The 114,223-nt window shown below is 70.0% G+C and carries 104 protein-coding genes and 1 riboswitch (1 of these 105 cut by a window edge); of the genes, 24 read left to right on the top strand and 80 right to left on the bottom strand.

Features of this window, described 5'->3' with window-relative positions:
* From KCH87_RS35720 to KCH87_RS35710, 3 genes are all read right to left on the bottom strand, one after another.
* Positions 1–70: the 5' end (the start) of a TetR/AcrR family transcriptional regulator gene (locus KCH87_RS35720; RefSeq protein WP_210591989.1), read on the bottom strand. 590 nt of this gene lie to the left of the window's left edge; 70 of the gene's 660 nt are visible here — the first part of the coding sequence; it begins with the start codon at positions 68–70; its stop codon lies beyond the left edge, outside the window.
* Between the two features lie 65 nt (positions 71–135).
* The gene (locus tag KCH87_RS35715; RefSeq protein WP_210591987.1) at positions 136–276 is read right to left on the bottom strand and encodes an SCO1431 family membrane protein; all 141 of its coding nucleotides are present in this window, start codon (positions 274–276) and stop codon (positions 136–138) included.
* Positions 277–342: 66 nt separating this feature from the next.
* Positions 343–1,707 (bottom strand): peptidase C39 family protein, encoded by a 1,365-nt coding sequence (locus KCH87_RS35710; RefSeq protein WP_210591985.1) that lies wholly within the window; start codon positions 1,705–1,707, stop codon positions 343–345.
* Between the two features lie 170 nt (positions 1,708–1,877).
* Between KCH87_RS35710 and KCH87_RS35705 the strand changes: the two genes are divergently transcribed.
* On the top strand, positions 1,878–2,531 hold the full coding sequence (locus KCH87_RS35705; RefSeq protein WP_210591984.1) for a uridine kinase: 654 nt from the start codon (positions 1,878–1,880) through the stop codon (positions 2,529–2,531).
* Positions 2,532–2,967: 436 nt separating this feature from the next.
* The gene (locus tag KCH87_RS35700) at positions 2,968–4,830 is read left to right on the top strand and encodes an AAA family ATPase (RefSeq protein WP_210591981.1); all 1,863 of its coding nucleotides are present in this window, start codon (positions 2,968–2,970) and stop codon (positions 4,828–4,830) included.
* A gap of 24 nt (positions 4,831–4,854) precedes the next feature.
* Here the strand turns inward: KCH87_RS35700 and KCH87_RS35695 are convergent, their stop codons facing one another.
* From KCH87_RS35695 to KCH87_RS35655, 9 genes are all read right to left on the bottom strand, one after another.
* Positions 4,855–5,940: a hemolysin family protein gene (locus tag KCH87_RS35695; RefSeq protein WP_210591979.1), complete on the bottom strand. Its 1,086-nt coding sequence runs from the start codon at positions 5,938–5,940 to the stop codon at positions 4,855–4,857.
* Positions 5,937–7,265 (bottom strand): hemolysin family protein, encoded by a 1,329-nt coding sequence (locus tag KCH87_RS35690; protein WP_210591977.1) that lies wholly within the window; start codon positions 7,263–7,265, stop codon positions 5,937–5,939. The genes KCH87_RS35695 and KCH87_RS35690 overlap by 4 nt, the downstream gene beginning before the upstream one ends.
* Positions 7,266–7,469: 204 nt before the next feature.
* A complete protein-coding gene (locus tag KCH87_RS35685; protein WP_210591975.1) occupies positions 7,470–7,925 on the bottom strand; it encodes a PH domain-containing protein in 456 nt (151 codons plus the stop codon).
* Between the two features lie 15 nt (positions 7,926–7,940).
* Positions 7,941–8,798, bottom strand: a complete 858-nt coding sequence (hisG, locus tag KCH87_RS35680) for an ATP phosphoribosyltransferase (RefSeq protein WP_210591973.1) — start codon at positions 8,796–8,798, stop codon at positions 7,941–7,943.
* Positions 8,799–8,849: 51 nt separating this feature from the next.
* Positions 8,850–9,122, bottom strand: a complete 273-nt coding sequence (locus KCH87_RS35675; protein ID WP_210591971.1) for a phosphoribosyl-ATP diphosphatase — start codon at positions 9,120–9,122, stop codon at positions 8,850–8,852.
* Between the two features lie 34 nt (positions 9,123–9,156).
* Positions 9,157–9,642: a 6,7-dimethyl-8-ribityllumazine synthase gene (gene ribH / locus KCH87_RS35670; RefSeq protein WP_210591969.1), complete on the bottom strand. Its 486-nt coding sequence runs from the start codon at positions 9,640–9,642 to the stop codon at positions 9,157–9,159.
* Positions 9,643–9,668: 26 nt separating this feature from the next.
* Positions 9,669–10,958, bottom strand: a complete 1,290-nt coding sequence (locus KCH87_RS35665) for a bifunctional 3,4-dihydroxy-2-butanone-4-phosphate synthase/GTP cyclohydrolase II (protein WP_210591967.1) — start codon at positions 10,956–10,958, stop codon at positions 9,669–9,671.
* Positions 10,955–11,605: a nicotinamide mononucleotide transporter family protein gene (locus KCH87_RS35660; RefSeq protein WP_210591965.1), complete on the bottom strand. Its 651-nt coding sequence runs from the start codon at positions 11,603–11,605 to the stop codon at positions 10,955–10,957. Before KCH87_RS35660 ends, KCH87_RS35665 begins: the two co-directional genes overlap by 4 nt.
* Entirely contained in the window at positions 11,602–12,207 is a 606-nt protein-coding gene (locus KCH87_RS35655; RefSeq protein WP_210591963.1) for a riboflavin synthase, read from the bottom strand. Before KCH87_RS35655 ends, KCH87_RS35660 begins: the two co-directional genes overlap by 4 nt.
* Before the next feature lie 146 nt (positions 12,208–12,353).
* Positions 12,354–12,484, bottom strand: a riboswitch (FMN riboswitch).
* Positions 12,485–12,783: 299 nt separating this feature from the next.
* Between KCH87_RS35655 and KCH87_RS35650 the strand changes: the two genes are divergently transcribed.
* Both KCH87_RS35650 and KCH87_RS35645 read left to right on the top strand, forming a co-directional pair.
* Positions 12,784–13,671, top strand: a complete 888-nt coding sequence (locus KCH87_RS35650; RefSeq protein ID WP_210591961.1) for an RNA polymerase sigma-70 factor — start codon at positions 12,784–12,786, stop codon at positions 13,669–13,671.
* Between the two features lie 219 nt (positions 13,672–13,890).
* A complete protein-coding gene (locus tag KCH87_RS35645) occupies positions 13,891–14,646 on the top strand; it encodes an SDR family oxidoreductase (protein ID WP_210591959.1) in 756 nt (251 codons plus the stop codon).
* Between the two features lie 182 nt (positions 14,647–14,828).
* Here KCH87_RS35645 and KCH87_RS35640 read toward each other — a convergent pair whose 3' ends face one another.
* Positions 14,829–16,070 (bottom strand): ROK family transcriptional regulator, encoded by a 1,242-nt coding sequence (locus KCH87_RS35640; protein WP_210591958.1) that lies wholly within the window; start codon positions 16,068–16,070, stop codon positions 14,829–14,831.
* Between the two features lie 109 nt (positions 16,071–16,179).
* Between KCH87_RS35640 and KCH87_RS35635 the strand changes: the two genes are divergently transcribed.
* On the top strand, positions 16,180–17,385 hold the full coding sequence (locus KCH87_RS35635; protein ID WP_210591957.1) for an MFS transporter: 1,206 nt from the start codon (positions 16,180–16,182) through the stop codon (positions 17,383–17,385).
* Between the two features lie 60 nt (positions 17,386–17,445).
* On the opposite strand, the gene KCH87_RS35630 is transcribed toward KCH87_RS35635, so the two are convergent.
* Entirely contained in the window at positions 17,446–18,087 is a 642-nt protein-coding gene (locus KCH87_RS35630; RefSeq protein WP_210591956.1) for a superoxide dismutase, read from the bottom strand.
* A 97-nt stretch (positions 18,088–18,184) separates the two neighbouring features.
* On the opposite strand from KCH87_RS35630, the gene KCH87_RS35625 reads away from it, so the two are divergent.
* A complete protein-coding gene (locus KCH87_RS35625) occupies positions 18,185–18,820 on the top strand; it encodes a precorrin-8X methylmutase (RefSeq protein WP_210591955.1) in 636 nt (211 codons plus the stop codon).
* 50 nt (positions 18,821–18,870) lie between these two features.
* Here KCH87_RS35625 and KCH87_RS35620 read toward each other — a convergent pair whose 3' ends face one another.
* Positions 18,871–20,025, bottom strand: coding sequence for a HoxN/HupN/NixA family nickel/cobalt transporter (locus KCH87_RS35620; RefSeq protein ID WP_210591953.1), 1,155 nt, complete (start codon positions 20,023–20,025; stop codon positions 18,871–18,873).
* 166 nt (positions 20,026–20,191) lie between these two features.
* Entirely contained in the window at positions 20,192–21,325 is a 1,134-nt protein-coding gene (locus KCH87_RS35615) for a glycoside hydrolase family 6 protein (RefSeq protein WP_210592066.1), read from the bottom strand.
* 183 nt (positions 21,326–21,508) lie between these two features.
* Between KCH87_RS35615 and KCH87_RS35610 the strand changes: the two genes are divergently transcribed.
* Positions 21,509–22,195 carry a DUF5995 family protein gene (locus KCH87_RS35610; RefSeq protein WP_210591952.1) on the top strand — a complete coding sequence of 229 codons (687 nt, stop codon included), beginning with the start codon at positions 21,509–21,511 and terminating at the stop codon, positions 22,193–22,195.
* 6 nt (positions 22,196–22,201) lie between these two features.
* Here the strand turns inward: KCH87_RS35610 and KCH87_RS35605 are convergent, their stop codons facing one another.
* Both KCH87_RS35605 and KCH87_RS35600 read right to left on the bottom strand, forming a co-directional pair.
* Positions 22,202–23,899 (bottom strand): NAD(P)/FAD-dependent oxidoreductase, encoded by a 1,698-nt coding sequence (locus KCH87_RS35605; protein WP_210591950.1) that lies wholly within the window; start codon positions 23,897–23,899, stop codon positions 22,202–22,204.
* Positions 23,900–23,941: 42 nt separating this feature from the next.
* Positions 23,942–24,730 (bottom strand): carbon-nitrogen hydrolase family protein, encoded by a 789-nt coding sequence (locus tag KCH87_RS35600; RefSeq protein ID WP_210591947.1) that lies wholly within the window; start codon positions 24,728–24,730, stop codon positions 23,942–23,944.
* A gap of 300 nt (positions 24,731–25,030) precedes the next feature.
* Here KCH87_RS35600 and KCH87_RS35595 point away from each other — a divergent pair, with 300 nt between their 5' ends.
* Positions 25,031–25,567 (top strand): Repetin, encoded by a 537-nt coding sequence (locus tag KCH87_RS35595; protein WP_210591945.1) that lies wholly within the window; start codon positions 25,031–25,033, stop codon positions 25,565–25,567.
* Here the strand turns inward: KCH87_RS35595 and KCH87_RS35590 are convergent.
* The 6 genes from KCH87_RS35590 to KCH87_RS35565 all read right to left on the bottom strand — a co-directional run bounded on the left by KCH87_RS35590 (position 25,536) and on the right by KCH87_RS35565 (position 32,256).
* Positions 25,536–26,738 (bottom strand): MFS transporter, encoded by a 1,203-nt coding sequence (locus tag KCH87_RS35590; RefSeq protein WP_210591941.1) that lies wholly within the window; start codon positions 26,736–26,738, stop codon positions 25,536–25,538. The two genes, KCH87_RS35595 and KCH87_RS35590, sit on opposite strands and share 32 nt — an antisense overlap.
* Before the next feature lie 105 nt (positions 26,739–26,843).
* Positions 26,844–28,298 carry an HAD-IA family hydrolase gene (locus tag KCH87_RS35585; RefSeq protein ID WP_210591939.1) on the bottom strand — a complete coding sequence of 485 codons (1,455 nt, stop codon included), beginning with the start codon at positions 28,296–28,298 and terminating at the stop codon, positions 26,844–26,846.
* A gap of 48 nt (positions 28,299–28,346) precedes the next feature.
* The gene (locus KCH87_RS35580; protein ID WP_210591936.1) at positions 28,347–29,414 is read right to left on the bottom strand and encodes an ABC transporter ATP-binding protein; all 1,068 of its coding nucleotides are present in this window, start codon (positions 29,412–29,414) and stop codon (positions 28,347–28,349) included.
* A 3-nt stretch (positions 29,415–29,417) separates the two neighbouring features.
* Positions 29,418–30,230, bottom strand: coding sequence for an ABC transporter permease (locus KCH87_RS35575; RefSeq protein WP_210591934.1), 813 nt, complete (start codon positions 30,228–30,230; stop codon positions 29,418–29,420).
* Positions 30,218–31,114, bottom strand: coding sequence for an ABC transporter permease subunit (locus KCH87_RS35570; protein WP_210591932.1), 897 nt, complete (start codon positions 31,112–31,114; stop codon positions 30,218–30,220). The genes KCH87_RS35575 and KCH87_RS35570 overlap by 13 nt, the downstream gene beginning before the upstream one ends.
* Positions 31,111–32,256, bottom strand: a complete 1,146-nt coding sequence (locus KCH87_RS35565; protein ID WP_210591930.1) for an ABC transporter substrate-binding protein — start codon at positions 32,254–32,256, stop codon at positions 31,111–31,113. The genes KCH87_RS35570 and KCH87_RS35565 overlap by 4 nt, the downstream gene beginning before the upstream one ends.
* 215 nt (positions 32,257–32,471) lie before the next feature.
* Between KCH87_RS35565 and KCH87_RS35560 the strand changes: the two genes are divergently transcribed.
* A complete protein-coding gene (locus KCH87_RS35560) occupies positions 32,472–33,212 on the top strand; it encodes a GntR family transcriptional regulator (protein ID WP_210591928.1) in 741 nt (246 codons plus the stop codon).
* A gap of 96 nt (positions 33,213–33,308) precedes the next feature.
* The gene (locus KCH87_RS35555; protein ID WP_210591926.1) at positions 33,309–33,758 is read left to right on the top strand and encodes a hypothetical protein; all 450 of its coding nucleotides are present in this window, start codon (positions 33,309–33,311) and stop codon (positions 33,756–33,758) included.
* 1 nt (position 33,759) lies between these two features.
* On the opposite strand, the gene KCH87_RS35550 is transcribed toward KCH87_RS35555, so the two are convergent.
* The 5 genes from KCH87_RS35550 to KCH87_RS35530 form a co-directional block, all read right to left on the bottom strand.
* A complete protein-coding gene (locus tag KCH87_RS35550; RefSeq protein ID WP_210591924.1) occupies positions 33,760–34,212 on the bottom strand; it encodes an Lrp/AsnC family transcriptional regulator in 453 nt (150 codons plus the stop codon).
* A 10-nt stretch (positions 34,213–34,222) separates the two neighbouring features.
* The gene (locus KCH87_RS35545) at positions 34,223–35,701 is read right to left on the bottom strand and encodes an amino acid permease (RefSeq protein ID WP_210591921.1); all 1,479 of its coding nucleotides are present in this window, start codon (positions 35,699–35,701) and stop codon (positions 34,223–34,225) included.
* A 250-nt stretch (positions 35,702–35,951) separates the two neighbouring features.
* Positions 35,952–37,418 (bottom strand): GuaB1 family IMP dehydrogenase-related protein, encoded by a 1,467-nt coding sequence (locus tag KCH87_RS35540; protein WP_210591918.1) that lies wholly within the window; start codon positions 37,416–37,418, stop codon positions 35,952–35,954.
* 227 nt (positions 37,419–37,645) lie between these two features.
* Positions 37,646–39,112, bottom strand: coding sequence for a glycoside hydrolase family 76 protein (locus KCH87_RS35535; protein ID WP_210591916.1), 1,467 nt, complete (start codon positions 39,110–39,112; stop codon positions 37,646–37,648).
* A gap of 32 nt (positions 39,113–39,144) precedes the next feature.
* Complete coding sequence (locus KCH87_RS35530; protein ID WP_210591914.1) at positions 39,145–40,767, bottom strand: alpha-galactosidase; 1,623 nt, start codon at positions 40,765–40,767, stop codon at positions 39,145–39,147.
* Between the two features lie 225 nt (positions 40,768–40,992).
* On the opposite strand from KCH87_RS35530, the gene KCH87_RS35525 reads away from it, so the two are divergent.
* Positions 40,993–42,189, top strand: coding sequence for a glycoside hydrolase family 76 protein (locus KCH87_RS35525; RefSeq protein ID WP_210591912.1), 1,197 nt, complete (start codon positions 40,993–40,995; stop codon positions 42,187–42,189).
* Here the strand turns inward: KCH87_RS35525 and KCH87_RS35520 are convergent.
* From KCH87_RS35520 to KCH87_RS35505, 4 genes are all read right to left on the bottom strand, one after another.
* Positions 42,183–43,202 (bottom strand): LacI family DNA-binding transcriptional regulator, encoded by a 1,020-nt coding sequence (locus tag KCH87_RS35520; RefSeq protein ID WP_210591910.1) that lies wholly within the window; start codon positions 43,200–43,202, stop codon positions 42,183–42,185. The two genes, KCH87_RS35525 and KCH87_RS35520, sit on opposite strands and share 7 nt — an antisense overlap.
* Positions 43,203–43,407: 205 nt before the next feature.
* Positions 43,408–44,706 (bottom strand): ABC transporter substrate-binding protein, encoded by a 1,299-nt coding sequence (locus KCH87_RS35515; protein ID WP_247197297.1) that lies wholly within the window; start codon positions 44,704–44,706, stop codon positions 43,408–43,410.
* A gap of 43 nt (positions 44,707–44,749) precedes the next feature.
* Positions 44,750–45,676, bottom strand: coding sequence for a carbohydrate ABC transporter permease (locus tag KCH87_RS50530; protein WP_210591908.1), 927 nt, complete (start codon positions 45,674–45,676; stop codon positions 44,750–44,752).
* Positions 45,660–46,634: a sugar ABC transporter permease gene (locus KCH87_RS35505; RefSeq protein WP_308298995.1), complete on the bottom strand. Its 975-nt coding sequence runs from the start codon at positions 46,632–46,634 to the stop codon at positions 45,660–45,662. Before KCH87_RS35505 ends, KCH87_RS50530 begins: the two co-directional genes overlap by 17 nt.
* 190 nt (positions 46,635–46,824) lie before the next feature.
* Between KCH87_RS35505 and KCH87_RS35500 the strand changes: the two genes are divergently transcribed.
* Both KCH87_RS35500 and KCH87_RS35495 read left to right on the top strand, forming a co-directional pair.
* Positions 46,825–48,180: a glycoside hydrolase family 125 protein gene (locus KCH87_RS35500; protein ID WP_210591906.1), complete on the top strand. Its 1,356-nt coding sequence runs from the start codon at positions 46,825–46,827 to the stop codon at positions 48,178–48,180.
* A gap of 67 nt (positions 48,181–48,247) precedes the next feature.
* Entirely contained in the window at positions 48,248–49,804 is a 1,557-nt protein-coding gene (locus tag KCH87_RS35495) for a hypothetical protein (protein ID WP_210591903.1), read from the top strand.
* 41 nt (positions 49,805–49,845) lie between these two features.
* Here KCH87_RS35495 and KCH87_RS35490 read toward each other — a convergent pair whose 3' ends face one another.
* On the bottom strand, positions 49,846–51,444 hold the full coding sequence (locus KCH87_RS35490) for a glycosyl hydrolase family 28 protein (protein ID WP_308298994.1): 1,599 nt from the start codon (positions 51,442–51,444) through the stop codon (positions 49,846–49,848).
* Between the two features lie 211 nt (positions 51,445–51,655).
* A complete protein-coding gene (locus KCH87_RS35485; protein ID WP_210591899.1) occupies positions 51,656–51,970 on the bottom strand; it encodes a barstar family protein in 315 nt (104 codons plus the stop codon).
* Between the two features lie 159 nt (positions 51,971–52,129).
* Between KCH87_RS35485 and KCH87_RS35480 the strand changes: the two genes are divergently transcribed.
* A complete protein-coding gene (locus KCH87_RS35480; RefSeq protein WP_210591897.1) occupies positions 52,130–52,729 on the top strand; it encodes a hypothetical protein in 600 nt (199 codons plus the stop codon).
* 235 nt (positions 52,730–52,964) lie between these two features.
* Here KCH87_RS35480 and KCH87_RS35475 read toward each other — a convergent pair whose 3' ends face one another.
* Both KCH87_RS35475 and rpe read right to left on the bottom strand, forming a co-directional pair.
* On the bottom strand, positions 52,965–54,008 hold the full coding sequence (locus tag KCH87_RS35475; RefSeq protein WP_210591895.1) for a sugar-binding transcriptional regulator: 1,044 nt from the start codon (positions 54,006–54,008) through the stop codon (positions 52,965–52,967).
* Between the two features lie 78 nt (positions 54,009–54,086).
* Positions 54,087–54,773: a ribulose-phosphate 3-epimerase gene (rpe, locus tag KCH87_RS35470; RefSeq protein ID WP_210591893.1), complete on the bottom strand. Its 687-nt coding sequence runs from the start codon at positions 54,771–54,773 to the stop codon at positions 54,087–54,089.
* Positions 54,774–54,907: 134 nt separating this feature from the next.
* Between rpe and KCH87_RS35465 the strand changes: the two genes are divergently transcribed.
* The gene (locus KCH87_RS35465) at positions 54,908–57,085 is read left to right on the top strand and encodes an MMPL family transporter (protein WP_247197296.1); all 2,178 of its coding nucleotides are present in this window, start codon (positions 54,908–54,910) and stop codon (positions 57,083–57,085) included.
* Here the strand turns inward: KCH87_RS35465 and KCH87_RS35460 are convergent.
* Entirely contained in the window at positions 57,066–58,475 is a 1,410-nt protein-coding gene (locus KCH87_RS35460; protein WP_210591889.1) for an RsmB/NOP family class I SAM-dependent RNA methyltransferase, read from the bottom strand. The two genes, KCH87_RS35465 and KCH87_RS35460, sit on opposite strands and share 20 nt — an antisense overlap.
* A 65-nt stretch (positions 58,476–58,540) precedes the next feature.
* On the bottom strand, positions 58,541–59,473 hold the full coding sequence (gene fmt / locus KCH87_RS35455) for a methionyl-tRNA formyltransferase (protein WP_210591887.1): 933 nt from the start codon (positions 59,471–59,473) through the stop codon (positions 58,541–58,543).
* A gap of 328 nt (positions 59,474–59,801) precedes the next feature.
* Between fmt and KCH87_RS35450 the strand changes: the two genes are divergently transcribed.
* Positions 59,802–60,344: a hypothetical protein gene (locus KCH87_RS35450; protein ID WP_210591885.1), complete on the top strand. Its 543-nt coding sequence runs from the start codon at positions 59,802–59,804 to the stop codon at positions 60,342–60,344.
* Positions 60,345–60,441: 97 nt separating this feature from the next.
* On the opposite strand, the gene KCH87_RS35445 is transcribed toward KCH87_RS35450, so the two are convergent.
* From KCH87_RS35445 to pyrR, 14 genes are all read right to left on the bottom strand, one after another.
* Positions 60,442–62,592, bottom strand: coding sequence for a primosomal protein N' (locus KCH87_RS35445; protein ID WP_210591882.1), 2,151 nt, complete (start codon positions 62,590–62,592; stop codon positions 60,442–60,444).
* A 138-nt stretch (positions 62,593–62,730) separates the two neighbouring features.
* Positions 62,731–63,939 carry a methionine adenosyltransferase gene (gene metK, locus KCH87_RS35440; protein WP_210591880.1) on the bottom strand — a complete coding sequence of 403 codons (1,209 nt, stop codon included), beginning with the start codon at positions 63,937–63,939 and terminating at the stop codon, positions 62,731–62,733.
* A gap of 241 nt (positions 63,940–64,180) precedes the next feature.
* Positions 64,181–65,383: a bifunctional phosphopantothenoylcysteine decarboxylase/phosphopantothenate--cysteine ligase CoaBC gene (gene coaBC / locus KCH87_RS35435; protein WP_210592063.1), complete on the bottom strand. Its 1,203-nt coding sequence runs from the start codon at positions 65,381–65,383 to the stop codon at positions 64,181–64,183.
* A gap of 106 nt (positions 65,384–65,489) precedes the next feature.
* A complete protein-coding gene (rpoZ, locus tag KCH87_RS35430; protein WP_003982715.1) occupies positions 65,490–65,762 on the bottom strand; it encodes a DNA-directed RNA polymerase subunit omega in 273 nt (90 codons plus the stop codon).
* Between the two features lie 38 nt (positions 65,763–65,800).
* Positions 65,801–66,358 carry a guanylate kinase gene (gene gmk / locus KCH87_RS35425; protein ID WP_210591878.1) on the bottom strand — a complete coding sequence of 186 codons (558 nt, stop codon included), beginning with the start codon at positions 66,356–66,358 and terminating at the stop codon, positions 65,801–65,803.
* Positions 66,359–66,416: 58 nt separating this feature from the next.
* The gene (locus KCH87_RS35420) at positions 66,417–66,740 is read right to left on the bottom strand and encodes an integration host factor (protein ID WP_003977346.1); all 324 of its coding nucleotides are present in this window, start codon (positions 66,738–66,740) and stop codon (positions 66,417–66,419) included.
* A gap of 277 nt (positions 66,741–67,017) precedes the next feature.
* A complete protein-coding gene (gene pyrF / locus KCH87_RS35415; RefSeq protein WP_210591876.1) occupies positions 67,018–67,860 on the bottom strand; it encodes an orotidine-5'-phosphate decarboxylase in 843 nt (280 codons plus the stop codon).
* Positions 67,857–68,963 carry a quinone-dependent dihydroorotate dehydrogenase gene (locus KCH87_RS35410; RefSeq protein ID WP_210591874.1) on the bottom strand — a complete coding sequence of 369 codons (1,107 nt, stop codon included), beginning with the start codon at positions 68,961–68,963 and terminating at the stop codon, positions 67,857–67,859. Before KCH87_RS35410 ends, pyrF begins: the two co-directional genes overlap by 4 nt.
* A gap of 51 nt (positions 68,964–69,014) precedes the next feature.
* Entirely contained in the window at positions 69,015–72,323 is a 3,309-nt protein-coding gene (gene carB / locus KCH87_RS35405; RefSeq protein WP_210591872.1) for a carbamoyl-phosphate synthase large subunit, read from the bottom strand.
* The gene (gene carA / locus KCH87_RS35400) at positions 72,316–73,488 is read right to left on the bottom strand and encodes a glutamine-hydrolyzing carbamoyl-phosphate synthase small subunit (RefSeq protein ID WP_210591870.1); all 1,173 of its coding nucleotides are present in this window, start codon (positions 73,486–73,488) and stop codon (positions 72,316–72,318) included. Before carA ends, carB begins: the two co-directional genes overlap by 8 nt.
* Positions 73,485–74,069, bottom strand: coding sequence for a hypothetical protein (locus KCH87_RS35395; protein WP_210591868.1), 585 nt, complete (start codon positions 74,067–74,069; stop codon positions 73,485–73,487). The genes carA and KCH87_RS35395 overlap by 4 nt, the downstream gene beginning before the upstream one ends.
* On the bottom strand, positions 74,066–75,352 hold the full coding sequence (locus KCH87_RS35390; protein WP_210591865.1) for a dihydroorotase: 1,287 nt from the start codon (positions 75,350–75,352) through the stop codon (positions 74,066–74,068). The genes KCH87_RS35395 and KCH87_RS35390 overlap by 4 nt, the downstream gene beginning before the upstream one ends.
* A 5-nt stretch (positions 75,353–75,357) precedes the next feature.
* Positions 75,358–76,335 (bottom strand): aspartate carbamoyltransferase catalytic subunit, encoded by a 978-nt coding sequence (locus tag KCH87_RS35385; protein WP_210591862.1) that lies wholly within the window; start codon positions 76,333–76,335, stop codon positions 75,358–75,360.
* An 86-nt stretch (positions 76,336–76,421) separates the two neighbouring features.
* Complete coding sequence (pyrR, locus tag KCH87_RS35380; RefSeq protein WP_210591859.1) at positions 76,422–77,003, bottom strand: bifunctional pyr operon transcriptional regulator/uracil phosphoribosyltransferase PyrR; 582 nt, start codon at positions 77,001–77,003, stop codon at positions 76,422–76,424.
* A 253-nt stretch (positions 77,004–77,256) separates the two neighbouring features.
* Between pyrR and bldD the strand changes: the two genes are divergently transcribed.
* On the top strand, positions 77,257–77,760 hold the full coding sequence (bldD, locus tag KCH87_RS35375) for a transcriptional regulator BldD (protein WP_210591856.1): 504 nt from the start codon (positions 77,257–77,259) through the stop codon (positions 77,758–77,760).
* Positions 77,761–77,920: 160 nt separating this feature from the next.
* On the opposite strand, the gene nusB is transcribed toward bldD, so the two are convergent.
* From nusB to KCH87_RS35305, 14 genes are all read right to left on the bottom strand, one after another.
* The gene (gene nusB / locus KCH87_RS35370; RefSeq protein WP_210591853.1) at positions 77,921–78,355 is read right to left on the bottom strand and encodes a transcription antitermination factor NusB; all 435 of its coding nucleotides are present in this window, start codon (positions 78,353–78,355) and stop codon (positions 77,921–77,923) included.
* A 1-nt stretch (position 78,356) separates the two neighbouring features.
* Entirely contained in the window at positions 78,357–78,923 is a 567-nt protein-coding gene (gene efp, locus KCH87_RS35365) for an elongation factor P (protein ID WP_210591851.1), read from the bottom strand.
* Between the two features lie 59 nt (positions 78,924–78,982).
* A complete protein-coding gene (locus tag KCH87_RS35360) occupies positions 78,983–80,089 on the bottom strand; it encodes an aminopeptidase P family protein (protein WP_210591848.1) in 1,107 nt (368 codons plus the stop codon).
* Between the two features lie 140 nt (positions 80,090–80,229).
* Positions 80,230–81,117 carry a Pro-rich N-terminal domain-containing protein gene (locus KCH87_RS35355; protein ID WP_210591845.1) on the bottom strand — a complete coding sequence of 296 codons (888 nt, stop codon included), beginning with the start codon at positions 81,115–81,117 and terminating at the stop codon, positions 80,230–80,232.
* 165 nt (positions 81,118–81,282) lie between these two features.
* Positions 81,283–82,374 (bottom strand): 3-dehydroquinate synthase, encoded by a 1,092-nt coding sequence (gene aroB / locus KCH87_RS35350; RefSeq protein WP_210591843.1) that lies wholly within the window; start codon positions 82,372–82,374, stop codon positions 81,283–81,285.
* Complete coding sequence (locus KCH87_RS35345; RefSeq protein ID WP_210591840.1) at positions 82,371–82,889, bottom strand: shikimate kinase; 519 nt, start codon at positions 82,887–82,889, stop codon at positions 82,371–82,373. Before KCH87_RS35345 ends, aroB begins: the two co-directional genes overlap by 4 nt.
* A complete protein-coding gene (gene aroC / locus KCH87_RS35340; RefSeq protein WP_210591837.1) occupies positions 82,886–84,070 on the bottom strand; it encodes a chorismate synthase in 1,185 nt (394 codons plus the stop codon). Before aroC ends, KCH87_RS35345 begins: the two co-directional genes overlap by 4 nt.
* Positions 84,071–84,253: 183 nt before the next feature.
* On the bottom strand, positions 84,254–84,517 hold the full coding sequence (locus KCH87_RS35335; protein ID WP_247197294.1) for a hypothetical protein: 264 nt from the start codon (positions 84,515–84,517) through the stop codon (positions 84,254–84,256).
* A 59-nt stretch (positions 84,518–84,576) separates the two neighbouring features.
* A complete protein-coding gene (locus tag KCH87_RS35330; protein ID WP_210591831.1) occupies positions 84,577–85,416 on the bottom strand; it encodes a shikimate dehydrogenase in 840 nt (279 codons plus the stop codon).
* 129 nt (positions 85,417–85,545) lie between these two features.
* Complete coding sequence (gene mltG / locus KCH87_RS35325) at positions 85,546–87,189, bottom strand: endolytic transglycosylase MltG (protein ID WP_210591828.1); 1,644 nt, start codon at positions 87,187–87,189, stop codon at positions 85,546–85,548.
* A 122-nt stretch (positions 87,190–87,311) separates the two neighbouring features.
* The gene (gene ruvX, locus KCH87_RS35320) at positions 87,312–87,776 is read right to left on the bottom strand and encodes a Holliday junction resolvase RuvX (protein ID WP_210591825.1); all 465 of its coding nucleotides are present in this window, start codon (positions 87,774–87,776) and stop codon (positions 87,312–87,314) included.
* The gene (gene alaS, locus KCH87_RS35315; protein WP_210591822.1) at positions 87,776–90,448 is read right to left on the bottom strand and encodes an alanine--tRNA ligase; all 2,673 of its coding nucleotides are present in this window, start codon (positions 90,446–90,448) and stop codon (positions 87,776–87,778) included. Before alaS ends, ruvX begins: the two co-directional genes overlap by 1 nt.
* Positions 90,448–90,798, bottom strand: coding sequence for a hypothetical protein (locus tag KCH87_RS35310; RefSeq protein WP_210591820.1), 351 nt, complete (start codon positions 90,796–90,798; stop codon positions 90,448–90,450). The genes alaS and KCH87_RS35310 overlap by 1 nt, the downstream gene beginning before the upstream one ends.
* Positions 90,799–90,806: 8 nt before the next feature.
* Positions 90,807–91,262, bottom strand: coding sequence for a DUF948 domain-containing protein (locus KCH87_RS35305; RefSeq protein ID WP_210591816.1), 456 nt, complete (start codon positions 91,260–91,262; stop codon positions 90,807–90,809).
* Positions 91,263–91,414: 152 nt separating this feature from the next.
* Here KCH87_RS35305 and KCH87_RS35300 point away from each other — a divergent pair, with 152 nt between their 5' ends.
* Positions 91,415–93,559, top strand: coding sequence for an AAA family ATPase (locus tag KCH87_RS35300; protein ID WP_210591813.1), 2,145 nt, complete (start codon positions 91,415–91,417; stop codon positions 93,557–93,559).
* 33 nt (positions 93,560–93,592) lie between these two features.
* Here KCH87_RS35300 and rpsD read toward each other — a convergent pair whose 3' ends face one another.
* The 3 genes from rpsD to KCH87_RS35285 form a co-directional block, all read right to left on the bottom strand.
* Entirely contained in the window at positions 93,593–94,207 is a 615-nt protein-coding gene (gene rpsD, locus KCH87_RS35295; protein WP_019066381.1) for a 30S ribosomal protein S4, read from the bottom strand.
* Positions 94,208–94,504: 297 nt separating this feature from the next.
* Positions 94,505–95,860: a replication-associated recombination protein A gene (locus tag KCH87_RS35290; RefSeq protein ID WP_210591811.1), complete on the bottom strand. Its 1,356-nt coding sequence runs from the start codon at positions 95,858–95,860 to the stop codon at positions 94,505–94,507.
* 42 nt (positions 95,861–95,902) lie between these two features.
* Entirely contained in the window at positions 95,903–96,559 is a 657-nt protein-coding gene (locus KCH87_RS35285) for a vitamin K epoxide reductase family protein (RefSeq protein ID WP_210591809.1), read from the bottom strand.
* 148 nt (positions 96,560–96,707) lie between these two features.
* On the opposite strand from KCH87_RS35285, the gene KCH87_RS35280 reads away from it, so the two are divergent.
* Genes KCH87_RS35280 through KCH87_RS35265 form a run of 4 tightly spaced genes read left to right on the top strand, consistent with a single transcriptional unit; the run spans position 96,708 to position 100,238 of the window.
* Entirely contained in the window at positions 96,708–97,574 is an 867-nt protein-coding gene (locus KCH87_RS35280) for an ABC transporter ATP-binding protein (protein ID WP_210591807.1), read from the top strand.
* Positions 97,571–98,416, top strand: coding sequence for an ABC transporter permease (locus tag KCH87_RS35275; protein WP_210591805.1), 846 nt, complete (start codon positions 97,571–97,573; stop codon positions 98,414–98,416). The genes KCH87_RS35280 and KCH87_RS35275 overlap by 4 nt, the downstream gene beginning before the upstream one ends.
* Positions 98,413–99,615 (top strand): sensor histidine kinase, encoded by a 1,203-nt coding sequence (locus tag KCH87_RS35270; RefSeq protein WP_210591803.1) that lies wholly within the window; start codon positions 98,413–98,415, stop codon positions 99,613–99,615. Before KCH87_RS35275 ends, KCH87_RS35270 begins: the two co-directional genes overlap by 4 nt.
* Positions 99,612–100,238 carry a response regulator transcription factor gene (locus KCH87_RS35265; protein ID WP_210591801.1) on the top strand — a complete coding sequence of 209 codons (627 nt, stop codon included), beginning with the start codon at positions 99,612–99,614 and terminating at the stop codon, positions 100,236–100,238. The genes KCH87_RS35270 and KCH87_RS35265 overlap by 4 nt, the downstream gene beginning before the upstream one ends.
* A gap of 45 nt (positions 100,239–100,283) precedes the next feature.
* Here the strand turns inward: KCH87_RS35265 and hisS are convergent, their stop codons facing one another.
* Positions 100,284–101,546 (bottom strand): histidine--tRNA ligase, encoded by a 1,263-nt coding sequence (gene hisS, locus KCH87_RS35260; protein WP_210591798.1) that lies wholly within the window; start codon positions 101,544–101,546, stop codon positions 100,284–100,286.
* A gap of 12 nt (positions 101,547–101,558) precedes the next feature.
* The gene (locus KCH87_RS35255; RefSeq protein WP_210591795.1) at positions 101,559–102,272 is read right to left on the bottom strand and encodes an MBL fold metallo-hydrolase; all 714 of its coding nucleotides are present in this window, start codon (positions 102,270–102,272) and stop codon (positions 101,559–101,561) included.
* A 179-nt stretch (positions 102,273–102,451) separates the two neighbouring features.
* Between KCH87_RS35255 and KCH87_RS35250 the strand changes: the two genes are divergently transcribed.
* Both KCH87_RS35250 and KCH87_RS35245 read left to right on the top strand, forming a co-directional pair.
* Positions 102,452–103,297: a peptidylprolyl isomerase gene (locus KCH87_RS35250; RefSeq protein WP_210591793.1), complete on the top strand. Its 846-nt coding sequence runs from the start codon at positions 102,452–102,454 to the stop codon at positions 103,295–103,297.
* Positions 103,298–103,433: 136 nt separating this feature from the next.
* Positions 103,434–104,663: a DUF349 domain-containing protein gene (locus KCH87_RS35245; RefSeq protein WP_210591792.1), complete on the top strand. Its 1,230-nt coding sequence runs from the start codon at positions 103,434–103,436 to the stop codon at positions 104,661–104,663.
* Positions 104,664–104,736: 73 nt separating this feature from the next.
* On the opposite strand, the gene KCH87_RS35240 is transcribed toward KCH87_RS35245, so the two are convergent.
* The 8 genes from KCH87_RS35240 to ruvC all read right to left on the bottom strand — a co-directional run bounded on the left by KCH87_RS35240 (position 104,737) and on the right by ruvC (position 114,072).
* Positions 104,737–107,274, bottom strand: a complete 2,538-nt coding sequence (locus KCH87_RS35240; RefSeq protein ID WP_210591790.1) for a bifunctional (p)ppGpp synthetase/guanosine-3',5'-bis(diphosphate) 3'-pyrophosphohydrolase — start codon at positions 107,272–107,274, stop codon at positions 104,737–104,739.
* A gap of 308 nt (positions 107,275–107,582) precedes the next feature.
* Positions 107,583–108,122 (bottom strand): adenine phosphoribosyltransferase, encoded by a 540-nt coding sequence (locus KCH87_RS35235; protein ID WP_210591788.1) that lies wholly within the window; start codon positions 108,120–108,122, stop codon positions 107,583–107,585.
* Positions 108,119–109,237, bottom strand: coding sequence for a protein translocase subunit SecF (secF, locus tag KCH87_RS35230; protein ID WP_210591786.1), 1,119 nt, complete (start codon positions 109,235–109,237; stop codon positions 108,119–108,121). Before secF ends, KCH87_RS35235 begins: the two co-directional genes overlap by 4 nt.
* A 1-nt stretch (position 109,238) precedes the next feature.
* On the bottom strand, positions 109,239–111,008 hold the full coding sequence (gene secD, locus KCH87_RS35225; protein WP_210591784.1) for a protein translocase subunit SecD: 1,770 nt from the start codon (positions 111,006–111,008) through the stop codon (positions 109,239–109,241).
* Between the two features lie 132 nt (positions 111,009–111,140).
* The gene (gene yajC, locus KCH87_RS35220) at positions 111,141–111,680 is read right to left on the bottom strand and encodes a preprotein translocase subunit YajC (protein WP_210591782.1); all 540 of its coding nucleotides are present in this window, start codon (positions 111,678–111,680) and stop codon (positions 111,141–111,143) included.
* 163 nt (positions 111,681–111,843) lie between these two features.
* Positions 111,844–112,914 (bottom strand): Holliday junction branch migration DNA helicase RuvB, encoded by a 1,071-nt coding sequence (gene ruvB, locus KCH87_RS35215; protein WP_210591778.1) that lies wholly within the window; start codon positions 112,912–112,914, stop codon positions 111,844–111,846.
* A 25-nt stretch (positions 112,915–112,939) separates the two neighbouring features.
* Complete coding sequence (gene ruvA, locus KCH87_RS35210; RefSeq protein WP_210591775.1) at positions 112,940–113,545, bottom strand: Holliday junction branch migration protein RuvA; 606 nt, start codon at positions 113,543–113,545, stop codon at positions 112,940–112,942.
* Positions 113,542–114,072, bottom strand: a complete 531-nt coding sequence (gene ruvC / locus KCH87_RS35205) for a crossover junction endodeoxyribonuclease RuvC (RefSeq protein WP_210591773.1) — start codon at positions 114,070–114,072, stop codon at positions 113,542–113,544. The genes ruvA and ruvC overlap by 4 nt, the downstream gene beginning before the upstream one ends.
* Positions 114,073–114,223 lie beyond the last annotated feature (151 nt).

Raw genomic sequence — 114,223 nt, 5'->3', positions numbered from 1 at the left:
GACGCGCCAGCGAGCGCTCGGTGCCGCGCACCCGGGGACGGGCTGCGTCGCGCTGGTGACTGATATTCAATTCGACCCTGGTCTCCAACGGGCGGCGGGACAACCGCAGTATGCCAGGTCGAACAGGGGATCAGCTCACATCAGTCCGAGTTGGGCCACGAGCATCGCGACGACCACGACGAGGGTCCAGCCCATGGCGTGCTCGAGGAACTTCGGGCCGTCGTCCTTGGGGCCGCCCGTGCGGGCGCGCGTGGTGGTGGCTGCGTTCGCGGTCATGCTGTCCACCTTGCCACCATCAGAGGCTTTTGCGGCGGAGACCTTGGTCACAGCCGAACGAACGCCTCAGCGCACGCCGACTTCCGCGAGCGCCGACAGCTGCCCCGGGCTCGGATGCGCCGGGAAGTACAGATAGCAGACGCCGCCCGTACCGGAGACGACCTCGCCGTCCGCGTCGTACCGCTTGGTGCGGAGCCAGATGTTCTCCCACTCCCGGCGCTTGTAGACGTGGCGCACCGCCCCGTTGCTCGGCGAGGCCGGGTCATTGGCGATCACGTCGCCGTCCGCCGTGAACCCGATGACCGTCATGAGGTGCCCGGCGGTCCCGTACCCCGCCCCCGTCAGCTCGCCCTCCAGGAAGGACTGGGACGTCATGGCCGGGATGCCGGCCGCGATCAGCGTCTCCAGGTCGGTGACCGAGCCAAGCCGGGTGACCACGCCCTGGAGGTCCGGGAAGGTGGCCGCGTAGGCCGCGTTGAACGGCCAGTTTCCGCAGCCCTCGTACTGGTGGTCGTAGGTGAAGCGGGCCGCGTGGCAGACCTGCGGATCGGTGTACGAGGGGTCGACCCAGGCCAGCTGCTCGGGCGTGAGCCGGCCGCCCCAGTACTCGATGATCATCTGCGAGGAGGTGGGGCTGCACCAGGCCTCGCCGCCGTTGTCGTACTCGGGGTACTGGCCCTTGTGGATCTCCTGCGAGTAGCGCGGGACGATCAGCTCCCGGGCGAGGTCCGGCGTGGCGGCCGGAACGGTGAAGCGGTCGGGGACGTCGGAGCCCATCGCGCCCAGCCGCCACACCGTGGGGGTGCTCATGGTGCCCGGCCTGCGGTAGAGGGTCAGGCGCAGCCGGTACGACGCCAGCCGCAGGCCCGTCGACGGGTCGTCGATCGTGAAGGTGTCCGTCCAGATGGTGCTCTTGCCGTCGCTCTGGTCGTCGACCGAGGTCCGCTTGATGTCCTGGTCGCCTGCCGCCCAGCGGCCCATCACGTACCAGGGGGTGTCCGTGGCGTCCGAGTACGTCCCCTGAAGCTCGACCTGGAGCCAGGTGCCGTCCGGTGTGTGCGCGTTCCAGGACGCGATCGCCTCGGTCGAGGGGACGGCGAGCCGGTGGACGGGGGACGTCCAGGTCGCGTACTCCCAGGTGGCCGTCGCGCCGGTGTGCGGGTCGGTGTAGTCGACGGTCCCCGCGGGGGCGTCGATCACGACGCCGGGGCGGGCGCCCGCGACGGCCCGGGTGCCCTGCGCGGTGCCGCCGCCCCAGTCGGCATAACTGGTCCAGGCGCGGTTGTCGACGGTGGAGGCCAGGGCCTGCACGGGGTCCTCGGCGTCCGCCGGAGCGTCGGCCGCGGACACGGGTCCCGAGCCGCCCGCGACTGCCGCGACGACCGCGGCGGCCAGGACGCTCCTGCGGGACGGCTGTTCGGCTCTGCTCATGGGCGGAAGACCCCCAGGTGTCCGAGTCGGGGCAGGTCCGGTGCACGGTGGTGCGCACAACTATGAACGGAGGCGACGGGCTCCTGCCAGCACATCCATCGAAGCCACACCCACGAATATTGGTGTCGACCACTGGTACGACCTGCGGCGCACCCCCGCTCATAGAATGTATGCACGCCTACCCCGCCACCCTGGGATGCACCATTCACGACCTCGCGCTCCGGCTCCGCCGCCTCTCCCCGTCCTGCGGCCCGGTCCGTCTGATCGGGATCGACGGGCACGCCGGCTCCGGAAAGTCCACGTTCGCCGACCGGTTGGCCGACGCGCTGGGCGGCGCACCCGTACTCCGTCTCGACGACATCGCCAGCCATGAGCAGCTGTTCGGCTGGACGGAACGGCTGCTGGCCCAGGTGATCGCACCGCTCGCCCGGGGCGAGACCGCGCGCTACGCCCCCTACGACTGGCGCGCCCGCCGCTTCGGACCGGACCGTCTCCTGCCGCCCGCACCCGTGATCCTCGTCGAGGGGGTCGGCGCCGGACGCCGCGCACTGCGGCCGCACCTGGCCCACCTGTTGTGGCTGGAGCTGCCCCGTGAGGAGTCCTGGACGCGCGGGCGGACCCGGGACGGGGAGGAGCAGCGGGACTTCTGGGCCGGGTGGGTCGAGGCGGAGCGGCGGCACTTCGCCGACGACCCTTCGCGCCCCTTCGCCGATCTCCTGGTACAGCAGTGCGAAAAGGGGTACGAGGTGCATTCGGGGCCCGTTGGAACGGCTGGTCCGGACCATTCGCTCACACAGGGTGACGACCCGTCGGCAATGTGCTGAACTTGTGAAGACCCGCGCCACGGAACTTCCCGGACTCCCCCAACTCGGCTTGACCGGGGGGCCGTACAGGTCTTACGTTCTCAATGTGCGGCCATTTGGAGCCGCCCGACAGACGCGAAGCCCCCGGTTGTTCCCCCGTGATCGGGGGCTTCGTTCTGTCCTCTTCACTCATTTCGGGCGCTGCGCGGCATGATTCGCTCACCCTCGGTCACCGAACCGAATGCGCCCCATCTGCTCCCACCTCGTCAAACGCCCTGTGCGGCACCCTGGGGCGGGCGACACCACCGCAGGTACGATGCCCTCGGTGCGACCTTCGGACGGCTGCTCTGCGCACCGTTGCAACTCCGGTCCGCGGTACGGCGGTTCGGCCAAGGCTGCCGACGGGCACCGGGCCCGGCGGCGAACCGAACGGGGGCACGGTTTGTGGGGGGACGTGATGGACTTCGGCACGCGGGGCCCCGAGGCCCCGGCCGACCTCGCCTGGCTGCGAGGCGTCGATGCTTACACGATGGGCGCGTATCCGCAGGCGGAGGAGGAGTTCCGGGCCGCGGTACGGATGGACCCCGGGATGGCCGACGGCTGGCTCGGGCTGCACGCGCTGCGCGTCGACACGACGACCGCGCTGCTCAGGATGTTCCGCCACCGGGACCGCTTCGGCGAACAGCGCACACGGCACCGCCGCACCCTCAACTCCTGGTACTGGCTGGGCTGGTGGGTGCAGCCCGTGCTGGAGAGCCCGCGCGACCTGCTGCTCGCGCACGCCTCCCACTGGCTGGACGGCCGCCACGTACCTGAACTCGACCGGGCCCTCGCGGGCCTGCCGCCGGTGGACACCGACCATCAGGTCCGCTTCCTGCACGCCTGCCGTGCCTATCTGGTCAAGGACTGGGAACAGCTCGTCCGGCACACCGACCCGCTGATCGACGATCCGCTGCTCGGCATCGAGGCGGGCCTGTTCGGCGGCATGGCCCGGGTCCGGCTCGAGATGTACGGCCAGGCCGAACCGCTCCTCTCGGCGGCCCTGATGCGCTGCCGCAGCGAACAACCGCAGCGCAAGGAACTGCGCTACTGGCTGGCGCGGGCGCACGAGGGAACGGGCAGGTCGGCTGCGGCTCTCCCGCTCTACCGTGCCGTGCACCGCATCGACCCCGCCTTCATGGACACCTCGGCCCGGCTCGCGGCGATCGCCGAGGGCGACGGGTACGACGACTCCACCGACCTCGCGGCGATCACGCTCTCCGGCGGCCAGGACGTCATAGAGGGGCCGGACGGCATCGACCCGCTCTTCGGCATCGAGGGCCGTGACCTCAAGCTGTCCGGGCCCGACATGCCGCCGACGGGCCCGCTGCCGTCGGCGATCGATCCGTCGGTGCGGGAGAAGTCGATCGTCCCGACGCCCCCGCTGCCGACCGGCCCGACCGACCCCGCACTACTCGAGGAAGCGCTCGCCGAGCTCGAGCGCATGGTGGGTCTGGAACCGGTGAAGCGCCAAGTCAAGGCGTTGTCGGCGCAGTTGAACATGGCTCGGCTGCGGGCCGGGCAGGGACTGCCGGTCCAGCCGCCCAAGCGGCATTTCGTGTTCTCCGGGCCCTCGGGCACGGGGAAGACGACGGTGGCCCGGATCCTGGGGCGGGTCTTCTACGCCCTCGGCCTGCTCGGCGGCGACCACCTCGTGGAGGCCCAGCGGGCGGACCTGGTCGGCGAGTATCTCGGCCAGACGGCAGTGAAGGCCAACGAACTGATCGACTCCGCGATCGGCGGCGTCCTCTTCGTCGACGAGGCCTACTCGCTCTCCAACTCGGGATACGGCAAGGGGGACGCGTACGGCGACGAGGCGCTCCAGGTGCTGCTGAAGCGGGCCGAGGACAACCGCGACCACCTCGTGGTGATCCTGGCCGGCTACCCCGAGGGCATGGACCGACTCCTCGCCGCCAACCCCGGCCTGTCCTCCCGCTTCACCACCCGCGTCGACTTCCCCTCCTACCGCCCCCTCGAACTCACCTCCATCGGCGAAGTGCTGGCCGCGGAGAACGGGGACGTGTGGGACGAGGAGGCGCTGGACGAGCTGCGGTCCATCGCGGGGCATGTCGTCGACCAGGGGTGGATCGACGAGCTGGGGAACGGACGGTTCCTGCGGACGCTGTACGAGAAGAGCTGCGCGTACCGGGATCTGCGGTTGTCCGCCTATCCCGGGACGCTGACCCGTGACGACTTGTCGACACTCCGACTGCCCGACCTCATGCAGGCGTACGGGGAGGTGCTGTCGGGGCGGGGGCCGCAGGATCCGTCGACGATGTGAGGGACCCTGCGGCTCCGCTCGCGATCAGCTCGCCAGAACCTCCTCCGGCGCCCCCGACCGGGGCTCGGACACCTTGGGCACGGCGGTCACCTCGCGATGCGCAGGGTCCCGCACCTCACCCACCAGGAGCTCCAGCACATCCTCCAGCGCCACGAGCCCCAGGACCTTCCCGGCCCCGTCGGCCACCTGCGCAAGGTGCGTCGCGGCCCGCCGCATCACCGTCAGCGCGTCATCCAGCGGCAGCTCCGACCGCAGGGTCGTCATCGGCCGCCAGATCTGCTGCGGCACCGCACGCTCGGACTCCTCCAGGTCGAGTACGTCCTTGACGTGCAGGTACCCCATGAAGGCACCGTTCTCGGCCACGATCGGAAAGCGCGAGTACCCGGTGCGGGCGGTGAGCTCGATGATCTGGCCCGGGGTGACCGAGGGAGGGACGGTCACCAGCGACTCGCGGCCGAGGAGCACATCGGTGACCGGCCGGGAGCCCAGTTCCAGCGCGTCCTCCAACCGCTCCTGCTCCTCGGGGTCGAGCAGGCCGGCCTGGCCGGAGTCCTCCACCAGCCGGTTGAGCTGCTCGCTGGTGAAGACCGCCTCGACCTCGTCCTTGGGCTCGACACGGAAGAGCCGCAGGATGCCCTGGGCACAGGCGCCGAGGGCCACGGTGATCGGCTTGCAGAGCCGGGCGAAGGCCACCAGTCCGGGGCTGAGCCACAGCGCGACCTTCTCCGGGGCGGCCATCGCGAGGTTCTTCGGGAGCATCTCGCCGATGACGAGGTGGAAGAAGACCACGGTGGCCAGGGCGATGACGTAGCCCAGCGGATGGATCATCGCGTGCGGGAGGTGGATCCATTCGAAGAACGGTTCCAGGATGCTTGCGACCGTCGGCTCGGCGACCGCGCCCAGTGTCAGCGAGCAGACGGTGATGCCGAACTGGGCCGCGGCCATCATCTGCGGCAGCCGCTCCAGGCCGTACAGCACCTGCCGTGCCCTGGCGGTACCGAGCGGTTCGATCTGGCTGCGGCGTACGGAGACAAGGGCGAACTCGGCGCCGACGAAGAAGCCGTTGGTGAGCACCAGCAGCCCGGCGAACAGAAGTTGGAGCACGCTCATCGGACGGCCTCCACGGCAACCAGTGCCGTTCTGACCAGCCGTACCCGCTCCGCGCGGTAGTGGCCGACCTGGCGCACGGCGAGCCGCCAGCCCGGCAGTTCGGCCTTGTCGCCGACGGCCGGGATCCGGCCGAGCAGATCGGCGACCAGGCCGGCGACCGTCTCGTAGGGCCCCTCGGGCACGTCGAGGCCTATGCGCTGAAGGATGTCGACGCGGCAACTGCCGTCGACGTCCCACGCGGGCCTGCCGTCCTCCGGCGGGGCGGGGGCGAATTCGGGCACGTCCTGACCGTCGTGCTCGTCGCGGACCTCGCCGACGATCTCCTCGACGATGTCCTCCAGCGTGACGACGCCCGCCGTGCCGCCGTACTCGTCGACGACGACGGCGATGGGCTGCTCGCTGCGCAGGCGCGCCAGCAGCGGCTGCACGGGCAGGGTCTCGGGGACCAGCAGGGGGGTCTGCGCGATCCGGGTGACGGGGGTGCGCAGCCGTTCGTGGACGGGGACCGCCAGGGCGTCCTTGAGGTGGATCATGCCGACGATCTCGTCGATCCGCTCCCGGTAGACCGGGAAGCGGGACAGACCGGTGGCGCGGGTGAGATTGACCACGTCCTCGGCGGTCGCCGACGACTGGAGCGCGCTGACCTTCACGCGCGGGGTCATGACGTGCTGTGCGGTCAGCTCGCCGAGCGACAGGGTCCGTACGAACAGGTCCGCCGTGTCCTGTTCCAGGGTGCCGGCGCGGGCGGAGTGCCGGGCGAGAGAGACGAGTTCGCCGGGGGTGCGGGCGGAGGCCAGCTCCTCGGCGGGCTCGATGCCCAGGGTGCGGACGAGCCGGTTGGCGACCGCGTTCAGGCCGGCGATCACCGGGCGGAACAGACGGGCGAAGGCGTGCTGCGGGCCGGCGACGAAGCGCGCGACCTGGAGCGGGCGGGAGACCGCCCAGTTCTTGGGCACGAGTTCGCCGATCACCATCTGCACGGCCGAGGCCAACAGCATGCCGACGACCACGGCGACGCCGGGCACCGCGCCGTCGGGGATGCCGATCGCCGTGAACGGGCCGTCCAGCAACTGGGCGAGCGCCGGTTCGGCGAGCATGCCGACGACGAGGGAGGTGATGGTGATGCCGAGTTGGGTGCCGGAGAGCTGGAAGGACAGCTCCTTCAGCGACTCGACGACCGTACGGGCCCGTCGGTCGCCTTCGGCCGCGGCCTTCTCGGCGTCCGGGCGCTCGACCGTCACCAGGCCGAACTCGGCCGCCACGAAGAAGCCGTTGGCGAGAATCAACAGGAATGCGGCTCCGAGGAGCAGCAGAGGGGTGGTCATGATGCCGCCGCCTCGACGCTATGTCGACCGGGGGCGGCGCAAGTACTACAGGACGATCCGTCCATCGCCGGAGAGGGTCACTCCTCGCGTAGCAGGAACCCCTGGGCACCGGGTGGCGCGCAGGGGCGGAGGCGCAGCGAAAAAAGCCTCCGCCAACAGATTAATCAAGACAGGGGCATGTGCGGCAGGGTGGACGCCCCCGAGTCAGCCGTGATGTTCCTCGGGACGCGCTGTGGAACGCGCTTCGGCGAGCGCCCGCAGGGTCCTGGCGTCGGCGATGGCGCGCTGCTTGGCGATGCCCGGCTGGATGCCGAGCGCGGGCAGGCTGGTGCCGTCGCTGAGGTTGAGGAACACCCAGGGGTCGCCCGGACGCAGGTTCACCTGAAGAATCTCGGCCCACTCCAGATGGCGGCTGCTGGCGATGTTCACCACGGTGACGCCCGACTCGTCGGCGAGCACCTTCGGCCGGGAGAGCATGAGCAGCACTCCGAAGAGCAACGCCCCCGTGAGGACGAAGCTGAGGCGCTCGCCCGGGCTGAGCTGCTCCAGCAGCATCGCGACGGTCGTGATGACCACGAAGATCGCGGCACCGGCGGTGAGCAGGACGGCCCGGGTGTGGCCCGGCCGGAACGTGACGGGGAGGGCAGGCAGGTCGGACATGTTCTCCACTGCCCCTCAGAGGCGGCAGGCGTGGATGGCGGTGGTCAGAATGGCCCGGGCACCGATGTCGTACAGGTCGTCCATGATCCGCTGGGCCTCCTTGGCCGGGACCATCGCGCGGACGGCGACCCAGCCCTCGTTGTGCAGCGGCGAGACCGTCGGGGACTCCAGACCGGGCGTGAGCGCTACGGCCTTCTCCAACTGCTCGACACGGCAGTCGTAGTCCATCATCACGTAAGTCCGGGCGACCAGGACACCCTGGAGGCGGCGCAGGAACTGCTGCACCTTTGGCTCGGCGCTGTCATCGGGCTCCGCGCCGGTACGGCGGATCACGACGGCCTCGGACGTCATGATCGGCTCGCCGAAGACCTCAAGGCCCGCGTTGCGCAGTGAGGTGCCGGTCTCGACGACGTCCGCGATGACCTCGGCGACACCGAGTTCGATGGCGGTCTCGACGGCGCCGTCGAGGTGGACCACGGAGGCGTCGATGCCGTGGTCGGCGAGGTGCTTGGCGACGATGCCCTCGTACGAGGTGGCGACCGTCATGCCGTCGAGGTCCTCGACGCCCTTCGCCGTGCCGGGCTTGGTGGCGTAGCGGAAGGTGGAGCGGGCGAAGCCGAGCGGGAGGATCTCCTCGGCCCTGGCGCCGGAGTCGATGAGCAGATCGCGGCCGGTGACGCCGATGTCGAGGCGGCCGGAGGAGACGTAGATCGCGATGTCGCGGGGGCGGAGGTAGAAGAACTCGACCTCGTTGTGCGGGTCGACGATCCGCAGTTCCTTGGACTCGCGGCGCTGCTGGTAGCCGGCCTCATGCAGCATCTCCGCCGCAGGGCCGGACAGGGAACCCTTGTTGGGGACGGCGATGCGCAGCATGAGGTCGGCTTCCTTTGTTCGTGCGTACGGTGCGGGTGTGCGGTTTACGGCTCAGAGGTGGGCGTAGACGTCGTCCAGGGAGATGCCGCGGGCGACCATCATCACCTGAACGTGGTAGAGCAGCTGCGAGATCTCCTCGGCGGCTGCCTCCTTGCCCTCGTACTCGGCGGCCATCCAGACTTCGGCGGCCTCCTCGACGACCTTCTTGCCGATGGCATGGACGCCCTTCTCGACCAGTTCCGCGGTGCGGGACGTGGCGGGGTCGCCGTTTGCGGCCTTGTGCTGGAGCTCGGTGAAGAGCTCCTCGAACGTCTTATTGGACATGGTGGCGCCCACTTTACGCGGTGTGCCGACCCGCCTAGCGCCACGGTTCGGATACTGAGCGGAGGGTGGCCGCCGTCGCCACCGCCGCTGTCACCGCCTCGTGTCCCTTGTCCTCGTTCGAGCCGGGCAGCCCGGCCCGGTCGAGGGCCTGCTCCTCGGTGTCGCAGGTCAGCACGCCGAAGCCGATGGGGACGCCGGTCTCGACGGAGACCTGGGTGAGACCCTGGGTGACGCCCTGGCACACGTACTCGAAATGGGGGGTGCCGCCGCGGATGACGACGCCGAGGGCGACGACCGCGTCGTAGCCCCGGCCCGCGAGGACCTTGGCGACGACCGGGAGTTCCCAGCTGCCGGGGACCCTGAGGAGGGTCGGCTCGTCGATGCCGAGGTCGTGCAGGGCGCGCAGGGCGCCGTCCACCAGGCCGTCCATCACCTTGTCGTGCCACTGTGCCGCGATGACGGCGACCCGCAGGTCGCCCACATTGCGTACGGACAGTTCCGGTGCACCCTTGCCGCTCACGTCTCTCGTCTCTCCTCGTGGCTCTTCTACTGGTTGCCGCAGGCGGACACGGTGGTCGTGTCCAGCCAGGGCAGGTCGTGCCCCATCCGGTCCCGCTTGGTGCGCAGGTAGCGGAGGTTGTGCTCGCCCGCCTGTACGGGCATCGGCTCACGGCCGTTGACCTTGAGGCCGTGGCGGACGAGCGCGTCGGTCTTGTCGGGGTTGTTGGTCATCAGCCGCACACTGCGGACGCCGAGGTCCTCCAGGATCTGTGCGCCGGCGCCGTAGTCCCGGGCGTCGGCCGGCAGACCGAGTTCCAGGTTGGCGTCGAGGGTGTCGCGGCCGCGCTCCTGGAGCTCGTACGCCCTCAGTTTGGACAGCAGACCGATGCCGCGGCCCTCGTGGCCGCGCAGATAGACCACCACTCCCCTGCCCTCGGCCTGGATGCGCTCCAGGGAGGCACTCAACTGGGGGCCGCAGTCGCAGCGCAGGGAGTGGAAGATGTCGCCGGTGAGGCATTCGGAGTGGACACGGACGAGGACGTCCTCGCCGTCGCCGATCTCGCCGTGCACGAGGGCGACGTGCTCGACGCCGTCGACGGTGGAGCGGTAGCCGTACGCCGTGAAGTCGCCGAAGGCGGTGGGGAGCTGGGTCTCCGCCTCACGGCGGACGGTGGGCTCCGAGGTCCGGCGGTAGGCGATCAGGTCCTCGATGGAGATGATCGTCAGGCCGTGCTTGCGGGCGAACGGGATCAGTTCGGGGAGGCGGAGCATACGGCCGTCCTCTCCCGCGATCTCGACGATGGCGCCGGCCGGGCGCAGACCCGCGAGGCGGGCGAGGTCGACGGCGGCCTCGGTGTGGCCGTTGCGGACCAGTACGCCGCCGGGCCTGGCGCGCAGCGGGAAGATGTGGCCGGGGCGGACGAAGTCGCCGTCCTCGGCGTCTCCGCTCGCGAGGAGCCGGAGCGTGGTCGCGCGGTCGGAGGCGGAGATACCGGTGCTCACGCCGTGCGCGGCGGAGGCGTCCACGGAGACGGTGAACGCGGTCTTCATGGACTCGGTGTTGTCCTCGACCATCTGCGGCAGCCTCAGCCGGTCCAGCTCACCGCCCTCCATGGGGGCGCAGATCAGGCCACGGCACTCGCTCATCATGAAGGCGACGATTTCGGGGGTCGCCATCTCGGCGGCGATGACGAGGTCGCCCTCGTTCTCCCGGTCCTCGTCGTCGACGACCACGACCGGGCGGCCGGCGGCGATGTCGGAGATGGCCTGCTCGATCGGGTCGAGCGACCAGTCCTCGATGTTGTCCGTGCTGTACAGGACGGGTGCCGCACTCATACCGGCGCTCCTTCCAGGATGGGCCGCGCGCCGTTGCGGGAGCGCAGCCACCAGTCGCGCATGCCCCACAGGACGAGTGCGCCGTAGATGACGTAGACGAAGCCGGAGAAGGCGTAGCCATTGGCGAAGTTGAGCGGCACGCCGACCAGGTCGACGAGCAGCCAGGCGAACCAGAACTCGACCATGCCGCGGGCCTGGGCGTACATCGCGACGATGGTGCCGACGAAGATGTAGGCGTCCGGCCAAGGGTCCCAGGACAGGGTCGGGTACGCCTTGAAGAGCAGGGCCACCGCGACCGTGCCGACGGCGGCCGCGGCGACCATCGCGCCGCGCTCTCGCCAGGTGGCGAACCGCGGGGCGATCTGGCCGTCGCCACCGTCTTCGGCTCGGCCCTTCATGCGGTTCCACTGCCACCAGCCGTACAGGGCGACGGCCATGACGACGGTCTGTTTGCCGGCGCTGCCGGTCAGGTGGCCGAAGAAGGCCCCGAAGAGGATGAGACCGGAGAGGAACTGCACCGGCCAGGTCCACAGGGAGCGCCGCCAGCCGAGCGCGAGGGCGATCAGGCCGAGGACGTTGCCGATCATGTCCGACCAGAGGATGTGCTGGTCGAACAGGACGAAGGCCTCGGAGTTCAGCCCGTTCACTGTGCTGCCCCCCGGCCCGCCGTGAGCAGCCGCTCGACGTACTTGGCGATGACGTCGACCTCGAGGTTGACCGGGTCGCCGGGCTGCTTGAGGCCGAGCGTGGTCAGGGCGAGGGTGGTGGGGATCAGGCTGACGGAGAAGTAGTCGGGGCCGGCGTCGACGACGGTGAGGCTGATGCCGTCGACGGTGATGGAGCCCTTCTCCACGACATAGCGCGTGAGGTCCGCGGGGAGGGAGATCTTCACGATCTCCCAGTTGTCGGACGGCTTGCGCTCCAGGACCTCCCCGGTGCCGTCGACATGGCCCTGCACGATGTGGCCGCCGAGGCGGGCGCCGACGGCGGTGGGGCGTTCGAGGTTGACGCGGGAGCCCACGGCGAGGACACCCAGGCTGGAGCGGTTCAGGGTCTCCGCCATGACGTCGGCGGTGAACTCGTCGCCCTCGTGGTCGACGACGGTGAGACACACGCCGTTCACGGCGATGGAGTCGCCGTGCTTCGCGCCCTCGGTGACGATGGGGCCACGCAGCCGGAAGCGGGACGCGTCGCCGAGGTTCTCGACAGCGGTGATCTCGCCCAGCTCTTCGACGATTCCGGTGAACACTTCCCGGGTCCTCCTGCCACTTGGGGCACGGACTCCGGGGCTGTCGATGACGACAGAATGTACGGACTACGGCACTGGGGCGACGCCGGACGGACCCGTCCCCGAAAGGACGAGCATGATCGGCGGCGCGCACGAATGCCCGCCCGCCGCGCACTGCCTCCCATCCGGACTTTAACCGTCGGTCCAGGAATTTCACCTGGTCAACCGGTCGCTGGAGGCGACCGGGTCGCGGACTGTAACCGCCGGTTCGGACTTTCACCGACCCCGGAGTGCGCTGCTTCTGGTACACGGCCAGTGTGCCACGCCTGGCCGAAGTCCATACGGGTGAAGCATGTGCAGTGGCTCACAGGCGGCACCTGTGGACTTCCCGGGCAGGCCGCGGCGGCTCCAACTCGGGCACAGGAGAGCGGCCTTGAGATTGGTCCACACCTATTGACGCAATGGTCTAGTCCTTTCTATCGTCGTCTACCAAGGTCTCATCCCGAGCAGACCGGCCCGGCGGCGGTGACGACGGCCCTTGCCCGCCGCCGGGCCCTCCCAACTCCCGGGTCCCCGCAGGTCTGGCAGGGTGAAGGCATGACCTTCGCGCCCGCCGACGAGTTCGAGGCCCATCGCCCGCGCCTGTTCGGACTGGCCTACCGCATGCTGGGCTCCGCGGACGAGGCCGAGGACACGGTCCAGGACGCGTATCTGCGGTTCAGCGGGGCCGACCGCACGACGATCGAGTACCCCGGCGCCTGGCTCGCCAAGGTCGTCACCAACCTCTGTCTCTCCCGGCTGACGTCCGCCCGGGCCCGGCGCGAGCAGTACGTCGGGCCCTGGCTGCCGGAGCCCGTGCTCACCTCGGACGGCACGCTCGGCCCGATGGAGTCGGCCGAGCAGCGCGAGGCCGTGTCGCTGGCGCTGCTGGTGCTTCTGGAGCGGCTGACACCGACCGAGCGTGCGGTGTACGTGCTGCGGGAGGCGTTCGCGTACGGGCACCGGGAGATCGCCGAGGTGCTGGAGCTGACCGAGGCCAACTGCCGTCAGCTGTACCGGCGTGCGGTGCAGCGGGTCGGTGAGGAGCGGTCCCGGTTCGAGCCCGCGCCCGAGCGGCAGGAGGAGCTTGTCGCGTCGTTCATCACGGCGGCCCGCGAAGGCGATCTGAGCAGCCTGGAGAAGCTGCTCGCCGCCGATGTGACCTGGTGGAGCGACGGTGGCGGCAAGGTCACCGCGGCCCGGCGGCCGATCGAGGGGCACGAGAAGGTGCTGCGGTTCCTGGCGGGCGCCCTGCGGGGGTTCGCCGCAGGGCTGCACTTCACCGAGGCCGAGATCAACGGCTCGGGCGCGCTGGCCGCGTGGGACGGCGACGCGCTGGTCAGCGTGTTCGCGCTGGAGGCGCGGGACGGGTTGATCGTGCGGGTGCGGGCCGTGGTGAACCCCGAGAAGCTGGAGTTCGTACGACGTCAGCTCGGCGCCGCGTAAGCGCTCCGCTGGAAGTCCGGTGCGTCGACTGCGGGTCCGTCGTGGCTGGTCACTCCCCCACTCTCGGCTCCGCTCGAGCGGGGGGACCCCCATCGCGGCGGAGCTGCATAGGACTTCGCCGGAACCGCTTGGGCTGTCACGCTTCCGGGGGCTACTCGGTCCTGGCTGAGGTAGGGCGCTCCGGCCGGGAGTGCTCGGTGCCGAAGGGACGGAAGCAGCATGACCACGATCCTGGTGACCGGCGGGACCGGAACACTCGGCCGGATCGTCGCCGAGCGGCTGCGGGCGGACGGGCACGAGGTGCGGGTGCTGAGCAGGCACAGTCAGCCGTACGCCGTCGATCTGCGCGAGGGCGGCAGCGGACTGGACACGGCCGTTTCCGGCGTGGAGGCGATCGTGCACTGCGCCACCAGCCCGCGCGGTGGTGACGAGCAGGCGGCGGCTCATCTCATCGCGGCCGCGCGGCGGGCGGGTGTGGGGCATCTGGTCTACATCTCGATCGTCGGCGTGGACCGGGTGCCGTTCGGCTACTACAGGTCCAAGCTCGCCGTGGAGAGGCTCATCGAGGATTCCGGGCTGGGCTGGACGGTACTGCGTGCGACCCAGTTCCACGATCTGCTCGTGCAGGTGTTCGGGGCGCTGGCCAAACCGCCCGTGATGCTGCTGCCGGCCGGTGTCCCGGACCAACCGATCGAGGTGGCCGAGGTCGCGAACCGCCTCGCCGAACTGGCCGCGGGCCCTCCGGCCGGCCGCGTCGAGGACATGGGCGGACCTCAGGTGCGGTCCTTCGAATCGCTGGCCCGCACGTATCTGGCGGCGACCGGGCGGAAGCGGCGAATCCTGAACGTGCCGCTCGCGGGCAGCGCGTACCGGGCGTTCCGCGCGGGCGGTCACCTCACGCCGGAACTGGCCGTGGGGAAGGGGTCGTTCGAAGAGTACTTGACGGCACGGTTCGGGGAGGGGCGACGGGCGTGAGGGGCGTCCGACCCTGGCGGCGAAGTCAGCTCCGGTTCGCCAACGCCCCAAAGGGGCGCGGGGCTGTATCGATGTGCGGCTCTGCCGCGTGGGCGCGACCAGCCACCACGGACCCGCAGCCGACCGACGACCCATTGCGGCCCCCGCGGCGGAGCCGCATATCGACACAGCCCGCGGAGCGCTCAGCGTTCCGCCGGGGCGAACAGTTCCTCCTGAGCGCGGTCGCGGGCGGTCAGCAGCGCGCCGCGCAGGACGGCGCCGCCGCCCAGGCTGGTGGCGCGTACCTCCGTGGGCAGCGGCGACATCCGGGCAAGGCGGGTCTGGACCCGTTCGGCCAGTACCTCGCCGCCCGCCCGGCCCACCTCGCCCGCCAGCACCAGGCAGCCGGGGTCCAGCACGGAGGCGACGGCGGCGGCGCCGAGGACCACGCGGTCGGCGAGGGCGTCCAGGAAACGGCCGGCGGGCGCACCGGGCGCACCTCCCACGGCCGTCAGCCGCACCGCCTCCCGAACGACCTCCGCGGCATACTCCGACCCCGCGCCCGCGGATGCCGTCAGCCCGTGTTCCGCGGCGAGCGCCGCCACCGCCCCCGCCGCGGCCAGCGAGTGGAAGCCGCCCTCACAGTCGGTCGCCGACGGCAGACCCGTGGTACCCGGAACCGGCAGGAAGCCGATCTCGCCCGTGCCGCCGGAGGCCCCGCGGCGGAGCCGTCCGTCGAGGACGACGGCGGCGCCGATGCCCATGCCGAGCCAGAGCAGTACGAAGGTGTCACGGTCCCGGGCGGCGCCGTCGCGCATCTCCGCCAGAGCCGCGAGGTTGGTCTCGTTCTCCACGCTCACGCGGGCGTCCGGAAACCGTTCCTGAAGGGCGGCCACCAGTCGGCGATGCCACTCGGGCAGGCCCGAGGAGTCCCGGAGTTCACCGCCGGCCGGGTCGATCAGGCCGGGCACGCCGATGCCCACGGTGTGCAGCCTCCCCCAATCCGGAACGGGCTCACGCGGAGGCGCCGCCAGCACCGTGGCCTCCTTCGCCACACGCTCGACCAGCGTCACCGCCTGCTCCACCGCCGGTCCCGTGCCCGTGTCGTCGCCGATCGGCACGGAGGCCTCGGCGAGCACCTTCCCGAGCAGGTCGGACACGACGACGGAGACGCCCTCGGTGCGCACGTCGAGCGCGGCCAGCCGGGCCCGGCCGGCCACGATCCCGTACAGCTTCGCGTTCGGCCCGCGCCGCTGCGCGCCCGACTCCCCCACGACCTCGATCAGACCCGAGGCGGCGAGGCGTTCGACGAGGTCGGCGACGGTCGGCCGGGACAGTCCGGTCAGCTCCTTCAACTGCCCTGCCGTCAACGGGCCCTCCCGCTGGAGCAGACGCAGGGCGAGCCGGTCGTTGATGGCTCGGGCGGTACTCGGGGATGCGGGCATGCCGGGATCCTTCCAGATCGGGCGACCGGTAATCCGCTATCTATCAGGCAGGGTTCCTGATAGTTTACGCGGCGCCAGCGGCGACCGTGAGCCAGGGAGGGGCCGGAGAATGAGTGCAGTGGTGTACGACCTACGCGAGGTGAGGCGGGCCCGCTATGCCGTGGCCGCCGTCTTCGCCGTGCACGGCGCCGTCACCGGCTCGTTCGCGACCCGGGTGCCCTGGATCCAGGATCATGCCGGGGTGAGCGCGGGCCAGTTGGGGCTCGCCCTCGCCTTCCCGGCGCTCGGCGCCTCCGTCGCGATGCCGCTCGCGGGCCGGATCAGCCACCGCTTCGGCGCCCGGAACGCCCTGCGCGGCCTGATCGCGCTGTGGACGCTCTCACTGGTCCTGCCCTCCTTCGCCCCGAACCTGCCGACGCTCTGCCTGGCCCTGTTCACGTACGGCGCCACGGCGGGTATGGCGGACGTGGCGATGAACGCGCTCGGCGTCGAGGTGGAGAACCGCCTTGGCCGGTCGATCATGTCCGGGCTGCACGGCATGTGGAGCGCGGGCGCCCTGATCGGCTCGGCGGGCGGCACGCTCGCCGCGCATCTCGGCGCGGACGCCCGGGTGCATCACGTACTGGCGGCGGCCGTCCTGACCGTGCTGGGTGTGGCCGCGTGCAGGTGGGTGCTCGACCTCCAGCCGGCCGAGGACGAGGAGCCGCCGCCCCGCTTCGCGCTGCCGCCACGGTCGGCGCTGCTGATCGGCGCGGTCGGGTTCTGCGCGGTGTTCGCGGAGGGCGCGAGCCTGGACTGGTCGGCGGTCTATCTGCGCGACCAGTTGGAGGCTTCGGCCGGTCTGGCGGCGGCCTGTACGACGGGCTTCACGCTCACCATGGCGATCGCCCGGATCGCCGGGGACAAGGTGGTGGACCGGTTCGGCTCCGTGCGCACGGTGCGCTCGGGCGGCGTCCTCGCCGTGCTCGGCGGGCTGCTGATCGTCGTCTCGGGTCATCCGGCGGTGGCGATGACGGGATTCGCGCTGATGGGCTTCGGTATCGCGGTGGTCGTGCCGCTGTGCTTCGCGGCGGCGGGCCGCAGCGGGACGAACCCCAGCCTGGCCATCGCGGGCGTCGCGACCATCACCTACACCTCGGGCCTGGTCGCACCGAGCGCCATCGGCACGCTCGCCCAGGCAACCAGCCTGGTGGTGTCGTTCGGCCTGGTGACCGTGCTGTCCTGCGGACTTGTCGCGTTCGCGGGCGTGCTGCGGGCCGGCGACCGGGACCGGCCGAAGGTGAGTGCTCCGGACGCCGTGGCTCCTCGTAGGTGATCCTCCGCAGCAGGGCTCCCGCGGGTGACCTGCACACTCGCGGGAACCGGAGCCGAGCCCTCAGGGCGCGAGCAGCAGGCTGTCGCCGCGCTCCTCGGCCGAGGCGTAACGCCGGGCCACGTCCTGCCAGTTGACGACCGCCCACATGGCGTCGATGAAGTCGACCTTCTGGTTCTTGTACTGAAGGTAGAAGGCGTGCTCCCAGGCGTCGAAGACCAGGATCGGGGTCGAGCCCTGACCGACGTTGCCCTGGTGGTCGTAGACCTGCTCGACGATCAGCCGGCCGCTGAGCGGCTCAAAGGCGAGGACGCCCCAGCCGGAACCCTGTGTGGTGGCGGCGGCCTTGGTCAGCTGCGCCTTGAAACCGGCGAAGGATCCGAAGGACTCGGCGATCGCGTCCGCGAGGTCACCCACGCCGTCCGCGGCGAGGGGCTCGCCGCCGCCGTCACCGGTCATGTTGTGCCAGTAAATGGAGTGCAGGATGTGCCCGGAGAGATGGAAGGCCAGGTTCTTCTCCAGGCCGTTGATCGAGCCCCACGTCTCCTTGTCCCGCGCCTCCGCGAGCTGCTCCAGCGTGTCGTTGGCCCCCTTCACGTACGCGGCATGGTGCTTGTCGTGGTGCAGCTCGACAATCTGCGGGTTGATGACCGGTTCGAGCGCCGCGTAGTCGTACGGAAGCTCCGGGAGCGTGTAAACCGCCATGTCCAACATCCTCCGACGTTATTGCCAATCATATGCAACTGCACGCTATCAGCAGGAGGGGTGGGTTGTGGATCAGGCGGTAGGTAAGCTCGCCGCCATGTCCACTGCGTACGCCTACGAGAAGGACGGCGCGGCCATCTACCGCCAGTCCTTCGCCACCATCCGCGCGGAGGCGGACCTCGCGGGCCTGCCCGCCGACGTCAGCCAGGTCGCCGTCCGGATGATCCACGCCTGCGGAATGGTCGACCTGGTGCGGGACCTGGCCTACACGCCTTCCGTGGTCGCCCGCGCCCGCGAGGCCCTGCGCGCCGGCGCGCCCGTCTTCTGCGACGTCCAGATGGTGGCCAGCGGCGTGACCCGCAGGCGGCTGCCCGCCGGCAACGACGTGTTCTGCACGCTCTCCGACCCGGCCGTCCCGGAGCTGGCGGCGAAGCTGGGCACCACGCGCAGCGCCGCCGCGCTGGAGCTGTGGCGCGACCGGCTGGAGGGCGCGGTGGTCGCCGTCGGCAACGCGCCCACCGCCCTCTTCCGCCTCCTGGAGATGATCGAGCAGGGCGCCCCCCGGCCCGCCGCCGTCATCGGCGTCCCGGTCGGCTTCGTCGGCGCCGCCGAGTCCAAGGACGCCCTGGCCGCGCACCCCTCCGGTCTGGAGCACCTGGTGGTACGGGGCCGCAGGGGCGGCAGCGCCATCGCCGCCGCGGCGGTCAACGCGATCGCGAGCGAGGAAGAGTGAGCGGTGAACGCACCCGCTGACCGGCGGACGTGGACGCGGAGTGGGTGCCGTCAGCTCCGTTCGGCCGGGGCGGGCTCGGTCAGGCCCGCCGTCCACTTCTCCTCGATCCGGCCGACCTTCCACACCAGCAGGGCCAGCGCCCAGGTGGCGAAGAACAGGCCGACGATGAGGTAGCCGATGATGTTGAGGTCGAGGCCGGACACCCAGTCCCAGAAGGGGCCGTGCAGATCCGCCTTCTCGGCGATCAGGCCGAGGAGTTCGACGGTGCCGATGATGAGCGCGACGGCGACGGACAGCCCGGTGATCGTGAGGTTGTAGTAGACCTTGCGGACCGGCTTGGAGAACGCCCAGCCGTACGCGAAGTTCATGAACGAGCCGTCGATCGTGTCCAGCAGCGACATGCCGGCGGCGAACAGGACGGGCAGGCACAGGATCGCGTACCAGGGCAGTCCGGAGGCAGCGCCCGAACCGGCCAGCACCAGCAGGGCCACCTCGGTCGCCGTGTCGAAGCCGAGGCCGAAGAGGACGCCCAGCGGATACATCTGCCACGGCTTGGTGATCGACTTCATCAGGCGGCCCAGCAGACGGTTCATGAAACCCCGGTTGTTGAGCTGCTCTTCGAGGGCGGCCTCGTCGAAGTGACCGGAGCGCATCTGCCGGAAGACCTTCCAGATCCCGACCATGATCACCAGGTTGATGATCGCGATGAGGTAGAGGAAGGTGCCGGAGACGGTCGTGCCGATCCAGCCGGTGACGTCGTGCAGCCCGGAGCCGTCGTTCTCGACCGGGCTCGCCAGCGCCCTGACGCCGATGGAGAGCAGGAAGGTGAGGGCGAAGACGATGGTCGAGTGGCCCAGCGAGAACCAGAAACCCACCGACAGCGGCCGCTGCCCCTCGCCCATCAGCTTGCGCGTGGTGTTGTCGATGGCGGCGATGTGATCGGCGTCGAAGGCGTGCCGCATGCCGAGCGTGTAGGCGGTGACGCCCATACCGATGCCGAAGGTCTTGGTGCCCAGGCTGTAGTGCTCCGGGGCGACGATCACCACCAGCGTGAACCAGCCGACGACGTGCAGCGCCAGGATGAACGCGGCCATTCCGCCGAGGCTCGCCCATTCCTTGCGGGTCATCGACGTACGGATGCGGTGCCACGAGAAACCGCGGGCTCCGGCGGTGGCCGGGCGGGCGGAATCGGGAGCGGTGGTCATGGAGACGCGGGCCTTACTTCTCGGCGATCGGCTGTTTTCAGCCCCGCCTCCAGGTTTGTGCGAATGAGTTGCAGCTACAACACACCCGCGGCAAAGCTCCTGTCAGGTTTCGGCCGGCGCCGGGAAAAGGCGGCAGGCCGAGGCGCTCCCCGACCGAACGCGCGACTCAGCGCGCCAGATCGTAGGCGTACGACGGTGTGAACGTGCCGGGCGCACCCTTGCAGCCGTCCGACTCGCCCGGCAGTTTCACCCACAGATAGCCGTCGATGCCCGCCTCCCCCGTGTTCAGGGTCGGGGTGCGCCCGAGCTTGCGGCCGGACGGGTCGCACCACTGTCCGCCGGCCGGGGCGCCGTTGCCGTTGCGGCTGGTGTCGATCACCGCGCCGAGGCTCGCCGGGCCGTCCAGGGCGTCGAGGACCTGACGGTCGTAGGCGGTCTCGGCGTCCGTGCGGTGGAAGTTGGAGACATTGCTGAAGATGCCATCGGAGGAGCCGGCCGAGGCGGCGCCCGCCTGTTTCAGCAGCGCCGCCTGCTTGGCCGCCGAGTTCCAGCCGGAGTGGCCCGCGTCGAAGTAGACCCGCGCCTTGGGGTTCGCGGTCTTGAGGACGCGGCCCGCGCGGGCCAGCGAGGCGAAGCGGTCGGCCCGGGCACCGGCGGAGAGGCAGTCGGCCTGGGCGATCGAGTCGGGCTCCAGGATCACGATGACGTCGGCGGAGCCCAGCCCCGCCGCGAAGGCGTCGATCCAGGCGTCGTACGCCCCCAGGTCGGGCGCACCACCCTGCGAGGCCCCGCCGCAGTCGCGGTCCGGGATCGCGTACGACACCACCACCGGCACCCGGCCCTGCGCCGTGCCGCCGGAGGTGACCGCGCGGACCCGGGCGGTGATGGTGGCCGGGGTGAAGTCGGCGAACCACACCGCCGCCGGATGATCGGCTATCCGGGACTCGATGACCGCGCGGCGCGGATCGCCGGGGTTGGCGCTGACCCAGTCGAGCACCTGGGACTCGGGGTGGCGGTAGAGGCGCGTGAACGCGGCGGCGGTCTGGCGCTCCCGCTCGGTCTTGGTGGGTGAGGGAGTCGGGCTGCTCTCTTCCTTCTTCTTCGATGCGGAGGGTGAAGGAGACGGGGAAACGGCCGACTTGGTGGAGGGCGATGCCGACGGGACCGCGGGCAGCGGTCCCAGGCGTGGCGAACTGGTCACCTCGGGTCTGGCCTCGTCGGAGCCGCGCCCGTCGTCGAGCGCGGACATCATGCCGGTCACCGTGCCGAGGGCGACCACGACGGAGGCCACCGCGACCATGGCACCGCGCCGGGCGGCGCCCCGGCGCTGGGCCCTGCGTGCGGCCAGGCGGCGGGCACGTATGCCTGACAAAGTCCAGTTCCCCCTGTGTTCTCCCCCTGCGCGACGGGGGCGTTCCCCCATTCTGGGGAAGCGTCGGTCCCGCCGGCTCCCCGGACAGCCTAGGACTGGGACCCTGCGTGCATGGGGCAATTGGAACAGATCACCACACCCGTAGACGCGGTCGTCTCCCGGATGCGCGCCCTCGACGCGACCTTGCCCGACCGGGACGGGGTCGCCGTGTTCAACCGCGTCTACCTCGCCGTCACCGAGGCCGTCGACGGGCGTATCGACGCGGGTCGGTTCGCCGATGCGCGGGCCGCGATCGCGCTGGATGTTCGGTTCGCGGAGCGGTACTTGGCGGCGGTGGACACGGTCGCCGGCGAGCGGCGTCCGCCGGCCTGCTGGCGGCCGCTGTTCCAGTACCGCCGCCATCCCGGTGTACGTCCGCTTCAGTTCGCGATGGCGGGCATCAATGCGCACATCGGTCACGATCTTGCGCTCGCCGTCGTGGACACTTGTCGTACGCTCGGCTGCGCCCCGGCCGAGCTGGAGGACGAGTTCGACCGCGTGGGCGATCTCCTCGTCTCGCTGGAGGAGCGCATCCGCGAAGATCTGATGCCGGGCCCCGACCTCCTCCAGATCGCCGACCCGCTCACCCATCTGCTCGGCTCGTGGAGCCTGGAGCGGGCCCGGGACGCCACCTGGTCGACGGCGCGGGCGCTGTGGGCGTTGCGCGAACTCCCCGATGTCGCCGAGGAGTTCACCGAGCGTCTGGACGCGGTGGTCGGGTTCGCGGGACGGATGCTGCTCACCCCGCTGCCGGACTGATCCGGGTCAGTCCTCCGGAAGCTCCACCGGCGCGATCTCGTCGTACATGTCGCCCGGGCCGGGATTGGTCCCGTCGGTCGCCCCACCGAAGTGGTGCATGACCCCCCACACCGCGTTCAGCGCGGTCTGGATCGCGCCCTCGGCCCAGCCCGCCGTCCAGGAGATGTCGTCGCCGGCGAGGAAGATGCCCCGCTTGTCCTCGGGCAGCCGGTCCTGCATGAAGTGCGTGAACAAGCGCCGCTGGTAACGGTAGTGGCCGGGCAGGTTCGCCTTGAACGCGCCCATGAAGTAGGGCTCGTTCTCCCAGGACACCGTCACCGGGTTGCCGATGATGTGCTTGCGGATGTCGACCGTCGGATAGATCTCGCCGAGCGACTTCAGCATGACCTCCATCCGCTCGTTCGCGGACAGCGGCAGCCACTTCAGGCTGTCGTCGCACCAGGTGTACGACAGACAGATCACCGCGGGCCGGTCGGGGCCGTCATCGAGGAGGTAGGTCCCGCGCGTCATACGGTCGGTGAGCGTCATCGACATGACGTCCCGGCCGGTGTCCTCGTCCTTGTCCAGCCAGAAAGGCCGGTCCACCGGGACGAAGAGCTTCGAGGACTCCATGTAGTGGGTGCGCTCGATCGCGGTCCAGTGGTCGATCGGGAAGAGCGAGTCGTCGCAGTCGATCTTGGAGAGCAGCATCCAGGACTGGGCGGTGAACACGGCCGCCTCGAACGTGCGGATGTCGCCGTTCGCGTCGGTCACGGTGATGCGGTTGCCGGCGGTGCGGTGCAGACGGGTCACGGCGGGGCGCGGTTCGCCGTTGTCGTGCAGGGACTTCAGCGATGTCCCGTACGCCCAGTGCACGATCTTCTCCGGCTCGCGCTCCCACAGGCGCAGCGGAAGCTGCTGCGAGCCGCCGACGATGCCGCGGTGGTGGTCGTCGGCCTCGGTGTAGACGACGCGCAGGATCTCCAGGATCGAGTTGGGGAAGTCGGTGTCCCAGCCGCCGGTGCCGAAGCCGACCTGGCCGAAGATCTCCCGGTGCCGGAAGGACTTGAAGGCCTCGGAGTCGCAGAGGAAGCCGTAGAACGTCTGGTTGTCGAGCTTCTCGACGAGCTTGGCCCAGATCTCGCGGATGCGCGGCACGTCGCGCTCGCGCAGCGCCCGGTTCATGTCGGAGAAGTCGGCGCCCTCTTCGAGGCAGGCGTTCCAGGCGGTCGCCACATCCCGGTAGACCTGCGGCAGATCGTCGACCGTCTCGGCGTAGTGCGACTCGCCCTTGAGGTCGACGACGGTCGAAGGGGTCGCCTCCGCAAGGGGGTTGGGGAAGGGCTGGGTCTCAAGACCCACGAGGTCGATGTAGTGCTGGAGCGCCGTGGAGGAGGGCGGGAAGCGCATGGCGCCCATCTCGGCGGTGAGGGAAGGGTCGCACCCGTCGAAGCCGACGGTCCGCAGTCGCCCGCCGATCTGGTCGGCCTCGTAGACGACGGGCTTCAGGCCCATCTTCATCAGCTCGTAGGCGGCCACGATGCCGGACAGCCCGCCGCCGATGACCGCGATCTCGGTGCCGTGCCCGGTCGCGGGTATCTGGCCGAGGCCCGCCGGGTGGGCGAGGAAGTCGTCGTAGGCGTAGGGGAAGTCCGGCCCGAACATGGTGATCGGCGGCTGCTGCGCGTCGGCGTGCTGGACGGCGTTGGGCACCGTGGACGTCATGGGGTGGGGACTCCTTGCACAAACAGAAACGAGGGGGGCGGTTCAGATGAGGGACCCGTAGAGGCCGGGGCGGCGGTCCTTCAGATACGGGTTCGCCTCGCGGGAGGCGGCGAGGAACGCCGGATCGACGTCGGCGAGCAGAAGCTCCTCGCCGCGGCCGGCGCGGGTGCGGGCGATCCCGTCGGGTCCGGCCAGCGTGGAGAGCCCGACGAACTCGAACTCGCCCTCCTGGCCGACCCGGTTGACGTACGCGACGTACATCTGGTTCTCGAAGGCCCGCACCGGGACGACGGACTCGGCGACGAACTGGAACGGGTGCATCTGTGCCGTCGGCACCAGGAGGAGGTCGGTGCCGGCGAGGGCGTGGGCGCGGACGTTCTCCGGGAACTCGACGTCGTAGCAGATCATGAGGCCGACGCGGAGGCCGTTCAGCTCGGCCTGGACGACCGGCTGCTCGCCCGGGGTGAAGTGGTCGCGCTCGAAGCAGCCGAAGAGGTGGGTCTTTCGGTAGTTCGCGAGGCGGGTGCCGTCGGCGGAGATCAGCTGGGCGGAGTTGAAGACGCTGTCGCCGTCGCGCTCCGGGTAGCCGTAGGCGATCGCGAGCCCGTGCCGCGAGGCGAGGTCGGCGATCGCGTCCGCGCAGTCGCCGTCCGCGGGCTCGGCGAGGCGGGCGATGTCGTCGCCGATCGCGTACCCGGTGAGGAACATCTCCGGCGCGACGAGGAGTCCCGCGCCGGCGGCTGCGGCACGGCCCGCGGCCTCATCGAGGACCTTGAGGTTCTCGACGGTCGAGCCGGGCCGGCCGGAGCTCTGGAGCAGGGCGGTGCGCATGCGTGTCCTCAACAGGGCGGAAGGGTGGTTGCGGGGGCCACGTAGACGGTACGGGCGGCTTGCCTGGGCGGACAAGAAGGAGCCGTTGCGCGCCGACGACCGGTTTGTTGCGTGCGCCAGGGGGTGGGCGGCGATTCGTTGCACGACGTCGGTCGTATCTCCGGTCCTCCTCGAAGCGCAGGGCCGGGCGGTCTCCCCCCGCCGGGTGGCGGAGACCGGGTTCCGTCCCCGGCGCGATGTGCCGCGGGCACGGCGCCGGGAGAGTGGGGGCTGTCCACCTGACCTGCTGAAAGGGCCCCGATGAACCGCCGTACGAAGATCGTCGTGCTCGGCTCCGCACTGCTGCTCACCGCCGGGGCCGCCTCGGCCGCCACCGCGTCGGACGCACCGCGGCAGCGGGAGGCCGCCGCACTCACCGGCACCGCCAAGCTGTACCGCTCGGCCGGGGACGACATCACGTTCTCGTTCGACGCCCATCTCGCGGCGAAGGACACCGCCGACCCGATGAAGGCCACGGGCACCTTCGAGTTCAGCCACTACCTGAACGGCGAGGGCGCCCGGGCCAGGGCCACGGTCGACTGCCTGGTGACCGGCGGGAAGGTGGCCGTCGTCTCCGGGGTCATCACCTCCTCCGACCTGCCCGGCGCCGAGGGCAAGCGGGTCGGCATCACCGTCCACGACGTCGGCCACCACGACCGGCTCGGCTACAGCTGGGCCTCGACGGGCAGCCCCGTCGAGACGAAGGAGCTGCCCAAGTGCGTCGGGTCAGCCCCCTTCGAGAAGGTCAAGAAGGGGACGGGCGACTTCACGGTCGTGCCGTGGCGGCCCGACTTCTAGCCAACGCCAGTGCTAGCGCCACCACGAGGTAAGGAACCGCGAGCACCGCGAAGACCGTGCTGTGCGCCGCGTCCGTGCCGAGCAGGGCGTACACGCCGAACGTGGCGACCGTCACGAGCTCCGTGCCCAGACTCGCCACGGAGGTGAGCGTGGCCCGGCGGGACTCGTCGATACGGTGCTGGAGGCGGACGTCGGCAAGCACCTCCGCGAGCTGGAAGCCGCCGAAGGCGAGGCCCACGAGGGCGATGCCGGCCGGTGTCCGGGCCGCGGCGCCCACGGCCAGGGCGAGTGCGGAGGCCGCGAGCAGCGCCGCGAGTCCGGTCGTACCGAGGCGTTCGGCCGGCCCGGAGAACAGGCTCCCGACCGTGACGAGGGCCCAGACCAGCAGGAGCAGATAGGGCACGGTCGTCTCCGCCACACCGGTGTCACGGACCAGGAGAGGCGTGTACTCGTCGAGCGCGCCCCACACGGCGGCGACGGCCGGGACGAGCAGGAGAGCGCCGCGTACCGACCGGTCCCGGTGGACTTCGGCGAGTCCGGTGCGCAGGGTCGTCGCCCAGCCGTCGTCCCCCTTCCCGGGCCGGGTCCGGTGTTCCGGAAACCGGGTCGCCACCGCGGCGGCCAGCAGACACGCCAGCACACTGGCCGCGCCCACGGCCGGGTAACCGCCCAGCGCGAAGACCGGTCCGGCGAGGCCGATCGACGTCATCGTGGCCACCAGACGTGCCGCCCGCGCCCGGCCCGCCACGCGCGCGTACCGCTCGGCCGCGCCGAGCCGCTCCAGCTCGTCGTAGACCAGCGCCTCCAGCGCGCCGGAACCGAGCGCTCCCCCGGCGCCCCACAGGACGAAGCCGAGGGCGAAGGCCCAGTACGAAGGGACGATCACCCACAGCGCGAAGCCGACCGCGGTGAGCAGCGGGCCCACCCACAACAGCAGTCGGCGCGAGACGGCGTCGGCCCAGGCCCCGGAGGGGACTTCGAGGAGCACGGCTGTGATCGACCAGAGGGCGAACAGGGAGGAGATCTGCCAGAGCGACAGGCCGGTGTCGGCGAAGAGCAGTGCGTACACCGGGTAGAGCAGGACGAAGTCGTCGAGGAACGCGTAGCCGTACAGCGTGCTGGTCAGCCGGCGGACGCCGGTCGCGGGCACGCGCGCGGGTGAGAGTGTCATGTGGCCTTCCCGGAAGGGCGGTTCGGACGTCGTGGGTACGGCGTCCGAGGCGGCCCTCGGGAGGCACGGCTGGTGGATCAATGTCGCCAGGTCATGACACCGATGTTAGGCAGGTCGGGTCCCGTTGCCCAGCGAAAAAGTGGTGATCACGGCGGCGTGGTCGGACGGCCAGTCGTTGTCCTCGACGTCCGGCCAGGCCCGCGGGGTGCCGCAGACGTACGTCTCGGAGTCGAGCACCCGCAGCCCCCGGTGCAGGACGAAGTCGATCCGGTCCTGCGGCTCCGGGCGGCCGCTGCCGTCCTCGTGCTCGGCGTGGACCGGGGACCAGGTGTGGCCGGGGTCCCGTACGGGGTCCGGGTGGGCCTCGCGGTAGGAGTCGCGGAAGCCGGCCTCCTCGGCCGCCTTCGTGACCGGCCATTCAACGTCCGGCCAGTCGAGGTGGGAGGGGCTGTTGAAGTCGCCCACGAGGACGGCCGGCACGCTGTCGTCGATCCGGCGCAGGGTGTCCCGCATCTGGTCGAGCCGGACCTCCTCGTGGGCGATCAGATCGCCGGCCGGCAGCCCGTCGAAGGCGGATTCGTAAGGCCCGTACGGCGTGTAGTCCAGATGCACCGTCCAGACATCCACCTCCTGGCCTCCTACGGCGATACGGGCTCCGGCCGCCCCGTAGAAGCCGACGTCCGGGTCGCCGAGGGGGGCCGTGATCGGGTGGCGGCTGATGATCCCGAGGTTCTCGCCGGCCCGGTGGTGGTACCAGCCGAGCGCCTCGGCCAGTTCCTCGGCGGCGGTGCCGTACGTCTCCTGAAGCCCGACCACGTCCACGTCGGTCTCCGCGATGACCTTGAGCTGCTTGGCCCGGTGGTATTGCACCTTCGTGCCGCCGTACCAGAGGTTCCAGGTCATGACGCGCAGCCGGTGCGGCAGCAGGGCGCCCAGCTGCCCCGGGGTGACGCCCGTCAGGCTGGCCAGGACGGTCCGGCCGGGCCCCGCCTCGATGGGCGCGAGCGAGGGAACGGCGAGCACCGCGCACCCCGCCGCCTCGGCGGAGGCGACGCCGGTCTCCGTGTCCTCGACGGCCACGCAGGCCCGCGGGTCGACGCCGAGGCTGCGGCAGGCGGCGAGGTAGGGATCGGGGGCGGGCTTGGTGCGCTCGGTGTCGTCGGTGGTGACGGAGACGGCGAAGCGGCTCGCGCCGCCCAGGGCTTCGAGGACGATGTCGGCAACGGCTCTCGGGGACGCGGTCACCAGGGCCGTCGGTACGCTCTCCCGGGCCAGGGCGTCGAGCAGGTCGAGCGCGCCCGGGCGGGGCACGATGCCGGTGCGGACGCGGTCCGCGAACTCCCGGTGGAGCACGTCGGCCAGCGTCTCGGCCGGGGTGCCGGTGGCCGTGGCGAGCCAGGCGGCGGTGTGCTCGACGGGTCGCCCGAGCACCTCCGGCCGGTCCGCTTCGGTCAGCGTCCGGCCGGCCACCTGTTCCACCGCCTCCCACCACAGCCGCTCGGTGTCGACGAGCGTGCCGTCCATGTCGAACAGGACGGCCTGGAGCGGGAGTCGGGTCACGGTGGTCTCTTTCAGGTGGGGGGATTGCATGGTGTACGGCGGCTGCGGTCAGCGTTGACGTTCCGCCACCAGCACCGGCCGCTGGGGCAGCGACACGCGTACGGCGGCACCGGCGACCAGATCGGTGGCCTCGTGCGCGGGCAGATCGGCCTTGACCTCGGTGCCGTCGGCGAGCTTGACGGTGACGCGGACGGCCGCACCCAGGAAGGACGTGGCGACCACACGCGCGGCCCCGTCGACCTCGGCCCGTACCCGCACGGCCTCGGGCCGCACCAGCACGTCCACCTCGGTCGCCGACGGCACGGGACCGTCGACCGGCAGCCGCTGCCCGAGCACCTCGGCCTCGCCCTGGACCGACCGGCCCGGGATCCGGCTCATCGTGCCGACGAACTCGGCGACGAAGGCGGTGGCGGGACGGCCGTACAACTCGGCCGGGGCCGCGCACTGTTCGAGCCGTCCGGCGTGCATCACGGCGACCCGGTCCGCCATGGACAGGGCCTCCTCCTGGTCGTGGGTGACGAAGAGGGTGGTGATGCCGAGTTCCTGCTGGAGCCGCCGGATCTCCTCGCGGAGGCTGAGCCGCACCTTGGCGTCGAGCGCCGACAGCGGTTCGTCGAGAAGCAGGACACGCGGGCGCAGGGCGAGCGCGCGGGCCAGGGCGACGCGCTGCTGCTGACCGCCGGAGAGCTCGTGCGGGAACCGTCCGCCCTTGTCGGCGAGGCCCACCAGCTCCAGCAACTCGGCGGCACGCGCCCGCCGTTCGCTCGTACGCACCTTGCGCATGCGCAGTCCGAAGGCCACGTTGTCGAGCGCGTCGAGATGCGGGAAGAGGCTGTACGACTGGAAGACCATCCCGGCGTCGCGGCGATGGGCCGGGACCCGTGAGACGTCCTCGCCGTCGACCAGCACCTCGCCGGAGTCGGGGTGTTCGAAGCCGGCGAGCATGCGCAGCGCGGTGGTCTTGCCGCAGCCGGACGGGCCGAGCAGGGCGAGGAGTTCACCCGGCTGGACGGTCAGGTCGAGGCCGTCGAGGGCGACGGTCGCGCCGAACTCCCTTCGGAGTCCCCGGAATTCGACGGTCGCCGCCTTCGTCGAGGTCAGTTCAAGAACGGTCATGGTTCATCCCCGGGAAGTAGTACGGGTACGTCCGCCGAAGCCGGCCAGGACGAGGAGCAGCACCCACGTCACCAGCAGGCTGAGCACGGACACGGCGACGGAGAGCTGGGCCTGCGAGCCGCTGACGTTGACGATCCACACGGCGAAGGGCTGGAAGCCCAGCAGCTGCGCCACGGTGAACTCGCCGAGCACCAGGGCCAGCGTGAGGAAGGAGGCGTTGAGGAGCGCGCCGCGCAGATTGGGCAGGACTGCCTGGAGGAGAGCCTGCGGCCAGCCGGCCCCGCAGCTGCGGGCGGCCTCGACGAGGGTGCGGACGTCGACGGCACGCAGCCCGGCGTCCAGCGCCCGGTACACGAAGGGCAGTGCCATCACGACGTAGGCCAGGACGAGGACGAAGGGGAAGTCCGGGTTCTGGATCGCCACGAAGGTCTGGAACAGCGGGGTCCGGGAGAGGTGTTCGGGCCCCCACTTCAGGACCGTGCCCATACCGGCGACGAACGCGATCGGCGGCACGACTAGCGGCAGCGAGCACACCACCTCCACCACCGGCCGCAGCCGGGGCGCGCCGAGCCGCAGCGCGACCATGGCGGGCACCATCAGCAGCAGGACGAGGACGATGGTGGCAACGGCCAGCTCCAGTGAGAGCAGCAGGCTGGAGGTGAAGCCGTCGGTGGCGAAGATCTGTGTGTAGGCGTCGAAGGTGACGCCCCGGCCGGGCACGTCGACCGTGAAGACGACCGACGCAGCCAGCGGCACCAGGAAGTACAGGCCGGCGAGGCCGAGCACGCCCCAGCGCCACAGGTTCAGGCGAGCCATCGGGCGCTCCTTCGCTGAAGGGGCAGGTACACGGCCATCACCAGTCCGGCCACCAGGACCATGTCGAGGCTGAGGGCGAGCGCCACGTTCTCCTGGCCGACGAGCACGTTGCCGGAGATCGCGTCGGCGATCTGGAGGGTGACCAGCGGGATCGAACTGCCGACCATGGCTGCGGCGGTGGCGTACGCGGCGAACGCGCTGCCGAAGAGCAGCACGAGCCCGCCCATCAGCGAGGGCAGCAGCACCGGCAGGGCGACATGCCGCCAGTACTGCGTGGGCGTGGCGCCGTTGTTCTGGGCGGCCTCGCGCCACTGGGAGCGCAGTCCGTCGAGGGCCGGGGTGATGGTGAGGACCATCAGCGGGATCAGGAAGTACAGGTAGACGATGACCAGTCCCCAGAAGCTGTAGAGGTCCCAGCCCTTGTCGGTCAGGCCCAGGTGCCGGGTGAGCACGCCCGCGTTGCCGAGGGTGGCGACGAACGCGAAGGCCAGCGGAACCCCGCCGAAGTTGGCGAGGACACCGGACGCGGTGAGCACGGCCTCGCGCAGCGCGCTGAACCGGGAGGTGACCACGGCCTGCGCGAGCGGCAGCCCGAACAGCGCGGCCAGCGCCGCCGACACGGCCGACAGCTTCACACTGCCGAGCAGGGCCGTGAGGTACGCCCCCTGTAGCGAGGACGTCAGGTTGTCCACGGTGTACGAAGTGGCGCCGCTGACCGGGTCCTTGACGGTGAACGCGCCGTCCAGCATGGCCAGGGCGGGCAGGCCGAAGGCCACGGCGGTGAAGGCGAGCAGCGGGACGACGGCGACCCAGCCGAGCGACCGGCGCCGCCGCTTCACCGCAGCGGCGGGCGCCGAGTCGACCCGTACGGCGGTGGCCGTCATCCGGAGACGGCCTTCGCCCAGCCCTGCCCGAGGACCGTCTTGGCCTTGGCCTGCTGCTCCTCGGTCGGGAAGGTGGGCGTCCCGGAGACCTCGGGGAGCTTGGCGGCGGCCGTCTTGTCGAGGGTGCCGGCCTTCTCCATGGCGGTCATCAGGACCGGGCGGGCGTACCCCTTGAGCCACAGGTTCTGGCCCTCGGCGCTGTAGAGGTACTCCTGCCACAGGCGGGCGGTCGCCGGGTGTGGGGCGTCCTTGTTGATGGCCTGCGAGTAGTACTGCGAGAACTGGCCGTCGGTCGGGACGGCGACCTTCCAGTCCACGCCCTTGGACGTGAACTCGTCGGCGTAACCGGCGTTCAGGTAGTCCCAGTCGATGCTGATCGGGGTCTCGCCCTTTTCGACGGTGGCCGGGGTGGACTCGACGGGCGTGTAGTTGCCGTTCTTCTTCAGCTCGGCGAAGAAGTCGAGGCCGGGCTGGATGTCGTCGAAGGAGCCGCCGTGGGCGAGGGCCGCCGCGTAGACGCCGCCGAAGGCCGAACCGGACTTGGTGGGGTTGCCGTTGAGGGCGACCTGACCCTTGTACTCGGGCTTGAGCAGGTCCGCGAAGGTGGTCGGGCAGGTCTTGACGCGCTTGGCGTCGCAGCCGATGGAGATGTAGCCGCCGTAGTCGTTGTACCAGCGGGCCTGCGCGTCCTTCTGGCCCTCGGGGATGTCGGCGAAGGACGCCACCTTGTACGGCGCGAGCAGGCCCTGCTGGGCGGCGCTCAGCGCGAAGGAGCTGCCGAGGTCGAGGACGTCGGGTGCACGGTCCTGGCCCTTCCTCGACGTGACGGCGTTGATCTCGTCCTGGCTGGAACCGTCCGGGTTCTCGACCGAGATCTTGATGCCGTACTTCTTCTGGAAGCCGTCGATCAGGGCGCCGTAGTTGGCCCAGTCGCGGGGCAGCGCGATGGCGTTGAGCGTGCCCTCCTTCTTGGCGGCCGTCACCAGCGCGTCCATGCCTCCGAACTCGGCGGCGGAGGTGGCGGTGGCGGCGCTCTTGCCGTCGGCGGTGGTGGACTCGTCGTCGGGGGCGGCGCCACAGGCGCTCAGGGCGAGGGCGGCGATGACGCCGAGGGCGGCTGTTCTCGGCAGGGACACGGTCACGGCTTCTCCAGGGGACGCGCGAGGGTGCAGGAGCCAAACAGGGAGAACTTGTCTGAACAAGTTGGCCTTAGTAAGGCGGCAACTGGTGTCGTGTTCGTAAACAGTGGAGAAACCCTGAGCTCCTAGAACCTGCACAGTCCTGACTGACACGGATCACCAAGGTACGTCGACTAGGCTGGTCACGCTGTGCACAGTGGCCGACTCAGAGGGGAAGCATGGCGGCGCGACACGAGGAGATCGCCGACGAGCTGCGGCGGGCGATCGACCGCGAGGAGTACACAGTCGGCAGCCTGCTGCCGGCCGAGACGGACCTCGCGGGCCACTACGGCGTCTCGCGCGGAACGGTCCGCCAGGCCGTCGCGGCGCTGACCGCCGAGGGGCTCATCGGCTCCCGCCAGGGCGCCCGCCGGATGGTGCTGGCCAGTCGGCGCAGCCAGAGCTTCGCCGAGCTGCGCAGCTTCGCCCAGTGGGCGCGCGCGATGGGCCGCGAGGCGACCGGTCAGGTCGTCGCCCAGGACTACCGTCCGGCGACCACCGAGGACGCCGTACGGCTCCATCTGCGCGAAGGGACACCGGTGTTGCACGTGCTGCGCGTGCGCGGTCTGGACGGTGAGCCGGTCCTGCTGGAGCGGACGGTGTACGCCGACTGGATCGCCCCCGCGGTCGAGCCGATCGAGCCGGACTGCGCTTCCGTGACGCAGCGGCTGCTCGATGGCACCGGGCTGGTCTTCGCCTACGGGGAGCACGTCATCGACGCGGTGGCGGCGGGTGCGCAGGATGCCGAGTTGCTTTTGGTGCGGCGTACCAGTCCGCTGTTGCGGGTGCGGCGGGTGACCACGACGCGGGAGGGTCGGCCGGTGGAGTGGTCGGACGACCGGTATCGGTCGGATGCGGTGAGCTTCAGTGTGTACAACTCCATTGGCAACAATGCGTTGGCTCGGAAGACGGCGGAGTAGGGCTCGGGACCTACGGTCGGTTGCCGGGTGCGGGTCGTCTGTGGCTGGTCGCGCAGTTCCCCGCGCCCCTTTGGGGCGCACAGATACCGTGGCTTCATGGAGATCGCGGCGTTGGCTCACGTGGACGAGCACACGACGGTTGTCTCGGCGGAAGCTGCCGATGTCTGGCGGAGCCTTGGGGAGGCCCTGGAGCGTTCCTTCGAAAGTGGCCGGGCGAGGGGCTATGCGCGGCTCGTCGGCTGCGCCGACCAGACGGCGTCCGGGCCGCGGCCGTTGGCCCAGGGATCGACGTTTCCAGGATTCCGGGTGGCCTTGGCGGAACCCGGCAGGGAGCTGATGCTCGTCGGGCGGCACTACTTCTCGACGTATGCCCTGGTCTTCCGGCTGGAGGAGGCCGGGGACGGCCGCACCCGGCTGCGCGCCGAGACGCGGGCCAGGTTCCCCGGTCCGGGCGGGGCGGTCTACCGGCTGCTGGTCATCGGCTCGGGCGGACACGCCCTGGTCGTGGGACGTCTGCTGTCGGCGGTCCGGCGCCGGGCGGAGTAGGTCAGGTCGGCGAGCCCGAGGAGAACCGGCGCAGCAAGGGCGACAGCACCAGCACCGACTTGGTCCGCTCCACGAACGGCTCGCCCGCGATCCGCTCCAGCACCCGCTCGAAGTGGCGCATGTCGGAGGCGAAGACCTGGACGACCGCGTCCGCGTCTCCGGTGACGGTCGACGCGGCGACGACCTCCTGGTAGCGCTCCAGGCCTCGCCGGATGGTCTCCGGCGAGGTGTTGTGCCGGCAGTAGATCTCGACGAACCCCTCGGTCTCCCAGCCGAGCGCCGACGGGTCCACCCGTACGGTGAAACCGGTGATGGCCCCGATGGCGCGCAGCCGGTCCACGCGCCGTTTCACGGCGGGCGCGGACAGGCCGACCAGCTGCCCGATGTCCGCGTAGGAGCGGCGGGCGTCCTCGGCGAGGGCGTGCACGATGCGTTCGTCGAGATCGTTCAGCACTGCGGGTGGTTCACTTCACTTCTGATACGGCTGCTACAGCGAGGCGGGAACGGCGATAGCCGTAACTGAAGTAGAACACGAGACCGGCGGCCATCCAGCACCCGAAGACGGCCCAGGTCACGGTGTCGAGGCTGAACATGTTGTACGCGCAGAAGCCGAAGCCCAGGACCGGCAGGACCGGCCCGAACGGCACCTTGAACGTCCGCTCCAGCTCGGGTCGCCGGTACCGCAGGATGATCACCGCGATGTTGACCAGCGCGAAGGCGAACAGCGTGCCGATGCTGGTGGCGTCGACGAGCTTGCCCAGCGGGATCAGGGCGGCGAGCGCGCCGCAGAACAGGGACACGATCACCGTGTTGAGGCGCGGCGCACCGGTCTTGGCATGGACCTTGCCGAGCGCCTTGGGCACCAGGCCGTCGCGGGACATCGCGAAGAGGATGCGGGTCTGGCCGTAGAGCACGGTGAGGACCACGCTCGCGATGGAGATGACCGCGCCGAGCGCGAGCAGGGTGCCCCAGAAGCTCTGGCCGCTGACGTCGTTCATGATCGCGGCGAGGGAGGCCTCGGAGCCCTCGAACTTGGTCCAGTTCCAGGCACCGACGGCGACGGCCGCGACGAGCACGTAGAGCGCGGTGACGATGATCAGCGACAGCATGATCGCCCGCGGCAGGTCCTTCTTGGGGTTCTTCGCCTCCTCACCGGCGGTGGAGGCAGCGTCGAAGCCGATGTACGAGAAGAACAGCGTGGCACCGGCGGCACTGACCCCGGCCATGCCGAGCGGCATGAAGTCCTCGTAGTTGCCGGACTTGAAGCCCATGAAGCCGATCGCGCAGAACAGCACCAGCGCGGCGATCTTCACGGCGACCATGATCGTGTTGGCGCGGGCGGACTCCCGTACGCCACCGAGCAGGAAGACCATCGCCAGCAGGACGACGACCAGCGCGGGCAGGTTGATGACACCGCCCTCACCGGGCGCCGAGGACAGGGCGGCCGGAATGGTGACCCCGATCGTCCCGTCGAGCAGCTCATTGAGGTACTCGCCCCAGCCGACCGCGACGGCGGCCACGGACACGCCGTACTCCAGCACCAGGCACCAGCCGCAGACCCAGGCGACGAGTTCGCCCATCGTTGCGTATGCATACGAGTACGAGGAGCCCGCGACCGGGATGCTGCCCGCGAGTTCCGCGTACGAAAGGGCCGAGAACAAGGCCGTGAGTCCGGCGATCACGAAGGCGAGGGTGACCGCGGGGCCGGCCTCGGGCACGGCGTCGCCGAGCACCACGAAGATGCCGGTGCCGAGCGTGGCCCCGATGCTGATCATGGTCAGCTGCCACAGCCCGAGCGAGCGGCGCAGCGACCCTCCCTCACCCTGGCCGCCCTCCGCGACCAGGCGTTCCACGGGCTTGCGCCGCATCAGCCGCGCGCCGACGCCCGGGGAAGCGGGGACGGTCTGACTGCGGTCGTGCGGGGGTGCGCCTTGGTCTAGCACGCGCTGGCTCCTTCATCGCTGCCGGTCAGGGCGGCAGGGACCAGCGGCACCCCGTCGAGCAGGGACCCACCGAGCGGGGTCCCTGCCACGCCACGTACGAGGCGACAGCCTACGAGCAATGTCGTTGCCCGTGTAATGCAGCAACCTTGCGTATGCCTGCAAGATCATTGCGTCGATCATGGATGGATGGGTGTTCGTTGCACGACGGCTGCCGACCGTTGCGTACGGGCTTTCGGCGGGCGTCGAGAAGTCAGCTCCAGCTGGCGTGCAGCGGCTTGCCCTCCGCGTAGCCGGCCGCGCTCTGGATGCCGACGACCGCCTTCTCGGCGAACTCCTCCAGGGAGCCCGCGCCGGCGTAGGTGCAGGAGGAGCGGACGCCCGCGATGATCGAGTCGATCAGGTCCTCGACGCCCGGGCGGGCCGGGTCGAGGAACATACGGGAGGTGGAGATGCCCTCCTCGAAGAGCGCCTTGCGGGCCCGGTCGTAGGCCGATTCGTCGGACGTACGGTTGGCCACGGCACGCGCGGACGCCATACCGAACGACTCCTTGTAGAAGCGGCCGTTGGCGTCCTGCTGAAGATCGCCGGGCGACTCGAACGTGCCCGCGAACCAGGATCCGACCATCACGTTGGACGCGCCTGCGGCCAGCGCCATGGCGACATCGCGCGGGTGCCGGACACCGCCGTCGGCCCAGACGTGCTTGCCGTACTTCTTCGCCTCGGCGGCGCACTCCAGGACCGCGGAGAACTGCGGCCGGCCGACGCCGGTCATCATGCGGGTGGTGCACATCGCACCCGGTCCGACACCGACCTTGATGATGTCGGCGCCGGCCTCGATGAGGTCCTTCACCCCGTCCGCGGACACGATGTTGCCCGCGACGATCGGGACCTGCGGGTCGAGGCCGCGGACCACCTTGACCGCACTGATCATCGACTCCTGGTGGCCGTGCGCGGTGTCGATGACGAGCGTGTCGACACCCGCGTCGAGCAGCTGCTTGGCCTTGCCCGCGACATCGCCGTTGATACCGACGGCGGCGGCGATGCGCAGCTTGCCCTTCGCGTCCACGGCCGGCGTGTAGAGCGTGGCGCGCAGGGCGCCCTTGCGGGTGAGGATGCCGGCGAGGCGGCCGTCCTGGTCGACCGCGGGGGCGAAGCGCCGGTTGTGGTGGTCGAGGGTGTTGAAGGCCTCGCGCGGGTCGATGTCGGCGTCGAGCAGCAGCAGGTCCTTGGACATGACGACCTCGAGCTGCGTGAAGCGGTCCACGCCGGACAGGTCGGCGTCGGTGACCACACCGATCGGCCGCTGCTCCTCGTCCACGACCACACCGGCGTTGTGCGCGCGCTTAGGCAGCAGGGACAGCGCGTCGGCGACGGTCTGGTGCGGGGCCAGCACGATCGGGGTGTCGAGGACGTGGTGGCGGCTCTTCACCCAGCCGACGACCTCGGTGATCACGTCGATCGGGATGTCCTGCGGGATGACCACGAGGCCGCCGCGCCGGGCCATCGTCTCGGCCATACGGCGGCCGGCGATGGCGGTCATGTTGGCGACGACCAGCGGGATCGTGGTGCCCGTCCCGTCCGGGGAGCTGAGGTCCACGCCCTGCCGCGAGCCGACCGCACTGCGGTTCGGCACCATGAAGACGTCATCGTACGTCAGGTCGTAGGGAACCGGAGCTGACTCCACGGGCCGTCCCGTACCGGGCTCAAGGAAACGCATAAGTCTCACATTTTCACGCGAAACGGCGCAGGTCACTCCCACAAGGACACAGCAAAACGCCCCCGCGTTCGTGTGATCCTCCAGTGAGGTACGGGGGCTCCGGTGTCAGGCAGTGGAACCTGCCTTACCCCGAGAGCTTACCCGAACGCGCCGGACGAGGCCCTGTGGGGCTGGTGCACCGCCGCGCCCTCCTCTCAGGGTGCGGCGGCCGAGTCGCCCAGCGTGTGTCAGTTCGCCGCGTTCATCAGGTCGAGGGCGCTCTGCTGGCGGGCGGCGTCGGTGGAGTCCACCGGGCCGGCCCAGTGCAGCCCGTACGCGTCGAGTGCGGTGCGGTCGCTCGCGTACGCGGAGTCGGCCTGCCGCCGGAGGTACGACGTGTAAGGACGGTCGGACAGCCGGGCGTTGAAGGCGCTCAGCCCGCGGACGTACGCGCCCTTGAAGGACGGTCCGTCGCCGCCGCAGCCGCCCGTCTCGCACGGCTCCCGCAGGATCCCGCCCGGGTTGAGGTAGGTGGACGTGGTCGAGGCGTCCGCGATCTGGCGGCCGGTGGTGAGCAGGGCGGAGTCGCCGGTCGCCCGGTGCAGCTCCGACAGACCGCCGAGCAGCACGCCCTGGTTGTAGGTCCAGGTGGTGTCGCCGTTGTTGCGGCAGGTCGACAGGTTGATGCCGTCGTTGACCAGATGGGAGCTGTTGATCATCCCGGTGCCCTTGAACCACGACCACTCGGCGTTGGCCCGGCCGAGATAGACCGTGTCGCCCGCGATGCGGTTGTGCAGGGCCGCGTTCAGCTCCAGGTAAAGGGAGTTGGCGATGGCGTTCTTGTAGGTCCTGGCGGTGCTCCACCACACTCCCCCGCCGCACGTGGAGTCCCAGTACCGCGCCATGTAGTCGGCGTCGGCGCGGGCGGTGTTGAGGTAGCGGCTGTCGCCGGTGAGGTCGTACGCGGCGACCCAGGCCAGCCCCCACCACCCCGTGTCGTCGATGTAGTCGTTGGTGAAGTTGCCGCCCTGGGCGGAGAGGTTGCGGTCGTAGGTGTTGGCGATGGCGTAGTCATAGCTGCCCATGCCGGTGACCCGGATGTTGTCGATGAGGGCGGTCAGGGCGTTGGCCGAGTTCCACCAGCCGGTGGTGTCGAACAGGCCGGTGGAGTTGTTGTACGACTGCATCAGCGCCGTGGCCGCCGCCGTGGGGCGGTTGTACGCGTTCCAGGTCGTCCGGGCCCATGCCGTGCAGGCGATCTCGGCCCGGTCTCCCGCCTTGCCGCAGGCACGCAGCGCGCCGACGCCACGGTTGCCCCAGTCGTCGACGTTGTACATCAGGGTGCGCCAGCCGGTCTGGCCGGCCGGGATCGTGGTGTCGCCGAGCTTGCTGCCCGAGGCCCAGGTCCGGCCGCCGTCGAAGGAGCGGTCGAGCCAGACCTCGTCGCCCGGGCTGCCGTTGGTGATCGAGGCCCAGCCCATCGCGTCGGTGTCGTCGAAGTGCAGCGCGATGCTGCGGGAGTGGATGGTGGCGGTCACCGGCTGCCGGTCCCCCGGGGACAGGCCGGGGTCACGGGCGTCGCAGTACTTGTTGCACACGGTCGCCTTGGCGGCGGCGACCGCTGTGCCGTCGGTCGCCGGGACGAGGAGGGCGAGAGCGAGGGCGGCGAGAAGACCGGCCCCGGCTCTTCGGATGCGTTCCGCTGACGGTGTCATGCCGACTCCATGGGTGTGGGGGATGCGGGAGGTCAGCCCAGGCGCCACTGCTGGTTGGCGCCGCCGTTACAGGTCCAGAGTTCGAGCTCGGTGCCGTTGACGTTGCCGGCCGGCTGGTCGCCGCCGGTGACGTCGAGGCAGAGGCCGGACTGGGTGCCGGTGATGGTGCCGTCGGGGTTGAGGCTCCACTTCTGGTTGGCGCCCCCGGTGCAGTTCCACAGCTGCACCTTGGTGCCGGCGGAGGTCCCGTTGTCGTAGGCGTCCAGGCACTGGGTGCCGCCGTAGAGGCGGAGTTCACCGGCGGCGGTGATGGTCACGGCCTGGTTGGTGCCGCCGCCGCAGTCCCAGATCTGGATCCTGGTGCCGGGGGTGGTCTGGTTGTCGTAGGCGTCGAGGCAGCGGTTTGAGGAGGCGCCGATCAGCGGGTGGGTGGTGCCGACGCTCGTGCCGCTGCCCACGGACACCCGGTACATCACCGAGCCGTGGCCGGGGACCCTGGCCGAGATGGATCCGCCGGTACTGCTGACGACATGGGACCAGAGGTTGTTGAGCCGGTACGAGGACGCCGCGGGGAGACCGACCGCGCCGGCGGAGGTGGTGATGGTGGCGGCGGAGGAGTTCTCGTTGAAGAGGACCACCGAGACATCGCCGTTCGCCAGCGGCTTGGCCAGCACATGGAGACCGCCGGAGGAGGACACCTCGGTGCCCTGCTTGCCCAGGCTGTCCTGGTCCACGGCGATGACATCCTTGTTGCCGTAGAGGGAGAGCGTGGCGGCGGAGGCCTTGCGCATGTCGTTCCCGGCGATCAGCGGCGCGGCCATCTCCGCCCACAGGCTGAAGTGGGAACGGTCCTGGTTGAACGACATGCCGTTGCCGACTTCGAGCATGTCGGGGTCGTTCCAGGCGCCGGGCTTGGCGTACGGGGCGAGCTTGACGTTGGCCTTGAAGATCGACACCACCGTGGAGAAGTTGAGGTTGATGTCATCGGTGGTGCGCCAGCTGTTGCCGACGTCCGCACCCCAGGTCCACACGTCCGCGAGGCCCCAGTTGCAGAGGCTGTAGACGATGGGGCGGCCGGTGTTCGCCAGGGCGTCCCGCATGGCCGTGTAGCGCTGCCGGTCGGGCACGTTCTCGTGGTTGCAGTTGTCGTACTTGAGGTAGTCGACGCCCCAGGCCGCGAAGCTGTTGGCGTCGGTCTGCTCATGGCCGAGGCTGCCGGGGTAGCCCTGGCAGGTGGCGCTCCCGGCGCTCTCGTAGATACCGAGCTTGAGGCCCTTGCCGTGGACGTAGGCGGCGGTGCCGCTGATGCCGCTGGGGAACTTGACCGGTTCCGGGACCAGTTGGCCGGCGGAATTCCGGGTCCGGGTCATCCAGCAGTCGTCGATATTGACGTACTGGTATCCGGCGTCCTTCAGGCCGGAGGAGACGAGATAGTCGGCGGTCTCCTTGACCAGCTGCTCGCTGACGTTGCAGCCGAAGGCGTTCCAGTCGTTCCAGCCCATCGGGGGCGTCCTGGCCAGACCGTTCTCGAGCGCCTGGGCGCGGGGCGCGGCGCTGAGGACGAGCAGGGGCGGCGCGAGCACGAGAAGCAGGAGCAGCGCGAACGTGGCGCTCAGCGATCTCGGGAGTCTCAACGGTCTCAAGGAGAGGGTCATGTCGGTGTCTCCCGTGTGCCGTGTGGGGCGGCCAGGACAACGTGCCCAGACCCATGGAAACGTAACCATCGAGAAGGTCCCACCACTCCGGCATACACGTCAATGGTCCGGACCATGACCATCACCGCCGTCAACCACTGGTGCTGTTCGGACCGTTGACGACTCTCCAGCGCCATGACAACGTTTCCATTCATCCAGCACCGGCGTCCGAATGGAGACGTTCCCATGCGCAGGTTTCCCTCCCGCCGGACGCTGGTCGGCTCCGGGCTGACGGCCATGGCCACGATGGCGGCCACATCCACCGCAAGCGCGGCCGCCGCGGACGGCGGCCATGCGGAAGACGCGGAACACCGGTCCCGCGCGCTGTCCCGTGCCAGAGCCGCCTATACCGCCCTGGAGAGACACTTCGGCACGTCAGACGGATCCGGACTGGTCCGCGAGCAGTATCCGGCAGCCCCGGACGACAAGCCGTACTCCTACGAATGGCCCTTCTCCCAGGTACACATCGCCGCTCTGGACCTCGCGGCCGTGGACCCGGCGTACGAGTCGGAGCTGACCGCCTGCGCGAAGGCCCAGGAGCACTACTGGAACGCCGGCGGAGGCACGACCGGGCTGCCCGGCTACGACTCCTACCCCCGCGCCCCGTACGGCTCGGGCGGCGACATGTTCTACGACGACAACGAGTGGGTCGGCCTGGCAAAGGTCCAGCGCTACCTACAGACGGGGGACACCGCCGCGCTGGCCCGCGCGAAGGAGATCTTCGCGCTCGTCAGGTCAGGCTGGGACACCGACCCCTCCCACGCCGCGCCCGGCGGCGTCTTCTGGACCCAGGCGACCTGGAGCCACGACCGCAACACCGTCTCCAACATGCCGGGCGCCCAACTCGCCCTGCGCCTCCACCTGATCACCGGTGAGAGCGAGTACCTGGACTGGGCGAGACGGTTCTACGACTGGACGAACACCCATCTGCTGAGCCCCGGCGGGCTGTACTGGGACCACCTCGACCTCCAGGGCACGATCGAGAAGACGGTCTGGTCGTACAACCAGGGAGTGCCGGTCGGCGTCAACGTCCTGCTCCACCGGGCGACCCGCGAACGCGTCTATCTGCGCCGGGCCGAGCGGATCGCCGAGGCCGCGTACACCTACTACGTCACGCAGGGGCGGCTGTTCAGCCAGCCGGTGTTCTTCAACTCGATCTTCTTCAAGAACCTGCTGCTCCTGGAGTCGGTGTCCGGGGACGGCAGATACCACCGCGCGATGACCGCCTACGCCGACCAGGTGTGGTCCACCATGCGCGATCCCGCGACCGGGCTGGTGCACTTCAACTCGTCCGGCGGCACGGAGGCGATCCAGCAGGCGGCCCTCGCGCAGCTCTACGCCGTACTCGCGTGGCCCCGCGCCCTCTGGCCGACGCTCTACTGAGACGGAGGCTGGGACTGGGGCTGGGGCTGGGGGCCCAACTCCCCCGTGCCCCGCGCGATGAGCCGCACCGGCAGCACGGTCCTGCGGTAGGGCGCACCCTCTCCGTTGATGCGGTCGATGAGCAGATGGGCGGCGCGGCGGCCGAGTTCCTCGGTGTCGGAGGTCACCACCGTGACCGGGGTCGGGAGCATGTCGGCCAGCTTGAAGTCGTCGAACCCCACCACCGCGACGGGCGCCCGCAGTTGCTGGCTCGCTCGCAGGACGCCCTCGGTGAGGAAGCCCGTGGTCGAGAAGATCGCCGTCGGCGGGTGCGCCGACGTCAGCAGGGCGTGGGTGGCGGCGGAGGCGTCGTCCGTGGTGCCGCGCCGCAGGGCGACGACCAGGTCCTCGTCGACGGGGATGCCGCTGCGCCGCAGGGCCTTGCGGTAGCCGCGCAGCCGGCGGCCGGTCGTGTAGTACGAGGGCGCGACAAGGATCGCGATCCGGCTGTGGCCGTGGTCGACGAGGTGCTGGGTCGCCGCCGCTCCCCCGCCTTCGTTGTCGACGACCACGACATCCGCCTCGGCGCCGGTGGCGGGCCGGTCGACGAAGACGATGGGCACCTGGTCGTGGGCGTTGACCTCGTCGAGAAAGGCGTGGTCGCCCTGGTCGGGCACGATGATGAGCCCGGCCACCCGCCGCCCGATGAGCTCGCCCACCGCACGGCGCTCGACCTCCGGGTCCTCGTCGGCGGTGCTGAGGACCACCGCGTACCCGGCCTGGTTCGCCACTTCGACGGCCGCCTTCGCCAGGGACGCGTAGAACGGGTTGGTCAGGTCACCGAGCAGCAGCCCGACGGTCATGGAGGTCTGCCCGGGGCGGAGCGACCGCGCGATTTCGTTGCGCTGGTACCCGATGGCGTTGATGGCGGCGTTGACCCGCTCGGCCGTCTCCTCACGGACCGTTCCGATGCCGTTGACGACGCGCGACACGGTGACTACGGCGACTCCGGCCCGCTCTGCGACATCGCGCATCGTCGGCCTGGTGTTCTGGCGCTGCGGGGAACGACTGCTCACGTGGTGCCAAGACCAACTTTCTTCACCGGGCGGCCGGGTGACGGCCCTCAGGATACGTTTCCGGATACGTTTCCGGGTCCCGGCGCATGCCCCGGTCGGCAGGGCGGATTCCAGGGTGACCGGGGCATTGCGTCCGCACGGTTCGGTGTCAGGGCCTGTCGCCCTAACCGTTGCTCTTGATCACGTCGTTGATCTTGTCGGTCATGGTCTGCAGATCGGACAGCGGCTTCTTGCCCTGGAGGATGTCCGGCCAGTACGCGGTGATCAGGTCGTTGGACTGGCCGGCCCACTGCGTGGTGAAGCGCACGCCCATGGTCAGCGGGGCGTCCAGGTCCGCCTTGACGGTGGACGCCACCGTCGTCAGACCGGCCTTGCCGAGGGCGTCGTAGTACGCGTCCTGGGCGCCGGTGTAGGCCGGCACGGCCACGGGCGAGTCCGGGAGCACCTTGGTCCACACGGTGGAGTTGAGATACGAGAGGACTTTGAAGGTGGCGTCCGCGTTCTCGGTGTACGACGGGGTGCAGATACCCACCGCGTCGTACAGGGTGGCCGCCTTGTCGACCTGGGGCAGGGGCGCGAAGCCGTACTTGATCTTCGGCTTGTCGGTCAGGAACCCGGCGGCCAGCCACTGGCCGCTCCACAGCATCGGGATCTCTCCCGCGGCGAACAGCGACTGCTGGTTGGAGATGTCGTAGCCGGGAGGTGCCACGGCGCCGCTCTTGATGCCCGCCACGAGTTTGCCGACGCCCTCGGTGTAGGTCGCGTCGGCGGTCACCTTGGTGGGCTGGTGGACGCTGTCGGTGAAGGGCGCGCCGCCGGCGGACAGGGAGTAGAGGCTGAGGCTGAAGGGCGCGTCCAGAGCGGTCATGGCGTCGGCGACCAACCCGTACTTGGCGCCCTTCTTGTGCAGCTTGTCGGCGGCCGCGTACATCTCGTCCCAGGTCCAGCCGTCGGCCGGCAGGGGTATTCCGGCGGCCTTGAAGGCGTCGATGTCGTACCAGATGCCGTAGGTGTTCATCAGGGAGGGAACTCCGCCGATCTTTCCGTCGGCGGTCTTCCAGTTCTTCATGGCGGTGGGGACGAAGCTGCCGGCGGTGAAGTCACCGGAGCCGGACAGCTTGGACGACCAGTCGGTGAGCAGGCCCTGGCCGCTGTACTGGAGTTCGGTGTCGTTGCCGCACCAGAACAGGTCGGGCAGCTTCTTGGCCTGGGTGAGGGAGGCGAGCTTGTCCCCGTAGTTGCCGTTGGGGGTGTCGACGCGCTTGACCGTGATGTCGGGGTCGTGGAAACCGGCCAGGGCCTGGTCGATGAGCTTGTTGGTCGCGTTCGACTCCCAGGTCATCACGGTGACCGTGGTCTTCCCGCCGGACTCCTTCCCCGAGGAGCCTCCGCAGGCGGACGTGGCCAGCAGTCCGCCTGCCACCAGCAGGGCTCCGGCGACGTGCACTGTTCGTTTCAACATGGCCTCCGGGTACGTGGTTCGGGTCGGCCGACCTCGGTACGGGTCAGCGCTGGTTGACGGTGCCCAGTGCGCTCAGGCCTTGGATGAAGTAGCGCTGGGCCACGAAGAACACGGCCAGTGGGGGGAGCATGTAGAGCAGGTTGGCGGCCATGTAGAGGTGCCAGTCCGGGGTCTGGCCGGCGAACTGGCCGACGAAGGAGGCCATGCCGACGCTCAGCGGCCACTTCTCGGACGAGTACAGGTAGATGAGCGGGTTGAGGTAGTCGTTCCACGAGAACTGGAAGGCCAGGATGGCCATGGTGATCCAGGCCGGCCGGGTGATGGGCAGCATGACGCTGAAGAAGATCCGGATGTGTCCGGCGCCGTCCACCTTGGCGGCCTCGTCGATCGAGTGCGGCACCGACAGGAAGTACTGGCGGGCGAGGAAGATGAACAGCGGATTCCCGCCGAGGAAGGCCGGCACGATCAGCGGCAGCCAGGTGTCGTACCAGCCGATGTCCTTGAAGAGCTGGAACAGCGGGATGATGCCGACCACCGGGGGGAGCATCATGCTGCCGACGAAGAGGTAGAACCAGAGCCTGCGGCCCGGGAAGCGGAGCCGGGCCAGGGCGTATCCCGCCATCATCGAGGTCATGACGCCGCCGAGCACCGACAGGCCGGTGATGACAAGGGAGTTGAGCAGCAGGCGGGGGAAGTGGATCGCCTTCGGTCCGTCGATGAAGTTCTCGAAGTGGAACTCGTCGGGCAGCAGCCGGGGCGGGACCTGGAAGACCGCCGACTGGCCCTTCAGGGCGATGGTGAGCATCCACAGGATGGGCAGGACCATCACCGAGGAGATCAGCAGCGCGGCGGCGTACCAGGACGCGGTCCGTACGGCCTTCCGGGGCGGCCGGGGCGCATGGGTGGCGGTTGTCGGTTGCGGGGACGGCGCCGGCTCCGACGCCGTCGCGACATCAGGAGACGTGGTCACTGTAGGTCCAAATCGACGAGAAGCGGGCGGTGGCGGCGATCACGACGACGATGACCAGGAAGAGAACCCACACCTGGGCGGAGGCGTAGCCGAAGTCGGCGACCCGGCCGAGCGTGGGGAAGCCGTTGTTGTAGATCGACAGCATCAGGACCCTGGTGCTGAAGCCGGGTCCGCCGAGGCCGTCCGGTGAGAGGATCTTCGGCTGGTTGAAGGTCTGAAGGGCGGTCACCAGCTGAAGCACGACCTGGAGCACCATGATCGGGCTGATCAGCGGCAGGGTGATCCGGAAGAACACGGTCCCGGGGCCGGCGCCGTCGATGCGGGCCGCCTCGTAGAGCTCGGTGGGCACCGCCTGGAGCGCGGCCAGGAAGATGATCATCGTCGACCCGACGCTCCACAGCATGACGATCACGATCGACGGCATCGCCGAACTCGGACCGGACAGCCACTCGCTGGTCGGGAGGTGAAGCCACGTGAGCACCTGGTTGGCCAGGCCGACTTGAGGGTTGAAGACGAACTTCCAGAGCGTGATCGTGGCGACCACCGGTAGCACCACCGGAAGGTAGACCAGGGTGCGCAGGACGCGTACGCCCCGCATGCGCCGGTTGCAGAACACCGCCAGCGCCAGCCCGATGGCCAGCGACGCCGGTACGTACAGGACGACCAGCAGCAGGGTGGCGCGCACCGAGGGCCAGAACGACGGGTCGGTGGTGAACATCCGGCGGAAGTTGTCGAGGCCGACGAAGGTCGGGTCGGTCAGGCCGTTGTACCGCGTCAGCGCGAAGTAGGCCGAGCGGATCAGCGGGTAGACGACGAAGACCGCGAAGCCGATGAGAGCCGGCGCCATGAACGCGTACGCGGCCCGGGTGTCCGACCCGAGTTTCCCTCGCCGGCGCCGGGGGCGGCGCAGTGACGGACGCGGGGGCGGGTGCAGTTGCCCGTCCGGAGTGGCTGTCACACGCGCTCACCTTCTCCTCTTCCCCTTCGAGGAGTTGGCGAGGACGCAGACCGGGGCGGACCCGACCGTCTGGTGGTCTCCAGCTCCTTCAAGGTAACGTTTCCATTCCCTGTTGATCACACGGTGGCGCACGCCACAGAGGGAGTCAAGAGGCGCGATGGTAACGTTTCCCGGATCAACATCCGGAACAGTGTGGGCAGTTCCGGAGTCGCTGAGAACACTCGGACGACGGCTGGCCACCGAGTTGCGGGGCAGCCCGGCAGCGGACATCGTCGAGAGTTGCCTGACCAACACATGGACCACGTCGATGAGTTGGGGTGCCGATCCGACGGGTCCTTCGCACGTCCCGGAAGTCTTCGTCAGGACCGGCGACATCCCGGCGATGTGGCTGCGTGACAGCACGGCCCAGGTCCGCCCCTACCTCGCCCTGGCCACGGATCCGGCGGTCGGCGACGTGCTGGCCGGCGTATCGCGCCGACAGATCCGCTGCGTCCTGCTGGACCCGTACGCCAACGCCTTCAACGACGGACCCACCGCCGCGCACGGCGAGCCCGGCGACCGGCCCACACCGGGAGACTGGGTGTGGGAGCGCAAGTACGAACTCGACTCCCTCTGCGCGCCGTTGCAGCTGGCGTACGCGATCCGGCGGGCGAGCGGTCGTGAGGACCACCTCGACGACGCTTTTCACCGCGCCGCCTGGACGATCGTACGGATGTGGTGGGCGGAGCAGTCCCACACGCACTCGCCCTACTGGTTCATCCGGCCGTCGGGCCCCTTCGCCGGTGACAGCCTTCCCCAGGGCGGCCGCGGGGCCAGCGTCCGGCGGAACGGTATGACGTGGTCGGGCTTCCGGCCGAGCGACGATCCGTGCCGGCACGGCTATCTCGTCCCGGCCAACGCGCTGGCGTCCGCGACCCTGCACGGGCTGGCCGAGCTGGCCTCGTCCGCCCTCCGCGATCCGGAACTCGCCCAGGAGTCACGGAGGCTGGCCGACGAGATCGACGCCGGAATCCTGGCCAACGCGGTGGTCAAGGCCGGCGGTGCGTCCGTCCTCGCCTACGAGGTGGACGGCCTCGGCGCGGTGCTGCTCGGCGACGACGCCAACCTGCCCAGCCTGCTGAGCCTCCCCCTGAGCGGCTGGTGCACACCGGAGGACCCGCTCTATCAGGCCACCCGGAAACTGGTGCTCTCCCCGTCGAACCCGTCGTTCTTCAGCGGCAGTCACGCGTCAGGCATCGGCAGTACGCACACTCCGGACGGTCACGTCTGGCCGCTGGCCATCGCCACCGCCGGCCTGACCGGCGACGAGAACGCCGCGGCACGGGCCCTTGAGACACTGGCGGCCACAACCGCCGGCACCGGCCTGATGCACGAGAGCTTCCATGTCGACGACCCCGGCCGCTACACCCGGGACTGGTTCGGCTGGGCCAACGCCATGTTCTGCGAACTCGCCCTCGACCTGTGCGGGGGCGGCGTGCGGGGCCTGTTTCCCGTGCACCCGCGGACGCTGCCCGCCTCGCCGGTCGCCCACAGCAGGCCTGCCTGACCGGCGCCGTCGCCGTCCCCACACCGAGGAGCCCGCTGTGCCGCACCTGCCCGACACCGTCCACGTCATGACCGACGACACCCGTCCGCACCCGGCCACTTCGGCCACCGAAGGCGTCTGGACGGTGCGCGGCACCCGGGTGACCGCCGAGCCGGCGGCCGACGGTCTGCGGGTGTGCGCCCGCGCGGGCGCCGAGGGCCTGTCGCGGATCGTGCTGCGCTGGAGGCACAGCACACCCGAAGGCGCCCGGATCCTGGGAGACGCCTGGGAGCGCGGCTACGGCGACCTCCAGTGGCGCACTCTTCAGCCGGAGCGCGCGCTGCCCTGGTACGTCCTGATCACCGGCGCATCCGGCGGAACGACGACCGGCTGGGGCGTGCGCACCAGAGCCGGCGCCCTGTGCTCCTGGACGGTCGACGAGGGCGGCATCACCCTCTGGGCGGATGTACGCAGCGGCGGCCTGCCGGTCCTGCCGGGTGAACGCGTGCTGGACGTGGCCACGGTGGTGACCGCCGCGGCCCCGACACCGTTCGCCGCGCACGAGGCGCTCAGCACCGTCATGAGCCCGGACCCGCTGCCTTCCACGGGCCCCGTCGTCGGCTGCAACAACTGGTATTACGCCTACGGACGTGGCTTCGGCCCCGACGCGGTCCTGCGCGACGCCCGGACGGTCGTGGAGTACGCCGACGGACATCCCGTCCGCCCGTACTGCGTGATCGACGACGGCTGGACGGAGGGCGGCGGATCCGCGCCCGGCGGTCCCTGGGACACCGGGCTGCCGGGCGTGTTCGACGACATGGCGGACCTGGCCGCCCGGATCACCGAGACCGGCGCCCGGCCGGGCCTGTGGTTCCGGCCGCTGCTCTCCAGGACCGAGACCGCCGCCGTCCGGCCCGGCATGCTGAGGGACGCCGGTTTCCCCCTCGACCCTTCCCTGGACGTCGCGTTGGAGACGGTCGCCGAGGACGTGAGCCGGTTCCGGCGGTGGGGGTACGAACTGATCAAGCACGACTTCTCGACGTACGACGTGTTCGGCAGGTTCGCCGCCGGCTCCCCCGCCGAACTCGCCTCGCCGGGCTGGTCGTTGGCCGACCGGTCCGTCACGAGCGCCGAGATCCTGGTCCGCCTGTACCGCACGATCGCCGAGGCCGCCGGGGACACGGTGGTGATCGGCTGCAACACGGTCGGCCATCTGTCCGCGGGCCTGGTGCGGGTACAGCGGTCCGGCGACGACACGTCGGGCCGCAGCTGGGAGCTGACCCGGCGCATGGGCGTGAACACGCTGGCCTTCCGGCTGGCCCAGCACAACAGGTTCTTCACCGTGGACGCGGACTGCGTGCCCTGCACTCCGCAGACGGACTGGAACCTCAACCGGCAGTTCCTGGACCTGGTGGCACGCTCCGGTACAGCCCTGTTCGTCTCGGTGGACCCCGCCGCCCGCACGGACCGCACGGACACCGACCTCGCCGCGGCCGTCAGGACAGCGCTGGACGGCGGGACACCCGGTGGCGTCGAGCCCCTCGACTGGCTGTCCACCACCGCTCCTCGCCGCTGGCGGGCCGGCACGGAGACCCTCGTCTACGACTGGGCCGAGCCCTGGGGAGCAACACCGCTGGCGGTCTGATTCCGCGGACGGCCGCCCGGTGTTGCTCCCCGGACGGACGGCTACGGCGTGATGGTGAGGCCGCCGTAATCCGAGAGGTTGGTCAGATTCACTTGGCTCAGCGTGGTCGCGGGTGCCGTGCTCCCCGGCATCACGATGTTGCGCAGCGCGACCCCGGTGATGGGTGCGCCGGGCAGGCCGTTGACGCGCGCGGCGGTGATACCGGCGTTGCGTACCTTCACGTTGGAGATCGTGACCCCGGTGACCGGGCCGATGCCCTGAGTGTTCCCGGTCATCATGGCCAGCCAGGTCCGGTTGTCGTCGTTCTTGAAGCTGAGCCGTTCGATGTCGATGTCGTCGAACTTGATGTTCGTCGCGCCCGCCGTCCCGTACTTGTGGTGGACGCCGATGCCGACGGCGGCGTCGTAGACGACGGCGTGCTGGAAGGTGACCTCGTTCTGCGACTGGAAGACGCCCTGGCCCACCTTGACGCCGTAGCAGTAGGTCCAGGAGACCAGGTCGTTGAAGGTGACGTTCTCCAGCGGGCGTGGGCTGCCGGGAACGGTGTTGTAGATGTCGACGCCCTCGGCCCAGGTCTTGGTGCTGAACGGGTCGTCGAGCCCGATACCGATCGCGTGGTCGACGGTGACGCCGGTGGACTCCATGACGTCGATGCCGTCGTTCTCGCCCATGTCGAACCTGTTGAACATCTTGATGTCGCGGAAGGTCATGTCCGACGACCGCAGCGGAATGACCGCCCAACTGCTGGACTCACGGAAGGTGATGCCGTCGACCGTGAAGCCGCTCGTGTAGACGGGGGCGAGGAGGTTCACGCCCAGGTTGTCGGGCGCGAGCGCGGCCTGGCCGTTCCCGTCGATGATTCCCCGGCCGTAGATCTTGATGTTCTTCGACGAGTACCGGGTGGAGATGAACCAAGTGAGGTCCCGCCCCTGCGAGTTCTTGTGTCCGTTCACCACGTAGTGGTCGCGGTCTCCCGTGTACCGGAGGACCGCACCGGGTGCGAGGTAGAACGCCAGGTTGCTCCGCAGATAGAGATTGCCCAGCGTGTAGACGCCGGCCGGCACGTACACGATGCCCTGCGTACCGTTGGCGGATCCGTACGCGGCGGCGTCGTTGAGCGCGTTCTGGAAGGCCGTCGTGGTGTAGGCGCCGGTGTTCGGCTGGGCCGAGTAGGGCGGGCTCTGTACGTTGAAGATCCCGGTCCCGCTCGACGCCGGACGGTCGGACTGGGCCGGGTCGGCCGCGATGACCAGGTTGGGGCGGCCGTCGAGCTTGACGATCAGATACTCGTCGTTCTGCACGGTGAAGGTCAGCGTCGAACCGCTCACGGACCCGGCGATGCCCAGCTTCTGCGGGCTGATGCTGTACGCGCCGATGTTCGTGTTGTTGGTCTTGGTCACCGCGATGACGGCCGTGCCCGTGCCCAGGGAGAGCTGCGCGATGTCGTAGCCCGTGTACTTGGTGACGGGCACGGACGTTCCGTTGACGGTCAGCCGGTAGTCGGTCGACGCCGGATAGATCGACGGGACCGGGTAGGCCTCCACGGTCCCTGGCGCGGCCTGGGCGGACTGGGGAACTCCCAACAGCGCCGCGACGCCCAGCAGCAGAGCGGTCAGCCCGAGGGCCAGAAGACGTGTCACGCGACTGTCGACTCCGTCGGTCGGAAGCAGTGCCGATCTCATCCGGTGTCCTTCCTGTCGGTCCATCGATGGGGCGCGCCCGTGCTCGTCGTGTGCTTCCCGAATCAGGCCGGTGGACGACGCGTCACGCTAAGCAGACCGGACAACCTTGTCAAGGTCATGACAAACAAGGATGAGCGCGTCCTACGACGCCCCTGCCCAGCAGGGGGTTTTAGGAGGAACCTCCGAGCGCGAGCGCCACCGTCAGCGCCGAGGTGTGGTCCGCCGCCTGCGAGAACACGTCCCGGGCGATCCCCCACTCCTTCGGCTGCGCCCCGGCGTACGGCTGCCAGTTCCGTACGACGATCAGCAGCCCCTGTTCCACGGCACCCTCGGGCCAGACGGTGTGGTCGGACAGGGAGTCGGCCAGCGCGTCCCAGTTGCGGCCGAACCAGTCGGGCAGCTCCAGCGCACGGGCGCAGCGGTCCATCAGGCCCGCCTTGTCCGTGATCCCGTCGAGGTCCAGCGTGACCACCAGCTCTGTCATCTCAGCTCCGCCCGGAACGATTCGTAGTGATCATCGGTGGGCTAGATCTTGCCACCCCACCCGCTGACGATCCACCGTTCCTGGTGACCGCAAGGGCACTGTCCCGCCCTCACAACCCGCCCTGTACGCTGCCGAGCGCCATCGCGGGAAGGGAAGCCCATGGACGTCGGCGCAGTGCAGGACCAGCGGCAGTTCCACATCCACCAGAGGGTGACCATGATGGTCAACCGCTACGAGATCTTCACCGACGACGGCAGCGGCGGGCCCGGTGCGAAGATCGCCTTCGTCGAGCAGAAGCGCATGAAGTTCAAGGAAGAAGTCACCCTCTACACCGACGAGTCGAAGCAATCCGTCTTCGCCGCCTTCAAGGCCCGCAAGGTCGTCGATCTCGCCAGCGCATATGACGTCACCGGCGGCGGGCAGCCGATCGGCGTGTTCGGCAAGAAGTTCGGGAAGTCGCTGCTGCGCTCGACATGGACGCTCGACCAGCCGGGACTCCCTGCCCTCACCATTCAGGAACGCAACGCCGCTCTGGCGGTCTTCCGGCGGGTGTGGGGGCTGCTGCCGTTCATCGGCGACCTGCCCTTCATCTGGAAGTACCACTTCGACTTCGTCGACGCGGACGGCCGGAACGTGGGTTCCTTCGAGAAGAAGACCCGCTTCCGTGACCACTACGTCGTCCGGATCGAGGACGACCGACGCGACCGGCGACTGATGCTCGCACACGCGGTGGCCCTGGACGCGTTGCAGTCACGCTGACCGTCCGGGGCGTCAGCTCCCGCACGGCGAAGGCGGTCGGCCACATGGTGCCCCTCCTTGACGATGGCGTGCAACCGCTCGGCGATGACGCGGTCCTCTTCCGGCATCTCGGCGATCTTCTCGACCGGCTTCGTCAAAACTGACCGATGCTGCCGGTGGCGCAGAAGCAGCGAAGGGCGAACCGCAGCGGCCTGCCGCCGCGGTTCGCCCCGTCACAAGCTGCCGTGAACGACCGTCAGGGGCCGTCCGGGTCCGCCCTGTTGAGGGCGGGACGCGGCGTCGGTCCCGTCGTCAGCAGGTAGTCGGCCGCGGAGGTGTCCGTCACCAGACTGGTGACGAGCCCCGACCGCAGCACGGCGTCGATCGCGGCCGCCTTCCGCTGTCCGCCCGCGATCGCCACGACCTCGGGGATACGGCGGAGCTGGTCGGCCTTGACGGTGATGCACCGCTCGCCCAGGTCCCGTCCGACCCGGCGGCCCTCGGCGTCGAAGAGGTGCGCGGACGTCTCGGCGGCGACACCGAGGGACGAGTAGTGCGCCCGCTCCTCGTCGCTGAGCATGTCGTACACCGTCGAGATGCCCGGCTCCCAGGAGCCGATGGAGACACAGGCGACGGTGACCTTGTCGAAGTACTCGAAGGCGCGGGCGATCCCGGTCTGGTTGCGCAGCGCCGCCGCGGTGGCCGCGTCCGGCAGCAGCATCGGCGCGTAGATGGGGTGGGCGTCGCCGCCGGACACCTGGGCGGCCCGCCGCACGGCCTCCACCGAACCGCGCTCGGCGGTCCCGGCGTCGTACACGCCCGTCAGCTGCACCACCGTGCACGGCGGCAGCCGGTCGAGGGCCGCGGCCATGTGGATGGTGGAGCGGCCCCAGGCGAGGCCGAGCACATCGCCCTCGTTGACGAGTTCACCGAGCAGGTCGGCGGCCACCTCACCGAGGTTCTCGGGGTCGGGCGAGTCCTCGGGCTCGGCCGGGGACTCGACCACGACGGCATGCCTGAGGCCGTAGCGGGCGCGCAGCGCGTCGGAGCGGTCGGCGTCCAGTTCTGCCGGGACACGGATCTCGATACGTACGAGATCCCGTTCGAGGGCGGTCTCCAGGACCCGGGCCACCTTGAAGCGGCTGACGCCGAACTCCTCGGCGATCTGGATCTTGGACTTGCCCTCGAGGTAGAAGCGGCGGGCCATGGCCGCCGCCTGCACCAGCTCAGCGGGTCCCATCCGCATGGCTGACCGGCCCGCCGACATTGCCGACACGGCGCTCTCCTCACTGCTGTTCACACTCTGGATTCGCCGTTCATCCTTGCAGATCCGGCGCACTTGATCCGCCCTGATGGGCGTCGTTCACGTTCCCTTGGCTCAGTGGTCGCACGCCCAGGACGCACGGGCCGTCACCGCCTCGGCTTGGGTGCGCAGTGCACGTACCGCCTCGACCGGATCGGCGGCCGAGTACACCGCCGAACCGGCCACGAAGACATCGGCTCCGGCCTCCGCGCAGCGCTCGATCGTCGCCGCCGAGACTCCGCCGTCGACCTGAAGCCACAGCTCAAGGCCATGCTTGCTGATCAACTCGCGGGTGCGGCGAATCTTCGGAAGCATGATGTCCAGGAACGCCTGGCCACCGAAGCCCGGCTCGACCGTCATGATCAGCAGCATGTCGAGCTCGGGGAGCAGATCCTCGTACGGCTCGATGGGCGTCGCCGGCTTGAGCGCCATGGAGGCACGGGCACCCTTGGCCCGGATCTCCCGGGCCAGCCGCACCGGAGCGGAGGCCGCCTCGACATGGAACGTGACGGAGCCGGCACCCGCTTCGACGTACTGAGGCGCCCACCGATCGGGGGCCTCGATCATCAGATGGCAGTCCAGCGGGGTGTCCGTCGCACGGGCCAGGGACTCTACGACCGGCACGCCGAGCGTGAGGTTCGGGACGAAATGGTTGTCCATCACGTCGACGTGGAGCCAGTCGGCCCCTTCGACCGCCTTCGCCTCTTCGGCGAGCCGGGCGAAGTCGGCGGACAGGATGCTGGGGTTGATCTGCACGGCCATAGCCCAAGCCTCCCATGTCCGGGCACGAATGTTCGCCCCGGTCCGGACCTAAGACGTTCATCGGATGTTGTACGAGGGCCGCACGTGCCATGCTGGGCGGCCCACAGGCTCCACGGGCGGCTACGGGGGTGGCCATGACGGGGACCGGGTCCGAGACCGACGAGACCAAGACGAACAGCAAGGGCATCGCGCACCTGGTGTGCGGACGCCGCGCCAAGTGGGTCGTTCTGGTGCTGTGGCTGGTGGCGCTGTTCCTGACGGCGCCCTTCGCACAGAAGCTCACCGACGCCCAGGACAACGACGCGGCCTCCTGGCTGCCCGGGTCCGCCGAATCGACCCAAGTCCTGGAGATCTCCGAGGACTTCAGGCCCGAGCAGATCCCGGCGATCGTCATCTACGCCCGCGAGAGCGGCCTGACCGCACAGGACCGGGCGCAGATCAGCGAGGACGTGCAGCAGCTCAAGCAGCTGACCGACCACGGCATCCGGGGCGACGAGACCCGGGGCCCGACGTTCGACCGGCAGACGGATCCGCGGGCCGCCCAGATCTATGTCCCGATCACCATGGACGAGAAGGGCTGGGAGCGCATCGCGCCCGCCGTCGACTCGATCCGGGACGATGTCGGCGAGGGCGGCGGCGGGCTCGCCGTGCACATCACGGGCCCGGGCGGCACCTCCGCGGACTTCTCCGAGGCCTTCGAGGGCATCGACTCGACGCTGCTGCTGTCCGCGATGGGCGTCGTCATCGTCATGCTGCTGCTGACGTACCGCAGTCCGTCGCTCATCCTGGTCCCGCTGCTTTCCGTGATCGCCGCCCTGTTCACCGCTCAGGCCGTGGTCTACTTCTTCGCCGAACACGCGGGCCTGACCGTCAACGGCCAGAGCGCGGGCATCCTCACGGTGCTCGTCTTCGGCGCGGGGACGGACTATGCCCTGCTCCTGGTCGCCCGCTACCGGGAAGAGCTGCGCCGCCACGAGGACCGGCACGAGGCGATGGCGCTTGCCCTGCACCGGGCAGGACCCGCGGTGATCGCGTCCGGCGCCACGGTCGTCCTGAGCATGCTCGTGCTGCTGGCCGCCGAGATGAACTCGACCCGAGGCCTCGGCCCGGTCGCTGCGATCGGCGTCGCCGTCGCGCTGGTGGCGATGATGACGCTGTTCCCGGCCCTGCTGGTGATCTTCGGCCGCTGGATCTTCTGGCCGGTGATCCCGCAATTCGGCTCGGCCGACCCGACCGAGCGCGGCCTCTGGGCCCGCATGGGCCGCCGTATCGCCCATACCCCGCGCATGGTCTGGGCGGTCACGGCGATCGCCCTCGCGATCTGCTCGCTCGGCCTGATCCAGCTCCGCGCGGAGGGCATCAGCAACGCGGACGCGTTCACCGGCAAACCGGACTCGATCACCGGCCAGGAAGTCTCGGAACGCTACTTCCCGGCGGGCACCGGCGATCCGCTGGTCATCGTGAGCAACCAGGCGCAGGCCCAGCAGGTCGGCCAGGCGGTCGCGGACACCCAGGGCGTCGTCCCCGAATCGCTGGGTCTGCCACCGGGCACGAAACCGTCCTTCGAGGGCAAGGTCCTCTTCGAGGCCACCATGACCGACCCGGCCGACAGCGAGGCCGCGAAGCAGACGGTCGAACGGGTCCGCGACGCCGTGCACGCGGTGCCGGACGCCGACGCCCAGGTGGGCGGAGGTACGGCGGCCCTGCTGGACATGGACAAGGCGACCACGCACGACAACATCCTGATCATCCCGCTGGTGCTGGTGGTCGTGCTGCTGATCCTCGGTGCCCTGCTCCGCGCCCTGATCGCCCCGCTGCTGCTGATCGGGACGGTGATCCTGTCGTTCGCGGCGGCACTCGGCATCAGTGCCCTGGCCTTCCGGTACGTCTTCGACTACGCGGGCGAGTCGACGGACTTCCCGCTGTTCGTCTTCGTGTTCCTGGTGGCCCTGGGCATCGACTACAACATCTTCCTGACCACACGTATCCGCGAGGAAGCGGGCCGCCAGGGCACCCGCCCAGGCGTCATCACCGGGCTCGCCGCGACCGGCGCGGTCATCACCTCCGCCGGCCTGGTGCTGGCCGGCACGTTCGCCGCCCTGGGCACCCTGCCGATGGTGGCCTTCGCGGAGATCGGCTTCACGGTCGCGCTGGGCATCCTCCTGGACACCTTCCTGGTCCGCTCGGTCCTGGTCACATCCCTGTTCCTGGACGTCGGCCCGAAGGTCTGGTGGCCGCACCGCATGGCGAAGGAGGACGGATCGGCTCTGGCGCGCGAACCCGCGGAGAACGTCACGCAGTCCGGCGGATGAGCGCCAGATACATCGCGTCGGTCCCGTGCACATGCGGCCACAGCTGTACGTCGGGACCATCGCCGAGGTCCGGCACGCCGGGCAGGAGCGGACGGGCGTCGAGGAGTTCGGCGTGCGGATGCTGCTTCAGCACATCGTCGACGACGGCCCGGGTCTCCGCGAGGTGCGGAGAACAGGTGACGTAGCCGACGACTCCGCCGACCCGCACGGAGTCGAGCGCGGTACGCAGCAGGTCGCGCTGGAGCGGACCGAACCCGTCGAGGTCCTCGGGCCGCCGCCGCCAGCGCGCCTCGGGCCGCCGGCGCAGAGCCCCGAGCCCGGTGCACGGCACGTCCATCAGCACCCGGTCGAAGGAGCCGGGACGCCACGGCGGCCGGGTCCCGTCGGCGGCGATGACCTGGTACGGCCCCGGGTTCCCGGCGAGCGCCTTCGCGACCAGCCCCGCGCGGTGGGGCTGCTTCTCGGAGGCCAGCAGTGCGGCGCCCCGCTCGGCCGCGAGCGCGGCGAGCAGCGCGGCCTTGCCACCGGGCCCGGCACACCCGTCGAGCCACTTCTCGTCAGGCCCGTCGACAGGGGCGTTGGCGAGGGCCAGCGCGACGAGCTGGCTGCCCTCGTCCTGGACACCGGCCCGCGCCTCGCGCACGGCCCCGATCGCACCGGGCTCGCCGCCCTCGGTGAGCCGTACGGCATACGGCGACCAGCGCCCCGGCACGGCGGCCTCCTCGCCGAGCAGTTCCTCGGCCGTGGCCCGACCTGGCCGCGCGACCAGGGTGACCTCGGGCCGCTCGTTGTCGGCCGCCAGCAGCTCCTCGATCCCCGCGCGTCCGCCACCGAGGGAGTCCCACAGTGCGGAGACGACCCAGCGGGGGTGCGAGTGCACGACGGCGAGATGCTCCTCGGGATCGTCGTCGTAGGGCGGAGCGACCTTGGCGAGCCATCCGTCGAGATCGTCCTGGGCAACCTTCCGCAGGACCGCGTTCACGAACTTGGCCCGCCCGTCGCCGAGCACGACCCGGGCCAGCTCGACGGAGGCGGACACGGCGGCGTGCGTCGGAATCCGTGTCCCGAGCAGCTGATGGACCCCGAGGCTCAGTACGTCGAGTACCGGCGGATCGACCTCCCGAAGCGGCCGGTCGATACAGGCGCCGATGACGGCGTCGTACGTCCCCTGCCGCCGCAGCGTGCCGTACACCAACTCGGTCGCGAGCGCGGCGTCCCGTCCATCGAAGTCGTCTTTCTCCCGCGCCTTCCTGAGTAGGGGCGGGAGCACGAGGTTGGCGTACGCGTCCCGCTCGTCCACCGCCCTGAGTGCCTCGAAGGCAAGGATGCGGACGGGGTCCTTCTGGGGCCGGCGGTAGGGCTTGCGGGGCCGGCGGGACTGCTCGCTCACGAAAAAGGTGCTCCGGATGAAAGGGGAGAGACGTGCACCCAGCGTACGTCGACGCCGGGGCCGTGTTACGCGCCGAGCGTCTCGCCGTCGGCGTCCCGCACCCCGCGCGCCCAGTCGGCCGCCCGCATGGGCTTCTTGCCCTGGGCCTGGACCCAGAGCAGTTCGACGGCGTACGAGCCCGTACCGACGTACACATGGTTCTTGCCGACCGAGAGCGCACCCGGGGCGAGCTCGTCGCGGTCGGGCACGGTGGCGACCTGGATGAGCTTGAGCCGCTCGCCGCGGAAGACGGTCCAGGCGCCGGGGGCCGGGGTGCATCCGCGCACGACGCGATCGACCCGCAGAGCGGGCGCCGCCCAGTCGACGTGAGCGTCCTCGACGGTGATCTTCGGCGCCATCGTGACGCCCTCGGACGGCTGCGGTACGGCCTTCAGGGTGCCGTCCTCGATACCGTCCATGGTCGCGGAGAGCAGCCCGGCGCCGGCGAACGCGAGCCGGGTCAGCAGGTCGCCGCTGGTGTCCGTGGGCCGGATCGTCTCGGTCACCGTGCCGTAGACGGGCCCGGAGTCGAGCCCCTCCTCGATCAGGAAGGTCGAGGCGCCCGTGATCTCGTCCCCAGCCATGATCGAGTGCTGGACGGGAGCGGCCCCACGCCAGGCGGGCAGCAGCGAGAAGTGCAGATTGACCCAGCCGTGGGCGGGGATGTCGAGGGCCACCCGGGGCAGCAGGGCACCGTACGCGACGACGGGACAGCAGTCCGGGGCGATCTCCGTGAGCCGCTCCAGGAATGCCGGGTCCCGCGGCTTCACGGGCTTCAGCACCTCGATCCCGGCCTCCTCCGCCCGCTCGGCGACCGGACTCGCGACCAGCCTGCGCCCACGCCCGGCCGGCGCATCAGGCCGCGTGACAACAGCGGCCACCTCGTGCCGCCCGGAGGCGATCAGGGCGTCCAGTGCGGGAACGGCGACCTCGGGGGTACCGGCGAAGACGAGCTTCATGGGTGGGTACGGGCCTCTCGGGCGGGGGTTGGGTGCGGGCGACACACCAGTCTATGGCGGAGGACAGGGACAAGCTCCCCGGACCCGCAGCCGAATGCCGCTGCTGTCCAACTGGAAACGGGTGGTGCGCGGGTGGGAAAGAAAGGGCGCCCGGCCGAAGGCCGAGGCGCCCGCGCACGCCCCGGCGCCAAGGGCGCACGCATATGCCCATACGCCCCCACTGCGTGACCCGCGGAGCGAATCCGCGTTGGTCAAGAAAGAGTTGACCACAACGGGCCGCACATCGCGCGGCCCGATCCTTTTCAACGCCGGTTCGAGAGGCTTGTTCATGGCCGACCACGCAACCCACGACGCCCAGGCTCGGGCCAGCCTGCACTTGCTGGTGCGGGACATCGAGCGGGTCCGCCGGCAGGTGGACGCACTGCGCACGCTCACCGCCCAGTTGGGCAACGTCTACCGCCCGCGCCGCTCCGGCCCCTCCACGGGCTTCGTCGTCTACGGACGCGCCCCCGCCCCGACGGTCCGCCTCGCGCAGGAACTGCGCGACAGTGTCGAGACCCTGGTCACGGCGGCCGTGGACTTCGACCGCTCACTCGGCTTCTCGTGGGACGCGGTGGGCTCCGCGCTCGGCGTCACCAAGCAGGCCGTGCACCGCCGTTACGGATCACGCCGTGCCGCGACGCAGGCGGCCACCGAGGCCGAGATGCCGGCGGAGCCGACAGTCGCCCGCACGGTCAACGTCAACACGGGCATTCCCACGATGCCGACGGTCCCCGCCGCGCGCTCCATGCCCACCCAGCCGACGGCAGGCAGCCCGGTCCTCCGCGACGAGGCCAGGCCGACAGCCTTCCCGGGCCCGCGCAACGGCTGACGACACCCACCGCACTGCCCTCCCGGCAAGGATCCGGGAGGGCAGAATCATGCTGCGCCGGCGACCAATCCGTGCGACGGTCACCAGTCGCCGCCTCTCACCCGATATCAGGCGGATCAATCCGAATCCGAACCGCCTCCTCGCTCCCCTTGGCCATCCGCGCAGCCTGCGCGGCCTTCAACGCGGCTGCCAGCGCAGACCCCCGCCCCGGCGGCACCCTGATCAGGGCCCGCTCCCAGTGCTCCCCGGGCGGCGGCGCTCCCACCTGCCGGGGACGCCCCGCGGCCGTGACGGGCAACGGCACGGGCCCCAACACCTGAGCCTCCCGAGGTAGTTCCACCGCCTCCAGGAACGCCCCGACCGCATCTCGCGACCCCGACACGGCAGCCATCCGCGACACCGGCGGAAACCCCAGCTCGGCGCGCTCGCCGAGCTCCCGCACCGCATGCCCGACGGGATCCCACCGCACCAGTGCCTGCACGGGCCGCAACGTCGGTTCCGCGACGACGACCACGGTGCCGCCGTCCCCCTGCGGCCGTACCAGCGCCGCCGCGGCGATCCACCGCCGCAACGCGTCCTCGCCGGCGCGCAGATCGGGCCGCCCGAGCATGGCCCACCCGTCCAGCAGCAGGGCCGCCGCATACCCGCCCTCGGCCACCGGCTCGGCCCCCGGCGTGCTCACGACCAGCGCGGGCGCCCCCGGCACGGTGTCCAGCACATGCTCACGCCCTGACGTCCGAACCGCCACGGCAGGAAAGGCGCGCCCCAGCTCCTCGGCGGTCCGCCGCGCCCCGACGACCTGCGCCCGCAGCCGGAACGACCCGCACTCCGGGCAGTGCCAGGCGCCCTCCTCACGCCCGCACCAGCCGCAGCGCAACGCCCCGGCGTCCTGCGCCTCCAACGGCCCGGCACAATGCCGGCACCGCGCAGGGGCCCGGCACTGGGCACAGGCCATCCGCGGCACATACCCCCGCCGCGGCACCTGCACCAGCACCGGCCCGGTGCGCAACGCGTCCCTGACGGCCTGCCAGGCAAGGGTCGGCAGTCGCGCGGCCCGCGCGGCCTCGTCCCGCGCGAGATCCCCGTCCCCCACGGTCCGTACGAGCGGAGCGGCACCCCGCACCTGCTCGCGGGTCGCCACCAACGGCCCCGCCCACCCGCTCTCCACGAGCTGCGCGGCCTCCACCGTGCAGCTCCAGCCGCCCAGCAGAAAGGCGCACTTGTCCTGGGCGGCCCGCAGCAACAACACCTCCCGCGCATGCGGCTGCGGCGCATGCAGCTCGCTGTGGCTGTCGTCGCCGTCGTCCCAGATGGCGACGAGCCCGAGATTCTGCACCGGGGCGAACATCGCGGCCCGCGTGCCCACGACGGCTCGCACGGACCCCCGCCGGACGGCCAGCCACTCCCGGTAGCGCTTCTCGGGCCCGGCGTCGGCGGTGAGTACGGCATGCCGCCCCTCCCCCAGCAGCGAGGTCAACGCGGCGTCGACCCGCGCGACCGCCCGCCCGTCCGGCAGCACGACCAGCGCACCGCGTCCGGAGGCGAGCGTCGCCACGACAGCCCGGGCCAGCTCCCCGCTCCATGCGTCGGCCCCGGGCAGGGCGTTCCACACGGCACGCGGCGCACCCCCGGAGGCCAGCGCCTCAAGAAACGCGGCACCCCGCTCATACCGCCGCCAGGACCCCGCCTCGGGAGCCCCCGGCGCGGGCAACGGCTCGGGGGACGGCCGCTGCTCGGCCCGCGCGCTGCGCGGAGGCACGGCGAGCTGGAGCACATCGGCGAGACTCCCGGCGTACCGGTCGGCGACAGCGCGGGCCAACCCGAGCAGTTCCTCGCTCAACACGGGCTCGGGGGACACCACCTGAGCCAGCGCGGCCAGCGGCCCGGAGTAGTCGGACTCGGCCCGCCGCTCGACGAGAAACCCGTCGATCAGCCCGCCGCCCTCACGCCGCCCGTCCCGCACCCGGTTCCGCCCGGCCCCGAACCGCACCCGCACCCGCACGCCCGGCTGCGCCTCGGCGTCGAGCTCCTCGGGCACCGCATAGTCGAAGTACCGGTCAAGATGCAGCACCCCCTTGTCCACGAGCACCCGCGCAACAGGCAGCGTCGTGGCCAGCGCGGCCCCCCGCCACGTCCGCGGCTTGGCCCGCGGCGCCTTCGCCTTGCGCACACTCTCCCGAATGAACGCGAGCTGCTCGGGCGGCGCACCCTCCCCGCCACCCGCCCCCTGCCCGTCCTCGCTGCTCACCCTTGCATTCTTCCAAACGCCACTGACAACCGACCGCGCCCGAGTTCCCCGCACACCTCTCGGCCCTCCCCACCGGGCTCGAAACGCACCGAGGCCCGGCGCCCCGAAGGACGCCGGGCCTGGCAGAGAGCCGGGAGCTTAGAGCCCCGCCGCCTGCCGCAGCGCCTCCACGCGGTCCGTGCGCTCCCAGGTGAATTCGGGGAGCTCACGGCCGAAGTGGCCGTACGCGGCGGTCTGGGCGTAGATCGGGCGGAGCAGGTCGAGGTCGCGGATGATCGCGGCCGGGCGGAGGTCGAAGACCTCGTCGATCGCCTTCTCGATCTTCTCGTGGTCGATCTTGGCGGTGCCGAAGGTCTCGACGAACAGACCGACCGGCTCGGCCTTGCCGATGGCGTAGGCGACCTGGACCTCGCAGCGGGTGGCCAGGCCGGCCGCCACGACGTTCTTGGCGACCCAGCGCATGGCGTAGGCGGCGGAGCGGTCGACCTTGGACGGGTCCTTGCCGGAGAAGGCGCCGCCGCCGTGGCGGGCCATGCCGCCGTACGTGTCGATGATGATCTTGCGGCCGGTGAGGCCGGCGTCGCCCATCGGGCCGCCGATCTCGAAACGGCCGGTCGGGTTGACCAGCAGGCGGTAGTTCTCGGTGTCGAGCTTGATGCCCTCGTCCAGAAGCGCCTTCAGCTCCGCTTCCACGACGAACTCGCGGATGTCGGGGGCCAGGAGGGACTCCAGGTCGATGTCGCTCGCGTGCTGCGAGGAGACCACGACCGTGTCGAGGCGGACGGCCTTGTCGCCGTCGTACTCGATGGTGACCTGCGTCTTGCCGTCGGGGCGCAGGTACGGGATGGTGCCGTTCTTGCGGACCTCGGACAGGCGCTTCGACAGACGGTGCGCCAGGAAGATCGGCAGCGGCATCAGCGTCGGCGTCTCGTCCGTCGCGTAGCCGAACATCAGGCCCTGGTCGCCCGCGCCCTGCTTGTCCAGCTCGTCCTCATCGCCTTCGACGCGCTTCTCGTACGCCGTGTCGACACCCTGCGCGATGTCCGGGGACTGCGCGCCGATGGACACCGAGACACCGCAGGAGGCGCCGTCGAAGCCCTTCTTCGAGGAGTCGTAGCCGATCTCGAGGACCTTGTTGCGGACGAGCGTCGCGATGTCCGCGTACGTCTTGGTGGTGACCTCGCCGGCCACATGCACCTGGCCGGTCGTGATCAGCGTCTCGACGGCGACCCGGGAGGTCGGGTCCTCGCTCAGAAGCGCGTCGAGAATGGTGTCGCTGATCTGGTCAGCGATCTTGTCGGGGTGACCCTCGGTCACAGACTCCGAGGTGAACAAGCGACGGGACACAACGCTCCCTGGGGTTGCAGCGGCTGCTGTCTGATCATGGTCGGACGGGCTCGGGGGCTGCGCCCGGCTCCGTCCGAGAACAGTTTATCGGTCGTGCTCGGCCACCGGCCCCCCTGTCTCGCCTCGCGGAACCACCGTGACCTGCGGCACGGGCATTCTGCCCAATCCCCTACGGCCTTGACCAGGGGCGCCACGCCTCAATGTGCGAGGTTGCAGAAGAGCAGTGAAGCGAATGAAACATTCAGCGGAGCCGCTGGGCCACCAGATCCCACACCGTTTCGGCCAAGGCCTCCTTCGGGCCGTGCGGGACCGGGGTCTCCGTGCCGTCGGCGCCCAGCACAACGGCTTCGTTCTCCTCGGCACCGAACGTCTTGCGCTCCCCCACCTCGTTCACCACGAGAAGGTCGCACCCCTTGCGTTCCAGCTTCGTACGGCCGTTGGCCAGGACGTTGTCCGTCTCCGCGGCGAAGCCGACGATCACCTGTCCGGGGCGGGCGCGGTCGGCCGAGATCTCCGCGAGGATGTCCGGATTCCGTACCAGCGTGATGGGGTCCGGGTCCTGGCCGTCCTTCTTCTTGATCTTTCCGGCCGCGTAGGTCGCCGGGCGGAAGTCCGCGACCGCGGCGGCCATGACGACCGCGTCGGCGTCCGCGGCCGCCTTCAGTACCGCCTCACGCAGTTGTACGGCTGTCCCGACCGGGACGACGTCGACGCCCGCCGGATCGGGCAGGGCCGCGTTCGCGGCGATCAGCGTCACGCGGGCGCCGCGCGCAGCGGCGGTGCGGGCGAGGGCGTAGCCCTGCTTGCCGGAGGAGCGGTTGCCGAGGAAGCGGACCGGGTCGAGGGGTTCGCGGGTGCCACCGGCGCTGACGACGACGTGTCTGCCGGCGAGATCGGGTTCCGTGACTCCCCTGGCGAGAACTCGGCGGCAGACCTCGAAGATCTCGGCCGGGTCGGGCAGTCGGCCCTTGCCGGTGTCGACGCCGGTGAGGCGGCCGACGGCCGGCTCGATGACCACCGCGCCGCGGCGGCGCAACGTCGCCACGTTCTCCTGGGTGGCCGGGTGCTCCCACATCTCCGTGTGCATGGCAGGGGCGAAGACCACCGGACAGCGGGCGGTGAGCAACGTGTTCGTGAGCAGGTCGTCGGCGAGGCCGTGAGCCGCCTTCGCCAACATGTCGGCGGTGGCCGGGGCGACGACCACCAGATTGGCGTGCTGCCCGATACGGACGTGCGGGACCTCGTGGACGTCGTCCCAGACCTCGGTCGAGACCGGGTGGCCGGAGAGCGCGGACCAGGTGGCGGCGCCGACGAAGTGCAGGGCGGAGGCGGTCGGCACCACGCGGACGTCGTGCCCGGACTCGGTCAGTCTGCGCAGCAGCTCGCACGCCTTGTAGGCGGCGATCCCACCGCTGACCCCCAGAACCACCTTCGGCTTGTCCACCGGGCCCTCCCCGCACTCGACAACGTTCGACTCCATGACACACCACAGGCCCGACAGTCGCGCTGCCGGGCCTGTGGAAAAAGCTACTGCGGTCTGTAGATATTACTTACTGCGCCGGGCCCTCAACGGCCTCGGACGTCAGCAGACCCGCGTTGATCTCGCGCAGGGCGATCGAGAGCGGCTTCTCGTGGACGTGGGTGTCGACGAGCGGACCGACGTACTCAAGGAGGCCCTCGCCGAGCTGCGAGTAGTACGCGTTGATCTGGCGGGCACGCTTGGCCGCGTAGATCACCAGGCTGTACTTCGAGTCGGTGGCTTCGAGAAGCTCGTCGATCGGAGGGTTGATGATGCCCTCGGGCGCGGTGATGGAAGAGGACACGCTCTGCCTTCCGAAAGGTGGGATGGGATCGAAAACGATCACACAACTTCCATCAAGGCTAGCAGCTCGCGCGCCACGTCCTCGACGGAGGTGTTGACCAGGGTCACGTCGAACTCCGGCTCCGCCGCCAGCTCGACCTTCGCGGCCGCCAGGCGCCGCTCGATCACCTCGGGCGGCTCGGTGCCACGTCCGGTGAGCCTGCGCACCAGCTCCTCCCAGGACGGAGGAGCCAGAAACACCAGCTGGGCGTCCGGCATGGACTCGCGGACCTGCCGGGCGCCCTGAAGGTCGATCTCCAGAAGGACGGGCTCGCCCGCCTCCAGACGCTCCAGCACGGCCGCACGCGGCGTGCCGTAGCGGTTGCCGGCGAATTCCGCCCACTCCAGCAGCTCGCCGTTGGCGATCAGCTTGTCCATCTCCTCGTCGGTGACGAAGAAGTAGTGGACTCCATGCCGCTCGCCGGGGCGAGGCTTGCGGGTCGTCGCCGACACCGAGAGCCAGACCTCGGGGTGTTCCTTGCGCATATGGGCGACGACCGTGCTCTTGCCGACCCCGGAGGGGCCGGAGAGCACGGTCAGCCGCGGACGTTCACTCATGCAGCGATTATTCCAGCTATCCCGGCATGCCCGGGACTCCCTGCCCGCATGGCCGGGCTCAGGAGCCGGTGCTGCCGAACTCACGCTCCAGGGAGGCGATCTGATTCGAGCCGAGACCGCGCACGCGGCGGCTCTCGGAGATGCCGAGTCGCTCCATGATCTGCTTGGCGCGGACCTTGCCCACGCCAGGCAGGGACTCAAGCAGCGCGGAGACCTTCATCTTGCCGATGACGTCGTTCTCCTGGCCCTGCTTGATGACCTCGTGCAGGGAGGCGCCGGAGTGCTTGAGTCGATTCTTGACCTCGGCCCGCTCCCGGCGAGCCGCGGCGGCCTTTTCGAGCGCGGCTGCGCGCTGTTCAGGGGTAAGGGGCGGAAGAGCCACGCCTACGTCACCTCGGATGTTGAACTGTCGGATACGGACCGGTGAGGAACCTAGTCGCCCCACACCTGGGGAGCCACGAGCAACACGCTTGCCCGTTCACTCTGCTCGGAGACTAGCGGCCAAGTCCGCCAGAGTCAGCGAGAACAGCGGAAAAGTCCTGGTCAGCCTCTCCGGAGACGGACATTTACGACATATTGCCCCGGATTTGAGGATGTATTCAGACTCAAGTGGGTCCCGAGCCACTCATCGGAGGACTGCTGCGACCGGTTCGAACGCCTCATGCGGCGGTCACAGCTGCCCGGATCTCCTCCGCGAACCGCTCGGCGGCTACGCGCAGCGCGCCGACGTCGGGCCCGTGCCGCAGCACACCCCGGCTGACGTTCGGCACGACATTGCGCACCGCGGCGCCGAATACCCCGGGGAGGTCCGCCGGAGTGGCCCCCTGGGCGCCGATTCCGGGCGCGAGGAGCGGACCGTTGATGTCGAGGTCGTACGACGACAGGTCGCCGAGCGTGGCGCCGACGACCGCCCCGAAGGAGCCCATCGGCTCCTCCCCCGTGTTCTCGGCGGCCAGGTGCGCCAGCATGGTCGCTCCGACGTTCCGCCCGTCGGCGCGGACGGCGTGCTGGACCTCGCCGCCCTCGGGGTTCGAGGTGAGCGCCAGCACGAACAGGCCCGCGCCGCTCTCACGGGCCAGCGCGACGGCCGGGCTGAGCGATCCGTAGCCCAGATACGGCGACACGGTCAGCGCGTCGGAGCAGAGCGGGGCGTCCTTCCGGAGGAAGGACTCCGCGTACGCGGCCATGGTCGAGCCGATGTCGCCGCGCTTGGCGTCCATCACGACCAGCGCACCGGCCGCCCGGGCCTCCGCGACCGACTTCTCCAGGACGGCGACACCCCGCGAGCCGAAGCGCTCGAAGAACGCGCTCTGCGGCTTGAGGACGGCGACCCGGTCGGCCATCGCCTCGACGACCGTGCGGCTGAACCGCTCCAGCCCGGCGATGTCGTCGTTCAGGCCCCACTCGCCGAGCAGGGACGCGTGCGGGTCGATGCCGACGCACAGCGGACCGCGCTCGTCCATGGCACGGCGCAGGCGCGCTCCGAAGGGTTCCGGGCTCATGCGGCCTTCCTTACGTCGGCGCCGACCGCGTCGGCGAGGGTGGCGTACGGGCTGGTGCGGAGGCGGGCGGCGAGGCCCTTGTGGAGGGCGCGGCCCCAGAAGGGACCCTCGTAGATGAAGGCGCTGTAGCCCTGGATGAGGGTGGCACCGGCGAGGATGCGCTGCCAGGCGTCCTCGGCGTCCTCGATGCCGCCGACGCCCACGAGGGTGATCCGGTCCCCCACGCGCGCGTAGAGGCGGCTCAGCACCTCCAGGGAGCGTGCCTTGAGCGGGGCGCCCGAGAGCCCGCCGGCCTCCTCGGCCAGGGAGGGTTCGGATTTCAGACCGAGGCTCTCGCGCGCGATGGTGGTGTTCGTGGCGATGATCCCGTCCAGACCGAGTTCGACGGCCAGGTCGGCGACCGCGTCGACGTCCTCGTCGGCGAGATCCGGCGCGATCTTCACCAGGAGCGGGACACGGCGGTCGGTGACCGTACGGTCGGCGGCCTCGCGGACGGCGCTCAGCAGCGGACGCAGGTGATCCACGGCCTGCAGATTGCGCAGGCCGGGCGTGTTCGGCGAGGAGACGTTCACGACCAGGTAGTCGGCGTACGGCGCGAGACGCTCGGTCGACTTCACGTAGTCCCCGGCGGCGTCGGCCTCCGGAACGACCTTGGTCTTGCCGATGTTGACGCCCACGACGGTGTTGAAGACGGGCGTACGGGAGGCCAGCCGGGCGGCGACGGCCAGCGAGCCCTCGTTGTTGAAGCCCATGCGGTTGATCAGCGCCCGGTCCGGCACCAGCCGGAACAGCCGCTGCTTGGGATTGCCCGGCTGTGCCTCCCCGGTGACCGTGCCGATCTCGACATGGTCGAAGCCCAGCATCGACATGCCATCGATGGCGATCGCGTTCTTGTCGAAGCCCGCGGCGAGCCCGAAGGGGCCGTGCATGCGCAGCCCGAACGCCTCGGTGCGCAGCTCCTTGTAGCGGGGCGCGAGCATGGCCGCGATGAACGTGCGCAGTACGGGGACGCGGACGGCCAGGCGGATCCAGCGGAAGGCGAGATGGTGCGCCTGCTCCGGGTCCATGCGCTTGAAGACGAGGTTGAAGAAGAGCTTGTACATGGTGTCCTCACGAAGAGGGGGACACCGTTTCCGATGTCCCCCTCAGGGCTGCTAGTCGCGGGCCGCGATCAGATGCTCGGCGTGTTCCTGGAGTGAACGCACGCCCACGTCACCGTGGTTGAGGGCGTCGATGCCCTGGACGGCGGCGGCGAGCGCCTGAACCGTCGTCAGACACGGCACGGACCGCGCCACGGCCGCCGTACGGATGTCGTAGCCGTCGAGCCGACCGCCTGTGCCGTACGGGGTGTTGACGATGAGGTCGACCTCGCCGTCGTGGATCAGCTGGACGATGGTCCGCTCGCCGTTCGGGCCGGTGCCCTCGGACTGCTTGCGCACGACGGTGGCATGAATGCCGTTGCGCTTGAGGACCTCGGCCGTGCCGGAGGTGGCGAGCAACTCGAAGCCGTGGGCGACCAGTTCACGCGCCGGGAAGATCATCGAGCGCTTGTCGCGGTTGGCGACCGAGATGAAGGCGCGGCCCTTCGTCGGCAGCGGACCGTAGGCGCCCGCCTGCGACTTGGCGTACGCCGTGCCGAAGACGGAGTCGATGCCCATGACCTCGCCGGTGGAGCGCATCTCCGGGCCGAGGACCGTGTCGACGCCCCGCCCCTGGATGTCGCGGAACCGCGACCACGGCATGACGGCCTCCTTGACGGAGATCGGCGCGTCGAGCGGGAGTTCGCCGCCGTCGCCGGTCGCCGGGAGCAGGCCCTCCGTCCGGAGTTCGGCGACGGTCGCGCCCAGCGAGATCCGGGCGGCGGCCTTCGCCAGCGGCACCGCCGTCGCCTTCGAGGTGAAGGGGACGGTGCGCGAGGCACGCGGGTTGGCTTCGAGGACGTACAGGATGTCACCCGCCATCGCGAACTGGATGTTGATCAGTCCGCGGACGCCGACTCCCTTTGCGATGGCCTCCGTCGAGGCCCTCAGCCGCTTGATGTCGAAGCCGCCGAGGGTGATCGGCGGCAGCGCGCACGCCGAGTCGCCGGAGTGGATGCCGGCCTCCTCGATGTGCTCCATGACGCCGCCGAGGTACAGCTCCTCGCCGTCGTACAGCGCGTCGACGTCGATCTCGATGGCGTCGTCGAGGAAGCGGTCGACGAGCACCGGCCGGGAGGGGCTGATCTCGGTCGACTCGGCGATGTAGGACGACAGCCGGGTCTCGTCGTACACGATCTCCATGCCGCGCCCGCCGAGGACGTACGACGGCCGGACGAGCACCGGGTAGCCGATCTCGTCGGCGATGGCCTTGGCCCCGGCGAAGGTGGTGGCGGTGCCGTGCTTGGGGGCCGGCAGACCCGCCTCGGCCAGGACCTGCCCGAAGGCACCACGGTCCTCGGCGGCGTGGATGGCCTCCGGAGGGGTGCCGACGACCGGCACGCCGTTGTCCTTCAGCGCCTGCGCCAGGCCCAGCGGCGTCTGGCCGCCCAACTGGACGATGACACCGGCGATGGGGCCGGCGAGGGACTCCGCGTGGACGATCTCCAGCACGTCTTCCAGCGTCAGCGGCTCGAAGTACAGGCGGTCGGAGGTGTCGTAGTCCGTGGAGACGGTCTCGGGGTTGCAGTTGACCATCACGGTCTCGTAGCCCGCGTCGCTGAGGGCGAAGGAGGCGTGGACGCAGGAGTAGTCGAACTCGATGCCCTGGCCGATGCGGTTGGGGCCGGAGCCCAGGATGATGACCGCGGGCTTCTCGCGCGGAGCGACCTCCGTCTCCTCGTCGTACGAGGAGTAGAAGTACGGCGTACGGGCCGCGAACTCGGCGGCGCAGGTGTCGACCGTCTTGTAGACCGGGCGGATGCCCAGCGCGTGCCGCACCTCGCGGACGACGTCCTCGCGCAGGCCTCGGATCTCGCCGATCTGCTGGTCGGAGAAGCCGTGCCGCTTGGCCTCGGCCAGCAGGTCCGGGGTCAGCTCCGGCGCCCCGGCCAGTTCGTCGGCGATCTCCTTGATGAGGAAGAGCTGGTCGACGAACCAGGGGTCGATCTTCGTGGCCTCGAAGACCTCCTCGGGCGTGGCGCCCGCGCGGATGGCCTGCATGACCGTGTTGATCCGGCCGTCGGTCGGCCGGACGGCCTCCAGGAGGAGCCCTGCCTTGTCCCCGGGGTCCCCGACGAAGGTGAACTGGCTGCCCTTCTTCTCCAGCGAGCGCAGCGCCTTCTGGAACGCCTCGGTGAAGTTGCGGCCGATGGCCATGGCCTCGCCGACCGACTTCATGGTGGTGGTCAGCGTGGAGTCGGCCTGCGGGAACTTCTCGAAGGCGAACCGCGGTGCCTTGACCACTACGTAGTCGAGGGTCGGCTCGAAGGAGGCCGGGGTCTCTTGGGTGATGTCGTTCGGGATCTCGTCGAGGGTGTAGCCGACGGCGAGCTTCGCGGCGATCTTGGCGATGGGGAAGCCGGTCGCCTTGGAGGCGAGGGCCGAGGAACGGGACACGCGCGGGTTCATCTCGATGACGATGACGCGGCCGTCGACCGGGTCGATCGCGAACTGGATGTTGCAGCCGCCGGTGTCGACGCCGACCTCGCGGATGATGGCGATGCCGACGTCGCGGAGGATCTGGTACTCGCGGTCGGTGAGCGTCATCGCGGGCGCGACGGTGATCGAGTCGCCGGTGTGCACGCCCATCGGGTCGAAGTTCTCGATGGAGCAGACGACCACGACGTTGTCGTGCTTGTCGCGCATCAGCTCCAGCTCGTACTCCTTCCAGCCGAGGATGGACTCCTCCAGGAGCACCTCGGTGGTCGGCGAGAGCGTCAGGCCCTGCCCCGCGATGCGGCGCAGCTCCTCCTCGTCGTGCGCGAAGCCGGAGCCGGCGCCGCCCATGGTGAAGGACGGGCGGACGACGACGGGGTAGCCGCCGAGCGTCTCGACACCCTTGACGACGTCGTCCAAGGAGTGGCAGATGACCGAGCGCGCGGACTCGCCGTGCCCGATCTTGCCGTTGACCGCCTCGACGACCAGCTTGAACTGATCGCGGTCCTCGCCCTTGTGGATCGCCTCGACGTTGGCGCCGATGAGCTCGACGCCGTACTTCTCCAGTGCGCCGTTCTCGTGCAGCGAGATCGCCGTGTTGAGCGCCGTCTGACCGCCCAGCGTCGGCAGCAGCGCGTCCGGCCGCTCCTTCGCGATGATCTTCTCGACGAACTCCGGGGTGATCGGCTCGACATAGGTAGCGTCGGCGATCTCCGGGTCGGTCATGATCGTCGCCGGGTTGGAGTTGACGAGGATGACACGCAGGCCTTCGGCCTTGAGCACCCGGCACGCCTGCGTGCCGGAGTAGTCGAACTCGGCGGCCTGGCCGATGACGATCGGACCGGAGCCGATGACCAGGACGGACTGGATATCGGTGCGCTTAGGCACGCTGGCCCTCCATCAGGACTGTGTCCATCAAAGACGTGAAGCGGTCGAACAGGTAGGCGGCGTCATGCGGGCCCGCTGCCGCTTCGGGGTGGTACTGGACGCTGAAGGCCGGCCGGTCGAGGAGCTGGAGCCCCTCTACGACCTGATCGTTCAGACAGACATGGGAGACCTCGGCACGGCCGTAAGGGGTGTCGGTCACCTTGTCGAGGGGGGCGTCCACGGCGAAGCCGTGGTTGTGCGCGGTGACCTCGACCTTGCCGGTCGTACGGTCCTGCACCGGCTGGTTGATACCGCGGTGGCCGTACTTCAGCTTGTAGGTGCCGAAGCCGAGCGCGCGCCCCAGGATCTGGTTGCCGAAGCAGATACCGAACAGCGGCGTGCCGCGCTCGAGGACCGCCTGCATGACGGAGACCGGGTGGTCGGCGGTGGCCGGGTCGCCCGGCCCGTTGGAGAAGAACACGCCGTCGGGGTTCACGGAGTACACGTCCTCGACCGTCGCCGTGGCCGGCAGCACGTGCACCTCGATGCCGCGCTCGGCCATCCGGTGCGGGGTCATGCCCTTGATGCCGAGGTCCACGGCGGCGACGGTGAACTTCTTCTCGCCGATCGCGGGGACGACGTACGCCTCCTTGGTGGCGACCTCGGCGGAGAGGTCGGCGCCCTTCATCTCGGGCGCCTGGCGCACCTCGGCGAGCATGGTGCCCTCGTCGGGCAGCGCGTTGCCGGAGAAGATGCCGACGCGCATGGCGCCGCGCTCGCGCAGATGACGCGTCAACGCGCGCGTGTCGATGCCGGAGATGCCGACGACGCCCTGACCCCGCAGCTCTTCGTCCAGCGAGCGGCGGGAGCGCCAGTTGGAGGGCACGCGCGCGGGGTCACGCACGACATAGCCCGCGACCCAGATCTGCTTCGACTCCGGGTCCTCGTCGTTGACGCCGGTGTTGCCGACGTGCGGGGCCGTCATCACGACGACCTGGCGGTGGTACGACGGGTCGGTGAGGGTCTCCTGGTAGCCGGTCATGCCGGTGGAGAACACGGCCTCGCCGAAGGTCACCCCCACGGCCCCGTAGGCACGGCCGCGGAAGATACGGCCGTCCTCCAGGACGAGTACGGCGGGAGCCGCCTTGTGCCTCTGAGAGGCGGTCCCCTGGATGGAGGTCGTCATCGTTCGGCGCCTTCCGTGCTGGTTGCTTCGATCATGGAGTTAATGACGTCGACCCATTCGTTGTGCTCGGCCGCGTGGTCGGAACGGAACCCGGAGTCGAGCAGCCGCTCGCCGTGCGCCCAGGTCACCACGAGCAGCCCGCCCTCGGTCAGGACCTTGCCGGCGATCCCCTTGTCGAGCCGAGCCTCACGCAGGGCCGCCAGGGGGACGAAGAAGTCGGTCGCACCTGGGCGGACGACGTCCAGTCCCGCGTCCGTCAGCGTGAGCTCGACCCGGCTGCGGGTGCCGAGGCCGTGCGCCACGATGCGGTCGAGCCACTGCCCGGCGGTGGTGGAGCCGTGGTAGCGGCCACTCATCGACAACACAGCCAGTTTCGCCGCACCCGGCTCGTCCGGCACGGTGGGGAGCTCCGGCAGGTCGCCCTGGAGCGTGCCGCGCCACTTCCAGCCCTCGCGCATCAGCCAGTAGATGAGCGCGACGAAGAGAGCGAGGCCGACGAGCCAGCCGACACGGGCGGCCCAGTCGGTCACCTCCGCCGACTTCTGATCGGCGGCCAGGTACGTCAGATGCAGAGGTGTCACGTGAGCTTCCCGTCGACGAGCGTGGCCTTGCCCCGGAGCCACGTGTGCGTGACACGGCCCGGCAGCTCACGCCCCTCGTACGGAGTGTTGCGGCTGCGCGAGGCGAAGCCCTTGGGGTCCACGGACCCACGGTATTCCGTGTCGACGAGCGTGAGGTTGGCGGGCTCACCAGCCGAGACGGGACGGCCGTGCCCCCCTGCCTGCCCGATCCGCGCGGGCTTGAAGGACATGCGCTCGGCGACCCCGGCCCAGGTGAGGAGCCCGGTGTCCACCATCGTCTCCTGGACCACTGACAACGCGGTCTCCAGGCCGACCATCCCCATGGCGGCCGCGGCCCACTCGCAGTCCTTGTCCTCGTGCGGGTGCGGGGCGTGGTCGGTGGCGACGATGTCGATCGTGCCGTCGGCGAGCGCCTCGCGCAGCGCCAGCACGTCGCGCTCGGTGCGCAGCGGCGGGTTGACCTTGTAGACCGGGTTGTACGTGCGGACCAGCTCGTCGGTGAGGAGGAGGTGGTGCGGGGTGACCTCGGCGGTGACGTCGATGCCGCGGGACTTGGCCCAGCGGATGATCTCGACGGACCCGGCGGTCGACAGATGGCAGATGTGGACGCGGGAGCCGACGTGCTCGGCGAGCAGGACATCCCGGGCGATGATCGATTCTTCGGCCACCGCCGGCCAGCCGCCAAGACCCAGCTCGGCGGAGACGACGCCCTCGTTCATCTCGGCGCCCTCGGTCAGCCGCGGCTCCTGCGCGTGCTGCGCGACGACGCCACCGAAGGCCTTCACGTACTCCAGCGCCCGCCGCATGATCACGGCGTCGTCGACGCACTTGCCGTCGTCGGAGAAGACGGTGACACCGGCCGCCGACTCGTGCATCGCGCCCAGCTCGGCGAGCTTCCTGCCCTCCAGGCTGACGGTGACTGCGCCGATGGGCTGCACATCGCAGTAGCCGTGCTGCTGTCCGAGCCGGTAGACCTGCTCGACGACACCGGCGGTGTCGGCGACCGGGAAGGTGTTGGCCATGGCGAACACGGCGGTGAAGCCGCCGCGGGCGGCCGCCCGGGTACCGGTCAGGACGGTCTCGGAGTCCTCGCGTCCGGGCTCGCGCAGATGGGTGTGCAGGTCGACGAGGCCCGGCAGCAGCACCTTGCCGCCGGCCTCCACGACCTGGGCGCCCTCGTCCGGCAGACCGCTGCCGACGGCGGCGATCTGCGCGCCGTCGATCAGCACGTCCTGCGGCTCGCCGCCGAGCACCTTCGCACCACGGATCAGGATCTTGCTCATCTGTCTTACTTCTCCTCGGTACGGGGGTGGCTGACGGCGGGCTCGCTGCCGCCCAGCAGCAGATACAGAACGGCCATCCGGATGGAGACTCCGTTTGCGACCTGCTCGATGGCGGTGCAGCGGTCGGAGTCGGCGACCTCGGCGGTGATCTCCATGCCGCGGACCATCGGCCCGGGGTGCATCACGATGGCGTGCTCGGGCATCTTCGCCATGCGGTCGCCGTCGAGGCCGTAGCGCCGCGAGTATTCGCGCTCGGTGGGGAAGAAGGCGGCGTTCATCCGCTCGCGCTGGACACGCAGCATCATCACCGCGTCGGACTTGGGCAACGTGCTGTCCAGGTCGTACGCCACCTCGCACGGCCAGGACTCGATGCCGACCGGCACCAGGGTGGGCGGGGCGACGAGCGTGACCTGGGCGCCGAGGGTGTGCAGCAGATCCACGTTGGAGCGGGCGACGCGGCTGTGCAGGATGTCGCCGACGATCGTGATGTGCCGGCCGGCGAGGTCCTGCCCTATCCCGGCGTCCCGCCCGACCAGGCGCCGCCGCATGGTGAAGGCGTCCAACAGGGCCTGGGTGGGGTGCTGATGGGTGCCGTCGCCGGCGTTGATGACGGCGGCGTCGATCCAGCCGGAGTTGGCCAGGCGGTACGGCGCTCCGGAGGCACCGTGCCGGATGACGACGGCGTCGACGCCCATGGCTTCGAGGGTCTGGGCGGTGTCCTTGAGGGATTCTCCCTTGGACACGGAGGACCCCTTGGCCGAGAAGTTGATGACATCGGCGGACAGGCGCTTCTCGGCGGCTTCGAAGGAGATCCGGGTCCGCGTCGAGTCCTCGAAGAAGAGGTTGACGACGGTACGGCCGCGCAGGGTCGGCAGTTTTTTGATCGGCCGGTCGGCGACCCTGGCCATCTCCTCGGCGGTGTCGAGGATCTGGACGGCGTCGTCGCGGGTGAGGTCGGCGGCCGAGATGAGATGACGCTGCATCTTTCAGGCTCCGTAAGGCAGTTCAGGCTTTTGGGGAGATTCCAGACAGGCGGGGACACACCGAGGCGGCGCGTGTGATCCGTCTGCTACTGGGTCGGCTTCACACCGAGCAGCACGGTGTCGCGACCGTCCTCCTCGGCGAGCAGGACCTTGACCGTCTCCCGCAGCGACGTGGGGAGGTTCTTGCCGACGTAGTCGGCGCGGATGGGCAGTTCGCGGTGGCCCCGGTCGACGAGGACCGCGAGCTGCACGGCGCGCGGACGACCGATGTCGTTCAGCGCGTCGAGCGCGGCGCGGATGGTGCGGCCGGAGAAGAGCACGTCGTCGACGAGGACGACCAGGCGGCCGTCGATGCCGTCTCCGGGGATGTCCGTGCGGGCCAGCGCACGTGGCGGATGCATGCGCAGGTCGTCGCGGTACATGGTGATGTCGAGCGAACCGACCGGGATCTTGCGGTCGGTGATCTCCTCGAGCTTGCGGCCGAGCCGCTGGGCGAGGAAGACGCCTCGGGTCGGAATGCCGAGGAGCACCACGTCGTCGGCGCCTTTGGCGCGCTCGACGATCTCGTGGGCGATACGGGTCAACACCCGTGCGATGTCAGGGCCTTCGAGAACGGGCCGGGCATCGGACTGCTGTGCGTCCTGCTGTGTGCTCTGCTGCTTGTCCATATGAAAACGGACCCCCTTCTCCGCCTCACGGGACGGATCTTAAAGGACGCCGGAATTGCGCCATCCACGGTAGCAGGCCGGGACGACACCCCAGATCACCCGCTTGGCGTAATCTGGCGCCGCCACCACGGAAGAGTCGGTGTGGACCATTCGGCTTGACGCAGAAGAGTCACGCTGCGTAACCTCACAGTGAGTTACCAGCCGCGCGGTGTGGAACCACACCAGCCGCGTCGACACAGTGCCGGGGAGCTATATGTCCAGCGAATACGCCAAACAGCTCGGGGCCAAGCTCCGGGCCATCCGCACCCAGCAGGGCCTTTCCCTCCACGGTGTCGAGGAGAAGTCCCAGGGCCGCTGGAAGGCGGTCGTGGTCGGTTCGTACGAGCGCGGCGACCGTGCCGTGACCGTACAGCGCCTTGCCGAGCTGGCGGATTTCTACGGCGTTCCGGTGCAGGAGCTGCTGCCGGGCACCACGCCGGGCGGGGCCGCCGAGCCGCCGCCGAAGCTGGTCCTGGACCTGGAGCGGCTGGCCCATGTGCCCGCCGAGAAGGCGGGTCCCCTACAGCGGTACGCGGCCACGATCCAGTCGCAGCGCGGTGACTACAACGGCAAGGTGCTCTCGATCCGCCAGGACGACCTGCGCACACTCGCCGTCATCTACGACCAGTCGCCCTCGGTCCTGACCGAGCAGCTGATCAGCTGGGGCGTCCTGGACGCGGACGCACGCCGCGCGGTCTCCCACGTCGAGGAAGGCTGACCGCAGCCGCTTCAGCAGAAACGTGCCGCCGGGGTGGCCGGAACTTCATGGTTCCGGCCACCCCGGCGGCTTTCTGCGTCCCTGTCGACGCTCCCGTGGACAGGAACGCCGGAGGGCCCGCAGCGAGACCGCTGCGGGCCCTCCGGCGAATCCGTGCCTCTTACGCCTCGTCCCGGCGCAACGACGGCTTCAGGTCCTTCAGACGGCCGAGCAGACCGTTGACGAACGAGGGTGACTCGTCCGTGGAGAACTCCTTGGCCAGCTGCACCATCTCGTCCAGCACGACGGCGTCCGGGGTCTCGTCGACCCAGATCAGCTCGTATGCGCCGAGGCGCAGGATGTTGCGGTCCACGACCGGCATGCGGTCGAGCGTCCAGCCGACCGAGTACTGCGCGATCAGCTCGTCGATGCGCTTTGCGCGCTGCGCATAGCCCTCGACCAGCTGCATCGTGTACTCGCTCACCGGCGGCTGCCGGGTGTCGTCCCGGGAGAGCCGGATCCAGTCCGCGAGGACCGTCAGGACATCGGCGTCGCGCTGGTCGCCCTCGAAGAGGATCTGGAAGGCGCGCTTGCGGGCCGTGTTGCGGGCAGCCAATTTAGCTGTTCACCCGGCCGAGGTAGTCGCTCGTGCGGGTGTCGACCTTGATCTTCTCACCAGTGGTGATGAAGAGCGGCACGTTGATCTGGTGACCGGTCTCCAGGGTGGCGGGCTTGGTGCCGCCGGTGGAGCGGTCGCCCTGGACACCCGGCTCGGTCTCCTGGATCACGAGCTCGACGGCGGCGGGCAGCTCGACGAAGAGCACCTCGCCCTCGTGCTGCGCGACGGTGGCCATAAAGCCCTCGATGAGGAAGTTGGCGGCGTCGCCGACGGCCTTCCGGTCCACCATGAGCTGGTCGTACGTCTCCATGTCCATGAAGACGAAGTACTCGCCGTCCATGTACGAGAACTGCATGTCGCGCTTGTCGACAGTGGCCGTCTCGACCTTGACGCCGGCGTTGAAGGTCTTGTCGACGACCTTGCCGGAGAGCACGTTCTTGAGCTTGGTGCGCACGAAGGCCGGGCCCTTGCCGGGCTTGACGTGCTGGAACTCGACGACGGACCAGAGCTGGCCGCCTTCGAGCTTGAGCACAAGGCCGTTCTTGAGGTCGTTCGTGGAAGCCACGGTTGCGGAATCTCCTGGACTGACGTGGACGACCCCGGCGCAGGCGCACAGCTCAATCGCTAGAGCGCGAGCAGCTCCTTGGTCGTGATGGTGAGTAGCTCGGGTCCGCCGTCCGCCTCGGGGCGTACGACGAGCGTGTCATCGATCCGGACTCCGCCCCGGCCCGGGAGGTGGACCCCCGGTTCGACGGTGACCGGCACGCAAGCGTCCAGTTTACCCATGGCTGCGGGGGCCAGCTGCGGGTCCTCGTCGATTTCGAGCCCGACACCGTGGCCGGTGAGGGGGGCGAGGCCCTCGGTGCACCCCGCGGAGTCCAGCACCTGACGTGCTGCGCGGTCCACGTCGCGGTAGGCGGCGCCGGGTGCGAGGGTCTCCCTTCCGGCCCGCTGGGCGGCAAAAACGAGGTCGTACAGCTCGATCTGCCAGTCCGCGGGCGACGTGCCGATCACGAAGGTACGGCCGATCTCGCAGCGGTAGCCGCGGTACGTGGCTCCGAGGCAAACGGAAAGGAAGTCGCCCTCTTCCACCCGGCGGTCCGTCGGCCGATGGGCCCGGCGGCCGGAGTTCGGTCCGGTGGCGACGGAGGTGGCGAAGGCGGGGCCGTCGGCGCCGTGGTCGACCAGCCGGCGCTCCAGCTCCAGGGCGAGGTGGCGTTCGGTGCGGCCGACGAGGATGGACTCCAGGAGTTCCCCGAGGGCCTGGTCGGCGATCTCGGCGCCGATGCGGAGGCAGGAGATCTCCTCCTCGTCCTTGACGACCCTGAGCTGCTCGACGGCTCCGCCGAGGTCGGTGAGGCGCAGGCGGGGTACGACGGAGCGGATGGCCCGGTGGCGGGCCACGGTGAGGTGGTGTTCTTCGACGGCGAGCGCATCAGTCCCCTGGCCCGCGGCAAGGTCGGCTGCCGCGACCGAGGGATCGCCTCCGCTTCCGGGCAGCGTCTGGATGCGCAACGCCTCGTCGGGCCGGCCCTCCGTCGGTCGGCTCTCGGGCGGGCCCATGCACACCAGCAGGTCCTCGGTCTTGCCGAGCAGCAGGACGGCGTCCTGCGGGGCGGCGCCTGCGAGGTAGCGGACATTGGCGGGGCGGGACACCAGCGCGGATTGGCTGCCGCCGGCTTGGCAGCGTTCCCTGAGCCGGGCTCGGCGGGCCTCGTGGACCTCTGACATGACACGAGCGTAGGAGGGGTGGGCGGATTGTGCCGGTTGGGAGGGAGCCGTTCGGAGCAGGGGGCTGCCGCCGGAGGTTGTGCGCCGGGTGCGGGGCTGTGGGGGCTTGTCGCGCAGTTCCCCGCGCCCCTATGGGGCGACTACCACTGAGGTGGGCTGGCAATGGAACGTGCCAGTACGTCGTCCAGTAGCCGGGCCGTCTGCGGTACGTCCATCTGGGAGTTGTCGATGATCGGCAGACCCGAGCCGTACCAACCCGCCATGCGGCCGTGGATGCGGGCCACCTCCTCGTCGGTGAGGCGGCGGTTGCCTGAGCGTTCGGCGTTGCGCTCCAGGACGATGTCGAGGCCCGGGAGGAGGACGACGGGGAGGAGTCCGGGGCCGACGTGGCGCTTCCAGCCGCCGAGGCCTACGACGGGCCGGTCGGGGAAGACGGCGTCGTCGAGGATGCAGGAGATGCCGTTGGCCAGGAAGTTGCGGGCGGCGAAGCCGCAGGTGCGGCGGGCCAGGCGGTACTGGGCCTCCGAGTGGTCGTTCCACCCGGACTGCGGGTCGGCGAAGCCGGAGCGCACCCATTCGCGTACGTCGTCGAGGCTGATGTGGGCCGTGGGGACCCGTCGGTGGTCCGCCCAGTATTTGGCGACGCTCGTCTTGCCGGCGCCCGCAGGGCCGATGAGCAGCACCGCGAGGGTGGTGGTCGTGGGGTCGGCGGCGGCTGTGGCGGGCGGCGCGCTGGGCATGGCGACCGGGCCGCCGGGAGGCAGTGGCACATGGCCCGTGGTGTCGGGCGCGGGTGTGTGCTGCGGGACCGTGTGGTGCGGCGCGGGGCCGGGTGGGGGCGGCGCGGTGAAGCCCGGTGCGGAAGGCGGCGGGGGCACGGGCGCCGAGCCCTGAGCGGGATGCGGCGGGGGCATCGGGGCGGGCCCTTGGTGCGCGCCCGGTTGCTGTGCGGCCGGCAACCGGCCGGCGGCCGGTCCATGCCCCGGCTGGTGGGGCGGCGGCAGCGGAGAACCCACTGCGTGCTGCATCCGGTGCCACTCCGTCTCGTACAGGCAATTGGCGCTGGCAGCGGGGCGCGAACCCCGCTCCCTACCGAACGGTACCGTCCCCGGCCGCCGTTTGGTGAACGGCCGGGGGCAGTGCGAAGTGCCCATGCCCACAAGGCAAATCGGGCGTACGGCGCCCAGGTGGACTTACTCGCCCACTTCGCCGTACGCGGCGAGGAGCACGGCCGGGTCCGGTCCCTCCAGGACGGTGGGCTTGGCCAGTCCGTCGAGGACGATGAAGCGGAGCAGGTCGCCGCGGGACTTCTTGTCGACCTTCATGGTCTCCAGGAGCTTGGGCCACTGGTCGTAGCGGTAGTGCAGCGGGAGCCCGACGGATTCCAGGACGGTGCGGTGGCGGTCCGCCGTCGCGTCGTCCAGACGGCCCGCCAGTCGCCCCAGTTCGGCGGCGAAGTGCATGCCCACCGCCACCGCGGCGCCGTGCCGCCACTTGTAGCGCTCGTTCTTCTCGATGGCGTGCGCGAGCGTGTGGCCGTAGTTGAGGATCTCCCTGAGGCCCGACTCCTTCAGGTCGGAGGAGACGACCTCCGCCTTCACCTTGATGGAGCGCTCGATGAGCTCGGCCGTGTGCGGGCCGGCCGGGGTGCGTGCGGCTTCGGGGTCGGCCTCGATCAGTTCGAGGATCACCGGGTCGGCGATGAAACCGGCCTTGATGATCTCGGCGAGTCCGGAGACGTAGTCGTTGACCGGGAGGGAGTCCAGTGCGGCCAGGTCGCAGAGGACTCCGGCGGGCGGGTGGAAGGCGCCGACGAGGTTCTTGCCCTCGGCGGTGTTGATGCCGGTCTTGCCGCCGACCGCCGCGTCCACCATGCCCAGCACCGTGGTGGGGACGGCGATCCAGCGCACCCCGCGCAGCCAGGTCGCCGCGACGAAACCGGCCAGGTCGGTGGTCGCGCCGCCGCCGACGCCGATCACGACGTCCGTGCGGGTGAAGCCGGACTGGCCGAGCGCCTTCCAGCAATAGGCGGCGACGTCGGCGGTCTTGGCCTCCTCCGCGTTCGGCACCTGGATGGCGACGGCCTCGTAGCCCTGGCCTGCCAGGTCCGCGCGCAGTGCCTCGCCGGTCTCGGCGAGCGCCTCCGGATGGATGACGGCGACCCGCTTGACCCGGTCACCGATCAACCCGCCCAGTTCACCCAGGAGTTGACGGCCCACCAGGACCTCGTACGGATCGCTGCCCGCCGTGCCGCCGACCTGAATCCTGGTCACTGCCTCGCTCATGCTTCCTTCAACTCCAGTGCGTCCAGGACGGCTTGGGTGACTTCTTCGGGCGTACGGCCGTCGGTCGCCACGACCGCCGCGGCGACCTCCGTGTACAGCGAACGGCGGGCCTCCATCAGCTCGCGCCACTGCTTGCGCGGGTTGATGGCGAGCAGCGGGCGGGCCGCGTTCAGGCCGGTGCGCTTGACCGCCTCCTCGACGTCCATCGAGAGGTAGACGACACGGTGCCCGGCCAGCAGCGCACGCGTGTCGGGGTCCAGGATCGAACCGCCGCCGAGGGCGAGGATGCCGTCGTGTTCGGTCAGCGCGGTGCGCACCGCCCGCTTCTCGATCGCCCGGAAGACCGGCTCACCCTCGTCGACGAAGATCTCCGCGATGGTCCGGCCCTCGGCGGCCACGATGTCGTCGTCGATGTCCCGGTACCTGACGCCGAGCCGCTCGGCGAGCAGCTGACCGACGGTCGACTTGCCCACCCCCATCGGGCCGACCAGGACAACCGCAGGCACTGCGCTCACCGGATCGCCAGGTTGTCGAGGTACGACTGGACGTTGCGGCGGGTCTCGGCCACGTTGTCACCGCCGAACTTCTCCGCCACCGCGTCCGCGAGGACGAGGGCGACCATCGCCTCGGCGACGATGCCGGCGGCCGGCACGGCGGAGACGTCGGAGCGCTGGTGGTGGGCCTGAGTGGCCTCGCCCGTGGTCACGTCCACGGTCTGGAGGGCCCGCGGCACGGTCGCGATGGGCTTCATCGCCGCGCGCACCCGCAGCAGCTCGCCGGTGGTCAGACCGCCCTCGGTACCGCCGGAGCGGCCGGAGACACGCCTGATGCCCTCGGGCGTGTTCACGATCTCGTCGTGCGCCTTGGAGCCGGGCACCCGGGCCAGCTCGAAGCCGTCGCCGACCTCGACGCCCTTGATCGCCTGGATGCCCATCAGCGCACCGGCCAGGCGGGCGTCCAGCTTGCGGTCCCAGTGCACATGCGAGCCCAGGCCCACCGGCACGCCGTACGCCAGGATCTCGACCACACCGCCGAGGGTGTCGCCGTCCTTGTGGGCCTGGTCGATCTCCGCGACCATCGCCTTCGACGCGTCGGCGTCCAGGCAGCGCACGGGGTTCGCGTCCAGCTTCTCCACGTCGGCCGGGGTCGGGTACACCCCGTACGGGGCCTTCGCGCCGGCCAGCTCGACGACGTGCGAGACGATCTCGATGCCCGCCGTCTCCTTCAGATACGACCGGGCCACCGCGCCCAGCGCCACGCGGGCCGCCGTCTCCCGGGCAGAGGCACGCTCCAGGATCGGCCGGGCCTCGTCGAAGCCGTACTTCTGCATGCCGGCGAGGTCGGCGTGGCCGGGTCGCGGGCGGGTCAGTGGGGCGTTGCGGGCGAGCCCCGCGAGGATCTCGGGGTCGATCGGGTCGGCGGCCATGACCTGTTCCCACTTCGGCCACTCGGTGTTGCCCACCATGACCGCGACCGGCGAGCCGAGGGTCAGGCCGTGCCGGACGCCGCCGAGGAAGGTGACCTCGTCCCGTTCGAATTTCATCCGGGCACCGCGTCCGTAACCGAGCCGCCGACGCGCCAAGTGGTCCGCCACCATCTCCGTGGTGATCGGCACGCCGGCGGGAAGGCCCTCCAGCGTCGCGACGAGTGCGGGGCCGTGGGATTCCCCCGCGGTCAGCCAGCGCAACCTGCTCAACGGTCCTCCTGGGTGCTCGCGCCCTGGTACTGCCTTGCGTATGCGCGTCCTCGCATACGGCAACGGCGTGACCAGGTGCGCGGCCCTGGCCCGCCACCTCCGATCCTCCCACGTCCGTGGCCCGGGTCCGGCCGCCGGTCCAGCAGGCGGACGACATACGGCAGCGCCCGCCGCCGGAGGGCGTCACGCGGAGCCGTCGCCCTGACGCTGCTGCGGGGCGTACACGCCGAGGTAGTCGGCCCCGCGGCCCTGCCCGTACTGCGCCGCGGCATGCACAGGCACTCCCTGGCGCACCGCACGCCGGTGGGCGATCCTGCGCTTCAGCTTGATGCCCCAGGAAGCGACGACGGCCAGCACGACCAGCGCGAGCACGGCGATCTGCACCCAGTCCGGCATGAACTGGAGCACGGCCTCGAGAACCTCGCCCTTGCCTGATGCCAGCGGCATGCCTGTGACCATGGATGTCTCGCCCCTCCGGTCCGCCCCCTGCGGAACCGGAGAGGATCCTAGCGCGCGTCGAGCATGTGTTCGCCTGCGTTTCGCATGGCGTCCAGCGGCGCCGGGGCGAGCCCCGTCATCTGCTCCACCTGGAGCACCGCCTGGTGCAACAGCAGGTCGAGCCCACTGACGACGGCCCCGCCGTACGCCGACCAGCGCGCCGCGAGCGCGGTCGGCCATGGGTCGTAGAGGACGTCGAACAGGGCGGCGGGCCGCTCCGGTACGGCGGAGGCGAGGGCGTCGGTCGCACCGGCCGGGGTGGTGGCGATGACCAGCGGACGGTGCAGTGCCTCGGCGGCGTCCGCCCAGTCCGCCGTACGAACCTCGACGTCGAGCCGCTTGCCCCACTGCCGCATCTCGGCGGCACGGGCCTCGCTTCGGACGTAGGCGACCACTTCTCCGGTGCAGATCCGGGCCAGCGCCGCCAGCGCGGAGGATGCGGTCGCGCCGGCGCCGAGGATCGCGGCGGAGTCGACCTGTTCGATCCCGCGCTCGTGCAGCGCGGCGACCATGCCGGGGATGTCGGTGTTGTCGCCGAGGCGACGGCCGTCCTCGGTGAACACGACGGTGTTGACGGCCTCGACCGAGGCGGCCGTCTCACTGATCTCGTCGAGCAGCGGAATGACCGCCCGCTTCAGCGGCATGGTCAGCGACAGTCCCGCCCACTCCGGCCCAAGGCCCCTGAAGAACCCGGGCAGGGTCGCCTCGTCGACCTCGAACCGGTCGTACGACCAGCCGGCCAGCCCCAGCGCCTCATAGGCCGCGCGGTGCAGTACCGGGGACAGCGAATGAGCGATGGGCGAACCGAGTACGGCGGCCCGGCGGGCTTCAGTTGCCCGAGCTGTCATTGAACCTGTCCTTGAGCCTCGCGCATCCGGCCTGCGGCGGCGGGAAAACTGCTGTCTGACGACCCTTGCGGTTCATATTGTCCTCGCGTCTTGATCCTTTGTCACGCGAGGAGATTCCGCACCATCACCTCAGCCGCCGTTCCTGGACTCGTTGAACTCGGCGACCAGCTTCTCGTGCTCCGCGAGCGTCTTCGTGAACTTGCTGGTCTTGCCGTCCAGCGAGATGAAGTAGTACCAGCCGTCCTTCGTCGGGTTGAGCGCGCCCTTGAGCGCTTCCTCGCCGGGGTTGTCGATGGGGCCGGGCGGCAGCCCCTTGACGTAGTACGTGTTGTACGGATTGTTGTACTGCTTCAGCTCGGCGATCGTCAGGTCGATCTTGCTCTGGTTCTTCACGTAGTTGTACGTGGAGTCGAACTCCAGGGCACCGTACGTCTGCGGGTTCCCGGCCTTGAGGCGGTTGTAGACGACCTCGGCCATCTTGCGGAAGTCGTCATGGCTCGTGCCCTCGGCCTGGGCGAGGCTCGCCACGGTGAGCAGCTCCCAGGGGCCGTCGAGACCCAGGCTCTTGGCCTTCTTCTCCAGGCCGAGCTCTTCGTACGTGTCGTTGGCCCGGGCGACCATCTCTTTCAGGATGGTCTCCGGCTTCTGCCCCTTGCTGACCGCGTAGCTGGAGGGGTAGAGGAACCCTTCCAGCGGGTCCTTCAGGTTCGGGTGGTCCAACGCCCAGTCGGGCAGCCCGAGGTCCTTGTACTTGGCCTTCGCGGCCTTCGCTGTGGTACCGCTCGCCACCCCGAGGCGCTTGTCGATCTCCCCATAGATCCTCGTGTTGCGCGAGCCCTCGGCGATGATCAGGTTGTTCTGGCTCTTGGGGTCGAGCATCAGCTCGACGGCGCTTGCGGCGGACATCTCCTTCTTCAGCAGGTAGGCGCCCGCCTGGATCTTGTCCCCGTCGGGATTCTGCTGCTGAGCGGAGATGAACGCGTCGACGCTCTTCACGACACCGGCCGTTTTCAGCCGCCGCCCGATCTCGGATCCGAACGCACCCTTGGGGATCTCAACGGTCACCGACTCGCCCGTGCCATCACCCGCATAGTCCGGGGCCGCGCCGAAACGATCCTGGTAGAACTGGTAGCCGAAGTACCCGACACCGGCCAGACCGCCGCCGAAGACAAGGACGACCACCAGGCAGGCGCACCCGCTGCGGCGCTTCTTGGGCTTGCCGCCCCTGCCCCGCCGGTCGGCACGCCCGGGCTCGTCGGAGTCGTCGTCATCGTCCCCGCCCGCGAAGAAGGCGTGCTCACCCTGGTCGGGGCCGGGATCCCAGTCGGTCCGCTGCTCCGGCTCCTCGCGACGCCTGCCCGGCGGCTCCGGCGGCGGGTATGCGTCCGGTGTGCCGTAGTAGTCGGGCTGCTGCCCGTCGTAGCCCGCGGCCTGCTGGGCGTACGGGTCCGCGGGGTCGGGGTACGGGGCTTGGGCGTGTGTACCGGTGGGCCAGCCGTTCTCGTCGTACTGCTGGTGCCCCTGGTTGCCGTACTGCTGCTGGTTGTACTGCTGCTGGTACTGCTGCGCCTGGCCGTATCCGGCCTGATCGCCGGTGCCCCAGTCGCCGTACTGCGGCTGCTGCGGCTGCTGCGGATAGTGCTGCGGCTGGCCGCCGTAGGCAGGCTGCTGACCCGAGGGGGCCTGCTGCTGCCCTTCCCATCCGCCGTCCCCGAACAACGGGTCCTCCGGATGCCACGGTTCGGAGCCTTGGCCCCGGCCATACTCAGTCATCGATCCCCTAGAGCCGCGAGGCGGCGGTCGCGCGGCTGTTCGACTCGGCTTCCGTCCCGCCTCTTTTTGTGCGGCAGCTGTTCGAACACCGCCGCATCGCGCGGAACGTTACCGTATCGCGATCAGATGACCACTTCGACGCCCTCGCCCGGGGCTTTACCTGACACCCGTTCGGATTCGAGCGCCTGCTGAAGGATAATCACAGCGGCGGCCTGGTCGATGACGGCCCGGCCCTTCTTCGACTTCACGCCCGAGGCGCGCAGTCCCTGACTGGCCGTCACCGTGGTCATACGTTCGTCCACGAGTCGGACAGAGACCGGCGCGATCCCTTGGGCCAGGTCCTGGGTGAAGGCGCGGACCTTGACCGCGGCCGGGCCCTCGCCCCCCTTGAGGGAGCGAGGGAGACCGACGACGACCTCGATCGGCTCGTACTCCTCGACCAGTTGCTTCAGTCGGCGGTGGGCCGCCGGGATGTCACGTCCCGGGACCGTCTCCACCGGTGTGGCGAGGATCCCGTCGGGGTCGCACGAGGCGACCCCGATGCGGGCGTCCCCGACGTCGATCGCGAGTCGACGTCCCCTTCTCATCACTTGGCCGTTTCCGCCACAAGGCGCTCGACGGCGTCGACGGCGTCACCGATGGCGGCCGGGTTCTGGCCGCCGCCCTGGGCGACGTCCGGCTTGCCGCCACCGCCGCCACCGAGGGTCTTGGCGGCAGCACGGACCAGCTCGCCGGCCTTCAGACCGCGCTCGCGGGCGGCCTCGTTGGTGGCGATGACCGTCAGCGGCTTGCCGCCCGCCACCGTGAACAGGGCCACCACGACGGCCCGCCCGCCCTGGATGCGGCCGCGTACGTCGAGGACCAGCTTGCGCAGGTCGTCGGCGGTCGTGCCGTCCGGGACCTGGCCGGTCACGACGGCGATGCCGCGTACGTCCTTGGCGGACTCGGCGAGACCGGCGGCGGCCTGCAGCACCTTCTCGGCGCGGAACTTCTCGATCTCCTTCTCGGCGTCCTTCAGCTTGCCGAGCATGGCGGAGACCTTCTCCGGGAGTTCCTCCGGACGGCCCTTGATCAGCTCCTGGAGCTGGGCGACGACCGTGTGCTCACGGGCCAGGAAGTTGTAGGCGTCCACACCGACCAGGGCCTCGATACGGCGCACCCCCGAGCCGATCGACGATTCGCCGAGCAGCTTCACCAGGCCCAGCTGGGCGGTGTTGTGGACGTGCGTGCCGCCGCACAGCTCCTTGGAGAAGTCGCCGATGGTGACGACGCGGACCCGCTCGCCGTACTTCTCGCCGAACTCGGCGATGGCACCCTGCTTCTTGGCCTCGTCGATGCCCATGACATCGGCGCGGACGTCGAGGTCGCGGGCGAGCACCTCGTTGATCTTCTGCTCGACGTCGGTCATCACGGCCGTGGGAACGGCTGACGGCGAGCCGAAGTCGAAGCGGAAGCGGCCGGGCTGGTTCTCGGAACCGGCCTGGGCGGCCGTCGGGCCGAGGGCGTCGCGCAGGGCCTGGTGGGTGAGGTGCGTGGCCGAGTGGGCACGGGCGATGGCGGTGCGCCGTCGGTTGTCGATCGAGGCCTGGGCCTTGGCGCCCACGGTGACCTCGCCCACCTGGACGACGCCCTTGTGGACGTACACGCCCGGGACCGGCTTCTGGCAGTCGCGGACCTCGATGACGGCGCCGGTGTCGACCTTGATGCGGCCGGTGTCGCCGATCTGGCCGCCGCCCTCGGCGTAGAAGGGGGTGCGGTCGAGGACGATCTCGACCTCGTCGCCCTCGGTGGCGGCGGGCGAGGAGACACCGTCGACCAGGATGCCGACGACGGTGGACTCGCCCTCGGTGGCGGTGTAGCCGATGAACTCGGTCTCGCCGGCGGTGTCGGCGATCTCGCGGTAGGCGCCCATGTCGGCGTGGCCGGTCTTCTTGGCCCGGGCGTCGGCCTTGGCACGCTCCCGCTGTTCCTTCATCAGGCGGCGGAAGCCGTCCTCGTCCACGGCCAGGCCCTGTTCGGCGGCCATCTCGAGGGTGAGGTCGATCGGGAAGCCCCAGGTGTCGTGGAGCAGGAACGCCTTGTCGCCGGTGAGGACCGTGCCGCCGGCGGCCTTGGTCTCGGTGACGGCGGTGTCGAGGATGTTGGTGCCGGCCTTGAGCGTCTTGAGGAAGGCGTTCTCCTCGGCGACGGCGACCTTCTCGATGCGCTCCCGGTCGGTGACGAGCTCGGGGTACTGCTGGCCCATCGTCTCGATGACCGTGTCGATCAGGTCCTTGACGACCGGACCGGTGGCGCCGAGGAGGCGCATGTTGCGGATGGCGCGGCGCATGATGCGGCGCAGGACGTACCCGCGGCCCTCGTTGCCCGGCGTGACACCGTCGCCGATGAGCATCACGGACGTCCGCATATGGTCGGTGACCACGCGCAGGGAGACGTCCGAGTCGTGGGCCTCGCCGTACTCGACGCCGGTCAGCTCGGTGGCCTTCTTGATGACGGCCATGGAGGTGTCGATCTCGTACATGTTCTGCACGCCCTGCAGAATCATGGCGAGCCGCTCCATGCCGAGGCCCGTGTCGATGTTCTGGCTCGGCAGGTCGCCGAGGATCTCGAAGTCCTCCTTCGAGGTGCCCTCGCCACGCTCGTACTGCATGAAGACGAGGTTCCAGATCTCCACGTACCGCTCGTCGTTGACGGCCGGGCCGCCCTCGACGCCGAACTCGGGGCCGCGGTCGTAGTTGATCTCGGAACACGGACCGCAGGGGCCCGGGACGCCCATGGACCAGTAGTTGTCCGCCTTGCCGAGGCGCTGGATGCGCTCCTTGGGCACACCGACGACGTCGTGCCAGATGCGCTCGGCCTCGTCGTCCTCCAGGTACACGGTGATCCAGAGCTTCTCCGGCTCCAGGCCGTAACCGCCCTTGTCCTGGGGGCTGGTGAGCAGCTCCCAGGCGTACTTGATGGCGCCTTCCTTGAAGTAGTCGCCGAAGGAGAAGTTGCCGCACATCTGGAAGAACGTGCCGTGCCGCGTGGTCTTGCCGACCTCTTCGATGTCGGGCGTGCGCACGCACTTCTGCACGCTCGTGGCGCGGGCGTACGGCGGCTTGACCTCACCCAGGAAGTAGGGCTTGAAGGGCACCATGCCGGCCGGGACGAGGAGCAGAGTCGGGTCGTCCGCGATGAGCGACGCCGAAGGGACGACGGTGTGACCGCGCTCCTCGAAGAAGCTCAACCAGCGGCGGCGGATTTCAGCCGACTCCATCAGTGGTCCTCATTCCGGTTGTACGAGTGCCTCGTCCTGTCGCTGTCGACGGACTTCGGGATGTTGCGGTTCTCGATGGCGGCGAAGCGCCGGGGTGCGGGAAGTTCGGGGTTCTCGTTGATCCCCAGCGCATCCCCCAACTCGGCCTCCCGCTGGGCCATGCCGTCGCGGACGTCGAGCGCGAAGCCCACCGCACGGTCCTTGAGCCGGTGACCGGCCTCGAGCGCCTTGTTGGCCGCGCTCGCGGCGAGGCTCTCGGGGGTCAGCTGCTTCAGCTTGCGGTTGACCTTGGTGGTGGCCCACACACCGGCGGCGACGCCCGTGCTGAACCAGAACGTACGGCGGAACATCGGTTCCCTCAGTCCTTCTTGGTCCGGTTGTTCCGCTTCGCCCGCCGCGCGGCCGGGACGGTGCGGCCCACGATCACGGTACGCCGGGGCTCCTTCGCGGGCACGTCGTCCTTACGGCCGCCGATGGCCCGGCGCACGCCGTAGCCGAAGGCCGCGACCTTGACCAGGGGGCCGCCGAAGGTGGAGGCGACGGTGGTCGAGAGCGCGGACGCGTTCGACGTGACCTCCTGGACGTCCGATGCGATCGAGTCGACCCGGTCGATCTGGGTCTGCGCGGAGCGCACCGCCGAGGAGGCGTCTGCCAGGAGCGGGACGGCCTGGTCGGTCACGTCCGCGACGAGCTTGGTGGTCGCCTTGAGCGTCTGGGCCAGCCTCACCAGTGCGACGGCGAGGAAGGAGACCAGGATCGCCCAGAAGACGGCCACCAGGATCCCGGCCACCTCTCCACCGGACACTGTGTGCACCCGCTCCCTGAAACGTGCGTCTACATCGAAAAGTCGTGGGTCGAGCCTATCGCGCCGGGCATGCCGCTCCGTACCGGATTACGGCCCGCGTGGACGTGAGTTGCGCGAAGCGATTGTACGGACTGAATACGGTTCAGTACGCTCCGTGTTCTGTGTGCAACCATCAGCCGAGCGCTACGGCCGGTCACGGAAATCTGCCTCTGGCACTCGACGCGTTCGTGGGCCGCGCGGCCGAACTCGCCGATCTGGCCCGGATGCTCGATGCCTCGCGGCTGGTGACGGTGACGGGGGTCGGCGGGGTCGGCAAGTCGCGGCTGGCGGCGCAGGCGGCCGCCCGGTCCACGCCCCGGGACGGTGTGTGGCGGGTCGAGCTGGCGCCGGTGCGCGATCCGGAGTTCGTCGACCATGCCGTCGTAGAGGCGCTGGGGCTGACCGACCACACCACGCGTGCGCCGCGCGAGACGCTGCTGGCGCATCTCGCCGTGCGTCAACTCCTGTTGGTCCTCGACGGTTTCGAGCATCTGGTGGACGCGTGCGCGGAGCTGGTTACCGATCTGCTGCGGCGGGCGCCGGGGCTCAGGGTGCTTGCCGTGGGGCGCAGACCGCTGACCGTGGCGGGCGAGCGGGTGCTGCCGCTGGCGCCGCTGGGCGAGGACGAGGCCGTCGAGCTGTTCACCGAGCGGGCCGCGGTCGCGGTGCGGGACGATCCGGACGTACGGGAGCTCTGCCGGCGTCTGGACGGGATCCCGCTGGCGATCGAGCTGGCGGCGGGGCGGCTGCGGGCGCTGTCTCCGGGGCAGTTGCTGGAGCGGCTCGACGACCGGTTCCGGCTGCTGACCGGCGGCGGACGGGATGCTCCGCCGCGCCATCAGACGCTGCGCACGGCGATCGGCTGGAGCCATGAACTGTGCACGCCCGAGGAGCGGTTGCTGTGGTCGCGTCTTTCGGTGTTCGCGGGACAGTTCGACCTGGAGGCCGTCGAGTACGTGTGCAGCGGCCAGGGCCTGCACGCCGACGACGTCCTCGACGCCCTCACGGAGCTGATCGCCCAGTCCGTGGTCGCACGCGAGGAGACGGCGACCGGCGTGCGCTACCGGATGCTGGACACGGTCCGGGCGTACGGCGCCGAGTGGCTGGAGGCGACCGGGGACGCCGACCGGCTGCGGCGGCGGCACCGCGACTGGTACATCGGCCTCGCGACCTGGTGCGAGCTCGACTGGTTCTCACCGCGCCAGGGCGAGGTCGCCGCGCGCGTCGAGGCGGAGCTGCCGAATCTGCGCTCCGCCCTGGAGCACTGTCTGGGCGAACCGGACGACGTACATCTGGGCCAGTACCTGGCGGGCTCGCTGTGGTTCTGCTGGGCGGGCTGTGGCCGGCTGTCGGAGGGCCGGCACTGGCTGGAGCAGGCGGTCCAACTGGACTCGGGCCACGAGCAGTCCCGGCTGAAGGCGCTGTGGGTGCTCGGTTACGTGGCGATCCTCCAGGGCGACACGGTGCCCGCGCTGGCCGCGCTCCAGGAGTGCCGGGAGGAGGCGGAGCGCGCCGCGCACCCCACGGCAGTGGCGTACGCCGAGCATCGCACCGGCTGCCTCGCCCTGGTCACGGACGACATGGAGCGAGCGGAAACGCTGCTGCGCTCGGCGCTGGACCGCTACCAGGAGATCGGCGAGCTCAACAGCAACGTGCTGATGGGCCAGGTCGAGCTGGCGATGACGCGGGCGTTCCAGGGCGATCTGCCGGACGCGGTGCGGCTGTGCGAGGACGTCCGCCGGGTCTGCGAGGACCACGGCGAGCGATGGGCCGGGGCGTATGCGCTGTACGTCCTCGGGTACGCGGCCTGGAGCGACGGAGACCTGGCGCGGGCCCGCGGTCTGCTCACGGAATGTCTGGGCAGCGCCCACGCCTTCCACGACCTGCTGGGCTCGGTGCTGACGATCGAACTGCTGGCCCTGGTCACAGCCTCCGAGGGCGACCCGGCGGAGGCGGCCGTGCTCCAGGGCGCGGCGGCCGGCATGTGGCCCTCGGTGGGCCTGCGGCTGTTCGGCTCGGCCCACTACAACGCGCCGCACCAGCTGTGCGAGGCGATGGCCCGGGAGGACCTCGGCGACCGGCGGTACGAGGAGTGCGTACGGGACGGTGCCCGGCTCGGCAGGAAGACGGCGGTGAACCGGGCACTCGGGCGGCCCCTGCCCGCCCTGCCGACGCCGCGTGGTCCGGCACGGCACGGGCGGGGAGCCTCGGACACGCGCGAGCCCGCCGCCTCGCCCACCCGGAAGGGCGGGGAGACGGCGGGCTGATGCGCAGGTGGTGCTACGACCGCCGCTGGTTGATCAGCGGGCGTAGTACTCGACGACGAGCTGCTCGTCGCAGATCACCGGGATCTCCTTGCGGTTCGGCTCGCGGTCCAGGCGGAACGCCAGGGCGCCGAGGTTCACCTGGAGGTAGCGCGGGGTCTCGCCGTCGGGGGCGAAGCCACCGGCGCGGGAGACCTCGAACAGCGTCTTGCTGCGGCTGCGCTCGCGGACCATCACGACGTCGTCGGGCTTGACGCGGAAGGACGGCTTGTCGACCTTCTGGCCGTTGACCTCGATGTGGCCGTGGACGACCATCTGGCGGGCCTGGTAGATCGTGCGGGCGATGCCCGAACGCAGGACCAGCGCGTCGAGACGACGCTCCAGCTCGATGATCAGGGCCTCACCGGTCTTGCCCTGGACCTTGGAGGCACGCTCGTAGGCGCGGACGAGCTGACGCTCGGACACGTCGTACTGCGCGCGCAGACGCTGCTTCTCCAGCAGACGGACCTTGTAGTCCGAGTTCTGCTTGCGGCCACGGCCGTGCTCACCCGGCGGGTAGGGGCGGGCCTCGAAGTACTTGACGGCCTTCGGGGTCAGCGCGATGCCGAGGGCACGCGACTTCTTGACCTTGGGGCGGGACTGATTCGCCACTTGATCTTCCTTGTCTGTTTTCTTCGGCTCGTCAGGGTTATGGGAGGTCGCATCCGCAGCCGGGGAAACCCTCCTCGTCCTTGCGGACGGGGTGGGCAGCCGCTCCCCTGGTCTGGGCACATACGTGCAGCACGCGAGTGGCCCACCGACCGGTCCCGTCCTGCGACGAGTGGTGGTGGGCTGCCCGCGACACCATTCGATCGGTGCGCGACGCTCCTGGAACCCACTGGGGGTTCCGGCTGACCGTCCCGTTCTGACTGCACGGGACACAGCACTTCGAGGGATTCTACAGGGTGCTCAGGACCGCTTGCGACCGAGGTGTTTCCTGGTCCACTCGACGGCGTCCGCGTACCGCGCCTCCGCGCCGTGCCGGGTCGGCGTGTAGTACTCCCGGTCCTTGAGCTCCTCCGGGGCGTACTGCTGCTCGGCGATCCCTTCGGGCAGGTCGTGCGGATAGACGTACCCCTGCGCGTGCCCGAGCTTGGCCGCGCCCTTGTAGTGCCCGTCCCGCAGGTGCATCGGCACGGGTCCCGCATGGCCCTTGCGTACGTCGTCCATGGCGGCGCCGATGGCGGTCGTCGCGGCGTTGGACTTGGGGGCGAGGGCCAGGGCGATGGTGGCGTGGCTGAGGGTGAGGGCGGCCTCGGGGAAGCCGATCATGGCGACGGCCTGGGCGGCGGCCACGGCGATCGGCAGTGCGTTGGGGTCGGCGAGGCCGATGTCCTCGCTGGCGGAGATCATCAGTCGGCGGGCGATGAAGCGGGGGTCCTCGCCGGCCTCGATCATCCGGGCCAGGTAGTGCAGGGCCGCGTCGACGTCGGAGCCGCGGATGGACTTGATGAGGGCGCTGGCCACGTCGTAGTGCTGGTCGCCGTCGCGGTCGTACTTCACCGCCGCCCGGTCGACCGTCTCCTCGAGGGTGGTCAGGCCGATCTCCGTCTCGCCCTTGTCGAGCGCGGCCCCGGCGGCGGCCTCCAGGGCGGTCAGGGCACGACGGGCGTCGCCGCCGGCGATGCGCAGGAGGTGGGCCTCGGTGTCCTCGGGGAGGGTGACGGCGTCCTTGAGACCCCGCTCGTCGGACATGGCCCGTCTGATGAGGCCCCGCACGTCGTCGTCCGTGAGGGGTTCGAGGGTGAGGAGGAGGGAGCGGGAGAGCAGGGGCGAGATGATGGAGAAGTACGGGTTCTCCGTCGTCGCCGCTATCAGGGTCACCCAGCGGTTCTCGACGGCCGGGAGCAGGGAGTCCTGCTGGGCCTTGCTGAAGCGGTGGATCTCGTCGAGGAAGAGGACGGTCTCCTTGCCGAAGCCGCCGGTGGCGCGGCGGGCACCTTCGATGACCGCGCGGACCTCCTTGACGCCCGCGGTGATCGCCGACAGCTCCACGAAGCGCTTGTTGGTGGCCTTCGACACCACGTACGCCAAGGTCGTCTTCCCGGTGCCGGGCGGGCCCCAGAGGATCACCGAGGACGGTCCCGCCGGGCCTCCGCCCGACTCGCCGACCAGTCTGCGCAGGGGCGAGCCCGGCTTCAGCAGGTGCTGTTGGCCCACGACCTCGTCGAGGGTGCGCGGGCGCATCCGGACCGCCAGGGGGCTGCTGGACGGGTCCTTCTCCTGGCGTTCTTCTGCTGCGGCGGTGAACAGGTCGGGCTCCACGCTCAGAACCCTAAATCACCGCACTGACAATCCCGCCCGGCGTCAGCTGGTCCAGAAGTCCCACCAGCGGGTCAGGACCAGCATGCCGATGATGCCGATGTGCAGGACGGGGAGGACCCAGGTGAACTCGCCGAAGAAGCCCTTGAGCCAGTTCGGCGCGGGCAGGAAGCCCTTGCGGATGTTGAACGAGGTCACGTACCAGAACATGATGATCGTCGCGACCCAGGCCAGGCAGCACCACAGGCACAGCGCGTTGATCCGGTACAGGGACTGGAACATCAGCCAGGCGCAGAAGCCGACGCCGAAGAGGGTGCCGGCGTTGAAGGTCAGCCAGTACCAGCGCGGGAAGCGGGCGCGGGCGAGCAGGCTCATACCGACGCAGATGACGATGCCGTAGGCGACGAGTCCGAGCATCGGGTTGGGGAAGCCGAAGGCGGAGGCCTGGTCGCTCTCCATGATGCTGCCGCAGGAGACGACGGGGTTCAGGCTGCACCCGGGGGTGAACGTCTTGCCCTCGACCTTGGCCTCGAGCAGCTTGAACTTGTCGATCGTGATGACCCACGCGGCGAGCAGTCCGGCCGCACCGGTGATCACCAGCAGCAGGGCGAGGGCGCGGCTGCCGCCCTCGGACCGTGGCGGAGGTGCGGCACGCTCCGGCTCGGGGTCGGTGGAGACGTCTGTCACTGTCGTCTTGCTCATCTCGCCGATTCCGTCACTTGAGAGTTCGTGGACCTTCTTCCGGCACGCGCCATTGTGCCGCACGCACGCCTCTGTCCACCGTTCGGTGGACATAAGGAGGTACGCATGGTCGTCCCGGACCGTTCGGTTCAGGACGATGATCGATCGCATGACCACACACGCGAACGGACACGCGGTGGACGTACGGGGGCTGCGCAAGCAGTACGGGGACGTGACCGCGGTCGACGGCATCGATCTGGGCATTCACCGGGGCGAGGTGTTCGGCCTGCTGGGGCCCAACGGGGCGGGCAAGAGCACCACGGTGGAGATCCTCCAGGGCAACCGCGCCAGGGACGCGGGCGAGGTCCGGGTGCTCGGGGCGGACCCTGCGACGGGCACACGCGCGTGGCGCTCGCGGGTCGGAATCGTCTGGCAGGACGAATCGGCGCCCGCCGAGTTGACGGTCCGCGAGACCGTACGGCATTTCGCCCGCTACTACCCGAGGCCCCGGGACCCCGAGGAGGTCATCGGCCTGGTCGGTCTGGAGGAGAAGGCGAGCAGCCGGATCAAGGCGCTGTCGGGCGGGCAGCGGCGGCGGCTCGACGTGGCGCTCGGCGTGATCGGCGGGCCCGAGCTGCTGCTTCTGGACGAGCCGACGACGGGGTTCGACCCGGCGGCCCGGCGGCAGTTCTGGGAGCTGATCCGCAAGCTGGCCGACGAGGGCACGACGATCCTGCTGACCACGCACTACCTGGAGGAGGCGGAGGCCCTCGCGCACCGGCTGGCGATCATCTCCCGGGGTCGGGTGGTCGCCGAGGGCGAGCCCGCTGTCCTGCGGGAGCGTCATGGCACCGACGCCACCGTGAGGTGGACGGAGGCCGACGGCACCCAGCGCACCGAGCGCACGGTCACGCCCACCAAGACCGTCGCCGAGCTGATGCACCGCTTCGACGGCGAGATCCCGGGGCTGCTGGTGAGCCGCCCCACGCTGGAGGACGTCTATCTCCGGCTGACCGGACAGGAGGACGCTCGATGACCACGACCGCCGTACGAACCAGGACCGGGACGCGTCCGGAGCGGCTGCCGGGCGCCTGGGGGCTCGGCCTGCAACGGGGCGGCCTGGAGATCAAGCAGTTCTTCCGGCAGCGCGACCAGGTGGTGTTCACCTTCGCCTTCCCGGTGGTGTTCCTCTTCCTGTTCGCGTCGATCTTCAAGGACGATGTGGACGGCGCGGGCATCACCGCCTCCCAGCTGTACGTTCCGGCGATGATGGCCGCCGGCATCATGTCGACGAGTTTCCAGTCGCTCGGCATCTCGATCGCGATCGAGCGGGACGAGAAGGTGCTGCGCCGGCTGCGCGGTACGCCGATGCCTCCGGCGTCGTACTTCCTCGGCAAGATCTGGCTGGTTCTCGTCACCGGTCTCGTGGAGACGGCGATCCTGCTGCTCGTCGGAACGACCCTGTACGACGTCGACCTGCCGTCGGACGCCGGCACCTGGTTCGACTTCGCCTGGATCTTCGTGCTGGGTCTGACGGCGTGCGCGCTGCTCGGTATCGCGATCAGCTCGGTCCCCAAGTCCGGCAAGAGCGCGACCTCCGTCGTCGTACTCCCCTTCCTGGTCCTCCAGTTCATCTCCGGGGTGTACATCGCCATCGACACCATCCCGGACTGGATGCTGAACATCGGGGCGTTGTTCCCGCTGAAGTGGATGTGCCAGGGGCTGCGCGGGGTGTTCCTGCCGGAGTCGGCGCAAGTGCTGGAGCAGGCGGGCAGCTGGGAGCTGGGCAGGGTTGCCCTGGTGCTCGGGGCGTGGTGCGTCGGAGGATTGGCCCTGTGTCTGCTGACCTTCCGGTGGAAGAACCGGCGCGACGGATGAACGGTCCGGCAGAAGCCGGGGGCGCGTACACCTGGGACCGCTCGTTCCGGCTCTGGGACACGTACTTCGCGCTGATCTGGCTGGCCACCTTGGTCTCCGTGCTCGCCACGGGGTACCCGGGGTGGCCGGTCCGCGTGATCGCTGCCGTTCTGCATGCGTTGCTGGTTCCCCTGTACGTCTGGGTGGGGCGCCCCGTCCTGAGGGGCGATCCGCCCGACGAGCGGCGGGCACTGCGCTACCTGGCGGTGGCCGTGGCACTGTTCCTGACGTCGGCAGTACTCGTCGGTGAGACACGGCTGATGACCTTCGCACTCGTCCCCCAGTGCTTCATGACCCTGCGGATGCGGGGGGCGCTCATCGCCGTGGCGGTCATCAACCTCGCGCCCGTGGTCGGTTGGGCACTCCTGTGGTGGCCCGGCGACGAGGAGGTCTTCTTCAACGGACTGTTCGCCGTGGTTTCGCTCGCCTTCTCGGTTGCCGTCGGCAGCTGGGTCATCCGCATCATCGAGCAGAGCCAGGAACGGGCCGACCTGATCGCGGAGTTGGACGCGAGCCGGCACGAGATCTCCCGGCTCTCGACAGCGCACGGAGCGCTCGCCGAGCGGGAGCGGATGGCCAGGGAGATCCATGACACGCTCGCACAGGGCTTCACCAGCCTGCTGATGCTGACCCAGGCGGTCGAGGCCGAGCTCGACCGCGATGTGCCGCAGGCCCGCCGTCACCTGGCCCTGATGGACGAGACGGCCCGGCAGAACCTCGCCGAGGCCCGTGCCCTGGTCGCCGGGGGCAGTCCGGCCGACCTCGACGGCGCCTCGCTCCCGGACGCGATCGGCAGGCTCGCCGCACGCCATGACGCGACGCTGAAGGTGACCGGCCCGGTGCGCGCGCTGCCCGCCGGTCCCGAGGTGGTCGCCCTGCGTTCCTGCCAGGAGGGACTGGCCAACGCCCGTAAACACGCCGGGAGTTCGACAGCCGTCGCGATCGGGCTGGCGTACACGGACGACACGCTCACCCTGTCCGTACGGGACGACGGCTGCGGCTTCGACCCCGGTGCCGTACATGACGGGTACGGTCTGGCGGGGCTGCGCGCACGGGCCGCCGAGGTGGGCGGAACCGCGCAGGTCAGCAGCGCGCCGGGCGACGGCACCACGGTGACCGTCCGGCTGCCCGTCCCCGCCATGAAGAGTGAGGTCCCGTGATCCGGATCATCCTGGCCGACGACCATCCCGTCGTACGGGAGGGGCTGCGGGCGATGCTCAGCGCCGAACCGGACCTGGAGGTGGTCGCCGACGCGTCCAGCGGGCCGCAGGCGGAGGCGCTGGCGGCCGAGTTGCGGCCCGACATCGTGCTGATGGACCTGCGGATGCCGGACGGCGGGGGTGTCGACTCGATCGTGCGGATGACGGCGGCCGGGCTGGGCTGCCGGGTGATCGTCCTCACGACGTACGAGACGGACCGGGACATCCTGAGGGCGGTGGAGGCCGGGGCGGCGGGCTATCTGCTGAAGGACCTTCCGCGGGGTGAACTGGCCGAGGCGGTTCGCTCAGCGGCGCGCGGGGAGACCGTACTTGCCCCGTCGGTGGCGGCGCGGCTCGTCGACCAGCTGCGTACGAAGCCGGAGCGGCCGCGGCTGTCGGACCGGGAGACGGCGGTACTGCGACTGGTGGCCGAGGGGTGCACGAACGCCGATATCGGGCGCCGTTTGTTCATCGGCGAGTCGACGGTCAAGACCCATCTGCTGCGGGTCTTCGGCAAGTTGGGCGTGGACGACCGGACGGCGGCGGTGACGAGTGCGATGCGGTACGGGTTGCTGGACCAATGACGAAGGCGCCGAGTGCCTCGGAAGACACCCGGCGCCTCATGGGCCTCAGCCCAGCTTCGCCTCCAGCTCGGCCACGATCTCGTTCACGCCGATCGCCGTCTGCTCGCCGGACTCCATGTCCTTCAGCTGGACGACGCCCTCGGCGAGGTCGCGTTCGCCGGCGACGATGGTGTAGCGGGCGCCGCTGCGATTGGCGTTCTTCATGGCGCCCTTGAGGCCCTTGGCGCCGTAGGAGAAGTCGGCCGCGATGCCCGCCTTGCGCAGATCGGTGACCTTGGCGAAGAGGACGCGGCGGGCCTCCTCGCCGAGCGGCACCGCGAACACGCTGGTGGACGCCGGGAGTTCGAGTTCGACGCCCTCCGCCTCCAGCGCGAGGACCGTGCGGTCCACGCCCAGGGCCCAGCCGACGGACGGCAGCGCGGGGCCGCCGATCATCTCGGACAGGCCGTCGTAGCGGCCGCCGCCGCCCACCGCGGACTGGGAGCCGAGACCGTCGTGGACGAACTCGAAGGTCGTGCGCGTGTAGTAGTCCAGGCCGCGCACCAGCTTCGGGTCGTCCTCGAAGGCGACGCCCGCCGCGGTGATCAGCTCACGGACCTCCTCGTGGTACGCCTTGCAGGCGTCGCAGAGGTAGTCGCGGAGCAGGGGGGCGCCGGTCAGCTGCTTCTGGACCGACTCGCGCTTGTCGTCGAGGACGCGCAGCGGGTTGATCTCCGAACGGCGCAGGGTGTCCTCGTCGAGGTCCAGGCCGCTCAGGAAGTCCTGGAGGGCCGCGCGGTACACCGGACGGCACTCCTTGTCGCCCAGGCTGTTCAGCAGGATGCGGAAGTTGCTGAGCCCCAGCGAGCGGTACGCCTGGTCCGCCAGGATGATCAACTCGGCGTCCAGCGCCGGGTCCTCGGCACCGATCGCCTCGGCACCGACCTGGGAGAAGTGCCGGTAACGGCCCTTCTGCGGACGCTCGTAGCGGTAGTACGAGCCCGAGTACCAGAGCTTGACCGGGAGGTTGCCCGCCTTGTGCAGGTTGGCCTCCAGGGCCGCGCGCAGGACGGAGGCCGTGCCCTCCGGGCGCAGGGCGAGCCGGTCGCCGCCCTTGGTCTCGAAGGCGTACATCTCCTTGGTCACGATGTCGGTGGACTCACCGACACCGCGCGCGAACAGCTCGACGCTCTCGAAGCCGGGCGTCTCGATGTAGCCGTAGCCGGAGTTGCGCAGCGGGGCCGCGATCGCCTCGCGGACGGCCAGGAACGTGGCGCTGTCCGGCGGGATCAGGTCGTACGTGCCCTTGGGGGCCTTGAAGGTGCTCACGGAAGTCTCTCGTCACATTCCTCGTCGGGGAGGGGTGTTGGAACCCTGTCCCTGGCCGGACGCCACCTGTCGCAGATACTGGTTGGTGGCGCGCTCCTGGCCGATGGTCGTCTGGGGGCCGTGGCCGGACAGCACCACGGTCGAGTCGTCGAGCGGCAGGCACACGCGGGCCAGCGAGTCGAGCATCTCGGCCATGTCACCGCCGGGCAGGTCGGTGCGTCCGATGGAGCCGGCGAACAGCAGATCCCCGGAGAAGAAGACCGACGGAATGTCGGCGGTCTCGGGCATCCGGAAGGTCACCGACCCCTTGGTATGGCCCGGCGCGTGCGCGACGGACAGCTCCAGACCCGCCAGTTCCAGCCGCGCACCGTCGGTCAGCTCCTTGACGTCGTCCGGCTCCCCGATGGTCAGCTCACCCAGCAGCGGCATCCCGATGGAGCGCCCGAGCGCCTTCTCGGGGTCGCTCATCATGTACCGGTCCTCGGGGTGGATCCAGGCCGGCACGTCGTGCGCGCCGCACACCGGGACGACCGAGGCCACATGGTCGAGGTGCCCGTGGGTGAGGACGACCGCCACGGGCTTGAGCCGATGCTTCTTCAGTGCTTCCTCGACTCCTGGGGCCGCTTCGTGGCCCGGGTCGATGATCACGCACTCCTCACCGGCGGCGGGGGCGACGAGATAACAGTTCGTCCCCCAGGCCCCGGCGGGGAACCCGGCAATGAGCACGATCGTCCTTCGTTGTGTCGGTTCGGGTGGGCTTGCGAATGGGCTGCGCCTGAGGTCAGAGCCTACCGGCGCTGCCGATTCCTCAGCGAACCCATATACGGTACGGGGCACACGCAGGCGGTCGGCCCGAACGACGCACGCGTACCGGTCGACGCACGAGACGTATGAGGAGAAACCCGGTGGTCAGCCAAGAACAGCGGAAGCGTCAGCTCGCGCGGGAGAAGTTCTTGCGGCAGCAGCAGCGGCGCACCGACGCACGGCGCAAGGCGCGCATGCGCAACGCCGCGATCGCGTCCGCGCTCGGCGTGGTCCTGATCGGCAGCCTGGCGCTGTACACGACCGGGGTCCTCAAGGACGACGACAAGAGCAACGCCAGCGCCGACGTCACCCCGAGCGCCTCGGCGAGCAGCAAGGCCCCCGATCCGTGCGAGAAGCCGGCCGCGGGCAAGGTCAAGACTGCGACCTGGAAGAAGGAGCCGGCGATCACGATCGACAAGTCGGCGGCGTACACGATGAAGCTCGCGACGACCTGCGGCGACATAGACATCGACCTCAAGGCGTCGGCAGCGCCGCACACCGTGAATTCCTTCAACTTCCTTGCGGGCAAGGGCTTCTTCGACCACACCAAGTGCCACCGGCTCGTCAACAGCGGCATCTACGTGCTTCAGTGCGGCGACCCGCAGGGCACCGGGACGGGCGGGCCCGGCTACACGATCCCGGACGAGAACCTCAAGGACAAGAGCCTCAAGGGCAACGTGTACCCGGCGGGCACGGTCGCGATGGCCAACCAGTACAACGCCCAGACGAAGGAAGGGCGCAACACCGGAGGAAGCCAGTTCTTCCTCGTCTACCAGGACAGTCAGCTGCCCGCCGACTACACACCGTTCGGAACGGTGTCCGAGGCCGGCATGAAGGTCCTGAAGAAGATCGCGGACGCCGGAGCGCAGGCCGCGGACCCCACGACCGGGAACACCGCCCCCAACGCAACAGTCGTGATCAACAAGGCAACTGTCAGCAAATCCTGACCCCCCAACTGCGGAATTTCGGTCGCGCGGGATGCGGACAGGCAACCCGCCGGTCGCCTATGTTGGCCGTGACGAAACTGTGGACGATGCCCGGGGGTGCTGAAGCCCTACGCAGGCATCATGTGGAGGAGGCGCTGTGAGCAGCGACCCGTGGGGCCGCGTCGACGAGACGGGGACCGTGTACGTGCGTACGGCCGACGGCGAGCAGGTCGTCGGTTCCTGGCAGGCCGGCTCCCCTGAGGAGGCGCTGGCCTACTTCGAGCGCAAGTACGAGGGCCTGGTTGTCGAGATCGGCCTCCTCGAGAAGCGAGTCAAGACCACCGACCTCTCCGCGAAGGACGCCCAGGTCGCCATCGGTCACATCCGCGAGCAGGTCGACGCGCACCATGCCGTCGGTGACCTGGACGCGCTGCGGAAGCGGCTGGACAAGCTCGTGGAGACCGTCGAAGCGCGCCGTGAGGAGCGCAAGCAGCAGCGCGCGAAGCAGTCCGACGAGGCCCGCAAGTCCAAGGAGGCGCTGGTCACCGAGGCGGAGCAGCTGGCGCAGTCCGACCAGTGGCGGGCCGCCGGTGAGCGGCTGCGGGCCCTGGTGGACACCTGGAAGGGTCTGCCGCGCCTGGACCGCAAGTCGGACGACGAGCTGTGGCACCGCTTCTCGCACGCCCGGTCGGCGTTCTCCAAGCGCCGCAAGGCCCACTTCGCATCGCTGGACGCCCAGCGCGAGGAAGCCCGCAAGACCAAGGAGCGGCTGGTCGGCGAGGCCGAGGCCATGTCGGGCTCGACGGACTGGGGTCCGACGGCCGCGCGCTACCGCGAGCTGATGACGGAGTGGAAGGCCGCCGGCCGCGCCCAGCGTGAGCACGAGGACGACCTGTGGAACCGCTTCCGCGGCGCGCAGGACGTGTTCTTCGCCGCCCGCAGCTCGGTCTTCGCCGAACGTGACGCGGAGCAGTCGGAGAATCTGAAGCTCAAGGAGGAGCTGGCCGAGGAGGCCGAGAAGATCCTTCCGGTCACGGACCTCAAGACCGCGCGCGCCGCGTTCCGCTCGATCAACGAGCGCTGGGAGGCCATCGGCCATGTGCCGCGCGACGCCCGGCCGAAGGTCGAGGGCAAGATGCACGCCGTCGAGCGGGCCATCCAGGACGCCGAGGAGAACGAGTGGCGCCGGACCAACCCGGAGGCACGCGCGCGTGCCGAGGGTCTGACCGGCCAGCTCCAGGCCGCCGTGGACAAGCTCCACAAGCAGATCGAGCAGGCCCGGTCCCAGGGCAACAACGCCAAGGCCGACAAGCTCGAGAGGGAGCTGGAGGGCCGCCAGGCACTCCTTGACCAGGCACTCAAGGGTCTCCAGGAGTTCGGCGGCTGACACCGCTTCGGACGTACGAAAAGGGGCTCCCGTACCGAGTACGGGAGCCCCTTCGTCGTATGCCTACGACTGCCTACGACCGGCTGCGCGCCGACGTCACGCGGTACACGTCGTAGACGCCCTCGACACCGCGCACCGCCTTCAGAACGTGGCCGAGATGCTTCGGGTCGCCCATCTCGAAGGTGAAGCGGGAGGTGGCGACGCGGTCGCGGGAGGTCTGGACGGCCGCGGAGAGGATGTTGACGTGCTGGTCGGACAGGACGCGGGTGACGTCCGACAGAAGCCGCGAGCGGTCGAGGGCCTCGACCTGGATGGCGACCAGGAAGACCGACGACTGGGTGGGCGCCCACTCGACCTCGAGGATGCGCTCGGGCTCTCGGGACAGTGAATCCACGTTCACACAGTCGCTGCGGTGAACCGATACACCACTACCGCGAGTGACGAAGCCGATGATCGGGTCGCCGGGGACGGGCGTACAACAGCGGGCGAGCTTGACCCAGACGTCGTCGACGCCCTTGACGACCACACCCGGGTCCTGGCTGCTGCGCCGCTTGCGGCTGCGGCCACGGGCCGGCGGTACCGACTCGTCGATCTCCTCGGTGGCGGCTTCCTCGCCGCCGAGAGCCTGCACGAGCTTCTGTACGACGTTCTGCGCGGCGACATGTCCCTCGCCGATCGCCGCGTAGAGCGAGGAGATGTCCGGGTAGCGCATCTCGTGGGCGAGAGTGACCAGGGAGTCGCCGGTCAGGATGCGCTGGATCGGCAGGTTCTGTTTGCGCATCGCACGTGCGATGGCGTCCTTGCCCTGCTCGATGGCCTCGTCGCGGCGCTCCTTGGAGAACCAGGCGCGGATCTTGTTGCGGGCGCGCGGCGACTTGACGAAGCCGAGCCAGTCGCGGGAGGGGCCGGCGCCGGCTGCCTTGGAGGTGAAGACCTCCACCAGGTCGCCGTTGTCCAGGGTGGATTCGAGCGGTACGAGACGGCCGTTGACCCGTGCGCCTATGGTGCGGTGGCCGACCTCGGTGTGGACCGCGTATGCGAAGTCGACGGGTGTCGCGCCCGCCGGGAGCGCTATGACGTCGCCCTTCGGCGTGAAGACGAAGACCTCGTTGCGGGACAGGTCGAAGCGCAGGGACTCCAGGAACTCGCCCGGGTCCTCGGTCTCCTTCTGCCAGTCGAGCAACTGGCGCAGCCACGCCATGTCGTTGAGGTGGTCGTCCTTGCCCTTGCCGGACGACTTCGGCACGTCGGTGCGGACCTTGGAGGCACCGGCGGACGGCTCCTGCTTGTACTTCCAGTGCGCGGCGATGCCGTACTCGGCGCGGCGGTGCATGTCGAACGTACGGATCTGGAGTTCGACCGGTTTGCCGTTGGGACCGATCACCGTCGTGTGGAGCGACTGGTACATGTTGAACTTGGGCATCGCGATGTAGTCCTTGAACCGGCCGGGGACCGGGTTCCATCGCGCGTGCACGGTGCCGAGGGCCGCATAGCAGTCGCGGACGGTGTCCACGAGGACGCGGATGCCCACCAGGTCGTAGATCTCCGCGAAGTCACGGCCGCGGACGATCATCTTCTGGTAGACGCTGTAGTAGTGCTTCGGACGTCCGGTGACGGTCGCCTTGATGCGGGCGGCGCGCAGGTCCTGCTGGACCTCGTCGGTCACTATGGCCAGATACTCGTCACGCTTCGGTGCCCGCTCGGCCACCAGCCGTACGATCTCGTCGTACATCTTGGGGTAGAGGATCGCGAAGGCGAGGTCCTCCAGTTCCCACTTGATGGTGTTCATGCCGAGGCGGTGGGCGAGCGGCGCGTAGATCTCGAGGGTCTCGCGCGCCTTCTTCTCCTGCTTCTCGCGCTTGAGGTAGCGCATGGTGCGCATGTTGTGCAGGCGGTCGGCGAGCTTGATGACCAGGACGCGCGGGTCCTTGGCCATGGCGACGACCATCTTGCGCACCGTCTCGGCTTGTGCCGCCTCGCCGAACTTGACCTTGTCCAGCTTGGTGACGCCGTCGACGAGCAGGGCGACGGAGTCGCCGAAGTCGCGGCGGAGCTGGTCGAGGCCGTACTCGGTGTCCTCGACGGTGTCGTGCAGCAGACCCGCCATCAGGGTGGCCGGATCCATGCCCAGCTCGGCGAGGATCGTGGTGACGGCGAGGGGGTGCGTGATGTACGGGTCGCCGCTCTTGCGCTTCTGGCCGCGGTGCCAGCGCTCGGCGACCTGGTAGGCCTTCTCGATCTGCCGGAGCGTGGCCGTCTCGATCTTCGGGTCGTTGCTGCGCACTATCCGCAGCAGCGGCTCCAGGACCGGGTTGTACGGGTTGGAGCGCTGGACACCGAGACGGGCGAGGCGGGCGCGGACGCGGTTGGAGGAGCCGGAGCGGGCGGGCTGGCCGGTGTTCGGGCGGACCGCGGGCGTGGCCGGGCGCTCGGCCGGGGCCGGCTTGGGCCGCGACTGCTCGGCCGACTTGTCGACAGGCGCGGACTGGGCGTGCTCGACCGGCCCGCGGGTGTCGTTCTTCGCGTTCGACACCGTCGGCGCGGGCTTGGCCACGGGGCCCGAGGCGGACTCGGGCTTGGCGGCGGTCAGGTGCTGGGCCTCGTCTGGCAAGAGGGCTCCTCGTGCGCGATCCGGGTCCCCCGGTCAGGCTCCGGAGACCCCATGGTAGCCATCCTGAGCCGCAGGATCGCCTTCAGGCCGATGTGAGGACCGTCTACCCGAGAAACACCAGAGGCGGGCGCCGGATTCCTCCGGGCCCGCCTTCGCGGTGTCCTGCGGGTGTCACAGGGCTTTCATACGGCCCTCGCGGGGCTTTCGGACGGCTTTCGCGCGGGTGGATCAGAGCAGGCGCACGGCTTGCGGGCCGGTGCTTGCGCTGGTCTTCACGCCGGTGCCCGGACCGCTTTCACGCCCGGCGCTCATACCTTGAGCAGTGCCTCCAGCGGTGCCCCGTCGAGTGCCGGTTCCAGGCGGGCGCGGCCGCCGAGGAAGCCGAGCTCCATGAGGACCGCGACGCCGGCGACCTCGGCGCCCGCGCGGCGGATCAGCTGGAGCGAGGCCTCGGCGGTGCCGCCGGTGGCGAGGACGTCGTCCACGATCAGGACGCGGTCGCCCCCGGTGAGGTCTTCGGCGTGCACCTCGATCTCGGCGGAGCCGTACTCCAGGTCGTACGCCTGGCTGAGGGTGGCCCCGGGGAGCTTGCCCGCCTTGCGTACGGGGATGAAGCCGACGCCCGCGCGGACGGCGACCGGGGCGCCGAGGATGAACCCGCGGGCCTCCAGGCCGACGACCTTCGTCGCGTTCGTCCGCTCGACGACCTGGGCGAGGGCGTCGGTGAGTGCGCTGAAGGCCGCCGGGTCCGCCAGAAGCGGGGTGATGTCCTTGAACATCACGCCCGGCTCCGGGTAGTCCGCCACGTCACGGATGCGGCTGAGCAGCAACCCCTCGATGTCGGTCATCGGCGCTTCCCGGAGGGTCGGCCGCGGCCCCGGTTGCGGGCCGCGGGCTGGTTGCGCGGGGGGCCGACGACGGCGGGAGCTGCGTCCTCCGGCTCGTCCGCGTACGCCTCGTCGGTGATCAGGCCGTCCGGCGTCCCGCCCTGCGTGGCGGCCTGCGCCCGCTTGGCGAGGACGCGCTTGCGGAGGGCCTTGATCTGCGGCTCGCGCTCCTTGAGGTCGGCGACGAGCGGCGTGGCGATGAAGATCGAGGAGTACGCACCGGCCGCGAGACCGACGAACAGCGACAGCGAGATGTCGTTGAGCATGCCGGCGCCGAGGAAGCCGCCGCCGATGAACAGCAGACCGGCGACCGGGAGCAGCGCGACCACCGTGGTGTTGATGGAGCGCATCAGGGTGCTGTTGATGGAGTTGTTGGCGACATCGCTGTACGTCAAGCGGGTCTGCTTGGTGATGTCCTTCGCCTGCTCCTTGAGGCTGTCGAAGACGACGACCGTGTCGTAGAGCGAGTAACCGAGGATCGTCAGCAGACCGATCACCGTGCCCGGCGTCACCTCGAACCCGACGAGGGCGTAGATGCCGACCGTGATGGTGATGTCGTGGATCAGGGCGACCAGTGCGGCCGCGGCCATGCGCCATTCGAACGCGATCGCCAGATAGATCACGACGAGCACCATGAAGATCGCCAGACCCTGCCAGGCCTTGTTGGCGATCTGTTCACCCCAGCTGGGGCCGACCAACTCGGCGTTGATCTTGTCCGAGTCGACGTTCAGATCCTTGGACAGCTCGGTCCTGATCTGGTCGGCCTTGTTGGTGTCGATGCCCGCGATCTGGATACGCAGGCCACCGCTGCCGAGCTCCTGGACGATCGCGTCATGGCCGGACGCGCTTTCCGCCTGCTCCTCGGCCTGGGAGACCGAGACGCTGGTCTTCGGGGTGGTGAAGACCGCACCGCCCTGGAACTCGATGCCCATGTTCAGGCCGCGCACCGCCAGGCCGACGATGGCCGTGATGGTGATCAGGATCGAGATGCCGTACCAGATCTTGCGGTTGGCGACGAAGTCGTAGCCGACCTCGCCACGGTGCAGTCGGGCGCCGAGGTTGCCGAGCTTCGACATCTCACGCCTCCTTCGGGTCGACAGGGCCGGCGGTGGGGCGGGAGGGACGGCGGGTACGGCGCAGCGGGGGCTTGGCGCCCAGGCCCTTCGGGTCGAGGCCGGACCACTTGTGACCGTTGGCGAAGAACTTCTTGCGGGCGAGGATCGTCATCAGCGGCTTGGTGAAGAGGAAGACGACGACCACGTCCAGCACGGTGGTCAGACCGAGGGTGAACGCGAAGCCCTGGACCTTGCCGACGGTGACGATGAACAGCACGGCGGCGGCGAGGAAGGACACGAAGTCGGAGACCAGGATGGTGCGGCGGGCGCGCGGCCAGGCCCGTTCGACGGCGGGGCGCAGTGAGCGTCCCTCGCGGATCTCGTCCCGGATGCGTTCGAAGAACACGATGAACGAGTCCGCGGTGATACCGATCGCGACGATCGCACCGCAGACGGCCGGCAGGTTCAGCGCGAAGCCGATGGTCGGGCCGAGCAGCGCCATGATCACGTAGGTGAGCAGCGCGGAGACCAGCAGCGAGGGCAGGGCGATGATCGAGAGACCGCGGTAGAAGACCAGCAGGTAGAGCACGACCAGGGCGAGACCGATCGCACCCGCGATCAGACCGGCATGCAGCTGCTCACCGCCGAGCGCCGCGGTCACCGTGGTGACGCTGTCCTCCTTGAAGGTCAGCGGCAGGGCGCCGTACGACAGCATGTTGGAGAGGCTCTGGGCCGACTCCTGGTTGAAGTTGCCGGAGATCTCCGCGTTGCCGCCGGTCAGGGCCTGCTTGACGTACGGGTCGGAGACGACCTCGCCGTCCAGGACGATGGCGAACTGGTTCTGCGGGGTCTGGTTCTGGGCCAGCTTGCCGGTGATGTCCGCGAACTTCTTGGTGCCGGCGGACGTGAAGTCCATCGTGACGGTCCAGCCCGCGCCGGTCTGCGTGTTGAAGACGGCCTGGGCCTTGTCGACGTCGGTGCCGTCGACCTCGGCGGGGCCGAGGACGTACTTCTGCCACTGGCCCTGCGAGTTCTGGCCGCAGGCCACGGTGGGCTCGGTGGGCTTGGCGCCCTCGCCGGCGGTGGCGCGGACCGCCTTCTTGGTGCAGTCGAGCGCGGCGTACTGCGCCTGAAGCTTTGCGGTGGCCTCGTCGGCCGGGGCGCTGCCGCTCGCGGACGGGGAGGCGCTGGTGGAGGGCGACCCGGAGCCGCTCGGCGTGGCGTCGGCCTTGAGCGCGTCGGTGACCGCGCGTCCCTGCGTGGTGGAGGTCGCGGAGGGCGTCGTCGAGCCGGTGGCGGACGGGGACGAGGTCGCCTTGTCGGTGGCCTCGCCCGAGGCACTGCTGGAGGCGCTGGGCGACGGGCTGGCCGTGGCGGCGGCGCCGGAGGCCTCGGTGGCGAGGACCGGACGGAAGTAGAGCTTGGCGGTGGTGCCGACCTGCTTCCGGGCCTCCTCGGAGTTCGTGCCCTTGGGGATGTTGACGATGATGTTGCGATCGCCCTGGGTCTGGACCTCCGCCTCGGAGACACCGAGACCGTTGACACGGCGGTTCATGATGTCGACCGCGGTGTCCATGTTCTTCTTGTTGATCGCGGACTGGTCGCCGTCCTCCGGCTCCGCGCGGAGCGTGATGCTCGTACCGCCGGCCAGGTCGATGCCGAGACGCGGAGTGGTGTGCCCGGAGAGGAACATTCCCCCGGTGAGCGCCACGATGGCGATCAGGATCAGGACCAGTGAGCGCCCTGGCTTGCTCTGGGCGCTCGCGCTCCGGCCCTTCTTAGGTGCTGCCACCTTCTCGTACTCCCTCTCGGGCCGTCTCACGCCCGTGCGGCGGGCGAGCGGCCATGACATGGTGTCGGGATCCCAAGCAAGCTGCGCATGTCCCGGGGCGCGCGGGAGCGGCCCGCGCGCCGGGGTGCATGACTACTTCGCGTCGGAGTCGCCGTTGGTCTTCGTCGGCTCGTCGGCCACCTTCGCCTCGTCGTCCACCTTCGCCTCGTCGTCAGCCTTCGCCTCGGCGGTCGGCGTCTCGTCGGCCGGCTCCTCGTCCGCGTCCTTCTTACCCAGGTCGACCTGCTTGTCGTCGGAGGCGTCGCCGGCGGCGGCGTCGGTCTCGGCGGACTCCGACGTGGTGAGGGCGGAGGCGTCGTCCGGGACGACGTCGCTCTTCAGGTCGTGCTCGATTCCGTGGACGAGGCGGTTGTACTCGTCGTCGGAGAGGACGGCACCGATCGAGTTCTTCGCGAAGAGGAGGTCGACGCCCGGGCCGGCGTCGAGGAGGACCGTGTCCTCGTTGACCTCCTTGACCGTGGCGTACATGCCCCCGATGGTGCGGACACCGCTGCCGGGCTGCATTTCGTTCCGCATGTTGGCGGCCTGCTGCTGCTTCCTCTTGGCCGAGCGGGTCATCAGGAACATGGCCCCGATGAGCACGATGAAGGGGAGGAGGGTCACGAGACTCACGGGTCGGTACTTCCTTCACGCGACCGCGGTGTGAGCGGCCTGATGGTTGGGGGTATGTGTGCCGCCGACAAAGGCGGCATCGGCGGAGTCTAAGCGAGTCCGCGCGCAAGGAACAACGCTCAGCATGGCACCGGGGTTCCTGACCCGGCCAGTGCCCTCGCCGTCACGCCCCGAACAGGTCCTGTTGTCCGTTTCCCGCCCTTGACGAGTGGGGCGGGGTGAGGCCGAGATGCGCCCATGCGGCGGGAGTGGCGATGCGTCCCCGCGGGGTTCGGGCGAGCAGTCCCTCCCGTACGAGGAACGGCTCGGCGACCTCTTCCACGGTCTCACGTTCCTCCCCCACCGCGACGGCGAGCGTCGACAGGCCGACCGGACCGCCGCCGAAGAGTTTGAGCAGGGCTTCGAGGACGCCCCGGTCGAGCCGGTCGAGCCCCCGGGCATCGACTTCGTAGACCTTCAGTGCCGCCCCGGCGATCTCACGCGTGATGATGCCGTCGGCCTTGACCTGCGCGTAGTCGCGGACCCGGCGCAGCAGGCGGTTGGCGATGCGGGGCGTGCCACGGGAACGGCCGGCGATCTCGGCGGCGCCGTCGGCTTCGATCTCGAGGTCGAGGAGTTTCGCGGAACGGTGGATGACGCGTTCCAGCTCGGCGGGCTCGTAGAACTCCATGTGCGCGGTGAAGCCGAAGCGGTCCCGCAGCGGGGGCGGCAGCAGGCCCGCGCGCGTGGTGGCGCCGACCAGGGTGAACGGCGGCAGTTCGAGCGGGATGGCGGTGGCGCCCGGGCCCTTGCCGACGATGACGTCGACGCGGAAGTCCTCCATCGCCATGTAGAGCATCTCCTCGGCGGGCCGGGACATCCGGTGGATCTCGTCGAGGAAGAGGACCTCGCCCTCCTGGAGCGAGGAGAGGATCGCGGCGAGGTCGCCGGCGTGCTGGATGGCGGGGCCGCTGGTGATGCGGATCGGGGCGGCCATCTCCGCCGCGATGATCATCGAGAGGGTGGTCTTGCCGAGGCCGGGGGCGCCGGAGAGCAGCACGTGGTCGGCGGTGGCGCCACGCGCACGTGCGGCACGCAGGACGAGGTCGAGCTGCTCGCGGACCTTCTCCTGGCCGATGAACTCGTCCAGGTCCTTGGGGCGCAGCGCGGCCTCCACCGCCTGGTCCTCACGGTCGGCGACTGAGCCCACCAGCCGCTCGGGGGCGGGGGTGTCGGCCGGGTCGTCCCAGTTCATTTCGTGTGCCTCGGGGTTCGGGGGTTCAGCGGGCGCGGTTCAGGGTCTGGAGAGCGGCCTTGAGGAGCTGACCCACCTGCGGGGTGCCGGCGGCTGCCTCGGCCTGCGGGGCCACGGCGGCCACGGCCTCGTCGGCCTCGCGGGTCGCATAGCCCAGCCCGATCAGGGCGGCGTGCAGCTGATCGCGCCAGCCGCTGGTGACGGGTGCACCGACCACGGGAGCGCCGATCGGTGCACCCAGCCGGTCCTTCAGCTCCAGCATCAGCTTCTGGGCACCCTTCTTGCCGATGCCGGGGACCGCGGTGAGCGCCTTCTCGTCGGCTGTCGTGACAGCCCGGCGCAGGGCGTCCGGGGAGTGCACGGCGAGCATGGCCTGTGCCAGGCGGGGGCCGACTCCGCTGGCGGTCTGGAGCAGCTCGAAGGTCTGCCGCTCGTCGTCGTCCGCGAAGCCGTACAGGGTGAGCGAGTCCTCCCGTACGACCAGGGACGTGGCGAGCTTCGCGGGCTGGCCGAGGCGGAGCGTGGACAGGGTGTTCGGCGTGCACTGGACGGCCATGCCGACGCCGCCGACCTCGACCACCGCGGCGTCGGGGGCGAGGGCGGCGACCGTGCCGCTGACGAAGGCGATCATGCCGGGCGACCTTTCGATGCGTGCAGGGCGACGGCCTGCTGGAGGCGGTTCTGGGCGGGCGCGCGCCAGATGTGGCAGATGGCGAGGGCGAGGGCGTCGGCGGCGTCGGCGGGCTTGGGCGGTGCGTCGAGCTTCAGCAGGCGGGTGACCATGGCGCCGACCTGCGCCTTGTCCGCGCGGCCGTTCCCGGTGACGGCGGCCTTGACCTCGCTGGGGGTGTGCAGCGCGACGGGGAGGCCCCGGCGGGCGGCACAGAGCATGGCGACGGCGCTGGCCTGGGCCGTGCCCATGACCGTACGGACGTTGTGCTGGCTGAACACCCGCTCCACGGCGAGGCATTCGGGCCGGTGTTCGTCCAGCCACTGCTCGATGCCCTGCTCGATGGCGACGAGACGGTGCCCCAGGTCCGCGTCCGCGGGCGTGTGCACGACGCCGACGCCGAGCATCGTGAGCGGCCGACCGGCGACGCCTTCGACGACACCGACACCGCATCGCGTCAGCCCCGGATCCACCCCCAGCACGCGCACGCGCCCTCCCTTCGATCGCCTGTTTGTGCAGGCTATCGGGTGCCACCGACAACAGTGGCGGGGGGGGGGGGGGGGGGGCCCCCCCCCCCCCCCCCCCCCCCCCCCCCGCCCCCCCCCCCGCGGGGGGGGGGGGGGGCCCCCCCCCCCCCCC

Source organism: Streptomyces sp. GESEQ-35 (assembly GCF_017948485.1).
Lineage (GTDB): Bacteria > Actinomycetota > Actinomycetes > Streptomycetales > Streptomycetaceae > Streptomyces.
Note: the sequence above shows the minus strand (reverse complement) of the source record. Positions and strands in the feature narration are given on the sequence as shown.

Bases quoted from the DNA above. Each gene is read 5' to 3' on its own strand.
- KCH87_RS35450 (WP_210591885.1), top strand. From the start codon at position 59,802: ATGGCCGACCACGCAACCCACGACGCCCAGGCTCGGGCCAGCCTGCAC.
- KCH87_RS35330 (WP_210591831.1), bottom strand. From the start codon at position 85,416: ATGACAGCTCGGGCAACTGAAGCCCGCCGGGCCGCCGTACTCGGTTCG.
- KCH87_RS35625 (WP_210591955.1), top strand. From the start codon at position 18,185: ATGTCCACTGCGTACGCCTACGAGAAGGACGGCGCGGCCATCTACCGC.
- KCH87_RS35715 (WP_210591987.1), bottom strand. From the start codon at position 276: ATGACCGCGAACGCAGCCACCACCACGCGCGCCCGCACGGGCGGCCCC.
- KCH87_RS35580 (WP_210591936.1), bottom strand. From the start codon at position 29,414: ATGACCGTTCTTGAACTGACCTCGACGAAGGCGGCGACCGTCGAATTC.
- mltG (WP_210591828.1), bottom strand. From the start codon at position 87,189: ATGACTGAGTATGGCCGGGGCCAAGGCTCCGAACCGTGGCATCCGGAG.
- KCH87_RS35235 (WP_210591788.1), bottom strand. From the start codon at position 108,122: ATGACCGACATCGAGGGGTTGCTGCTCAGCCGCATCCGTGACGTGGCG.
- KCH87_RS35410 (WP_210591874.1), bottom strand. From the start codon at position 68,963: ATGTACAAGCTCTTCTTCAACCTCGTCTTCAAGCGCATGGACCCGGAG.
- fmt (WP_210591887.1), bottom strand. From the start codon at position 59,473: ATGAAGCTCGTCTTCGCCGGTACCCCCGAGGTCGCCGTTCCCGCACTG.
- KCH87_RS35700 (WP_210591981.1), top strand. From the start codon at position 2,968: ATGGACTTCGGCACGCGGGGCCCCGAGGCCCCGGCCGACCTCGCCTGG.
- KCH87_RS35360 (WP_210591848.1), bottom strand. From the start codon at position 80,089: ATGTCAGAGGTCCACGAGGCCCGCCGAGCCCGGCTCAGGGAACGCTGC.
- KCH87_RS35650 (WP_210591961.1), top strand. From the start codon at position 12,784: ATGACCTTCGCGCCCGCCGACGAGTTCGAGGCCCATCGCCCGCGCCTG.
- KCH87_RS35635 (WP_210591957.1), top strand. From the start codon at position 16,180: ATGAGTGCAGTGGTGTACGACCTACGCGAGGTGAGGCGGGCCCGCTAT.
- alaS (WP_210591822.1), bottom strand. From the start codon at position 90,448: ATGGAGTCGGCTGAAATCCGCCGCCGCTGGTTGAGCTTCTTCGAGGAG.
- KCH87_RS35630 (WP_210591956.1), bottom strand. From the start codon at position 18,087: ATGGCGGTTTACACGCTCCCGGAGCTTCCGTACGACTACGCGGCGCTC.
- KCH87_RS35675 (WP_210591971.1), bottom strand. From the start codon at position 9,122: ATGTCCAATAAGACGTTCGAGGAGCTCTTCACCGAGCTCCAGCACAAG.
- KCH87_RS35570 (WP_210591932.1), bottom strand. From the start codon at position 31,114: ATGACGGCCACCGCCGTACGGGTCGACTCGGCGCCCGCCGCTGCGGTG.
- KCH87_RS35595 (WP_210591945.1), top strand. From the start codon at position 25,031: ATGAACCGCCGTACGAAGATCGTCGTGCTCGGCTCCGCACTGCTGCTC.
- KCH87_RS35310 (WP_210591820.1), bottom strand. From the start codon at position 90,798: ATGTTCCGCCGTACGTTCTGGTTCAGCACGGGCGTCGCCGCCGGTGTG.
- KCH87_RS35560 (WP_210591928.1), top strand. From the start codon at position 32,472: ATGGCGGCGCGACACGAGGAGATCGCCGACGAGCTGCGGCGGGCGATC.
- KCH87_RS35645 (WP_210591959.1), top strand. From the start codon at position 13,891: ATGACCACGATCCTGGTGACCGGCGGGACCGGAACACTCGGCCGGATC.
- KCH87_RS35540 (WP_210591918.1), bottom strand. From the start codon at position 37,418: ATGCGTTTCCTTGAGCCCGGTACGGGACGGCCCGTGGAGTCAGCTCCG.
- KCH87_RS35355 (WP_210591845.1), bottom strand. From the start codon at position 81,117: ATGCAGCACGCAGTGGGTTCTCCGCTGCCGCCGCCCCACCAGCCGGGG.
- aroB (WP_210591843.1), bottom strand. From the start codon at position 82,374: ATGAGCGAGGCAGTGACCAGGATTCAGGTCGGCGGCACGGCGGGCAGC.
- KCH87_RS35665 (WP_210591967.1), bottom strand. From the start codon at position 10,958: ATGAGTGCGGCACCCGTCCTGTACAGCACGGACAACATCGAGGACTGG.
- KCH87_RS35640 (WP_210591958.1), bottom strand. From the start codon at position 16,070: ATGCCCGCATCCCCGAGTACCGCCCGAGCCATCAACGACCGGCTCGCC.
- KCH87_RS35385 (WP_210591862.1), bottom strand. From the start codon at position 76,335: ATGCAGCGTCATCTCATCTCGGCCGCCGACCTCACCCGCGACGACGCC.
- KCH87_RS35485 (WP_210591899.1), bottom strand. From the start codon at position 51,970: ATGACAGAGCTGGTGGTCACGCTGGACCTCGACGGGATCACGGACAAG.
- KCH87_RS35620 (WP_210591953.1), bottom strand. From the start codon at position 20,025: ATGACCACCGCTCCCGATTCCGCCCGCCCGGCCACCGCCGGAGCCCGC.
- KCH87_RS35465 (WP_247197296.1), top strand. From the start codon at position 54,908: ATGACGGGGACCGGGTCCGAGACCGACGAGACCAAGACGAACAGCAAG.
- KCH87_RS35285 (WP_210591809.1), bottom strand. From the start codon at position 96,559: ATGAGCAAGACGACAGTGACAGACGTCTCCACCGACCCCGAGCCGGAG.
- pyrF (WP_210591876.1), bottom strand. From the start codon at position 67,860: ATGAGCCCGGAACCCTTCGGAGCGCGCCTGCGCCGTGCCATGGACGAG.
- KCH87_RS35535 (WP_210591916.1), bottom strand. From the start codon at position 39,112: ATGACACCGTCAGCGGAACGCATCCGAAGAGCCGGGGCCGGTCTTCTC.
- KCH87_RS35280 (WP_210591807.1), top strand. From the start codon at position 96,708: ATGACCACACACGCGAACGGACACGCGGTGGACGTACGGGGGCTGCGC.
- KCH87_RS35575 (WP_210591934.1), bottom strand. From the start codon at position 30,230: ATGGCTCGCCTGAACCTGTGGCGCTGGGGCGTGCTCGGCCTCGCCGGC.
- KCH87_RS35480 (WP_210591897.1), top strand. From the start codon at position 52,130: ATGGACGTCGGCGCAGTGCAGGACCAGCGGCAGTTCCACATCCACCAG.
- KCH87_RS35690 (WP_210591977.1), bottom strand. From the start codon at position 7,265: ATGACCACCCCTCTGCTGCTCCTCGGAGCCGCATTCCTGTTGATTCTC.
- KCH87_RS35275 (WP_210591805.1), top strand. From the start codon at position 97,571: ATGACCACGACCGCCGTACGAACCAGGACCGGGACGCGTCCGGAGCGG.
- KCH87_RS35705 (WP_210591984.1), top strand. From the start codon at position 1,878: ATGCACGCCTACCCCGCCACCCTGGGATGCACCATTCACGACCTCGCG.
- ruvA (WP_210591775.1), bottom strand. From the start codon at position 113,545: ATGATCGCCTTCGTCAGCGGCACGGTCGCCGCCCTCGCCCCCGACGCC.
- rpe (WP_210591893.1), bottom strand. From the start codon at position 54,773: ATGGCCGTGCAGATCAACCCCAGCATCCTGTCCGCCGACTTCGCCCGG.
- carA (WP_210591870.1), bottom strand. From the start codon at position 73,488: ATGACGACCTCCATCCAGGGGACCGCCTCTCAGAGGCACAAGGCGGCT.
- KCH87_RS35515 (WP_247197297.1), bottom strand. From the start codon at position 44,706: ATGTTGAAACGAACAGTGCACGTCGCCGGAGCCCTGCTGGTGGCAGGC.
- KCH87_RS35530 (WP_210591914.1), bottom strand. From the start codon at position 40,767: ATGACCCTCTCCTTGAGACCGTTGAGACTCCCGAGATCGCTGAGCGCC.
- KCH87_RS35555 (WP_210591926.1), top strand. From the start codon at position 33,309: ATGGAGATCGCGGCGTTGGCTCACGTGGACGAGCACACGACGGTTGTC.
- gmk (WP_210591878.1), bottom strand. From the start codon at position 66,358: ATGAGTGAACGTCCGCGGCTGACCGTGCTCTCCGGCCCCTCCGGGGTC.
- KCH87_RS35495 (WP_210591903.1), top strand. From the start codon at position 48,248: ATGACCGACGACACCCGTCCGCACCCGGCCACTTCGGCCACCGAAGGC.
- KCH87_RS35390 (WP_210591865.1), bottom strand. From the start codon at position 75,352: ATGAGCAAGATCCTGATCCGTGGTGCGAAGGTGCTCGGCGGCGAGCCG.
- hisG (WP_210591973.1), bottom strand. From the start codon at position 8,798: ATGCTGCGCATCGCCGTCCCCAACAAGGGTTCCCTGTCCGGCCCTGCG.
- KCH87_RS35600 (WP_210591947.1), bottom strand. From the start codon at position 24,730: ATGCGCACCGCCCTGCTCCAGAGCTCCGGCCGGCCCGGCTCGACCGTC.
- KCH87_RS35590 (WP_210591941.1), bottom strand. From the start codon at position 26,738: ATGACACTCTCACCCGCGCGCGTGCCCGCGACCGGCGTCCGCCGGCTG.
- KCH87_RS35270 (WP_210591803.1), top strand. From the start codon at position 98,413: ATGAACGGTCCGGCAGAAGCCGGGGGCGCGTACACCTGGGACCGCTCG.
- KCH87_RS35685 (WP_210591975.1), bottom strand. From the start codon at position 7,925: ATGTCCGACCTGCCTGCCCTCCCCGTCACGTTCCGGCCGGGCCACACC.
- bldD (WP_210591856.1), top strand. From the start codon at position 77,257: ATGTCCAGCGAATACGCCAAACAGCTCGGGGCCAAGCTCCGGGCCATC.
- pyrR (WP_210591859.1), bottom strand. From the start codon at position 77,003: ATGGACAAGCAGCAGAGCACACAGCAGGACGCACAGCAGTCCGATGCC.
- secF (WP_210591786.1), bottom strand. From the start codon at position 109,237: ATGTCGAAGCTCGGCAACCTCGGCGCCCGACTGCACCGTGGCGAGGTC.
- KCH87_RS35520 (WP_210591910.1), bottom strand. From the start codon at position 43,202: ATGCGCGATGTCGCAGAGCGGGCCGGAGTCGCCGTAGTCACCGTGTCG.
- KCH87_RS35610 (WP_210591952.1), top strand. From the start codon at position 21,509: ATGGGGCAATTGGAACAGATCACCACACCCGTAGACGCGGTCGTCTCC.
- ruvB (WP_210591778.1), bottom strand. From the start codon at position 112,914: ATGAACTGGGACGACCCGGCCGACACCCCCGCCCCCGAGCGGCTGGTG.
- KCH87_RS35710 (WP_210591985.1), bottom strand. From the start codon at position 1,707: ATGAGCAGAGCCGAACAGCCGTCCCGCAGGAGCGTCCTGGCCGCCGCG.
- KCH87_RS35335 (WP_247197294.1), bottom strand. From the start codon at position 84,517: ATGCCGCTGGCATCAGGCAAGGGCGAGGTTCTCGAGGCCGTGCTCCAG.
- ruvX (WP_210591825.1), bottom strand. From the start codon at position 87,776: ATGAGAAGGGGACGTCGACTCGCGATCGACGTCGGGGACGCCCGCATC.
- KCH87_RS35695 (WP_210591979.1), bottom strand. From the start codon at position 5,940: ATGAGCGTGCTCCAACTTCTGTTCGCCGGGCTGCTGGTGCTCACCAAC.
- KCH87_RS35605 (WP_210591950.1), bottom strand. From the start codon at position 23,899: ATGACGTCCACGGTGCCCAACGCCGTCCAGCACGCCGACGCGCAGCAG.
- KCH87_RS35525 (WP_210591912.1), top strand. From the start codon at position 40,993: ATGCGCAGGTTTCCCTCCCGCCGGACGCTGGTCGGCTCCGGGCTGACG.
- KCH87_RS35615 (WP_210592066.1), bottom strand. From the start codon at position 21,325: ATGGTCGCGGTGGCCTCCGTCGTGGTCGCCCTCGGCACGGTGACCGGC.